Origin of the sequence: Rhizobium sp. AAP43, assembly GCF_001296045.1 — a bacterium.
Lineage (GTDB): Bacteria > Pseudomonadota > Alphaproteobacteria > Rhizobiales > Rhizobiaceae > Allorhizobium.
Genome location: NZ_LJHS01000018.1, coordinates 112007 through 204670, shown reverse-complemented (window position 1 = coordinate 204670; position 92664 = coordinate 112007). Strand labels below are relative to the sequence as shown.

At 61.1% G+C, this 92664-nt stretch carries 89 protein-coding genes and 1 tRNA gene (1 of these 90 running past the window's edge); 46 read left to right on the top strand and 44 right to left on the bottom strand.

Going from position 1 to position 92664, the window contains the following annotated elements; all coding sequences use genetic code 11:
- A partial coding sequence (locus IP76_RS12360) for an iron chelate uptake ABC transporter family permease subunit (protein ID WP_156318558.1) occupies nucleotides 1–342 on the top strand: 342 nt, incomplete at its 5' end.
- A gap of 301 nt (nucleotides 343–643) precedes the next feature.
- On the opposite strand, the gene IP76_RS12355 is transcribed toward IP76_RS12360, so the two are convergent.
- Complete coding sequence (locus IP76_RS12355; protein WP_054158506.1) at nucleotides 644–1552, bottom strand: LysR family transcriptional regulator; 909 nt, start codon at nucleotides 1550–1552, stop codon at nucleotides 644–646.
- Nucleotides 1553–1713: 161 nt separating this feature from the next.
- On the opposite strand from IP76_RS12355, the gene IP76_RS12350 reads away from it, so the two are divergent.
- Genes IP76_RS12350 through IP76_RS12320 form a run of 7 tightly spaced genes read left to right on the top strand, consistent with a single transcriptional unit; the run spans nucleotide 1714 to nucleotide 8137 of the window.
- On the top strand, nucleotides 1714–2838 hold the full coding sequence (locus IP76_RS12350) for a BMP family ABC transporter substrate-binding protein (protein ID WP_054158505.1): 1125 nt from the start codon (nucleotides 1714–1716) through the stop codon (nucleotides 2836–2838).
- 29 nt (nucleotides 2839–2867) lie between these two features.
- Nucleotides 2868–3977, top strand: coding sequence for an ABC transporter permease (locus IP76_RS12345; protein WP_054158504.1), 1110 nt, complete (start codon nucleotides 2868–2870; stop codon nucleotides 3975–3977).
- Nucleotides 3974–4897: an ABC transporter permease gene (locus IP76_RS12340; protein WP_054158503.1), complete on the top strand. Its 924-nt coding sequence runs from the start codon at nucleotides 3974–3976 to the stop codon at nucleotides 4895–4897. The genes IP76_RS12345 and IP76_RS12340 overlap by 4 nt, the downstream gene beginning before the upstream one ends.
- A 37-nt stretch (nucleotides 4898–4934) precedes the next feature.
- Nucleotides 4935–5612 carry a cysteine hydrolase family protein gene (locus IP76_RS12335; protein WP_054158534.1) on the top strand — a complete coding sequence of 226 codons (678 nt, stop codon included), beginning with the start codon at nucleotides 4935–4937 and terminating at the stop codon, nucleotides 5610–5612.
- Complete coding sequence (locus IP76_RS12330) at nucleotides 5609–7147, top strand: ABC transporter ATP-binding protein (protein ID WP_054158502.1); 1539 nt, start codon at nucleotides 5609–5611, stop codon at nucleotides 7145–7147. The genes IP76_RS12335 and IP76_RS12330 overlap by 4 nt, the downstream gene beginning before the upstream one ends.
- Complete coding sequence (locus tag IP76_RS12325; protein WP_054158501.1) at nucleotides 7147–7812, top strand: cysteine hydrolase family protein; 666 nt, start codon at nucleotides 7147–7149, stop codon at nucleotides 7810–7812. Before IP76_RS12330 ends, IP76_RS12325 begins: the two co-directional genes overlap by 1 nt.
- The gene (locus IP76_RS12320) at nucleotides 7805–8137 is read left to right on the top strand and encodes a cupin domain-containing protein (RefSeq protein WP_082352514.1); all 333 of its coding nucleotides are present in this window, start codon (nucleotides 7805–7807) and stop codon (nucleotides 8135–8137) included. The genes IP76_RS12325 and IP76_RS12320 overlap by 8 nt, the downstream gene beginning before the upstream one ends.
- Before the next feature lie 183 nt (nucleotides 8138–8320).
- On the opposite strand, the gene IP76_RS12315 is transcribed toward IP76_RS12320, so the two are convergent.
- Nucleotides 8321–9787, bottom strand: coding sequence for an FAD-dependent oxidoreductase (locus tag IP76_RS12315; RefSeq protein WP_245281451.1), 1467 nt, complete (start codon nucleotides 9785–9787; stop codon nucleotides 8321–8323).
- A 134-nt stretch (nucleotides 9788–9921) separates the two neighbouring features.
- On the opposite strand from IP76_RS12315, the gene leuC reads away from it, so the two are divergent.
- The 12 genes from leuC to IP76_RS12255 all read left to right on the top strand — a co-directional run bounded on the left by leuC (nucleotide 9922) and on the right by IP76_RS12255 (nucleotide 23011).
- A complete protein-coding gene (gene leuC / locus IP76_RS12310; RefSeq protein WP_054158500.1) occupies nucleotides 9922–11367 on the top strand; it encodes a 3-isopropylmalate dehydratase large subunit in 1446 nt (481 codons plus the stop codon).
- Complete coding sequence (leuD, locus tag IP76_RS12305; protein ID WP_054158499.1) at nucleotides 11368–11988, top strand: 3-isopropylmalate dehydratase small subunit; 621 nt, start codon at nucleotides 11368–11370, stop codon at nucleotides 11986–11988.
- A gap of 81 nt (nucleotides 11989–12069) precedes the next feature.
- A complete protein-coding gene (locus tag IP76_RS12300) occupies nucleotides 12070–12957 on the top strand; it encodes a GntR family transcriptional regulator (RefSeq protein ID WP_245281450.1) in 888 nt (295 codons plus the stop codon).
- Nucleotides 12926–14149 carry an ABC transporter substrate-binding protein gene (locus tag IP76_RS12295; protein WP_054158498.1) on the top strand — a complete coding sequence of 408 codons (1224 nt, stop codon included), beginning with the start codon at nucleotides 12926–12928 and terminating at the stop codon, nucleotides 14147–14149. Before IP76_RS12300 ends, IP76_RS12295 begins: the two co-directional genes overlap by 32 nt.
- 71 nt (nucleotides 14150–14220) lie before the next feature.
- Nucleotides 14221–15093: a branched-chain amino acid ABC transporter permease gene (locus IP76_RS12290; RefSeq protein WP_054158497.1), complete on the top strand. Its 873-nt coding sequence runs from the start codon at nucleotides 14221–14223 to the stop codon at nucleotides 15091–15093.
- Nucleotides 15090–16058, top strand: a complete 969-nt coding sequence (locus tag IP76_RS12285) for a branched-chain amino acid ABC transporter permease (RefSeq protein WP_054158496.1) — start codon at nucleotides 15090–15092, stop codon at nucleotides 16056–16058. Before IP76_RS12290 ends, IP76_RS12285 begins: the two co-directional genes overlap by 4 nt.
- Complete coding sequence (locus tag IP76_RS12280) at nucleotides 16058–16804, top strand: ABC transporter ATP-binding protein (RefSeq protein ID WP_054158532.1); 747 nt, start codon at nucleotides 16058–16060, stop codon at nucleotides 16802–16804. The genes IP76_RS12285 and IP76_RS12280 overlap by 1 nt, the downstream gene beginning before the upstream one ends.
- Nucleotides 16797–17495 (top strand): ABC transporter ATP-binding protein, encoded by a 699-nt coding sequence (locus IP76_RS12275; protein WP_054158495.1) that lies wholly within the window; start codon nucleotides 16797–16799, stop codon nucleotides 17493–17495. Before IP76_RS12280 ends, IP76_RS12275 begins: the two co-directional genes overlap by 8 nt.
- 188 nt (nucleotides 17496–17683) lie before the next feature.
- A complete protein-coding gene (locus IP76_RS12270; protein WP_054158494.1) occupies nucleotides 17684–18601 on the top strand; it encodes an oxaloacetate decarboxylase in 918 nt (305 codons plus the stop codon).
- Nucleotides 18598–20334 carry a hydantoinase B/oxoprolinase family protein gene (locus IP76_RS12265; protein WP_054158493.1) on the top strand — a complete coding sequence of 579 codons (1737 nt, stop codon included), beginning with the start codon at nucleotides 18598–18600 and terminating at the stop codon, nucleotides 20332–20334. Before IP76_RS12270 ends, IP76_RS12265 begins: the two co-directional genes overlap by 4 nt.
- Nucleotides 20331–22403: a hydantoinase/oxoprolinase family protein gene (locus tag IP76_RS12260; protein ID WP_054158492.1), complete on the top strand. Its 2073-nt coding sequence runs from the start codon at nucleotides 20331–20333 to the stop codon at nucleotides 22401–22403. Before IP76_RS12265 ends, IP76_RS12260 begins: the two co-directional genes overlap by 4 nt.
- Entirely contained in the window at nucleotides 22403–23011 is a 609-nt protein-coding gene (locus IP76_RS12255) for a cysteine hydrolase family protein (RefSeq protein ID WP_054158491.1), read from the top strand. Before IP76_RS12260 ends, IP76_RS12255 begins: the two co-directional genes overlap by 1 nt.
- A gap of 298 nt (nucleotides 23012–23309) precedes the next feature.
- On the opposite strand, the gene IP76_RS12250 is transcribed toward IP76_RS12255, so the two are convergent.
- The 4 genes from IP76_RS12250 to IP76_RS12235 form a co-directional block, all read right to left on the bottom strand.
- On the bottom strand, nucleotides 23310–24035 hold the full coding sequence (locus tag IP76_RS12250; protein WP_156318556.1) for a hypothetical protein: 726 nt from the start codon (nucleotides 24033–24035) through the stop codon (nucleotides 23310–23312).
- Nucleotides 24036–24212: 177 nt separating this feature from the next.
- Nucleotides 24213–24830 (bottom strand): tyrosine-protein phosphatase, encoded by a 618-nt coding sequence (locus IP76_RS12245; protein ID WP_082352520.1) that lies wholly within the window; start codon nucleotides 24828–24830, stop codon nucleotides 24213–24215.
- Between the two features lie 108 nt (nucleotides 24831–24938).
- Entirely contained in the window at nucleotides 24939–25376 is a 438-nt protein-coding gene (locus IP76_RS12240) for a DUF1489 family protein (protein WP_054158489.1), read from the bottom strand.
- Between the two features lie 235 nt (nucleotides 25377–25611).
- Nucleotides 25612–27012, bottom strand: coding sequence for an L-serine ammonia-lyase (locus IP76_RS12235; RefSeq protein ID WP_054158488.1), 1401 nt, complete (start codon nucleotides 27010–27012; stop codon nucleotides 25612–25614).
- A gap of 620 nt (nucleotides 27013–27632) precedes the next feature.
- Here IP76_RS12235 and IP76_RS12230 point away from each other — a divergent pair.
- The 3 genes from IP76_RS12230 to IP76_RS12220 all read left to right on the top strand — a co-directional run bounded on the left by IP76_RS12230 (nucleotide 27633) and on the right by IP76_RS12220 (nucleotide 29909).
- Nucleotides 27633–28325 (top strand): DUF599 domain-containing protein, encoded by a 693-nt coding sequence (locus tag IP76_RS12230; RefSeq protein ID WP_054158530.1) that lies wholly within the window; start codon nucleotides 27633–27635, stop codon nucleotides 28323–28325.
- A gap of 122 nt (nucleotides 28326–28447) precedes the next feature.
- Nucleotides 28448–29422, top strand: coding sequence for a heparan-alpha-glucosaminide N-acetyltransferase (locus tag IP76_RS12225; protein WP_306765477.1), 975 nt, complete (start codon nucleotides 28448–28450; stop codon nucleotides 29420–29422).
- 13 nt (nucleotides 29423–29435) lie between these two features.
- The gene (locus IP76_RS12220) at nucleotides 29436–29909 is read left to right on the top strand and encodes an isoprenylcysteine carboxylmethyltransferase family protein (RefSeq protein ID WP_054158486.1); all 474 of its coding nucleotides are present in this window, start codon (nucleotides 29436–29438) and stop codon (nucleotides 29907–29909) included.
- Nucleotides 29910–29991: 82 nt separating this feature from the next.
- Here IP76_RS12220 and IP76_RS12215 read toward each other — a convergent pair whose 3' ends face one another.
- Both IP76_RS12215 and mgtE read right to left on the bottom strand, forming a co-directional pair.
- Nucleotides 29992–30378 (bottom strand): MerR family DNA-binding transcriptional regulator, encoded by a 387-nt coding sequence (locus IP76_RS12215; RefSeq protein WP_054158485.1) that lies wholly within the window; start codon nucleotides 30376–30378, stop codon nucleotides 29992–29994.
- Nucleotides 30379–30443: 65 nt separating this feature from the next.
- Complete coding sequence (mgtE, locus tag IP76_RS12210) at nucleotides 30444–31859, bottom strand: magnesium transporter (protein ID WP_054158484.1); 1416 nt, start codon at nucleotides 31857–31859, stop codon at nucleotides 30444–30446.
- A 182-nt stretch (nucleotides 31860–32041) separates the two neighbouring features.
- Here mgtE and IP76_RS12205 point away from each other — a divergent pair, with 182 nt between their 5' ends.
- Both IP76_RS12205 and IP76_RS12200 read left to right on the top strand, forming a co-directional pair.
- A complete protein-coding gene (locus tag IP76_RS12205) occupies nucleotides 32042–32536 on the top strand; it encodes a peptide deformylase (RefSeq protein ID WP_082352512.1) in 495 nt (164 codons plus the stop codon).
- A gap of 104 nt (nucleotides 32537–32640) precedes the next feature.
- Nucleotides 32641–33141 (top strand): BON domain-containing protein, encoded by a 501-nt coding sequence (locus IP76_RS12200; protein WP_054158482.1) that lies wholly within the window; start codon nucleotides 32641–32643, stop codon nucleotides 33139–33141.
- Between the two features lie 618 nt (nucleotides 33142–33759).
- Here IP76_RS12200 and IP76_RS12195 read toward each other — a convergent pair.
- Both IP76_RS12195 and IP76_RS22810 read right to left on the bottom strand, forming a co-directional pair.
- Nucleotides 33760–33844 (bottom strand) — tRNA-Leu (locus IP76_RS12195).
- A complete protein-coding gene (locus tag IP76_RS22810) occupies nucleotides 33809–34114 on the bottom strand; it encodes a hypothetical protein (protein WP_156318554.1) in 306 nt (101 codons plus the stop codon). The genes IP76_RS12195 and IP76_RS22810 overlap by 36 nt, the downstream gene beginning before the upstream one ends.
- Between IP76_RS22810 and lipB the strand changes: the two genes are divergently transcribed.
- Nucleotides 34082–34798, top strand: coding sequence for a lipoyl(octanoyl) transferase LipB (gene lipB, locus IP76_RS12190; RefSeq protein ID WP_054158481.1), 717 nt, complete (start codon nucleotides 34082–34084; stop codon nucleotides 34796–34798). The two genes, IP76_RS22810 and lipB, sit on opposite strands and share 33 nt — an antisense overlap.
- A gap of 24 nt (nucleotides 34799–34822) precedes the next feature.
- On the opposite strand, the gene IP76_RS12185 is transcribed toward lipB, so the two are convergent.
- Nucleotides 34823–35272 carry a helix-turn-helix domain-containing protein gene (locus IP76_RS12185; protein ID WP_054158480.1) on the bottom strand — a complete coding sequence of 150 codons (450 nt, stop codon included), beginning with the start codon at nucleotides 35270–35272 and terminating at the stop codon, nucleotides 34823–34825.
- 245 nt (nucleotides 35273–35517) lie between these two features.
- Between IP76_RS12185 and IP76_RS12180 the strand changes: the two genes are divergently transcribed.
- From IP76_RS12180 to fghA, 10 genes are all read left to right on the top strand, one after another.
- Nucleotides 35518–36447 carry a DMT family transporter gene (locus tag IP76_RS12180; protein WP_054158479.1) on the top strand — a complete coding sequence of 310 codons (930 nt, stop codon included), beginning with the start codon at nucleotides 35518–35520 and terminating at the stop codon, nucleotides 36445–36447.
- A 160-nt stretch (nucleotides 36448–36607) separates the two neighbouring features.
- Complete coding sequence (locus tag IP76_RS12175; protein ID WP_054158478.1) at nucleotides 36608–37879, top strand: SRPBCC family protein; 1272 nt, start codon at nucleotides 36608–36610, stop codon at nucleotides 37877–37879.
- 68 nt (nucleotides 37880–37947) lie between these two features.
- Nucleotides 37948–38562: a GNAT family N-acetyltransferase gene (locus tag IP76_RS12170; protein ID WP_054158477.1), complete on the top strand. Its 615-nt coding sequence runs from the start codon at nucleotides 37948–37950 to the stop codon at nucleotides 38560–38562.
- A 124-nt stretch (nucleotides 38563–38686) separates the two neighbouring features.
- A complete protein-coding gene (locus IP76_RS12165) occupies nucleotides 38687–39814 on the top strand; it encodes an S-(hydroxymethyl)glutathione dehydrogenase/class III alcohol dehydrogenase (protein ID WP_054158476.1) in 1128 nt (375 codons plus the stop codon).
- On the top strand, nucleotides 39814–40266 hold the full coding sequence (locus IP76_RS12160) for a GNAT family N-acetyltransferase (RefSeq protein WP_197278335.1): 453 nt from the start codon (nucleotides 39814–39816) through the stop codon (nucleotides 40264–40266). Before IP76_RS12165 ends, IP76_RS12160 begins: the two co-directional genes overlap by 1 nt.
- A gap of 77 nt (nucleotides 40267–40343) precedes the next feature.
- Nucleotides 40344–40595 (top strand): type II toxin-antitoxin system ParD family antitoxin, encoded by a 252-nt coding sequence (locus IP76_RS12155; RefSeq protein WP_082352509.1) that lies wholly within the window; start codon nucleotides 40344–40346, stop codon nucleotides 40593–40595.
- 3 nt (nucleotides 40596–40598) lie between these two features.
- Nucleotides 40599–40898 carry a type II toxin-antitoxin system RelE/ParE family toxin gene (locus IP76_RS12150; RefSeq protein WP_054158473.1) on the top strand — a complete coding sequence of 100 codons (300 nt, stop codon included), beginning with the start codon at nucleotides 40599–40601 and terminating at the stop codon, nucleotides 40896–40898.
- A 4-nt stretch (nucleotides 40899–40902) separates the two neighbouring features.
- Nucleotides 40903–41349: a YaiI/YqxD family protein gene (locus IP76_RS12145; protein ID WP_054158472.1), complete on the top strand. Its 447-nt coding sequence runs from the start codon at nucleotides 40903–40905 to the stop codon at nucleotides 41347–41349.
- A gap of 49 nt (nucleotides 41350–41398) precedes the next feature.
- Entirely contained in the window at nucleotides 41399–42046 is a 648-nt protein-coding gene (locus IP76_RS12140; protein ID WP_054158471.1) for a DUF1345 domain-containing protein, read from the top strand.
- Nucleotides 42047–42075: 29 nt separating this feature from the next.
- On the top strand, nucleotides 42076–42909 hold the full coding sequence (fghA, locus tag IP76_RS12135) for an S-formylglutathione hydrolase (RefSeq protein WP_054158470.1): 834 nt from the start codon (nucleotides 42076–42078) through the stop codon (nucleotides 42907–42909).
- Between the two features lie 115 nt (nucleotides 42910–43024).
- Here the strand turns inward: fghA and IP76_RS12130 are convergent, their stop codons facing one another.
- From IP76_RS12130 to IP76_RS12085, 10 genes are all read right to left on the bottom strand, one after another.
- On the bottom strand, nucleotides 43025–44086 hold the full coding sequence (locus tag IP76_RS12130) for a DMT family transporter (protein WP_054158469.1): 1062 nt from the start codon (nucleotides 44084–44086) through the stop codon (nucleotides 43025–43027).
- A 216-nt stretch (nucleotides 44087–44302) separates the two neighbouring features.
- Entirely contained in the window at nucleotides 44303–45910 is a 1608-nt protein-coding gene (locus tag IP76_RS12125; protein ID WP_054158468.1) for a glycoside hydrolase family 43 protein, read from the bottom strand.
- 199 nt (nucleotides 45911–46109) lie between these two features.
- A complete protein-coding gene (gene mgrA / locus IP76_RS12120; RefSeq protein ID WP_054158467.1) occupies nucleotides 46110–47162 on the bottom strand; it encodes an L-glyceraldehyde 3-phosphate reductase in 1053 nt (350 codons plus the stop codon).
- A gap of 200 nt (nucleotides 47163–47362) precedes the next feature.
- Nucleotides 47363–48496 (bottom strand): Gfo/Idh/MocA family protein, encoded by a 1134-nt coding sequence (locus IP76_RS12115; protein ID WP_054158466.1) that lies wholly within the window; start codon nucleotides 48494–48496, stop codon nucleotides 47363–47365.
- A 27-nt stretch (nucleotides 48497–48523) separates the two neighbouring features.
- The gene (locus IP76_RS12110; RefSeq protein WP_054158465.1) at nucleotides 48524–49285 is read right to left on the bottom strand and encodes a sugar phosphate isomerase/epimerase; all 762 of its coding nucleotides are present in this window, start codon (nucleotides 49283–49285) and stop codon (nucleotides 48524–48526) included.
- A gap of 60 nt (nucleotides 49286–49345) precedes the next feature.
- On the bottom strand, nucleotides 49346–51805 hold the full coding sequence (locus IP76_RS12105) for a glycoside hydrolase family 2 protein (RefSeq protein WP_054158464.1): 2460 nt from the start codon (nucleotides 51803–51805) through the stop codon (nucleotides 49346–49348).
- A 62-nt stretch (nucleotides 51806–51867) separates the two neighbouring features.
- On the bottom strand, nucleotides 51868–52956 hold the full coding sequence (locus IP76_RS12100; protein WP_054158463.1) for an ABC transporter ATP-binding protein: 1089 nt from the start codon (nucleotides 52954–52956) through the stop codon (nucleotides 51868–51870).
- 4 nt (nucleotides 52957–52960) lie between these two features.
- On the bottom strand, nucleotides 52961–53905 hold the full coding sequence (locus tag IP76_RS12095; protein WP_054158462.1) for a carbohydrate ABC transporter permease: 945 nt from the start codon (nucleotides 53903–53905) through the stop codon (nucleotides 52961–52963).
- Nucleotides 53898–54800, bottom strand: coding sequence for a carbohydrate ABC transporter permease (locus IP76_RS12090; RefSeq protein WP_054158461.1), 903 nt, complete (start codon nucleotides 54798–54800; stop codon nucleotides 53898–53900). The genes IP76_RS12095 and IP76_RS12090 overlap by 8 nt, the downstream gene beginning before the upstream one ends.
- A 173-nt stretch (nucleotides 54801–54973) precedes the next feature.
- On the bottom strand, nucleotides 54974–56209 hold the full coding sequence (locus IP76_RS12085; protein ID WP_054158460.1) for an ABC transporter substrate-binding protein: 1236 nt from the start codon (nucleotides 56207–56209) through the stop codon (nucleotides 54974–54976).
- Between the two features lie 434 nt (nucleotides 56210–56643).
- Here IP76_RS12085 and IP76_RS12080 point away from each other — a divergent pair, with 434 nt between their 5' ends.
- Nucleotides 56644–57672, top strand: a complete 1029-nt coding sequence (locus IP76_RS12080) for a LacI family transcriptional regulator (protein WP_054158459.1) — start codon at nucleotides 56644–56646, stop codon at nucleotides 57670–57672.
- Between the two features lie 26 nt (nucleotides 57673–57698).
- Here the strand turns inward: IP76_RS12080 and IP76_RS12075 are convergent, their stop codons facing one another.
- The 10 genes from IP76_RS12075 to ccoN form a co-directional block, all read right to left on the bottom strand.
- Nucleotides 57699–58868: a diguanylate cyclase gene (locus IP76_RS12075; RefSeq protein ID WP_054158458.1), complete on the bottom strand. Its 1170-nt coding sequence runs from the start codon at nucleotides 58866–58868 to the stop codon at nucleotides 57699–57701.
- Nucleotides 58869–59166: 298 nt separating this feature from the next.
- The gene (gndA, locus tag IP76_RS12070; protein WP_054158457.1) at nucleotides 59167–60588 is read right to left on the bottom strand and encodes an NADP-dependent phosphogluconate dehydrogenase; all 1422 of its coding nucleotides are present in this window, start codon (nucleotides 60586–60588) and stop codon (nucleotides 59167–59169) included.
- Nucleotides 60589–60684: 96 nt separating this feature from the next.
- On the bottom strand, nucleotides 60685–60840 hold the full coding sequence (ccoS, locus tag IP76_RS22805) for a cbb3-type cytochrome oxidase assembly protein CcoS (protein WP_082352508.1): 156 nt from the start codon (nucleotides 60838–60840) through the stop codon (nucleotides 60685–60687).
- Entirely contained in the window at nucleotides 60837–63149 is a 2313-nt protein-coding gene (locus IP76_RS12065) for a cation-translocating P-type ATPase (protein WP_054158529.1), read from the bottom strand. The genes ccoS and IP76_RS12065 overlap by 4 nt, the downstream gene beginning before the upstream one ends.
- 2 nt (nucleotides 63150–63151) lie before the next feature.
- Nucleotides 63152–63640 carry a FixH family protein gene (locus IP76_RS12060; RefSeq protein ID WP_054158456.1) on the bottom strand — a complete coding sequence of 163 codons (489 nt, stop codon included), beginning with the start codon at nucleotides 63638–63640 and terminating at the stop codon, nucleotides 63152–63154.
- Nucleotides 63637–65217 (bottom strand): cytochrome c oxidase accessory protein CcoG, encoded by a 1581-nt coding sequence (gene ccoG / locus IP76_RS12055; RefSeq protein WP_054158528.1) that lies wholly within the window; start codon nucleotides 65215–65217, stop codon nucleotides 63637–63639. Before ccoG ends, IP76_RS12060 begins: the two co-directional genes overlap by 4 nt.
- A 174-nt stretch (nucleotides 65218–65391) precedes the next feature.
- Nucleotides 65392–66258, bottom strand: a complete 867-nt coding sequence (gene ccoP / locus IP76_RS12050) for a cytochrome-c oxidase, cbb3-type subunit III (protein ID WP_054158455.1) — start codon at nucleotides 66256–66258, stop codon at nucleotides 65392–65394.
- Nucleotides 66259–66261: 3 nt separating this feature from the next.
- Nucleotides 66262–66414, bottom strand: a complete 153-nt coding sequence (locus IP76_RS12045; RefSeq protein ID WP_054158454.1) for a CcoQ/FixQ family Cbb3-type cytochrome c oxidase assembly chaperone — start codon at nucleotides 66412–66414, stop codon at nucleotides 66262–66264.
- Nucleotides 66415–66424: 10 nt separating this feature from the next.
- Nucleotides 66425–67156 (bottom strand): cytochrome-c oxidase, cbb3-type subunit II, encoded by a 732-nt coding sequence (gene ccoO / locus IP76_RS12040; RefSeq protein WP_054158453.1) that lies wholly within the window; start codon nucleotides 67154–67156, stop codon nucleotides 66425–66427.
- Between the two features lie 13 nt (nucleotides 67157–67169).
- Entirely contained in the window at nucleotides 67170–68798 is a 1629-nt protein-coding gene (gene ccoN, locus IP76_RS12035) for a cytochrome-c oxidase, cbb3-type subunit I (RefSeq protein WP_054158452.1), read from the bottom strand.
- Nucleotides 68799–69050: 252 nt separating this feature from the next.
- Here ccoN and IP76_RS12030 point away from each other — a divergent pair, with 252 nt between their 5' ends.
- Entirely contained in the window at nucleotides 69051–69572 is a 522-nt protein-coding gene (locus tag IP76_RS12030; protein ID WP_082352507.1) for a hemerythrin domain-containing protein, read from the top strand.
- 38 nt (nucleotides 69573–69610) lie between these two features.
- Here the strand turns inward: IP76_RS12030 and IP76_RS12025 are convergent, their stop codons facing one another.
- The 8 genes from IP76_RS12025 to hemN form a co-directional block, all read right to left on the bottom strand.
- Entirely contained in the window at nucleotides 69611–70345 is a 735-nt protein-coding gene (locus IP76_RS12025; protein WP_054158451.1) for a PAS domain-containing protein, read from the bottom strand.
- Nucleotides 70346–70532: 187 nt separating this feature from the next.
- Nucleotides 70533–71462 (bottom strand): lipid A biosynthesis lauroyl acyltransferase, encoded by a 930-nt coding sequence (locus IP76_RS12020; protein ID WP_054158450.1) that lies wholly within the window; start codon nucleotides 71460–71462, stop codon nucleotides 70533–70535.
- Nucleotides 71463–71466: 4 nt separating this feature from the next.
- Nucleotides 71467–72495, bottom strand: coding sequence for a zinc-binding dehydrogenase (locus IP76_RS12015; RefSeq protein ID WP_054158449.1), 1029 nt, complete (start codon nucleotides 72493–72495; stop codon nucleotides 71467–71469).
- 58 nt (nucleotides 72496–72553) lie between these two features.
- Nucleotides 72554–73843 (bottom strand): beta-ketoacyl-ACP synthase, encoded by a 1290-nt coding sequence (locus tag IP76_RS12010; RefSeq protein WP_054158448.1) that lies wholly within the window; start codon nucleotides 73841–73843, stop codon nucleotides 72554–72556.
- A 10-nt stretch (nucleotides 73844–73853) separates the two neighbouring features.
- Entirely contained in the window at nucleotides 73854–75059 is a 1206-nt protein-coding gene (locus IP76_RS12005; RefSeq protein WP_054158447.1) for a beta-ketoacyl-ACP synthase, read from the bottom strand.
- A 104-nt stretch (nucleotides 75060–75163) separates the two neighbouring features.
- A complete protein-coding gene (locus IP76_RS12000; RefSeq protein WP_054158446.1) occupies nucleotides 75164–75637 on the bottom strand; it encodes a 3-hydroxyacyl-ACP dehydratase FabZ family protein in 474 nt (157 codons plus the stop codon).
- 25 nt (nucleotides 75638–75662) lie between these two features.
- Nucleotides 75663–75941, bottom strand: coding sequence for an acyl carrier protein (locus tag IP76_RS11995; RefSeq protein ID WP_054158445.1), 279 nt, complete (start codon nucleotides 75939–75941; stop codon nucleotides 75663–75665).
- 105 nt (nucleotides 75942–76046) lie between these two features.
- A complete protein-coding gene (gene hemN, locus IP76_RS11990; RefSeq protein ID WP_054158444.1) occupies nucleotides 76047–77396 on the bottom strand; it encodes an oxygen-independent coproporphyrinogen III oxidase in 1350 nt (449 codons plus the stop codon).
- Between the two features lie 187 nt (nucleotides 77397–77583).
- On the opposite strand from hemN, the gene IP76_RS11985 reads away from it, so the two are divergent.
- The gene (locus IP76_RS11985; protein ID WP_054158443.1) at nucleotides 77584–78318 is read left to right on the top strand and encodes a Crp/Fnr family transcriptional regulator; all 735 of its coding nucleotides are present in this window, start codon (nucleotides 77584–77586) and stop codon (nucleotides 78316–78318) included.
- 36 nt (nucleotides 78319–78354) lie between these two features.
- Here IP76_RS11985 and cbiB read toward each other — a convergent pair whose 3' ends face one another.
- The 4 genes from cbiB to cobA are packed head-to-tail and all read right to left on the bottom strand — an operon-like array spanning nucleotide 78355 to nucleotide 82480.
- Entirely contained in the window at nucleotides 78355–79332 is a 978-nt protein-coding gene (gene cbiB, locus IP76_RS11980; RefSeq protein ID WP_054158526.1) for an adenosylcobinamide-phosphate synthase CbiB, read from the bottom strand.
- Between the two features lie 4 nt (nucleotides 79333–79336).
- Nucleotides 79337–80332, bottom strand: coding sequence for a threonine-phosphate decarboxylase CobD (gene cobD / locus IP76_RS11975; RefSeq protein WP_054158442.1), 996 nt, complete (start codon nucleotides 80330–80332; stop codon nucleotides 79337–79339).
- 1 nt (nucleotide 80333) lies between these two features.
- Entirely contained in the window at nucleotides 80334–81632 is a 1299-nt protein-coding gene (locus tag IP76_RS11970; RefSeq protein ID WP_054158441.1) for a cobyrinate a,c-diamide synthase, read from the bottom strand.
- Complete coding sequence (gene cobA / locus IP76_RS11965) at nucleotides 81629–82480, bottom strand: uroporphyrinogen-III C-methyltransferase (protein WP_054158440.1); 852 nt, start codon at nucleotides 82478–82480, stop codon at nucleotides 81629–81631. The genes IP76_RS11970 and cobA overlap by 4 nt, the downstream gene beginning before the upstream one ends.
- Before the next feature lie 124 nt (nucleotides 82481–82604).
- Here cobA and IP76_RS11960 point away from each other — a divergent pair, with 124 nt between their 5' ends.
- Both IP76_RS11960 and IP76_RS11955 read left to right on the top strand, forming a co-directional pair.
- Nucleotides 82605–83738 carry a cobalt-precorrin-5B (C(1))-methyltransferase gene (locus tag IP76_RS11960; RefSeq protein WP_054158439.1) on the top strand — a complete coding sequence of 378 codons (1134 nt, stop codon included), beginning with the start codon at nucleotides 82605–82607 and terminating at the stop codon, nucleotides 83736–83738.
- Nucleotides 83728–84420, top strand: a complete 693-nt coding sequence (locus tag IP76_RS11955) for a cobalt-precorrin-6A reductase (RefSeq protein ID WP_054158438.1) — start codon at nucleotides 83728–83730, stop codon at nucleotides 84418–84420. Before IP76_RS11960 ends, IP76_RS11955 begins: the two co-directional genes overlap by 11 nt.
- A gap of 21 nt (nucleotides 84421–84441) precedes the next feature.
- On the opposite strand, the gene IP76_RS11950 is transcribed toward IP76_RS11955, so the two are convergent.
- Nucleotides 84442–87852, bottom strand: a complete 3411-nt coding sequence (locus IP76_RS11950) for a DUF3971 domain-containing protein (protein ID WP_054158437.1) — start codon at nucleotides 87850–87852, stop codon at nucleotides 84442–84444.
- Between the two features lie 122 nt (nucleotides 87853–87974).
- Between IP76_RS11950 and IP76_RS11945 the strand changes: the two genes are divergently transcribed.
- The 5 genes from IP76_RS11945 to IP76_RS11925 all read left to right on the top strand — a co-directional run.
- Nucleotides 87975–88442, top strand: a complete 468-nt coding sequence (locus tag IP76_RS11945) for a peroxiredoxin (RefSeq protein ID WP_054158436.1) — start codon at nucleotides 87975–87977, stop codon at nucleotides 88440–88442.
- Nucleotides 88443–88459: 17 nt separating this feature from the next.
- Nucleotides 88460–89284 carry a ferritin-like domain-containing protein gene (locus tag IP76_RS11940; RefSeq protein WP_245281449.1) on the top strand — a complete coding sequence of 275 codons (825 nt, stop codon included), beginning with the start codon at nucleotides 88460–88462 and terminating at the stop codon, nucleotides 89282–89284.
- 145 nt (nucleotides 89285–89429) lie between these two features.
- On the top strand, nucleotides 89430–90731 hold the full coding sequence (locus IP76_RS11935) for a M23 family metallopeptidase (protein WP_054158434.1): 1302 nt from the start codon (nucleotides 89430–89432) through the stop codon (nucleotides 90729–90731).
- A 225-nt stretch (nucleotides 90732–90956) separates the two neighbouring features.
- Nucleotides 90957–92450, top strand: coding sequence for a DEAD/DEAH box helicase (locus IP76_RS11930; protein WP_054158433.1), 1494 nt, complete (start codon nucleotides 90957–90959; stop codon nucleotides 92448–92450).
- Between the two features lie 7 nt (nucleotides 92451–92457).
- Nucleotides 92458–92664, top strand: partial view of an NUDIX domain-containing protein gene (locus IP76_RS11925; RefSeq protein ID WP_054158432.1) — the 5' end (the start) only. The gene runs 213 nt beyond the window's last position; the window shows 207 of its 420 coding nt (coding positions 1–207); the start codon lies at nucleotides 92458–92460; its stop codon lies off the right edge, out of view.

The window sequence follows — 92664 nt, the reverse complement described above, 5'->3', positions numbered from 1 at the left end:
ATCCTGCCGCTCGGCCCGGCACCTTCAACTGCGGTGGGCATACCGCTGGCGCAATCGAGATTGATGTTGTTTGGGCTTGATGGCCTGATGACGGCCGCCGCAACGCTGACCGTTGGCCCGCTCTCTTTCGTCGGCCTTATGGCCCCGCATTTTGCGAGAGAAGCTGGTCTTAAACGTGCACTGCCGCAGATGATCGGGGCAGCCCTTATCTGTGGGGGACTCATGGTCATCGCCGATTTCGTCGGCCGTACCAGCGCGGCGCCCTACCAGATTCCAGCAGGGCTGGTGTCTGCCCTACTCGGTGCTCCGTGTTTGATGTATCTGTTGGGTAGAAGACGTTAGGCTGCGTCAATGCGCTGAGATGGACGGGCCTAAAACGTTCTACCGCGTATCGAACAAGTCGCTACAAACCGCGCCCTCAGTCGGCACGGTTTTGTTACATTAACTGAAGTTTTCGATGAAGGTTACATTGCGGCCTACCTCCCCTGAAAATCCAGGAACCTCATGTCCTTATCGGCCTCGGTAACTTACGGTGACAACACCGCCCGCATAGAAGGTGGCCCTGCAAATTACGGCAGCGCCCCTAGCAGAGACCAAGGTGGAGGGATTACCTCCCCAACTCTGGGGCGATCTCGTTAGGGCTTTAAGAGACTTCAAACTGGCTGGCGAGGCAGTTGGTTAGTTGCGAGGCAAAACGTGCGGCTGCCACTGGCAAGGTGCGACCCTTCAACTGACCGAGGTAGAGGATGCCGGCGGGAACGTCGCGCCCATCGAGCGGGCGTGAAACCATCCAGCCGGTCGAGGTCTGGTTCGAGAGACCTATGGGGATCTGGAATGTAAGGATGTTCTCGATCACCGCGTGGTTGCGCAGGAATTCAAAATTGTCGGACTGTATAACCGGATCGAGGCGCACGCCGGCAACGCGCATGGCAATGTCGAGCAGATGGCGTACACCATAGGCCGTCGTCGGCAGCGCGATCGGGTAGTCGACACAATCAGATAGCCTAACCTTTGCCCTTGCTGCCAACGGATGGTCAGGGGACATGACGACATGCACCGGTTGGCGCACACGGATAAGCGTCATGAAGTCCGTCAGACGCACAGGCTCGAAGACGATAGCAAGATCGGCACTGTGATCCACGAGCGCGTGCTCAGCCGCCTCACGATCCCTCAGATGGACGCTGAAGGTGACGTTCGGGTGTTCCTTGCGATAGAGCGCGATTTGACTCGGCAAGAAATAAGGCAAGAGTGCCTGGCTGCAGGCAATCGATACATGGCCGCGCCGCACGCCCGAGAGATCGGCGATCTGCGAACGCACCCGTTCCATGTCCGACAATTGGTTGCGGATGTGGTGGATATAGATCTCACCGGCAGCCGACAGGCGCACCCCATGCGGTAGCCGTTCGAAGATCGGCACGCCCAGCTCTTCCTCCATCGCCAGAATGCGCCGATTGAGCGCCGTCGACGTGATGGCGAGCGTGTCGGCGGCGGCGCGGATCGAGCCGGCCTTCACCACTGCATCGATGTAGCGGATGGAGGCGAGATAGCGCATGAAAGGCCCTGTTTACGGTGCTGCATTTTTTGCAGCAGGCTGGCCAAAACATAGCACAAGACAGAAGCGCGTCCAACTGGATTACTGCCTCCGACAGCCGGAGACCGAGCCCACAGAACCGGGGCCGTGCCGGCCCAACGAACACAAAGGGGAACGAGCACATGTCCAGGATCCTGATGCCTAATCGTCGCCAGTTTCTGATGAACTCAGCAGGCCTTGCCGGTGCTGCGGCCCTTTCCGGTTTGCTGCCAACCGGTGCGGCGCGTGCCGCCGGCCTTACCGTCGGTTTCATCTATGTCGGGCCGAAGGATGATTTCGGCTACAACCAGTCGCATGCCGAAGGCGCGGCCGCCGTCCGTGCGATAGAGGGTGTGACGGTTATCGAGGAAGAACAGGTTCCCGAAACGGTCGATGTGCAAAAGACCATGGAGAGCATGATCAGCTTCGATGGCGCGACACTCCTATTCCCGACCTCCTTTGGTTATTTCGATCCCCACATCCTCGCTTTGGCGCCGAAGAACCCGGACGTCCGCTTCCAGCATTGCGGCGGCCTTTGGACGCCGAGCAACCCGATGAATGTCGGCTCCTATTTCGGCTATATCGGCATGGGCCAGTATTTGAACGGTATCGCGGCCGGCTATGCAACCAAGACGAAGAAGATCGGCTTCGTGGCCGCAAAGCCCATTCCGCAGGTGCTCCTGAACATCAATTCCTTCCTGCTCGGCGCGCGTGCCGTCGATCCCACGATCACCTGCCAGGTCATTTTCACCGGCGAATGGTCGCTGGCGGTCAAGGAGGCGGAAGCCACCAATGCGCTTGCCGACCAGGGTGTCGACGTCATCACCTGCCATGTGGACGGCCCGAAAGTGGTGATGGAGACCGGAGCCGGTCGCGGCATGTACCTGTGCGGCTACCACGCCAATCAGAGCGCGCTGGCGCCGGAGAAATATCTGACCGGAGCGGAGTGGAACTGGGCCAAGGTCTATACTGACATGGTCAAGACAACGCTTGCGGGCGGCAAGATCGAAAACTTCGTGCGCGGCGGGCTGGCAGACGGCTTCATCAAGATGAGCCCACTCGGGCCGGCCGTGACGCCAGAGGCGCGCACCCGCTTCGAGTCCGTGCAGGCCGAGATCATGAAGGGCGGTTTTGCCGCCATCAACGGACCGCTCAAGGACAACAAGGGCAATGTGGTGGCGACCGCCGGCCAGGCGCTGGTCGAGACCGATGTCGCGCTTGAGAGCATGAACTACCTCGTCGAAGGCGTGGTCGGCTCCACCTCTTGAGAGAACAGCACGGGCAGGAGTTGTCGATCATGAGCCTGCAGGTCGATCAGGTGGCATCGCTCTATGGACGGACCGGCTTCCTGACGGAGGCCGGCGCCCGTCGCATCGAGGCGGCCCTTCTGCCGCTGGCTGCCGTCCTCGCGGGCATGGTCGCCTTCGCGGTCTTCCTCGCCCTGCTTGGCAAGTCGCCGGCTGAATTTTACGGGCTCGTCCTGAAGGCGGGCTTCGGCACGGCCTTTTCCTGGACAAACACACTGACGCGCGCAGCCCCGCTGCTGCTTGCGGCGCTCTGCGTTGCGCTGCCGGCGCGGCTCGGGCTCGTCATCATCGGTGGCGAGGGCGCAATCGTACTTGGCGGCCTGGCGGCAGGCGTGGTCGCCATGCTGATGCCGGGCCTTCCGGCTGTCATCGGCATCGCTCTCATGGCGGTGAGCGGCATGACCATCGGCGCGCTATGGATCGGCACGGTCGGTGCGCTGCGCTACCTGCGCGGTGTGAACGAGACGATCTCGAGCCTCTTGATGGCCTATATCGCGATTGCCCTGATGAATCACCTGATCGAGGGCCCCTTTCGCGATCCGGCAAGTCTGAACAAACCCTCCACTGCACCGCTGCCCGACGCCTGGCGGATTGGCGAGATGCCGGGCATCGGCGTCCACTGGGGGCTTGCCTTCGGCATTCTCGCCTGCATCCTCGCCTGGATCCTGATCGAGCGTACCACCATCGGGTTTGCGGCCCGCATCGTTGGCGGCAATGTGCGCGCCGCCGAGATCCAGGGGCTTCCGGCCGGAACGCTCGCCATCGGCTTCACGGCACTTGGCGGCGCCTTCGCCGGGCTCGCCGGCATGATCGAGGTCGCGGCGATCCACGGCTCGGCCAATGCCTCGCTGGCCGCAGGCTACGGCTATACGGGCATCCTCATTGCCTTCCTCGCCCGCCATAACGGGCTCGCGGTCATCCCCGCCGCAATTCTGTTTGCCGGTATCGAGGCGTCGAGCGGGCTCATACAGAGGCGCATGGACCTGCCGGATGCGGCCGTGCTGGTTCTGGAGGGCATGGTCTTTATCGCCATACTCCTGTCCGACACGCTGCAGGGTCGCATCCGCTTCCTTGCACTCCTTGAGCGGAGGCAGAAATGACCGATGATATCGGGTTTTGGGGCGTGCCCCTTGCGATCCTTGGCGGTGCAATCCGTGTCTCCACACCCTTCATATTCGTGTCCATCGGCGAGTGCCTGACGGAACGCTCTGGGCGTATCAATCTCGGGCTTGAGGGCACGCTGGTCTTCGGCGCCATGAGCGGATATGCAGTCGCCTATCAGACCGGATCGCCATGGCTCGGCACCCTGGCTGCCGCCTTTTCCGGCCTGCTTTTCGGCCTCTTGCATGGCTGGCTCTGCCGCCTGCCGCGCGTCAACGATATTGCTATTGGCATTGCGTTGATGATCTTCGGTACGGGCCTCGCCTTCCTGTTCGGCAAGCCTTATGTGCAGCCCGTCGCACCCGATCTGCCGACCATCCCGCTCGGTGCCTGGTCAAGCATGCCCCAGGTGCAGGCCGCACTGAATGTCAATGTGCTCTTCCTTGCCGGCATCCTGCTTGCCTTCGTAACGGCCTGGATGCTGAAGAACACCCGTGTCGGGCTTACGATCCGGGTGGCCGGCGACAGCGCCGATGCGGCCCGTGCACTCGGCATCAACGTCAACCAGGTACGGCTCTGGAGCACGGCGGCAGGCGGGGCGCTTGCCGGTGTGGGCGGCGCCTATCTTTCGCTCTACTATCCCGGCAGCTGGAACGAGGGCATCTCCTCCGGCCAGGGGCTGATGGCGGTGGCGCTGGTGATCTTTGCCCGCTGGAACCCGATCAACTGCCTCTATGCATCGCTGCTGTTCGGCGGAGCCGGCGCGCTCGGTCCGGCTTTGCAATCTGTCGGCATCACCAGCGGCTACTACCTCTTCTATGCAGCCCCTTACGTTCTCACCCTCGGGCTCCTGGTGGCGACAAGCTCGCGCACCCGGGCCATGCCGTCTGCACCCGGCGAACTCAGCATCATCAAGTGAAGAGTGCCGCACCGGCGGCAAGCGAATGGAGACCACGATGACCACCATTCAGGCAGATCCCTATCTCTGGCCCTATAATGGAGATCTGAGACCGGACAATACGGCGCTGATCATCATCGACATGCAGACGGATTTCTGCGGGCCGGGCGGCTATGTCGACAAAATGGGCTACGATATCGGGCTCACCCGCGCGCCGATCGAGCCGATCAAGACAGTGCTGATCGCCATGCGTGACAAGGGCTACCACATCATCCACACCCGCGAGGGTCACCGGCCGGACCTTTCCGACCTGCCGCCGAACAAGCGCTGGCGTTCGCAGCAGATCGGAGCAGGCATCGGCGATGCAGGTCCCTGCGGACGCATCCTGGTGCGCGGCGAGCCAGGCTGGGAAATCATCGACGAGCTGAAGCCCCTGGACGGCGAGCCCGTTATCGACAAACCGGGCAAAGGCTCTTTCTGCGCCACGGACCTCGAACTCCTGCTGCGCACCCGTGGCATCGAGAACATTGTGCTTTCGGGCATCACCACCGATGTCTGCGTGCATACCACCATGCGCGAGGCGAATGATCGCGGCTTCGAATGCCTACTTCTCGAAGACTGCTGCGCGGCGACCGATCCCGGGAACCATACGGCTGCGATCAAGATGGTGAAGATGCAGGGTGGCGTCTTCGGCGCGGTCTCGGACAGTACCAAGCTCGTCGAGGCACTGCCATGAGCATCCCGCAGCAGCAAGACACATCGCCGACGCGCGCCATCGGTGTGGAAACTGTCGGCATGACCATGCGGTTTGGATCGTTCACGGCACTGAATGACGTCTCGCTGAAGATCAAAGCCGGCTCCTTCCATGTCCTGCTCGGCGAAAACGGCGCGGGCAAATCGACCCTCGTCAAATGCATGATGGGCTTCTACAGGCCGACATCCGGCCAGATGATGGTCGCCGACCGCGAGGTGGAGGTGCGAGACCCGCGTGACGCCCACGATCTCGGCCTCGGCATGGTCTATCAGCATTTCACGCTTGTGCCGTCGCTGACGGCAGCGGAAAACCTGGTGATCAGCCGTGCCGATGTGCCGGCCCGCATCGACTGGGACAAGGAGCGCGCCGCGCTTGCCGCCTTCATGCAAAAAATGCCCTTCACGGTTCCGCTGGACGTGCCGGTCGGCCGCCTCGCGGCGGGCGAGAAGCAGAAGCTGGAACTCCTGAAGCAGCTTTATCTCGGACGCCGCTTTCTCATTCTTGACGAGCCAACCTCGGTGTTGACGCCTGCAGAGGCCGACGAACTGCTCGGCATGGTGCGCGGTCTGACCACGGCTGGCGAACTCACCTGCCTGATGATTTCCCACAAGTTCCGCGAGGTGACCGCCTTTGCCGATGCGGTTTCGGTGCTGCGGCGCGGCGAGCATGTCGGGGGCGGCAAGGTCGCCGAGCTTACCACCGCAGACATGGCGGCAATGATGATCGGCGAGAAGGAGCTGGTGCGACCTGCCGCCCGTATCGCGATGAACGGCGCGCCGGTGCTCACCGTTTCGGGCGCCAAGGCGCCGGATCGATCTGGCCTCAAGACCATCGCCATCGATGATCTTGCGGTGCGCTCTGGAGAAATCGTCGGCATTGCCGGTATTTCCGGGAATGGGCAGATGGAATTGATGGAGATACTGTCCGGGCAGCGGCCGCTGTCGACGGGCAGTGTGCAGGTCTGTGGTACGCCGTTTCGCGCCACGCGGAGCGAAATGCGGGCGTTGAACGTGCGGACATTGCCGGAAGAACCGCTGCGCAATGCCTGCGCGCCGAAGATGAGCGTTGCCGAGAACATCTTCTTTCGCGATTTCGATTACTTAGCAGACAAACGCAAACTCTGGCTGGATCGGCGCCGCATGACCGCCCTGGCAGCCCGCTTGATCGGCGAATACAAGGTCAAGACTGCGTCGCTGGAGACGCCAATTGCATCCCTATCCGGCGGCAATGTTCAGCGTGCCGTGCTGGCGCGCGAGCTGAACGGAGCGGTAGACCTGCTGTTGATCGCCAATCCCTGCTTCGGTCTTGATTTCTCGGCCGTGGCGGAAATCCGCGCGCGCATCATGGCGGCGCGCAATGGAGGTGCTGCCGTCTTGCTGATCAGCGAGGATCTCGACGAGATTCTCGAACTCTCCGACCGCATCCTTGTCATGTCGGAAGGCGCAATCGTCTTTGAGACGCAAGCTGACGGAGCCGATATCGGAGAGATTGGAAGACATATGGCAGGACATCACTAATGGCAGTTATCAAGGCACGGCCCTTCGACATCACGATCACCTCGGAAAAGACCGCGCTCATCGTCATCGACATGCAGCGTGACTTCATCGAACCGGGCGGCTTCGGCGCCACGCTCGGCAATGACGTCACGCTGCTGCAGGCGATCATCCCCGCCACCGCGCGGCTGATCGAGGGTTTTCGCCGTGCCGGCCTGACGGTCATCCACACGCGCGAATGCCATGCGCCAGACCTTTCGGACTGCCCGCCTGCCAAACGGACACGGGGCAAGCCGGCGCTGCGCATCGGCGATCCCGGCCCGATGGGTCGCATCCTGATTGCCGGCGAGGACGGGGCCGACATCGTCGCCGCCCTTTCACCCCTGCCCGGGGAAACGGTCATCGACAAGCCCGGCAAGGGTGCTTTCTACTCCACCCCGCTTAGCGACATCCTGCAGGAAAAGGGCATTTCCCAGCTCGTCTTTGCCGGCGTGACCACCGAAGTCTGCGTGCAAACCACCATGCGCGAGGCAAACGACCGGGGCTATGAGTGCCTTCTCGCGACCGATGCGACGGAAAGCTATTTCCCCGAATTCAAGAAAGCCGCCATCGACATGATGACCGCACAAGGCGCGATCGTTGGCTGGGCGGCGACAGTGGACCAGATTGTTGAGGCACTCGATGCGTGAGACCCTGCATATGGCACAGTTCCTGGCGAGCCGCTGGAAGGAAGCCCCCTTCGAACATTTTCGCGATGGTGTAGAGATCTGCCGTCTTATCCAGGGTGAACCGGAACTGGCGCTCTTGCGCTATGCGCCCGGTGCCAGCGTGCCGCAGCACCGGCATACAGGGCTCGAAACCATTCTGGTTCTGGAGGGCTCGCAAAGCGATGAAAACGGCCACTATGGGCCAGGTTCGCTTGTCGCCAACCCTGAAGGCACCGTACATTCCGTGTCCTCAGCAGAAGGCTGCGTCGTCCTCATCCAGTGGACGAAGCCGGTTGAAATCCTGTGACATCTGAAAGTGCAGTCATGAAGACAGTGACCATGCCGCGCCGACGGATATTCCCGCGATCGTGCATTACACTTACTGGAAGTCCCGGGGACGGGCTTCAGCATCGGCGTTCCTAACGCCGCCTCGCGCCGGTTCTTCAGCGATGCAGCACGCGCTGATGGACGACCTGGAAGCGTGATACTGCTAGGTACTACCGGACTGGATGGCCACATTACAGGAGTCGATCGATGCCCCTGCCCCCGCAGGCGGCTCCGCCGAGATTGCACGTGCTCTAGTTGCTCCAGCGGTTCTGCCCAGGGTTACAGCAGTCAGAAGACCATTGCCGGACAGGTAGCCCGACGCGTCATTGCCGGAAACACCGCAGGCTGCTCCGCCTGCCGCATAGAGGTTCGGCAATGCGAAACCGTCCGGATTCAAAACCCGGGCGCTCGTATCAATCACCAGACCGCCCTGCGTGTGGAAAAGGGCTCCGGTGACACGCACGGCGCATAAGGGTGCGGACAGCGGCTGGGATCCCGAAAAATCACGATCGAATGCGTCGGAAGCCTCACCTCGTTTGCACGCCTCCACCTTCCCGAAGGTGCTCACAAACCGGTCTTCCGGCAGATTGATACGAGCGGCCAAATGCGCCGGGCTCTCTGCGGTGACGACAGCGCCCATGGCTTCCGCACGGCGGAAATCCTCGAACTGTCTGGTGATTGCAGCGATACGGGCATCGAACACTGTCCAGGCCAAGCCATCCGGCTGCTTGAGCACCTCTGCGGCCTGTTCGGAATAGCCCTTTGCCTCGTTGGAAAAGCGTTCGCCACGAATGTTTACCTGAAAGCCACCTTCGGTGATTGTCGCCCAGGAAATCAGGATGCCGGCGGGATGGGCGACCGAGCCATGACCCTGGTGGCCACCCAAATGGCGTGTCGCAGCACCCAGGCTCTGACCCCACAAGAGCGCATCGCCCTGATTGCCGGCATGGCCGAAATAGGTGGCTTCCGACAGCGAGGGTATGTGCTGCGCCACCAGCGTCCGATTGCCGCCATAGCCGTTGCAGGCAAGGATCAACCGATCGCAGCCAATTTCCTCCAGGGTTCCGTCGGGCCGCGCGAAGGCGAGACCGAGAACCCGATTCGTATCGTCCGCGAAGAGCGTCGTCACATGCGCATCGCAGATCACCGGGATCTCGCAGGCCTCCGCCGCCGCCCGCAGGGCGTCGATCAACTCCTCACCGGACCGCGAGGCAAGCCCATGCATGCGCCGTGCCGAATGCCCCGGGTAGCTGAAATCTTCAATGACTGAAAAATTCAGTCCGTGACGGTCCGCCAGCCATTCAATCGTCGGTCCGGCCAGGCGCGCGACATGATCCACGATGATGGCATCCGGCTCGTCATGCGCCTTCCGCAGAATGTCGCTGGCGAAGAGCTGCGGCGTGTCGGAAATACCGGCAGCGCTCTGCCAGCGTGTTGCGGCGGCTGGAATGAGGCCAGCCGACAGGGCTGTAGAACCACGCGGCAGCGGATCCCGCTCAAGAACGATGACCTCCTCGCCCGCCTCATGGGCGGACAGGGCCGCGACAAGGCCCGCCGCCCCTGCCCCGACGACAATGAGCGGTACCCGATAATCGAAGGCCTTTTCCGCAACACGAACGCACTGAGACACGATTGGCTCCATTCCCCGCATCAGACAGTTTTCTGCCATTTTGAACAAACAATAAGCTGTATTATTTTTATAACAACATTTGATTTCTCATCAAGCTCGTGCCTAAACTCCCTCAGCCAGCGAGGAAGGCAAGAATGGTTTACAGCACGGATGCGGGTCCCCGGACCCTGTTCGATAAGGTATTCGATCAACATGTCGTAGTAGCGCGGGAAGACGGGCAACGCCTGCTCTTCATAGATCGGCATTTGCTGCATGAGGGCTCGTTTCATGCATTCGACAAGTTGAAGGCGCGCGGCGCCAGCGTTGCCCGGCCGGATCTTACCTTCGGTGTCGAGGACCACTATGTCCCTACCCGAACACGGGATCTGAGCATGATCGACCCCGCGATTGCCCGCATGATCAGCCAGTTGCGCGACAATACCGCCACGCACGACCTTCGGCTGTTCGGTTTGTCTGATCCGGCACAGGGCATCGTGCATGTGCTGGGGCCTGAACAGGGGCTGACACTGCCGGGTTTCACCATCGTCTGCGGCGACAGCCACACAGCAACGCACGGTGCCTTCGGAGCGCTCGCCTTCGGTATTGGGGCGTCGGAAGTTGCACATGTTCTGATGACCCAGACGCTTTGGCAGAAGAAGCCGAAACGCATGCGCATTCGTGTCGAAGGCCAGCTTCCGCCTGGCGTTTTCGCCAAGGATATGGCCCTGTCGATAATCGCCACCATCGGCGCCGACGGCGCAGCCGGTCACGCGATCGAATATGCCGGCAGCGCCGTTCGTGCCCTTACAATGGAGGGCCGGCTCACGCTGTGCAACCTGTCTATTGAAGCCGGCGGACGGTCCGGCATGATCGCGCCGGACGAGACCACCTTTGCGTATATCAAGGCCCGGCCCTATGCCCCGGCCGGCGCGATGTTCGATCAGGCGGTCGAGGACTGGAGAGCACTCTGCAGCGATGAAGACGCCTCGTTTGACCGGGAGATAGTGCGAAATGCGAGCGAGATTGCGCCCATCGTGACCTGGGGCATTAGTCCGGAGGATGCTGCTCCGATCACAGCCAACGCACCGGACCCTGACCGGATGAGCGATCCGGCACGGGCAGCCCACGTGCGCGAAGCCCTTGACTACATGGGGATTCGGCCTGGTCAGCCCCTGACGGAGATCGCCGTGGACCGGATTTTCATCGGCTCCTGCACCAATAGCCGCATCGAAGACCTGCGCGCCGCAGCCGCCATTCTCGCTGGACGGCGGGCCCGGGTGCCGGGACTGGTATCGCCCGGTTCGGCGGTCGTCAAACGTCAGGCGGAAGAGGAAGGCCTGCACCGCATCTTCATCGATGCGGGGCTCGAATGGGTCGACGCGGGCTGTTCCATGTGCGTCGGCATGAACGGCGACCTGGTACCACCCGGGGAACGTTGTGCTTCGACCACGAATCGCAACTTCAAGGGACGCCAGGGGCCTGGAAGCCGCACACACCTAATGTCTCCGGCCATGGCCGCGGCGGCGGCTGTGACCGGACATCTGACCGACATGCGCCCCCTACTCGCAGGCCGCGAAACCGGCCTGACAGGAGGACGCTGAATGGATGCTTTCAAGGCTCTCGAGGCGATCGCCTGTCCCTTGCCAATCTCCGGCATCGATACCGACCAGCTTATCCCCGCGCGCTTCATGAAACGCTCGCGCGCCGACGGTTACGGCGATTACCTGCTTTACGACCTGCGCTTTGACGAGAACGGCCGGCCGAAGCCGGATTGCCCGCTCAATGCGTTGCGCTGGCAGGGCGCACGAATCTTGGTGACCCGACGTAACTTCGGCAGCGGTTCCTCGCGGGAAGCGGCTGTTTATGCGCTGGCGGATTATGGTTTTGCCTGCGTCGTCGCCCCGTCCTTCGGCGACATCTTCGCCAGCAATGCCGTCAACAACGGCGTGCTGCCTGCAACGGTATCGGAGGAAGATTGTGAGGCGCTGCTGGCCGGCTTGGAAGAGGGCGATGGCACCGTCCGGGTCGATCTCGAAGTCCGCGAGATCCGTGCGGCAAACCTGATAATCCCTTTCCGGGTCGATCCCATCTGGCGCACGAAACTGCTGAACGGCTGGGACGACATCGACCTGACGCTCAGCCATTTCGCGGCGATCCATGCCTTTCAGGAGAAGGATTCCGGCGCAAGGCCATGGCTTGTACCTACCTCGCGCACGGCCTGATCACAGACACTCCGAAACTGATTGACAATACAGCGATCTGTATCTTTTATAGTACAGATAATAGTCTTCTGGGAACGACAAATGATGACTCGAAGCGGCGCCACAGCAGAGCCCATGAAGGCCCACCGGCTCTATCTCCTGCTTCGGGAACAGATCCTGAGCGGCGAGGTTCCGGACTCGGCCAAGCTGCCAAGCGAGCCGCAACTGGCACAGGAGCATCGGGTTTCCAGGGTCACGGTGCGGCGCGCGCTCGACAAGCTGGCAAGCGACGGCATGATCGAGCGCCGTCCTGGATCCGGCACCTTTGTCAGCGGCGGGCATGCACGCATGCCTGTCGTGGCCGATCTCGCCAATGCCCTGACCCATCTCGTAGAAATGGGCAGGAAGACGGGCGTGCGGCTGATTGCGTTCTCTTATGTGAATGCCACCCCGGCACTGGCCGAGGAATTGAAGCTGGAGCCCGGCGAGCGGCTGCAGCGATCGATCCGCGTGCGCCTCATCGATGGACAGCCCTTTTCCTATCTCGTGACCCATGTGCCGGAGCACATCGGCATTTCTTATTCCGAGGCCGATCTTGCCTCCACCCCGCTGCTGGAACTTCTGGAGCGATCCGGCCTCGTGGCCGACAAGGCGCAGCAAATCGTCAGCGCGACGCTGGCGAGCCCTGATGTGGCCGCCGCCCTCGACGTCGAGATCGGCGCTGCCCTGTTGTCCATGACCCGCGTGGTCTACGAAGCATCCGGCCGCGGTATTGAGCACCTGCAGGCGCTCTACCGCCCCGACCGCTATTCCTTCCATATGGAACTTGCCCGCACAGGCGACAGCGGCGCACGCCGCTGGACGGCGGCTGACAGCCGCGGCCTGACCGAGGCCAATGAAAATAACGACAAGAAGAATGCCCGCGAGAAGCGGCCACCCCTCAAGAGGAGAACAACACATGACACTGCTACAGACAAATCTGAAACGTAGAACCATCCTCAAGGGAGGTGCCGCGGCCCTTGCAACGCTCTCTGCGCCCGCTATCCTTCGGGCTCAGGGCCCCGCGCCGATCAAGGTCGGGATCCTTCAGCCGGTCACCGGCGCGCTGGCGCAGGATGGCGAATATGGCCGCCTGGGTGCTGAACTCGCGATCGAAGACATCAACAAGGCCGGCGGCATCCAATCGATGGGAGGCGCTAAGCTGGAGATGGTGTTCGGCGATGCCCGCTCCAATCCGGAAGCCGGCACGCAGGAAGTCGAGCGCATGCAGGAAGAAGGCGTCGTCGCTGTTGTCGGCGGTTTTGCCAGCCCGATCTGCCTTGCCGCCTCGCAGGCTGCCTCCCGCTATGACCTGCCATACCTGGTGGATGTCGGCGTGTCCGACCAGATCACCGGACGCGGCCTGAAGAATACTTTCCGTTTTGCCCCGGGCTTCTCGATTTGCACGGCGGCGGCGATCCAGAACCTCGTGCGGATCAACGAGGCCGCCGGCAAACCGGCAAAGACCGTTGTGCTGGTGCATGAAGATGGCCTTTTCGGTTCCGGCCTTGCCAAGCTGATGGCGACCGAACTGCCGAAATACGGCTTCGAAATCCTGGAGCAGATTTCCGTTCCGACGCCGTCGCGCGATCTCTCAAACGTGACCCTGCGCCTCCGCAGCCTCAACCCTGATCTCATCATACCGAGCACCTATTACGGCGAAACCGTTCTCCTGGCGCGGACCATGCAACAGCAGCGCGTGCGCCCGAAGGCGGTCTATGCCGTATTGAACGGGGCTGCCTCCAACCGTCGCTTCGTCGCCGAATTCCCGGAAGCCGCAGAAGGCGTGATGGACTGCAATCACTGGTACGATCCGCGCAATGAACGCTCGAAAGCCGTCCAGGAGCGCGTCGAGGCCGCCGGCAAGCCATACAACTACAATATCCCGCTCAACTATTCCTCCGTTGCGCTGCTGGCGGATGCCCTGGAGCGTGCGGGTGCGGCAGAGCGCGGCAAGGTCATCGAGGCGCTGAACACCTCAACCTTCAAGGACCATCTGATGCCCTATGGCGAAACCAAATTCGTCAATGGCCAGAACATTGGTGCGGCGCCTGTGTCCACGCAGGTGCAGAAGGGCGAGATCAAGGTCGTCTATCCCGAGGATTTTGCCGACGCCAAGCCGATGTTCCCGGCCAACGGCTGAGGTTGCCAAACCGCGGCAGATCCCGTTTCCGCGGGATCTGCCCACCTGCAACCCAAGTATCTGGACTGACGATGTATTCCCCTACCATCCTCATCGAGGCGATGATCAACGGGCTGTTGACGGGTGCGATCTATGCGCTGATCGCGCTTGGCCTGACGCTGGTCTACGGCGTTCTGCACATCATCAACTTTGCCCATGGAGCAATCCTGGCCAGCGCCATGTTCGCCGTCTGGGGGCTGAACATGCTGGGCGGCATCGACCCCTATCTGTCGATCCTCTTGCTGGCCCCCCTGTTCTTCGGTCTCGGCTATGGCGTGCAGCGACTGATCATCGGGCCTGCAGCCAAGGGAGACGACGGCAACATCCTGCTGATCACGCTCGGTCTGTCGATCTTCATTGAGAATGCGCTTCTGGCGAGCTTCGGCTCGGATACGCGCTCGATCAACTCGGACTTTTCCTTCTCCATAGTCGAAGCGGGTCCCTTTCTGATTTCCTCGCCACGCCTCGTCGGCTTTGCCGGCTCGCTTGTCGTGACCGCCCTTCTCTGGTTCATCATGAGCCGCACCGATGCCGGCAAGGCCATCCGCGCCGTGGCCAAGGAAAAGCTTGGAGCGAGCCTGATGGGTATTGATGTCGGCCATGTCTATGCGCTGACCTTCGGCCTGGGCTGCGCGGCGCTGGCCGTCGCGGCCGGACTGCTGATGCCGACCTTCTATGTCAATCCACGCGTCGGCGGCGCTTTCGTCAACATCGCCTTCACCATCGTCGTCCTTGGCGGCATGGGCTCCATTCCCGGCGCCATGATCGGCGGTCTGCTAATCGGGGTGATGGAAAGCCTGAGCGGTCTGCTGCTCGGCGAGAGCCTCGGCCAGATCGGCATTTTCGTCATCTTCATCCTGGTCCTGCTCCTGAAGCCGACCGGCCTGTTCGGAGCAAAGGCATGAAGCTCAGCGGTTATATCCCTATTGTCGTGGTCACGGCGGCGCTCGCGGTCGTACCGCTCGTCTCCTCGTCCAACACCCTCTGCAACTTCATGGTGATGTCGTTGATCATCACGCTCGCCGCCCAGGGCTGGAACATCCTCGGCGGTGTGGCGGGCCAGACATCGTTCGGCCATGCGCTGTTTTTCGGCGTCGGCTGCTATACGACCGCGATGCTGCAAGTCCATCTTGGCCTCAATGCGTGGGTGACCTTCATGATCGCCGTGGCCGCCGGTGGTGCTGCAGGCTTCGTGCTTGGTTTCCTGAGTTTTCGGGCCGGCCTTCGCGGTTCCTATTTTGCCTTGATCACGCTCGCCTTCGCCGAACTGATGCGGATCCTCGCCAATGCGTCCGAATGGACCGGCGGCGCGGCCGGGCTTCTGCTCAAGCTCGATCCCGGCCTTGTCAACATGCAGTTCGAAAGCCGGGCATCGTTCCTCTGGCTGGCGCTCGCCTTCGTCTTTGTTGGCCTCATCATCAGCCGGGCCATATCGGGCTCCCGTTTCGGCGCGCATCTGGTCGCCGTGCGCGAAAACGAGGATGCCGCGCGTGCCCTTGGTGTCGATGTTCTGTCCGTCAAGCTTAAGGCGATCAGCCTGTCGGGCGCCATGACGGCTGCCGCCGGCGTCCTCTATGTGCAGAACTTCCTTTATATCGATGCCAATATCGGCTTTGGGGTCTGGATCTCGGTCGAGGCACTGCTCGCACCGCTGGTTGGCGGCCGCGGGCTTGTGCTTGGTCCCCTCATTGGCACCTTCACGCTGCATGGGCTGGGCGAACTGACCAAGAGCTTTGCCGGCCGCATTCCTGGCATCGACCTGATGGTGTTTGCCGTCGTACTGATCGGCGTCGTCGCTTTCGCGTCGGGCGGTGTCCTTGGGCTGCTGCGCCGCTTTGCTCCGCGTCTTGCCCGGAGGATCGCGATATGATGATGCGCACCGAAACCATCACCATGCGCTTCGGCGGGCTGACCGCCGTGGACCAGGCATCGCTATCGGTTCGGGAAGGATCGATTACGGGACTGATCGGACCAAACGGAGCGGGCAAGACCACGCTTTTTGCCGTGATTGCCGGCTTCCTGCAGCCAACGGCTGGCCATGTCCTCTGGCAGGGCCGTGACATCACGGGACTGCAACCCCATCAGCGGGCACAGATGGGCATTGCCCGCACCTTCCAGATCGTCCAACCCTTCCAGGGGCTGAACGTATTGGAAAATATCACGGTTGGCAGTTATCTGCGTCACCCGCAGACGGACGACGCCATTGCCAAAGCCCGGGCTGTCGCCGAACGGGTCGGCCTTGGTGCGGAGCTGGAGCAGCAGGCATCGAGCCTCACAGTCGCCGGGCGCAAGCGGCTGGAACTTGCCCGTGCGCTGGCGACGGAGCCGAAGCTGCTGCTGCTCGACGAAGTCCTGGCCGGCCTTAACCCTTCAGAGATCCGCGACATCATCCCCGTCATTCGGGCAATCCGCGACGATGGCGTGACCATATTCATGATCGAACATGTGATGCAGGCGGTGATGAACCTCTGCGAGGAGGTCTATGTGCTGGCGCAGGGTCAGATGATTGCCGAGGGGACACCCGCCTCGGTCTGCAATGATGCTGCTGTCATTGAGGCCTATCTCGGCAAGGGCGCCGCCGCGCGTATGGCCAACCTCGGAGGCGCCCATGCTTGAGGTGAAAGACATCCGCACCGGGTATGGTGGTGTCGAAGTTTTGCGCGGCGTCAATCTTTCCGTCGCCAGCGGCGAAATCGTTGCGGTGCTGGGAGCCAATGGTGTCGGCAAGACAACCCTCAACAAGGCGCTGTCCGGTCTGCTTCCCCTCGCCTCCGGCTCGATCACCTTCGATGGCAGAAGACTGGGCGGGTCACCGATCGCAGCCGTGGAGGCCGGGCTCATCCATGTCCCGGAAGGGCGCAAGATCTTCCCCAATATGAGCGTGCAGGAAAACCTGGAGCTTGGAAGCTATCGCCGCGGACGTGCCGGCCGTGCCCGCAATATCGAACGGGTCTACGACACCTTCCCGAAGCTTCGGCAGCGCATGACGCAGATGGCCGGCACGCTTTCCGGCGGCGAACAGCAAATGCTGGCAATCGGCCGCGGCATGATGGCCGAACCGAAGCTGCTGATCCTCGACGAACCCTCGCTCGGCCTGTCGCCGCTGCTGGTCGAGGAAATGTTCGATCTGGTAAAGCGGCTGAATGCCGATGGCCTGCCGATCATGCTGGTCGAACAAAACGTCGTGCAATCGCTCGAGATCGCCCATCGCGCCTACATCATCGAGAACGGGCTTGTGACCATGTCCGGCTCCGCAGCGGAGATCGCGGCCGATCCGGACCTCAAGCGCGCCTATCTCGGGCTTTGAGGGGGAAGATCGGCGATGACGCAAACTCCTCTCTCACCTCTCAATCCCCCTCAATGCTCGGCGAGCGCTTGGCGCGTCAGCAAGTGGGTGTCGGATGCCCCATCGAATGCCGTCGCGGCCACCGCGGCTGCGGCCAATACGCCGGATCGTACCCGCTCAACGGGCGCTCCCGCGATGAAGGACAAGACATGACAAGCCTCAAAAACCACATTGCCGACGGCAGAACGATCGTCGCGCCCGGCGTCTTCGACGCCTTGACCGCGTCGATCGCCACGGATGCCGGCTTCTCCGCGCTGTATCTCTCCGGCGCCGCTATCGCCTATACCCGGCTTGGTCGACCCGACATCGGTCTCGTCTCCATGACGGAGGTTGCAGATGTGATCAACCTGGTCCGCCAGCGGGTGGAAACACCGCTGATCGTCGATGCTGACAACGGCTACGGCAATGCGCTCAACGTGCAGCGGACCGTGAAAGCCTTCGAACGGGCCGGCGCCAGCGCCATCCAGCTGGAAGACCAGACTCTGCCGAAGCGTTGCGGCCACCTGCAGGACAAGCGCATCGTCTCGGCCCAGGAAATGGCCGGCAAGGTCAAGGCGGCCGTCGATGCCCGCGCCTCCGAAGATACGCTGATCATCGCCCGGACCGACGCCGTCGCCATCGAGGGGCTGGAAGCGGCAATCGACCGCGCAGCCCTTTACGCCGAAGCCGGCGCGGACATTCTCTTCGTCGAGGCGCCCCGTTCCGCCGAACAGTTGACAGCAGTAAGCTCCGCCCTTGCCGGTCGCCGACCGCTACTGGCCAACATGGTGGAGGGCGGCAATACACCGATGTTCTCCGCCGCCGAACTTGGCGAGATGGGCTACAGCATCGTGATCTTCCCAGGCGGCATCGTGCGGGCACTCGCGCGCACCGCTCAGGACTACTACGCCTCGCTGAAAGAGCATGGGACCAACACGCCCTTCTCCAACCGCATGTTCGATTTCGACAGGCTGAACGATCTCATCGGCACGCCGCAAATGCTCGACCTCGGCCGTCGCTATGAGCAGTCCGATACCGCTGACCACTCTTCATCCGCTGATGACAATTCGAAGGACGACGCCGCATGAAAAGTGCTCTTGATCCGGTCACGCTCGCCATTCTGAACGGTCGTCTGGAGCAGATCGCCGACGAGATGGACGCGACGCTCTACCGTTCGGCCTTCAATCCGATCATTGCCGAAGCACGCGATGCCTGCCATGGCCTCTATCACGCGGAGACCGGCGCCACCTTGGTGCAGGGCACGCGTGGTCTGCCGATCTTCGTCGGCGCCATGGCCTTTGCCGTCAAGGCCGTGATCGACAAGGTGGCCGTCGACGGTGATCTCAACCCCGGCGATACCTATCTCTTCAACGACCCCTATGCCGGTGGAACCCATCTCAACGATTTCCGTCTGGTGCGCCCGGTTTTTCGCGGTGGAACCCTCTATTGCTGGATCGCCTCCGTCGGCCACTGGCTGGATATCGGCGGCAATGTGCCGGGCGGGTTTAACGCCAAGGCGACCGAAAGCTTCCAGGAAGGGGTGCGCATCCCGCCGGTCAAGCTGGTGTCGAGGGGCGTGATGAACCGCGACCTCCTCGACATCCTGGCGGCCAACTCCCGCGTGCCGACCTCCAACTACGGCGACCTGAACGGCCAGTTGAACGCGCTCGACCTCGGCGAACGAAGGCTGTCGGAGCTGCTCGATGCCTATGGCGACAACACCGTCGCCCAGGCGTTCGACGTCTTCTCCGACCGGGCCGATGCCATGATGCGCGACGCCATCCGCGCGCTGCCGGATGGCACCTACAGCTTCGAGGACTATCTCGACAATGACGGCATCACGCCGGAGCGGCTAACCATCGCGCTCGACCTCACCATCAAAGGTGACGAGATGGTGCTGGATTTCTCCCGCTCCTCGGCGCCTTGTGCCGGGCCGCTCAACATCGCCTATTCGACGGCCGCCGCCTGCTGCTACGTGGCGCTGAAGCACGTCTTCACCGCGGTGCCCGCCAATGCCGGATGCCTGCGCCCGATCACCTTCGTGATCCCCGAGACCACCCTGCTCGGCGTGAAGCCGCCAAAGCCGGTCGGCGGTTACACCGAAACCATCCTGCGTGTCATCGGCGTCGTGTTCGGAGCGCTCGCCAAGGCCGATCCGGCCCGGGCAACGGCCGCCCCCTTCGGCACGATCAATGCGCTGTCGATCGCGGGTTATCGCGGCGATGGCTCCCGCTATGTGATGTTCTCCTTCTTCGGCGGCGGACTGGGCGGAAATCCGGAAAGCGACGGTCTCAACCACGCCAATAACCCGATTTCCATGGCGACCATTCCGCCAGCCGAAATCCTGGAGGCCTCCTATCCCGTCGTCTTCACCCAGTGGGCGCTGCGACCGGACTCGGCCGGGGCCGGTTACCATCGCGGCGGTGTCGGCTCCGTCTACGAAGTCGAGACGCTGACCGACGCCGATGTGTTCCTGCTCGGCGAACGCGGTGTCTATGCCCCGCCGGGCGTCGCCGGCGGCCTGGAAGGCGGGCTCAACCGCTTCACCTGGGAGAGCGACGAAGGCGTGCGCACGCCGCCGCTTGCCTCCAAGGTCACGGACGTGCGCGTTCGTGCGGGGCAGAAGGTGCGCATTGAATCGCCCGGCGGCGGTGGTTACGGCAACCCGTGGACACGTCCGCCAGAACGCGTCGCACGCGATGTCCGCCTCGGCTTCGTCAGCCGGGAGAACGCCCGCACGCTTTATGGCGTTGAGGTGACCAAGGACGGTGAGGTCGATGCCAAGGCGACCAACAGACTGCGTGAAGGAAAAGCCGCATGAACAGCCATATCAAGAGCCTCAAGGGCGCGGTCGTCGGCGTGGATGTCGGCGGCACCTTCACCGATCTCTTCTACTACGAAGAAGCAACCGGGAAATTCCGCACCGCCAAGGTATCCTCCAATCGTGGCGACGAGGCCGTCGGCTTCATCGAGGGGTTGAAATCCTTCGGCGCCATTGCCGATCTCGGCTCCATTGTTCATGGCACCACCGTCGGCACCAACGCGCTTCTGGAGCGCAAGGGCGCGCGGACCGCGCTGATCACCACCAAGGGGTTTCGCGACGTCCTGGAAATGCGCCGCCGCGACCGCTTGAATACCTGGGGCCTGTGGGGCGACTTCACGCCCGTCATCGAACGCGACATGCGTTTCGAGGTGAACGAGCGCGTGCTGGCGGATGGAACCGTGCGCGAGGCGCTCGATCCCGACGAAGTTCGCGCTGCCGCCTTGAAGGCGCTCGCCGCCGGCGCCGAAGCCCTCGCCATCTGCTTCCTCAATGCCTATGCCAACCCTGACAACGAGTTGGCGGCGCTGGAGGCGGCGCGCACCGTCTGGCCGAACGGCAATCTTGCCTCGTCCGCCCAGATCCTGCCGGAAATCCGCGAGTTCGAGCGAACCTCGACCACGGCGCTGAACGCCTATCTCCAGCCTGTTGTCGGCGGCTATCTCGGCAAGCTGCGCGATGCGCTGAAAGGTGAGGCCTTTTCCGGCCCCTTCCATATCGTCCAGTCGAATGGCGGCGTCATGTCGACGGAAACCGCAAGCCGGCTGCCGGTCCGCACAGCGCTGTCCGGCCCCGCTGCTGGTGTGATTGCGGCCGCCGCGATCTCCAAGGCGGCAGGCTATCCCAACATCATCACCGGCGATCTCGGCGGCACCTCCTTCGACGTATCGATAGTTGTCGATGGGCAGACCTCGCTCGCCTCCCAAACGACGATCGATTTTGGTCTCGTCGTGCGCACGCCGATGATCGAGATCACCACGATCGGCGCCGGCGGCGGATCGATCGCCCATGTCGATGCCGGCGGCCTGCTGCAGGTCGGGCCGGAAAGCGCGGGCTCGCGGCCTGGTCCCGTCGCCTACGGCCAGGGCAACACCCGCCCGACCCTAACGGACGCCAATATCGTACTCGGCCGCATCAATGCAGAGCGTCCGATCGGTGGCAAGCTGTCGAGGCTCGACGTCGAGGCGGCCAAGACTGCCATCTCTGAGCATGTCGCGGGGCCCTGTGGCCTCGGCGTCATGGAAGCGGCGGAAGCGATCGTTCGCGTGGCGGATGGCCGCATGGCTGGCGCCATCCGTCTCGTCTCCATCGAACGCGGACACGATCCGGCAAAATTCGTCGCCGTTCCCTTCGGCGGCGGCGGTGCGCTGCATGCCGGAGCGCTCATCAAGGATGTCGGCCTGCAGGCCGCTCTCGTGCCGCGGTATCCGGGCGTCACCTCGGCGCTCGGCTGCGTCATTGCCGATATCCGCCATGATCAGGTACAGACGGTAAACCTGACGGTCGACCAACTGGATGAGGCCGTGCTCGATGCCCGCATGGTGGCGGAAGCCGAGGCCGCGGGCCGCGTCGTCGAAGAGGCCGGCCTGCAAATGGATCGCGTCGACATCCTGTTCGAACTCGACATGCATTATGTCGGGCAGACCCATACGGTCTCGGTGCCACTGTCGGTAACGGTTTCGAATGGTACCTCAGGCGTGACCCGACAGATCGTGCAGGAGGCCTTCGATGCCGCCTACCGTGCCTCCTTCAGCCGCCTGCTGCCGGGCTTGAAGGCCAAGATCGTCAACCTGCGGACCGCCGCGATCGGCCGTCGCCCGCATTTCAGCCTGAAGGCGCTCGCCCCCGATGCCGAATGCTCGGTGGAAAAAGCTACCCGAGGCAGCCGTCCGGTCTGGTTCAATGGCGCCTGGCACGACACAGCCATCTATGCGCGGCTCGAACTGCCTGTTGGGGCTGAGATCGAGGGGCCGGCTATTCTGGAACAGCCTGACGCCACGGTCCTCGTCGATCCGGACCTGAAGGCACGGGTCGATGACTTTGGCAACGTGATCATCGAGAGGCGCTGATGCACGAGACCGTATCCGCCGCACAGACCGGCCTTCTGATCGTCGACCTGCAGAACGACTTCCTCCATCCCAACGGCGCTTACGGGCGGGCGGGTCAGACCGCGGCGGAGATCGCGGCCCTGCCCGAGCGGCTGGCGCCGCTTGCAGACCAGATGCGGGCTGCAGGCAGCTGGATCATCTCGACCCAGTTCACGCTGGTGCCGCTGAAGGGCGGCGAGCCGCTGATCTCGCCGCATCTGAAGACGCTCCGGCCCTTCCTGGCAAAAGGCGATTTCGTTCCCGGCTCCTGGGGGCACCGCCTCGTCGATCGCCTGGCGCCGGCCGATATCAGCATCGAGAAAGTCGCCTATTCCGCCTTCTACATGACCCGGCTGGAATGGATACTGCGCAAATGTGACATTCGCAAACTCATCGTTTGCGGCATCGTGACCAACGGCGGTGTCGCCTCCACGGTGCGGGATGCGCATGTGCGCGATTTCGACGTGACCGTCTTGTCGGACGGCTGCGCTGCCTTTTCGGCAGACGTGCACGAAACGGCCATCGCAGCTTTAAAGGCCGTCTGCCGCGTGGCGACCATCGCGGACATGTTGGTGCAAACCAGCGACTGACGGTTACGACCATGGCACGCGCCGGTCGCCCCGGCGCGGATGGACGCTCAACCGATCTATCTGAAAGGCAAGAGCCAGCCACTTCTGGCCCTTCCCTATGCGCTGGAGCTCAATGAGACCACGCTGATCGGACGGCAAATAACTTCGCGTTGCCATAGAGTGTCTTGCCGCTCACGCCGTCACTTTTCTGATGCTCTAAAACCATCGCGCCGCCGGTCCGGTAGCGGACGCGGCGGCACTATTGTAAACCAAGGGTTCCGTCGGCAACAGGGCCAGCGGCGCTGCGGTAACGCAGAGATCAGGGTTTGATTGCCTTGTAGATCATGTCGTACTGCCGCACGAAGATTTCCGACAGGATGAACGGACCGGCGTCGGCGGCAGGCGTGTCGCAGCTGCGGTTCTGGCAGTAATAGGCACGGCACATGGGCTGCGCGATGCCGCCGGGCTGGGCGATATCGAAGAACTGATCCCGGTACCCCGCGTCGTTGAAGCTGGTTTCAGTGCCGTAATCGCAGAAATAGGGGGTTCTGGCGAAGGCAGCCTTCATGCCCGGTCCGAGCGCATCGTAAAGCTCGCGATGGCATTTCGCATCAAGACCACAGGCGAGGACCGACATGCGGAAGGCCTCCGCTGGCGCGGTCAGCGCAGATCCGTTTTCACCTTCGCTTTCATGCTCGCGGATCGCGGCGATGTAGGACTTGAAATGCTCCAGGAAACCATTGGTCTGGCCGAATTTGTATTTCCACAGATCGGCATAGACATTGCTGCCGGTGCAGGCCGCAACCGCCGCCTGGATTTTGTCCGTCTTGCCATATTGCGCGCAGATGCCCGGAAGATTCAGCACGAAAAGATTCGGAACGCCCTTATCCTGACACACGGCCTCGATGAACTGGGGGGCCTGCACGCCGCAGGCCTCGTCCAAGCGCGTCTCCACTTTTGCGGGCATCGGGGTCGCGGTCTGCGCCTGGGCCTCCAGCGGCAGAATCAGGAGGGCGAGAGCGAGGAGCGGCAATATTGATTTCATTGGAAGCCTTCGTGGCAGACGGGTGGGATAATACCCCCCATATCTGCCGGGTGACTTGATGAGAACTGCATGCCGACACAACGCAGCCATGCGCTGAGCGCGGGGTCTCCTCATTTGCGAAAGATTTGGCGTGATATTCGTTAAACGCACGTTTGCAGGCGTGTCGGACGGAGAGCCTCAGCTATCGAGGCCGAGCACCTTTTCCAGGGCCTCCCAGCTGTCATCCATGGCATAGGCGGCGAGAAAGGGCAGATTGATGTGGCCATAGAGCGGGGAGAGCTGCCACTCGGCCTCTTCCTCATCGATCCCCGCGACCTGTTGCAAGAAGATCACGGAGGCCAGGCCGGTGCGATCCGCGCCGGACATGCAATGCACCAGGATGGGTTGCTCGGCGGTCTTAAGGATGGTCAGGAGTTCCTGCGTGCGCTCACGGGTCAAGTCGCGGCTTGCGGACATGCGAAAATCGACATGGGTGACGCCATGGGCCGCGGTGGCTGCCACCTCGTCGTCATACCAGCTTTTGCCGCGGTTCTCACCTCTCAGATTGATAACCGTCCTGATGTTGTAACGATCGATCTCTTCGCCCAGTCGCGCGCCGGAAAGCTGGGCAGAGCGATAGAAGCGTCCGGGCAGAACCTCATGAAAATTGCCCGACAGGATCAGGATACCGACATAGGCGCCGAAGGCGAGCGCCAGGGAAAGAAGACCCAGAGCGATCCGTCGCACGCCCTTGAACAAGCGACGCGTTTCCTCGGCGCGGCCGGTGTTTGCGGGGAGGCCTTGGGTCGTGTTCATGCTCTTGGGCTCCAGGCCACGCTGTCGGCGTTTCGGTTCGATCGCACTCAATGCCCTGATAGCATGCGTTCGACCTGCCGAAAATCGCACGCTCCTTTCTGGAGGCCTTCAGAGCAGGCCGAGTTCCGCCAATTCCCGCTTCAGGTCATCCGGCATATCCTCGATATCGGCCCCGGAGGCGGAGAGGTCGCGGGGGGCAGACGCCGCGTCGAGATAACGCCAGCCCTGAAAGGGTCGGCGCGGAGCCGGAGCAACTTCAATCACCTCGGGACCAAGGATCAATTCACAGCGGGTGATCCCATCGCCACCGGTGAAAGTCTTGATGTCGAGCAGCTTCTGCCGGGCGGCGAGCTGCCCCTTGATGATCCAATAGAGCGAACCACCATCGAGCAGCTCTTCCGTACGCTTGGGAACCATGCGTGTGACATGCGAGGATTGCGGCTCCATGCCGGCAGCAACTGCGATCAGCGAACGCTCGGCGACCCAGTCGCGCAAGTCATCGATCGAATCCGCGCCGACGCAGAGTTTGAGAAGATGCAAAGCCATGGCCACCGAGATAGCTGGTCCTGCGGCCGGGTCAAGGGATGCAATGCCGCAGGCGGCTCGCGCTCAACAGTTTCCATGGATTGCGCCCTGGCGGTCATTTTCTGATGTGGCCGGAGCGGCTCGACGGCATGAACCTGACTATCGCGAATCCGCGGAGCTCGCGGAGCAGATCCTCGGGACAAGCCCGAGGATGACTACAGAGGCGTTTCAGGACAGGGCTACTCCCCTGCCCGCATCAACATTCGACAACATTGACGGCCAGGCCGCCGAGCGAGGTTTCCTTGTATTTCTCGTTCATGTCGTTGCCGGTCTGGCGCATGGTTTCAATCGCGGCGTCGAGCGGCACGAAATGCTGGCCGTCCCCCTTCAGCGCCAGCGAAGCGGCGGTGACGGCCTTGACGGCGCCGAGCGCGTTGCGCTCGATGCAGGGAACCTGCACAAGACCGGCGACGGGATCGCAGGTCATGCCGAGATGATGCTCGAGCGCGATTTCCGCGGCGTTCTCGATCTGCTCCGGCGTGCCCCCCATGACGGCGGCAAGTCCGGCAGCGGCCATCGCAGAAGCAGAGCCAACCTCGCCCTGACAGCCGACTTCGGCACCCGAAATCGAGGCATTGTGCTTGATGATGCCGCCGATGGCGGCGGCCGTCAGCAGGTAGTCGCGAATGCCTTCCTGGTCGGCATCCGGATGGAAATGCAGATAGTAACGGACGGTTGCGGGTACGACACCGGCAGCCCCGTTGGTCGGCGACGTGACGACGCGACCACCGGCCGCATTTTCCTCGTTGACCGCCATGGCATAGACCGAAAGCCAGTCGTTGGCGAGCACGGGATTGAGGCGGTTGGAGCGCCATTCTTCCTGCAGCTGGTCATAGATCGACTTGGCGCGGCGACGAACCTTCAGGCCGCCGGGGAGCTGTCCCTCCTGGCGCAGGCCCCGGTCGATGCAGCTCAGCATCGCATCCCAGATGCGGTCGAGGCCGGCATCGAGATCGTCGCGGGATCGAACGACCTCCTCGTTCGCCCGCTTCATCTGGGCGATGGTCAGCCCCGAGGACGCTGCCATTGCGAGCATCTCTTTTGCGGATGCGAAGGGGTAAGGCACCTTGTGGGTGCTCGCCTGCTTCTTCTGCTTCTGCATGGCAAGGAGCTCTGTATCGGTGACGACGAAACCGCCGCCGATCGAATAGTAGATCTGGGTGAGCAGGACGCGGCCATCCTTGTCCAGAGCCGAGAGCCGCATGCCGTTGGCATGGCCGGAAAGCGGGGTTTTCTTGTCGTAGACCAGATCGTCCTTCGGCTGGAAAAGATAGGCCGGATGACCGGGCGGCGTGACGCGACCCGTCCGCTCGACGTCTGCAATGATGCCTTCCATGCGGTCGGGGTCGATGGTGTCGGGCGCCTCGCCCATCAGGCCGATGATGACGGCATTGCCTGTGCCATGGCCAATCCCGGTATAGGCGAGTGAACCATGCAGGCTTGCCTTCAACGCGGCAACCTGCGCGCCAGCCGGGCGCGGCCACTGGTCGGAGAGAATGAGATCAAGAAACCGGTTGGCCGCCGTCATCGGTCCCATCGTGTGGGAGCTCGAGGGGCCGACGCCGATCTTGAACACGTCGAAAACCGAAAGAAACATGAGGCTCCTCGCATGTAGGCTACAAAGCACTGAAGCTAGAGCATCGCCTAGCACGAATGCACCTCGCAATCGACATTGGCTTTCACTGGCGCGACATTCCCGCGCTGACGCTGGCTTCGAGCGACTTTCCCTCTGCGGGTGCAGAGAACCGCTGAAAACGCGAAAGGCGCGGTCGATCAGACCGCGCCTTTCGTCGAGACTTGCATGTGAAGCGTCAGAGACTGCCGAAAAGGTAAGCCAGGCACATGATGCCGGCGAAACCCATCAGAGCTCGGAAGGTAACGCCCCAGCACGACTTCTGGAAACTGTCTTCCATGTATACTCCAGTGGAACCACATGTTGAAGAAAGCCGTCCCCCGACCGCTTTCTGGCCATCTCACTAGTCAATCGCTGAGCGTTTCGCAACCGCAAAAATGGCAAAAGCAAGACACCAGTTTCGGGTCAGCCATGCGCCCTACGCATGGGCCCCAATGATTTCAACGGGTTGAATCTCGACATGGTTAATCATCAATGAATTCGCGCCCGTTGGATTTCAGGGGGCGGTGAGCAAAATTAACCGACCATTGTGAAGCGAGCCCAGCTTGCGATAATGGGTGGCGAGCAACAGATGGAGCCGAATGATGACCCTTCCGGACTACGCCGCCGTCGTGACGTTCATGGCTCTCTGGTTTGCCTATGCATGGATCACCGGCCAGAAGCGGATCCTGTCGCGCACAAGCCTGACCAAGGCCATGGCGGAGCGTCGCCGCGAATGGATCCTCAATTCGATGGATCGGGATCTGAAGATGATCGACACGCAGATCATGGGTGGGTTGCAGAACGGCACGGCGTTTTTCGCCTCGACCACGATCTTCGCCATCGGCGGATGCTTCGCGCTCTTGGGGGCGACCGAACAGGTGGATGCGATCCTGAAGGACATTCCGTATATCGTGCAAGGCGGTCGCGCCATGTTCGAGCTGAAGGTCTGCGGGCTGATCGCGTTGTTTGCCTATTCCTTCTTCAAGTTCGGCTGGTCTTATCGGTTGTTCAACTACTGCACCATTCTCTTCGGCACGATCCCGATGATCGAAGAGGCGAAGCTGGACCCGGCGCGGGCGGCAGCTGCCGCCGAGCGAACCATCCGGATGAACATTATCGCCGCTGCCCATTTCAACATGGGCCTGCGGGCAATCTTCTATTCGATTGGCTATCTCGGCTGGTTTGTGAGCCCTTACGTCTTCATGGTTGCCACGACGCTGGTTTTCATTGTGCTGATCCGGCGGCAATTCTTCTCCGAAGCGCGGCGGGCGCTTCTGGCCGATGGCGCGGATTGAGGGGGAAACGGGGACGAGGCGGCGGCGTGCCATGAAATCGCCGCCTTTGCCTTTGAGCCAGCGGAGCCTAAATCTCGACAAGGGCGATGGTGCAAAGCGTGAAAAATCAAGAGGAACGAGCCGTGTCGGACAGCATGAAGGCAGAGCCCGAGGCGCCGAGACAGCGTCTGCCGTTTCTGGATGCGGCACGCGGGATGGCGCTGATTGCCATGGCCACCTATCATTTCTCCTGGGACCTTGAATTCTTCGGCTATCTTGAGCCGGGCACATCAACGCATGGCTTTTTGCGCATTTACGCTCGCGTGATTGCTTCAACCTTCCTCTTCCTCGCCGGTTTCAGCCTTGTGCTGGCGCATGTTCCAAGCCTGCGCCCCGGGCCGTTTTTCCGTCGGCTCGGCCTGGTTGCGGCGGCGGCGGCGGCGATCTCCGCGGCGACCTTGTGGTTCACGCCCGATGCCTGGATCTTCTTCGGCATCCTGCATGCCATTGCGCTGTCGAGCGTGATCGGCCTCGTTTTCCTGCGCCTGCCGCCCCTCCTGACGGCGGCCGTGGCGGCGTTCGCGGTTATCCTTCCATCATTTTCCCGGTCGGCAATCTTCGACAGCCCGCCCCTGCTTTTCCTCGGGCTCTCTGAAAGCATGCCGCGTTCGAATGACTATGTGCCGCTTCTGCCATGGATCGGCGCTTTGCTGGCCGGCATCGCTGTTGCACGGTTCCTCGTCGACCGCCAGGCGCTGGGTTTCGTCGCCCGCCTGCCCGCCGGGCCCGCATGGTTGCGGCTGGCTGGACGTCACTCGCTGACCGTTTATCTGCTGCATCAACCTGTGCTGATCGCCTTCCTCTATGGCGCAAGCATGATTGTGCCGCCGCCGGCTGCCGATCCTGTCGCTGCATACAGCGGCAGCTGTGAGGCGGCCTGCCTTGAGCAAGGCAATGAAGCAGGCCTTTGCCAGCGCTTTTGTGCCTGTACACTGGAGCGGCTGCAGGCCCAGTCTCTGCTGGAGCCACTCCAGTCTGGCGCAATCTTGCCGGAGCAGGATCAACGCGTACTGGCGCTTGCGGGCGAATGCACCGTGAAGAGCCGCCAGGCACCCTGACGGAGTCTTCATCATGAATGCCTACCGTTTGAAGCCGCTGCGTTATCCCTGGCCGCCCGTCCTTTACGGCACGGCCCTGCTGCTTGCGCTTGTCGCAGCCCAGTTCTCGCCCTTGCCCGTGGGCAGCGGCCATCCATGGATGTTCCGCATGGGCGGGCTCCTCTTGTTCATCGCCGCCGCCTTGCTCGATATCTGGGCGATGAAGACGCTGTTTGAGCACCAGACGCCGTTCACCAACACAGGCTGTGCACGCCATCTGGTGAAAACCGGGCCGTACCGTCTGACGCGCAACCCGATCTATCTCGGTTACACGCTGGCGACGATTGGCCTTGGTCTGATGATGGGCAATGGATGGTTGCTGCTGGCGGCTCTTATGGCCGCAATCGGCATCCGCTTTGCCGTCATCCGTTGCGAAGAGCAGCACCTCCTCGCACGGTTCGGGATCGACTATGAATACTATTGCCGCCGGACACGCCGCTGGATCTGAGTGACGGCTGGTTGACGACCGATAGCGGATCTAACAACGGGCGCAAGCGCGGCCGAAGCATCGCCAAGACGAAGAGTGTGACTCAGCTGCCGACGCCGATTTCGACCATGCGGGTGAGACAGGCTTCCTCGGCCTGATCGAGTTCGGCAAGCGTCTCGTCGATATCGCGGCGCTTCTGGCGAAGATCCTCGCGCTTCTCGTCGATCTTCTTCATCATCAGCTTGAGCTGGCCGATCTCGCCGGGCGGCTCCTTGTAGACATGGACGATCTCGCGGATTTCGGCGATCGTGAAGCCGATGCGGCGACCGCGCAGGATCTCCTGGAGGAGGCGGCGGTCCGCGGCGCGGTACAGGCGCGTGCGTCCACGGCGCTCGGGATGCAGAAGTCCTTCGTCCTCATAGAAGCGCAGGGTCCGCGTCGAGACGCCGAATTCACGCGTCAGTTCGGTGATGCTGTAGTATTTCTTCACGATATGCCGTTTCCTCTCGGGAAAGGCATCATATTGACTTTTACGTACAAGTCAATTTTTCGCCCTCAGCTCATGAACCACCAGGTTGAAAGTCCGAGAAACGAGAAAAACCCGGTCATATCCGTAATAGCGGTGACGAAGACTGCGGACGAGACGGCAGGGTCGGCCCCTGCCCGGCTCAGGATCATCGGGATCATGATGCCGGCCATGGCGGCCGCAAACATGTTGATCATCATGGCGGTGGTAATCAGCCCCCCGATGGACACATCCTGAAACCACAGACCGGCGACAAGTCCGACTGCGCAGCCGAAGACGGCGCCATTGATCAGGCCAACACCGGCTTCACGCCGCACGACCCGAAAGGCGTTGTGGATGTCGAGGTCGCGTGTGGCAAGAGCCCGGACGGTGACGGTCATGGTTTGCGAGCCCGCATTGCCGCCCATGCCGGCCACAATCGGCATGAGCACGGCCAGCGCCACGATCTTTTCGATCGTTGCCTCGAACAGGCCGATGACAGAGGCCGCCATGAAGGCCGTCACCAGGTTGACCGCGAGCCAGGGAATGCGCGAACGCGATGTTTCCCGCACGCTGTCGGACAGTTCTTCATCGCCGACGCCGCCGAGGCGAAGCAGGTCCTCTTCCGCCTCTTCCTGGATCACGTCAACGACGTCATCGATGGTCAAAACACCAACGAGCCGCTCATTCTCGTCGACGACGGCGGCGGAGAGAAGGTCGTACTGCTCGAAGAGCTGGGCTGCGTCTTCCTGGTCCATCTCGGCGGGGATGGGGTGATTGGTCTCGTGCATGATCGTCTCGATCTTCACCTGCCGCTTGGTGCGCAGGATTGCATCGAGATTGACGGCGCCGAGCAGCTTAAAGGTGGGATCGATGACGAAGATCTGGGTAAAGCTCTCGGGCAGGTCTTCCTCGTCGCGCATGTAGTCGATCGTCTGGCCGACTGTCCAGAACGGAGGAACGGCGACGAACTCGGTCTGCATGCGCCGACCGGCCGAGCTTTCGGGGTAATCGAGGGCGCGGCGCAGACGGACCCGCTCGGTGAAGGGAAGTTGCGCGAGAATCTCTTCGCGATCCTCGTCGTCAAGGTCTTCGAGAATGTAAACGGCGTCGTCCGAATCGAGCTCGCCGATTGCGGCCGCGATCTGCGCATTCGGCATCTGGTCGACGATCTGCATGCGGATTGCTTCGTCGACTTCCGTCAGGGCCGTGAGGTCGAAGTCGGTGCCGAGCAGCTTGACCAGCGCATGGCGCTGGTCGGGCTGAATCGCCTCAATCAAGTGGCCAAGCTCGGACTCATGCAGCTTGGCAACGGTCTGCCGCAGATAGAGCACGTCTCGATCGGCGATGGCAGCGCCAACCATGGTCAGGAAGTCGTGGCGGATCGAGCCTTCCTCGTCATAGATGTCGGCCTGCGCCTCGTCAGTGGGGAGGCGATCGAGCATCTCGTCTTCTCTCTCGGTCATGTCCGCCCCTCGCCTGCTCGCTGCTTCGCTTCCGCCCGGAGAATGGCCGCTGAAACGCCTTTGTCAACAAGCGGATAGAGAGAATTTCCTGCCGCCGATGCAAAGCACTGCACATCCTGATAGCCTGATCCCCGGATAGAGATAGACCCATTGCACGCCAAGCCCCAGGATATGACGAGACCGTGACGAAATTGACAATCTGCCAATACCCGGACGCTGCGCTTTCGACCCCATGCATGCCGGTGACGACCTTCAATGCCGAACTCTCCACTCTGGCCGACAATCTCTACGAGACCATGAAGGCCGCCCCCGGCGTCGGCATCACGGCCGCCCATTGCGGTATCTTTCTGCGCCTGGTCGTTCTTGATCTTGCCGAACTCGGCGGACGCCGGAATTTCGTCAATCCGGAAATCCTTTCCCATTCCGAGGAGATGATGACCCATGTTGAAGGCAGTGTCTCCATGCCGGGCTTCACCGACGAACTGCAACGTCCACGCCGAGTGACCGTTCGCTACCAGACCCTGGACGGGACGCCGACCGAGGAGGCGCTGGAGGGCTTTCCTGCGATCTGCATGCAGCACGAAATCGACCAACTCGATGGCATTTTCTGGCTAAAGCGCCTGTCGCGCCTGAAGCGGGACAGGCTGGTGAAGCGCTTTGAGAAGGCGGATCGCTGACGCAAACGGCGCGCACGACAATATCCTCGGCGGCGACACCCTTGGCGGCAACAAATGGGGCTCTCACCCGTTAGCTGTTGAAGCAACCGAGGAAGGAAGACCCGATGGCCAAGGATGACCGAAAGACCGAATTTTCCCGCGAGGCCGATTATCGCGACTACGACCAGCGCAACATTGCCGACGGATGGCCCTACAGCGACGGTACAGGCGCCGTGGACCAGCCCGTCGCCAACCGCAGCTATGGCGAGACGGACGCGAATTTCGACCGTGACAGGAATGGCGGCTTCCGTGTCGATACGGTGGAAGCGGATGGCTTTCAGCCCGCACCAGCAATGCCTGACGCACCCACAACGGACCACCGGGTGGACGAAGACGCGTTGGAGGCGGATGTGGCCACAGCGCTTGAAGACCTCGACGACAGCCTCATCTCTGCGCTTGATATCCATGTCGACGGCGAGATCGTCACCCTGCGCGGGGCCGTCGATACGGCCGAAGAACGGCGCATGCTGGAATTGCGGGTGCTTGGTGTCCGCGGTGTCGGATCGGTGAAGAACTTCATCACCACACTCGGTGTCGACAGCCATATTCCGTCCGACGCTGATTGATACAAACGACCGGAAGGAAAGACCGCGTCAGACGACGCGGTTTTTCTGTATCTCGCGCAGGCGCTCTTAAAAAGCGGGTCCTGCCTAGCCCCGCCCCATGGTCAGCCGTTGATAAAGGTTCTGGCGCGGGGACCGGCCAGAATAACCTTCCAGCTGCGCTTATTGTCGAAGTTCTGACGAGCCAGGAAAGTATCACCTGTGCTTTTCCAGGATTTGACGGATCCGGAGAGGTTGTCGAGGAGGCAGTCGACCAACTTCTGTAGCGGGGTGGTTTTGCTCGAGACTCAGCTCTCAGCCCAGTTCAAGTACCATCGCTTAGCGGCTGATCCCCGATCGTCTCGGCATGGTGACCGAAATCCAGCATGCAAAACGACATGATATTTGTTTCACTGCGCCATGAATTCGTGACCAGTGCGGCCTCACCCCTCAAGCTCTAACCTGGGGTCATTGTTTCGGCCCGCGCCAAGCCGGCAAGGCAGAGAAAGCGGTGGCCGACACGCTTTGGTTGGGGATTTGATATTTGCCGAGCAAGCTGGCCCATGGATTTTTTCCACATGGGACACCATTAGGGTCAACTTTCGGATAAAAACAAAAAACCCGGCCGAAGCCGGGTTTCTTTGGTGCGGTCGAGAAGACTCGAACTTCCACGGGTTGCCCCACAGCGACCTCAACGCTGCGCGTCTACCAATTCCGCCACGACCGCATCGTGGTAGGCGCCGAATTGCTCCGGCGGGGCTGCATGTAGCAAAAGCCCCGGGGGTCCACAAGCCCGCCATGACAGAATTTTGAAAAAACTTCTCTCCAGTGGAAAAGTCTGTCGCGGCGCGGCACCGACAAGCCTTGCAAGCCAGGGGCTTTGTTGCCAAGTAGAGGGAAATTCAGGATTTTTCCACAGGCACTCGCTGATGGCGATCTGCCTTTCGAAACGACGGACCTCGCCATGCTGCGCACCGATCTCGACCATATCATGCATGCCTCACCCGACTCTCCGCCGGTCCGCTGGAGGATCTCGGATGGGCTTGTTCCGTATGAGAACGCCGTGGCCGAGATGGAGCGTGAGGTGGCCGCCATCGCCGAAGGTCGTGCCGACGAACTGGTGTGGCTGCTTGAACATCCACCGCTTTATACGGCCGGCACCAGCGCCGATGTGAAGGATTTGGTCGAGCCCGACCGATTCCCCGTTTTTGCCAGCGGGCGCGGCGGAGAATATACCTATCACGGGCCAGGCCAGCGGGTGGCCTATGTGATGCTCGATCTCAAACGGCGGCGCCAGGACGTACGTGCCTATGTCTCGGCACTGGAAGAAGTGATCATCCAGACACTCGACGCCATGAATGTGCGGGGCGAGCGGCGGGAGGATCGGGTTGGCGTCTGGGTTCGCCGTCCGGACAAGCCGCTCTTGCCGGATGGCTCAATGACGGAGGACAAGATTGCAGCTCTTGGCATTCGCCTTCGCCGCTGGGTGAGCTTTCACGGACTTTCGCTGAATGTCGAACCGAACCTCTCCCATTTCGGCGGTATCGTGCCGTGCGGAATCAGCACCTATGGCGTCACCAGTTTGGTCGATCTCGGTTTGCCCGTGATGATGGCCGATGTCGACATTCGCCTGAGGGAGGCTTTCGAGACGGTGTTCGGGCCGACCACCAACGCCAACTGACGGAAGATCGCGGCAGGTCGTTCCTCAGGCGCGGCCCATGATCGGACCATCCATCGGACCATCAAGGTCGCCAAGCGCAGCGTCGCGCTGGCTACGGGCTTCGAATCGGTCGATCTGTCGGGACAAGTCGGCGATCAGCCGGCCACATTCCATATGGGCGTCGGTCAGGCGCTGCAATTGCAAGCGCAAGCCCTCGATCGGCACATCGAGACTTTCCTGCACAGGCCCCGAACCCAGGCCCGTCATCAACCACATCGGCGACACACCGAGAATGCCGGCGAGATCCACGAGCTTGGACGGGCGCGGTTCGGAGCGATCCGATTCCCAGGCCAGCAAGGTGTCACGCCGGACGCCGACACGATTGGCGACATCCGCCGGGGTCAGTTCCACCGCATCACGGGCCATGGAGAGGCGCCCGCCAAGCGTGTCGTCGCTGGCATCGGTGTTGCGGGAAAACGTCTTGCGCGAGGCCATACCCTGCTCCCTGATGATCGCGGCGGAGGAGCGTTTCGAGCCTCGCCGGAGTGATCCTGATGCCATATTAGCGGCTCGATCCGCCGATGGCCACCTTCGGCACGACTTGGACAAGCCAGACCTCGCCGAAATGCACGATGGAACGCGAGCCTTTTCCACGTCTACTCTGCCTTGATTGCGCGCGCCCTGTGTGCATGGTGGAGGCCCCGCCCCTGAAGCCTGTCCCGAGACTGACGAGATCCGATATGCAATCCTCCGCCTCCGATCCCGTTCGCGGCATGGCCCTGATGGCTGGCTGCATGCTTGTGCTGCCTTTGATGGACGCCATCGCCAAATATATGGCGACCTTCGAGGCGATGTCGCCCGGCCAGATCACCTTTTACCGTTTCTTCTTCCAGTTGCTGTCGACGTTGCCGCTTCTCCTGTGGCTGAATGGAAGCGAAGCGCTCAAGGCGAAGCGGCCATGGCTGAACCTGTTGCGTGGCGTCATCCACGGTGCGGCAAGCCTGATGTTCTTCGTTGCGGTGAAATATATGCCGCTGGCAGACGTGTTCGCCATCTATTTCGTCGAACCTTTCATCCTGACGGCACTTTCGGCGCTGTTCCTCGGTGAGCGGGTCGGCTGGCGCCGTTGGTTGGCCATCGCTGTCGGCTTTGCCGGTGCGATGATCGTGATACAGCCGAGCTATGCGATCTTTGGAGTGAAGGCGCTGCTCCCCATCGCCTGTGCATTCCTCTTTGCGCTCTACATGTTCCTCAATCGCGCCATCGGTGAGGCCGATAGCCCGATGACGATGCAGACCATGGCGGGTATCGGGGGAACTGTCTTCATGTCCGCGGCACTGATCGCGGGTACGGTAACAGGAGATGCCGACCTCGCGCCTGCCTTGCCCGCCTCGCTGCTGGGCCTTGCACTTCTCGTGCTGCTCGGGACAATTTCCGGGCATATCCATCTTCTTGTGGTGCGCGCCTTTCGGCTGGCGCCGCTATCAGTATTGGCACCCTTCCAGTATTTCGAGATCATTGCGGCTGTCGCTCTGGGATATCTGCTGTTCGATGAATTTCCGACGCCCTCGAAGTGGCTCGGCATCCTGATCATCGTCGGATCGGGACTATTCATCCTGTGGCGCGAGCATCGCCAGTCGCGCGCAAAAATGGCCGTTGAGCGCTCATGAAACGCTCTTGTCGTTCAATCCGCTGATGGTTCGACAATCAAAAGTGATTGTCGATGCACGCGTAGTTTCGGTCTTGCTTAAAAGTCGAATGATAAAGGTCAGTAAATGGCAGAGTTTTGAACCTATTGCTTGAGCATCAGCGTTTCACCGGAGACCGGAATTGGCGTCGCATCAGGCCGCACTGTTCTTGCTCGTCATCAATCTCGGTCTGTTATGGCTGATGATGGCCGCTCCGCTCGGTCGAAGGTCGATCCGGGTAACGCGGGTGCTGAACGCGCGCGCTGAAGAGGTGTGGAATATCACAAGGCCGGCCGGCGACATGACGGCCTGGCACCCGTCCGTGATTGCTGTCGAGCCTGTGGAAGGTGCGCCTGATCGCGTGGAATTCGCCTACCGCCACCCGGACCGGCATGGCCGGCCGACACGCCGGATTATGGCCGTCGACCGGGCAGCGATGACCGCCGGGGCAAGTTTCTCCTGCGATCTTCGAATTGTGGCCGATAGCGCGCTCGATGTGTCCTATTGGAAGGGCTATCGTGAGCACCGAACGGTCGAGCGACTGGGTCTCGATACACGTGTCACCTTCGAGATTACCGATGATTATCGCGGGCTTGCGCCTTACCTCTTCCGTCTGTTTCTGCTGCGCCGGGAAATGACGGCGCTGAAGAACCATGTCGAGGAACGCGCCTCTTCAAGCCTCGCGCATTTCGAGCATCCCCTGTGGCAGGCTGTTCTGATGATCGGGTCGACCCTGATGCTCTGGCCGTTCTTCGGTCTCAATGAAGCCGGCCTGATGATTTCCATCTTCCTGACACTGGTGATCGTCCTGCACGAGCTTGGCCATATGATCGCCTATCGAACATTTGGTCATCCAAGTGCGCGAATGATCTTCGTGCCGCTGCTCGGCGGCATCGCCATCGGGGGGCGCCCCTATCACAGCCGTTTCGAGGTGGCGACCTGCGCATTGATGGGCGCCGGCGTTTCGGCACTTCTGGTCCCCATCCTGATTGCAGCACATCAGTCGGCCGATGGCGTTGGTCACGGCTTCGATACCGATGGGCCAATTCTTGTCTTTCTGGTGATTCTCGGCGGGTTCAACCTGCTCAATCTCCTGCCGACCTATCGCTTTGACGGAGGGCAGGTCCTGCGACAGATCTTCGAGACCGAACGACTTTTGGCAGTCGCAAGCTTCATCGTGACGGCTGCGATCCTGTGGACGGGCTGGCGACTCGGGCTATCCTATACGATGCTCATCGGCTCGCTTGCCGTGTTCACGCTCTTGAGCCTGATCAAGACGAAAAATGCCAAACCGCGGGCTGAACTTGTCCCGATGACGCCGGCAGAGCGTTTGATGACGGGCTTTGGTTACTATGCGGCGCTTTCGATCCACATTTATGGCCTGATCTATTCCTGCCGCCTGCTCTTTCCATGAACGGCGCCGCCCCCATCGACACACAATCGCGCGCTTGACTTCAGCGGACGGAACAGGTCCAAAAGGGCATGGACACCGTCAATACGCCCTTGCCGATCGGCTATTCGAAACTGCCTCAGGGAACGCTTGCCACTGTGGTGACATGCCTCGAGATGCGGGAGAAACCACCGCTTCGTGCGGCTCCTTCCGAGGCAGACCTCTCCGTTGTCCCGTGGCCTTCGCCCGACCCTGAAGAGTACCGCGCGCTCTATCGCCGGGTCGGGGAAGAATGGCTCTGGGTGTCGCGCATTTCTATGGAAGACGAAGCCCTGCGGGCTATCCTCACCAGTGCAGCGGTCGAGATCTTTGGCCTGATGCGACATGGCGAGCGCATCGGCCTCCTGGAGCTTGACTTCCGCAAGGCCGGCGAGTGCGAACTGGCCTTTTTCGGCGTTGACGCGTCTGCGGTCGGCTCAGGTGCCGGCCGTATTCTGATGAATGCCGCGATCGACCATGCATGGTCGAAACCGATCGACCGGTTCTGGGTGCATACCTGCCATCTGGACCACCCGGCGGCGCTTCCCTTCTACCAGCGCTCCGGTTTTACCGTCTATGATCGGATGGTCGAAGTGTTTGAAGATCCGCGCCTGTCGGGCATGCTCAACCGCGATGCCGGCCGCCACGTTCCACTGATAGAGGCGTGATCGGACCACAACCTGATTCGGCTGAAAAATCAGACTATTGACAAAATGGGGTGCGCCCTCTTGAGCCCGTCCGCATTGGCGTGCCAAACTCGCAGCCAGAGACAAATTCAAGGGAGAACACATCATGGATGTACGCGCCGCCGTCGCCGTTCAGGCTGGCAAGCCGCTCGAGGTCATGACTGTACAGCTGGAAGGCCCGCGCGCGGGCGAAGTGCTGATCGATGTCAAGGCGACCGGCATCTGCCACACCGACGATTTCACCCTTTCGGGCGCCGATCCGGAAGGTCTGTTTCCGGCGATCCTCGGGCATGAGGGTGCTGGTATCGTGGTCGATGTCGGCCCTGGCGTGACCTCGGTCAAGAAGGGCGACCATGTCATTCCGCTTTATACGCCGGAATGCCGCGAATGCTATTCCTGCACCTCGCGCAAGACCAACCTCTGCACCTCGATCCGTGCCACCCAGGGTCAGGGCGTGATGCCTGACGGCACCAGCCGATTCTCGATCGGCAAGGACAAGATCCACCACTACATGGGCTGCTCGACCTTCTCGAATTTCACGGTTTTGCCCGAGATTGCCGTCGCCAAGGTCAACCCCGACGCGCCCTTCGACAAGATCTGCTATATCGGCTGCGGTGTCACGACCGGCATCGGCGCCGTGATCAACACGGCCAAGGTCGAAATCGGCTCGACGGCGATCGTCTTCGGCCTCGGCGGCATTGGTCTGAACGTGCTGCAGGGCCTGCGGCTTGCCGGTGCAGACATGATCATCGGCGTCGACATCAACCCGGACCGCAAGGCCTGGGGCGAAAAATTCGGCATGACGCATTTCGTCAATCCGAAGGAAGTCGGCGACGACATCGTGCCCTATCTCGTCAACCTGACCAAGCGCGGCAACGACCTGATCGGCGGCGCGGACTACACCTTCGACTGCACCGGCAACACCAAGGTGATGCGTCAGGCGCTGGAAAGCTCCCATCGCGGCTGGGGCAAATCCGTCATCATCGGCGTGGCCGGTGCCGGCCAGGAGATCTCGACGCGTCCGTTCCAGCTGGTCACCGGCCGCAACTGGATGGGCACCGCCTTTGGCGGCGCGCGCGGCCGCACCGACGTGCCGAAGATCGTCGACTGGTACATGGAGGGCAAGATCCAGATCGACCCGATGATCACCCACACCATGCCGCTCGAGGACATCAACAAGGGCTTTGACCTGATGCACAAGGGCGAATCGATCCGCGGCGTCGTGGTCTATTGATGTCAGTGCCTTACACTGTCGACGTGCGGAGGCTCGACGAGTTCTCCGCCACCGACCTCTACGAGATGCTGAAGCTGCGCGTCGACGTCTTCGTCGTCGAGCAGCATTGCCCCTATCCGGAACTCGACGGCAACGACAAGGACTGCCTGCATCTGCGGCTGCTGCAGGACCGCGACCTCCTGGCTTGCGCAAGGCTCTGGCGGCCGATCCCGGAGCATCATCCCCGCATTGGCCGCGTCGCGGTGTCGCCTGATCATCGCGGAAAGCGACTGGGCGAAGCCTTGATGCGCGAGGCAATTGCCGAGGTGGAGAAGCGCCACCCCGGTGAGCCGATCGAGATTTCGGCGCAGAGCCATCTGCAGAAGTTCTATGGGTCGCTCGGCTTCGAGGTGATCTCGGAGGAATATCTGGAGGATGATATTCCGCATGTCGACATGCTGCGGCGGGGGTAGGTTTTCACGATCGTTTCGCTAGATGGCTGGCTATACGAAATCATGATAGACTGACGTAGTCTCGCGGAGTTGACGTGATGAAGCATGACCGCATTATGTTGGATGACAGACAAGCAGCTTTGGTCGAGCGGCTAGTGGAATCGGGTCGGTTCAGTTCAACGACAGACGTCATCGGCTACAGCCTTGATCTGCTAGAGCAACGCGAGGCGGAGGCTGCGCGGTTTCTAACGGATCTGGAGCGCGAAGCGGCCCTCGGATTGGAAAGTGGCCCTCCGGTTATGATGGAATCTGCTGACGACCTGGTCACAGAATTTCGGAAGCGGCGGTGACCCATGCCGCGGATCCTGCGAAGACCACTCTTCGTCGAGGATCTTTACGGCATTTGGTCCTTCATCGGAGCGGACAATGAGGCCGCAGCCGATAGCTTCGTCGCAGAGTTGGAAGAGCGATACTGGGTATTGGCGGAACGTCCGCATCTCGGCGTCCAACGATTTCCCAGATATCCGACGATGCGGCTATTCCCCTTCCGGCGATACCTGATTATCTACCAGCCACTCGACACCGGGGACGGGATCGAGCTCATCCGTCTCCTGCATGCGGCGCGAGACTATCGCAGATTCTTTGACGACTGATCAAATGCCCGAAATCTATGTCGATGCCGATGCCTGTCCGGTGAAGCCGGAGATCCTGAAAGTCGCAGAGCGGCACGATCTGCCGGTGACCTTTGTGGCGAATTCGGGCTTGAGGCCGTCGCGCGATCCGATGGTGAAGAACGTCATCGTATCCGGCGCCTTCGATGCGGCCGATGACTGGATCGCCGAGCGCTGTGGCGAAGGCGATATCGTTGTGACGGCCGATGTGCCACTGGCCGGGCGTTGCGTCGCGGCCGGTGCCCAGGTGACGGGCCCGACGGGACGGATCTTCGACAAGGCCAATATCGGCATGGCAACCGCCATGCGCGATCTCGGGGCGCATCTGCGCGAGACCGGCGAGAGCAAGGGCTACAATGCAGCCTTCTCTCCACGCGACCGCTCCGCCTTCCTCGAAACGCTTGACAGGCTCTGCCGCCGCATCAAGAAGTAGGGCTGATCACCCGGGCAAGACCACAGGCGCAGCGCTTTTGAAAAACCTGATGAATTCGGTGCTCGACCACCGCTATCGTTCCTTTGCCCTGGCCGGTGGCTTGGCGGTCGCGAGCCTGCCCATTGCGGCAGCGTTTCAACCTGCCCTCATCATCGAACTGCCAGCCATCCTGTTCTTTTTCCTCTACCTGATCCTGTCGCTGCTCAGGATGCGGCGGCTGACCCCTTCCTATCTGAGGCAGCATGCGGACGCCGCCGATGCGCCGGCCTTCGCCATTTTCGCGGTGACCCTGCTGGCGATCGTCGCCGCAATCGGCTCGCTGTTTCTGGCGCTGAACCGCACCGACAGCCAGAGCGGTTACACAGAGCTGGCGCTGGCTTTCGCCTCCGTGGTCCTCGGCTGGCTGACGATCCACACCATGGCGGCGATGCACTATGCCCATGTTTATTGGCGGCCTTCGCGGACAAATGAGAACGGACGGCGCGGCGGGCTGGAGTTTCCGGCGACGCCGAACCCCTGCGGCCATGATTTCCTCTACTTCTCGCTGGTCATTGGCATGACCGCCCAGACCTCTGACGTCGTCATCACCTCGACGGCGATGCGCAAGCTCAATCTTGTGCATGCGACAACCTCGTTCTTCTTCAACACCGTGCTGGTCGCGGCTGCCGTCAATGCGGCGGTGTCGCTGGCCGGCTGACCCATTCGCACGACAAGGAAGCAACACCCATGAACATCATCTCCCAGAACACCGCCTTCGGCGGCATGCAGGGCGTCTTTTCCCATCAGTCGGAAACGACCGGCACCGAAATGACCTTCGCCGTCTTCGTGCCGCCGCAGGCGATTGCAGAAAAGCGGCCCGTGCTCTGGTACCTCTCCGGCCTCACCTGCACCCACGCCAATGTCATGGAAAAGGGCGAGTATCGCAGGATGGCCGCCGAACTCGGCCTGATCGTCGTCTGCCCAGATACCAGCCCACGCGGCAATGACGTGCCGGACGAACTTACCAACTGGAAGATGGGCAAGGGTGCGGGCATGTATCTGAACGCCACCGAAGCGCCCTGGGCCGAACACTTCCAGATGTATTCCTACATCACCGAGGAACTGCCAGCGCTGATTGCCGAACAGTTCCGCGCCGACATGACCCGCCAGGGGATCTTCGGCCATTCCATGGGCGGCCATGGCGCGATGACGATCGCGCTGAAGAACCCTGAGCGCTTCAAGAGCTGCTCGGCCTTTGCGCCGATCGTCAATCCGCTGACGGCGGACTGGACGCAGGATGCGTTTGAGAAATATCTCGGCCCAGACCGGGCGAAGTGGCGCGAATATGACGCCTGCGCGCTGGTGGAAGACGGTGCGCGCTTCCCTGAGTTCCTGATCGACCAGGGCAAGGCCGACAGCTTCCTGGAGACCGGGCTCGCTCCTTGGAAGTTCGAGGAGGCGGTCAAGGGCACCGATATCGGCCTGACGCTACGCATGCATGAGCGCTACGATCATTCCTACTACTTCATTTCGACCTTCATGGAGGATCACCTGAAGTGGCATGCGGAGCGGTTGGGGTGAAGAAGGGCGGGCTCGTCATGCTCGGGCTTGTCCCGAGCATCCGCTACCGTTGAAATCATTGCGACGCCTGCAGATCCTCGGGACGAGCCCGAGGATGACGGTGGTTTGGCTCATGTTACCCATGCCCATGCCGGTGATGCAGGTCCGGATAATGGGGGTGTTTGTGGCGGAGCGGCGCGTGGCGGTGCCAGTGTGCATGCGGCTCGGTGACGGGGCCGTCATGGTCGTGGCTGTGGTGATCGTCGTGGCTGTGGAGATGATCGTGCTCGATGGGATCATGCACGTGATCATGCTCGTGGCGCTCCGACAGATGCAGCCATAGGCCGAAGCCCATCAGCAGTGCTGCGACGACGAGCGATAGGGTCACCGGCTCACCGAAACCGATGACGGCGATCAGGGCGCCGATGAAAGGGGCAAGCGAGAAATAGGCGCCGGTGCGCGCGGTGCCGAGATGGCGCAGACCCAGCATGAACATGACAAGGCTGACGCCGATGCCGAGGAAGCCGACGATGGCTCCAATGCCGATGACGAAAAACGACGGCAGCGACGCACCGAGGAAAAGCGCCAGCACCACGTTGGTACCACCCGCAGCGAGCCCCTTGATCATCGCGATCTGTACGGGATCGGCAGAGGAGAGCTTGCGGGTCAGATTGTTGTCGATGCCCCAGCAGAGGCAGGCCGCCGCGATCCACAGACCGCCGGGATCAAGCTTCAATCCACCGCCATCGAATGACAGCACGACCGCGCCGACCACAATGGCGAGAGCGCCGATCAACAGGCGGCGATCGACATTTTCGCGAAACACCAGCCAGGCGATCAGCATGGTGGCCAGCCCCTCGAGATTGAGAAGCAGGGAGGCGGAGGAGGCTGGCGTCAGCGACAGGCCGAGCATCAGGAACAGCGGTGCCATCACGCCACCGAAGGCCACGACCGCCGCAAGCCAGGGAAGATCGGACCGCGACAGCGGCGCCTCGACCCGCTCAAGCCCGATCAGCGGCCGCCCCCAATGGACGAGCGCCAGCCCGATCCCCGCACCGAGATAAAGGATGCCCGCCAGAAGCCAGGGATCGACGCTGCCGAGCAGCCATTTGGACAAAGGTGCGGAGGCACCGAAGAGCACGGCGGAGCCGAGGGCGAGCGGGACGCCGGGAAAGAGATGGGCGTGATGATGGTCCATTGCGGAATCTTACAGGCAATGTGGATGGCGTACAGCCTGTTTCCACGTAAAGCCGTTCCACCTGAAATGTCTGATCGAATGCGTCTGGTCCGGCAACCGCCTGGACCAACAGTCTTGCTCGGGCTCGTCCCCAGCATCCGCTACCGTTGAATTGACTGCGACGTGAGTAGATCCTCGGCACAAGGCCGAGGATGACGACGGATACGCTTGCGCCCCTCACCCCCGCCGATACACGAACCGCTCGAAATCCGCCACCTTGCCGCGCCCGGTAATGTCGAAGCAGAACATGCCGGCAAAGGCGCCGGTGAAGGAGCCGTGTTCGCCGAAACCGCCTTCGTCGGAGACGACGCCGGCGTCGAGGACGGGGCCGATAGCCTGCCATGCGCCTTCGCCTGCGACGCGCCAGAAGAATTGCAGGTCGTTGTCGGTGATCTCCATGGCGAGATCCACGGCACCCTCGGGGATCGACTGGCCCATGCCGATCGGGAACGCCAGCTTGCCGGAGGGATAGTCGCCCGGGCAGGAGAGGATGATCAGCGAGCGGCCAAGTTTTTCGTCGGTGGAGATGCCGAGCGCGTGGAACTTGTAGCGGTTGTAGTAATGCGTCAGGCCTGCGACCTGTTGGTAAGTGTCGGGCGAGAATTCGAGACGGGTTTCGGCGCGGAAGCGGTGATGCTCCTGCCGGCGGGCGACGAGCGACTGCTCGAACCAGGAGCCGATGCTTTCACGCCCGAAGAGGCGCAGGCGCCCTGCCCGCTCGGTGAGGCTGAACAGGCGTTCGGGCTGCGGCGTGCGCAGCCACTGGAGTTCGGATGGTAAGTCCGGGCTGTCGAAGGTCCTGACGATCTCGACGGGTTCCTCGCGCTTCACCGCACCAGTAGGCGCCGGCACCTCGACGGATGGTACGACGCCGCCCTGTTCGAGATAGAGCCAGCCGTCTTCCTTCCAAACGCATTTCTGTAAGGCTGTTTCGCGGCCGAGCGTGCAGCGGCGCTTCGGGGCCATGGGGCGTCCGCACAGATGCGTGTGGTAGACCTGACCGTCCGGCGTCTCGACATATTGGCCGTGGCCGGCGCGCTGCAGGACTGCCTCCGGGTTATCCTTGGCGGTGATCAGATGCGTGTTCGGATGCATCTCGTAAGGGCCGTCGATCGAGCGGGAGCGCGCCATGGTCACGACATGGTCATAGCCGGTGCCGCCCTCGGCGGTCGTCAGGTAATACCAGCCATTGCGCTTGAAGAGATGCGGGCCTTCGACGAGACCTTGGCTGCTGCCCTCGAAGATATTCCTGATCGGGCCGATGAGCTTTTGCGTCTTCGGGTCCCATTCCTGTAGCAGGATGCCGTCGAACTTGGCGTGACCGATGGTGTTGCGGGCTTCGGGACGGTGGTTCCACTGCATGTTGGTGAACCACTTGCGGCCGTCATCGTCGTGAAAGAGCGAGGGGTCGAAGCCGGAGGAATTCACGTAGATGGGGTCCGACCACGGGCCTTCGATGGACGGTGCCGTGACGATGTAGTTATGCGCGTCCTTGAACGAGCCTTCGAAGCGTTTGACGTCAGTATAGACGAGCCAGAACACGCCATCGGCATAGGACAGGCACGGCGCCCAGACGCCACCGCTGTCGGGATTGCCGCGCATGTCGAGCTGGCTTGCGCGGTTGAGCGGGCGGGTGACGAGGTCCCAGTTCACCAGATCGCCCGAATGATGGATCTGCACGCCCGGATACCATTCGAAGGTGGAGGTGGCGATATAGTAGTCGTCGCCCACGCGGCAGATCGACGGGTCCGGATTGAACCCCGGCAGGATGGGATTGGTGATCATGGCGTTTTTCCTCCTCCGCACTTACCTCTCCCCCTGCGGGAGACTAAGAAAAACCAGGGACTTAGCAAAAGGCTCAAGCCCTAGATTTTTCAGGAGAGGGGTTGCCTGACTGACAAGCCCCTCTCTTGGGATTTCTAGCACTTAGCTGACGCTAAGCTGCTGAAATCCCGTTCTCCCCCGCAAGGGGGGAGATGGGTTTCTACTTCTTCTTCCTGGGCGGGCCCTTGCGCTCGGCAGAGGCAGCCCAGATGTTGATGTCGGCGTCCTTGGCGAAGACGTCGATTTCGGCCAATTCTTCCGCCGTGAAATCGGGCGTCTCGATTGCCTTGACGCAATCCTCCACCTGGGAAGGTTTGGACGCGCCGATCAGCGCTGTGGTGATGCGCTTGCCGCGCAGCACCCAGGCAAGCGCCATCTGTGCCAGCGTCTGGCCGCGCTTTTCGGCGATGCGGTTGAGGCCGCGGATGTTTTCGAGATTGCGCTCGTTGAGGAAGCCCGGGTCGAGCGACTTGTCCTGCGTGGCGCGGGTGCCTTCCGGAATGCCGTTCAGATACTTGGACGTCAGCATGCCCTGTGCGAGCGGCGAGAAAACGATCGAGCCGACGCCGAGCTCTTCGAGCGTATCGATCAACCCGTCTTCCTCGATCCAGCGATTGATCATCGAATAGCTGGGCTGATGGATGAGAAGCGGCGTGCCAAGGCTTTTGAGGACTTCATAAGCTTGGCGGGTGCGCTTCGAATTGTAGGAGGATATGCCGACATACTGCGCCCTGCCCGACCGCACGATGTGATCGAGTGCGCCGCAGGTTTCCTCGAGCGGCGTGTCGGGATCGAAGCGGTGCGAATAGAAGATGTCGACATAGTCGAGGCCCATGCGCTTCAGGCTCTGGTCGCAGGAGGCGATCAGGTATTTGCGGCTGCCCCATTCGCCGTAAGGGCCGGGCCACATGTTGTAGCCGGCTTTCGACGAGATGATCAGCTCGTCGCGGTAACCCCGGAAATCGGTCTTGAGGATCTCACCGAAGGCTTCCTCGGCGCAGCCCGGCGGTGGGCCGTAATTGTTGGCGAGGTCGAAATGGGTGATGCCGAGATCGAATGCCTTGCGGCAGATCGCCTGCTTGGTGGCATGCGGCGTGTCATTGCCGAAATTGTGCCAGAGGCCGAGCGAGATCGCCGGCAGCTTCAGCCCGCTCTTGCCGCAGCGATTATAGGTCATCCGCTCGTAGCGGTTTTCGGCGGGGGTATAGGTCATGGATGGTTCTCTCCCAGATGCATGTGCCCGGCGGAAACGAAGACCCCCTCTGGCCTGCCGGCCATCTCCCCCACAAGGGGGGAGACCGATCGGGGACGCTCCCGTTCTCCGCCAGCCGCAACTTAGCGGAGACGAAGCAAAAGCCCAGAGGCGGCGGCGGAAAAGCCCCTCCCCCTTGTGGGGAGGGGTTGGCGATGGGTCTAGCGAAGCAGAGCCTGCGCTTCGTCGATACCCAGAGCTGCCGGTTGGGTGCAGGTTGTCGACAATGTCACGAATTCTCCCGTCTCGCCCGACTTCAGGATAGAGACCATGACGTCGACGCCGTGCAGGGTACGGTCGAGCGAGCAGCGGGCATCGCGGCCTTCGAGAATGGCGACAGCCATGTCGGCGAGACCGGCCGTGCGGTAGTTGGCGCGCGGCCCTTGCGGGCTTTCCTGGTTGTTGATGCCGAATGGATGATCCCAGGCTTCAAGCGGCTGGATATCCTTGTCGCGACCGGAGGCTTCGACGACACCGCCGAAGAAGTTGGGGTCTGGCACGTAGAGCGAGCCTTCGGTGCCGTAGAGTTCCATGTTGGCGTGGCGATGGCTCCAGACATCCCAGCTGGCGGACAGCGTGATCGTCGCGCCGTTCTGGAATTCCAAGAGCGCATGGATGTTTGTGGGCGTCTTGACCGGGATCTGCTCACCATTGCGCGGCTGGCTGGTGATGGTGCGGGTCTCGCTGGCCATCGAGGTCAAGGCTGCTACGCGCTTCACCGGACCGATCAGGTTGATCAGGTTGGCGATATAGTAAGGACCTAGATCGAGAACCGGGCCGCCGCCCGGCAGGAAGAAGAAGTCCGGGTTCGGATGCCACATTTCCATGCCGGGGCTCATGACGTGGCAGGTGCCGGAGGTGACTCGGCCGATGCCACCCTTGTCGATATAGGCACGCGCCAGCTGATGCGCGCCGCCGAGGAAGGTATCGGGTGCGCAGCCGACGGACAGGCCCTTGGCTTTGGCAATCGCACGCAGATCTTCGCCCTGTTCAAGCGAGAGCACCAGCGGCTTTTCCGAATAGACGTGCTTGCCGGCTTCGAGGATGCGCTTGGAGACCGGGTAATGCGCATCCGGGATAGTCAGGTTGACGACGATATCGACCTCGTCATTGGCGAGAAGCTCGTCGATCGTCTGTGCCTTGACGCCGTATTCTTCGGCGCGCAGCTGCGCAGCACTCATGTTGATGTCGGCGCAAGCGACGACTTTCAGGCCGCGAAACAGCGGCGCGAGCGTAAAGTAGGTGGTGGAGATATTGCCGCATCCGATGATGCCGACGCCGAGTTCGCGTGCCATAAGAATGTCCTGCTCTGTGCGCTGGGTTCAATAGGTTTTGAAGGACGCGATCGAGCGGGTGATCAGCCGGTCGATGTCCTTGGGATTGTCGTGCTCCACGACGAAATGCTTGACGCGAGTGCTCTTCAGCGCAGCGACCAGGCCCTTCCAGTCAACGGTGCCATGGCCGACATCGGCCCAGCCGTCTTCGTCGGCATTCTCGCCCGCCGGTGCGATGTCCTTGACGTGGACGGCGCTGATGCGCTTACCGTAGCTTTCGATCCAGGCGAAGGGATCGGCACCACCGCGGATGACCCAGGCGATATCGGCTTCCCAGTCCAGTTCCGGGCCACCGGCGAAGATCTGCTCCTGCGGGGTGGAGCCATCCGGCAAAGCCACGAATTCGAAGTCGTGATTATGCCAGCCAAAAACGAGGCCGGCATCGCGCAGCGGCTTGCCGGCGGCCTGTAGACGCTGGCCGAAAGCGAACCAGCCGCTGGCATCCGTCGGACGCTGGTCGGGCATCAGGTAGGGGCAGTAGACCGCCTCGATGCCGAGCGTCTTTGCAATCTTGATCACGCGATCCGGGTCGCCCTCGATCATGTCGAGGCCGAAATGGGCGGTCGGCATAGTCAGGCCGTTGTCATCGAGTTCCTTGCGGAAGGCATCGAGCTCACCATCGGCGAGCGAGGCGTAAAGCGCGCCGTAGCCTTCGACCTCACCGTAACCGGCGGCCTGGAGCTTCGGGTAAATGCCGCTGAAGGGCTGAAAATTGCGGGCGCTGTAAAGCTGAAATCCGAGCGTGGTCATAGGGGTACTCCTCCTCGTTTTCCCTGGATCGGGCGCCCAGGGCCTTATGGGTGTCGCCTGTCATTCCACCGACTGGCAGCTGTAGAGATCGTAGACGCGGAATGCCGGCAAGGTGCCTGATGGTCGTGCCGTGTCCGGGGTGAAGGTGATGCGGCGGCTTTCGCCGGCCGAAAGGTCGAAGGCGTTGTCGGAATAACGGCCGGCGGTCTCGCTTTCGAGCATGACGAAGAGCGCCAGACCCTTTGCGGTGACAGTTACCTCGAACGCACCATCATTCGTGGCGATGACGGTGGTCTCGATACCCGCCGGCTGGAGCTCCAGCGCCTTATAGGTGCCGTTGATAAAATGCCCCTCTCCGGTCATGCCGTTGGATGCAATGAAGCTCCAGGCGAGAAGACCATCCGCCGGGATTTCGCTGGCATCCAGCGTGACGAGAATGTCGGCAGCGTCGGGGCCGCAATCGCCCTGCACGCTTTTTAGCGGAATGCGCTCGCCCGAAAGCGTCAGGACGAAGAGGTTGGCATCGACCGTAACGGTATCCAGCGTGTCGTTGACCATGGAAAGCGTGATGGAAGTGGCATCCTCGGAAGGAATGGCAGCGACCGCGACCGGCTGGAAGAAGCGACGAACCATGTAATGCATGGCCTTCCAGCTGCCGCCATAGTTCAAGCTGGACCAGGAGGCGACGGGCCAGGTGTCGTTGAGCTGCCAGTAGATCGTACCCATGCAGTGGGGCTTCAGCGATCGCCAGTATTCGACGGCAGTCTTGATGGCGAGCCCCTGCTGGATCTGGCTTAAATAGACGAAATTGGCAAAATCCTTCGGGAAGCGGAAATAGCGGAACATGGTGCCCGCGATCCGCTCATTGCCGCCGACATTCTTCTGGTGCAGCTCCATGACGGGCGACGCGATGTTCATGTCGCTCTTGTCGGCGAAACTCTCGATGACGGGCAGCGAGGTGTAGGACTGGAAGCCGAATTCCGAGCAGAAGCGTGGTTTGACGGTTCGGTAATTATCGAAACTCTTGTTTTCGTGCCAGACAGACCAGTAGTGCATGTCACCCGAACCATCGGCATGCCAGGCATCGCCGTAGTCGAGATAGCCGGAGGCCGGGCTCGACGGCCACCAGATGCCTTGCGGGAAGGACTTCTTTATGCCCTGCTCGATGACGCGATTGAGGCGGTCATAAGCGACGAGATAGCGGTCGCGGTTGTCGCGCGATTCCGGAAACCAGGTCAGCGCACCGACGAGCTCGTTGTCACCGCACCAGATGACGATGGAGGCGTGGCTCGACAGGCGCTTGACCTGATATTCGACCTCGTGGGCGACATTGTCGAGGAAGTCCTCGGTGCATGGGTAGAGATTGCAGGCGAACATGAAGTCCTGCCAGACCATCAGACCAAGCCGGTCACAAAGGTCATAGAACCAGTCGGCCTCATAGAACCCACCACCCCAGATGCGGATCATGTTCATGTTGGCCGCGATAGCGGAATTCAGCAGGTCTTCAGTCTTCTCTTCCGACGCGCGCGAAAAGAGCGCGTCCGCTGGGATCCAGTTGGCACCACGGCAGAAGATCTCGCGTCCGTTGACCTTGAGCGCGAACCGACTGCCGGCTGCGTCGGAATCGGTGAGGAGTTCGACAGTGCGCAAGCCGATCTGGCGGGTGACGACCTCCGTCGGCAGATCGACGGTCAGCGTATAGAGCGCCTGCGCGCCGGAACCCGATGGCCACCAGAGGCGCGGGCTCTCGATCTCGAAGATATGCACGATCTTCGTTTCGCCGGCGGCGATACCGACATCGAGGCGGACTCGCTCGCCGTCGAGATCAAAATGGATTGGCACGACTGCGGGCTCAGACGAATGCAGCGTGGCGATCACCTTCAGGTCAACGCGGCCATCGGCATGATGCACCTGCTCCGTCTCGACATGTTCGATGCGGGCGGGATCGAGCTGTTTCAATGCGATCGACCCATAAAGGCCAAGCGGCGCAAGGGCGATGTTCCAGTCCCAGCCGAAATGGCATTGCGGCTTGCGCAGCATATTGCCGTTGGGGATTGGCGAATTCGCGGTCGAATACGGGATATAGAAGGGCTGGCGCGCCTGGCGCTCGGCGCCCGCGGTGATGCTGGAATGGAAGAGGATGCGGATCTTGTTTTCACCCGGCTGAAGCGCGTGGCTGACATCGGGGCGATAGCGCCTGAAGCAGTTGTCGGCTGAGAGCACCGGGATATCGTTGACGAAGACGACGGCGATGGTGTCGAGATAGTCGATATCGAGATACCAGCTGCCAGCGACATCCGGGACAATGACGCTGCGCTCTATGGCCCAGTCGCGCTCGGCGACCCACTGCACCGCTTCTTCATTGCGGGCAAAATAGGGATCGGGGATGAGGCCGGCAGCGTGGAGCGCCGAGTGGACATCACCGGGGATGCTGATCGACGCCCCGTGGTCGCCGTCCACGGACGACAGATGCCACGCTCCCTGGAGATCGATGGTGCCGCCGCTCGTATACTCATTCATGATACGCGTCCTGGAAGAAAAAGGCGTCCCGGCACGCAGGTCCGGGACGCAGGGGGGATCACTCAGATTCGGTCTTCACTCTTGGCGTCGAAAAGGGAGGCGACCTCCATGTCGAAAGCGAGGCGCACGCGCGCACCCGGCGCATAACGCCGCGTACCGCTGATACGGACCGACATTGTATGGCCGGCATGTTTCAACCACAGAAGATTGTCGGCACCCATTGGCTCTTCGATATCGACGACAGCCTCATGCAGTTCGGTGATGCCCGTTTCCTCGTCGACCTTGATATGCTCAGGCCGGACGCCAAGCACGACCTTACGGCCGGCGGTCAGGGGCTCCTGCGACCTGTAGCCGTCCAGTGAGAACAGCACATCATGCGTGCGGAAGAAGATCTTGCCGCCCTCGTTCACGAGTTCGCCATGCAGGAAATTCATCGACGGGGAACCGATGAAGCCTGCGACGAAGAGGTTTCTCGGCTGATTGTAGATGGTGTTGGGATCTGCGAGCTGCTGGATCACGCCGCTTTTCATGATTGCGATGCGGTCTGCGAGCGTCAGGGCCTCGATCTGGTCGTGGGTGACGTAGATCATCGTGTTCTTGAGATTGTGGTGCAGACGCTTGATTTCGACACGCAGCTCCGAGCGCAGCTTGGCGTCAAGGTTGGAGAGCGGCTCATCGAACAGGAAGACATCGACATCGCGTACCAGGGCACGGCCGATCGCCACGCGCTGACGCTGACCGCCGGAAAGCGCTGACGGCTTGCGGTCAAGCAGTGGGCCGATCTGCAGGATATCGGCGGCACGCTGGACGCGCTTCTCGATTTCCTCCTTCGGCATCTTGGCGACCTGGAGGCCGAAGGAGAGGTTCTTTTTCACCGACATCTGCGGATAGAGCGCATAGGACTGGAACACCATGCCGATGCCGCGGTCCTTGGGCTCCTCCCAGGTGACGTTCTTGCCCTTGATGAAGATCTGCCCGTCGGTCGGCTCGAGCAGGCCGGCGATGCAATTCAACAGCGTGGACTTGCCGCAGCCGGATGAGCCGAGGAGAACGATGAACTCACCGTCGACGATGTCGAGATTGAGGTTTTCCAGCACCTTGACGGCGCCGAAGCTCAAAGAGAGGTCCTTGATCGATACACTGTGCGACATGAGCTTAACCCTTGACTGCGCCGGCTGCGATGCCCCGGACGAAGAGGCGTCCGGAAATGAAGTAGACGATGAGCGGCACCGCGCCGGTCAAAAGCGTCGCGGCCATGTTGACGTTGTATTCCTTCACGCCCTGGACCGAATTGACGATGTTGTTGAGCTGCACTGTCATCGGGTAATATTCCGGGCGGGTGAACACGACGCCGAACAGGAAGTCGTTCCAGATACCGGTGATCTGCAGGATCATGGCCACGACGAAGATCGGCAGCGACATCGGCAGCATGATTCTGAGATAAATCTGCCAGAACCCTGCCCCATCAATGCGCGCCGCCTTGAACAGTTCTTCGGGCAGCGACGTGAAATAGTTGCGGAAGAGCAGTGTCAGGATCGGCATGCCGAAGATGGTGTGCACGATAACAAGGCCGGTTAGGGTTCCGTAGATCCCGAGTTCGCGCAGCACGATGACGATCGGATAGATCATCACCTGATAGGGAATGAAGGCGCCGATGATCAGGACGGTGAAGAAGAATTCCGAGCCCTTGAAGCGCCAGTTGGCCAGCGCATAGCCGTTGACCGAGGCAATCAGGATCGAGATCAGCGTCGAGGGGATGGTGATGCGCACCGAATTCCAGAAGCCACGCGACAGGCCGTCGCAATTGAGGCCCGTGCAGGCTGTGGCCCAGGCTTTGACCCAGGGCTCGAAGGTGATCTCCATCGGCGGCGAGAAGATGTTGCCGAGACGGATTTCCGGCATGCCCTTGAGCGATGTTACGACCATCACGTAGAGCGGCACCAGGTAGTAGAGCGCAAAGAAGATCAGCGAGCCGTAGAGCATGATGTTGCGGCCGGAAAAGGTCCGTTTGGGCTTGGCGCCACGGGGGCCTGTTTCCAGACGGCCAGAGACTGCATCGCAACCGGCAGCCGCAGCGTTGAGAGAACCGGGATTAGCCACGCTTCTTACCTCCGAATTCCAGATAGGCCCAGGGGATGATGATGATGGCGACGGTCAGCAACATCATCGTCGATGCAGCGAAGCCCTGACCGAGGTTCTGTGCCTGAAACATGTAGTCATAGACATATTTCGCCGGGACTTCGGAGGCGATGCCGGGGCCGCCACTGGTCTGGGCAACGACCAGATCGTAGAGGCGGACGATGCCGGAGGTGATGATCACGAGCGTGGTGATGAAGACGGGTCGCATCATCGGGATGACGATGAAGAGATAGGTCCGCCACATCGGGATGCCATCGACCCGCGAGGCCTTCCAGATATCCTCATCAATGCCGCGAAGGCCGGCAAGTAGCAGGCACATGACGAGGCCCGTCCCCTGCCAGAGACCGGCGATCAGGATGCCGTAGATGACGATATCGGCGTCATAGAGCGGATTGAAGGTAAAGGTCTCCCAGCCAAGCGAGCGGACGATCGACTGAACACCGAAATCAGGATTCAGGATCCATTGCCAGACAAGGCCGGTGACGATGAATGAAAGCGCAAAGGGATAGAGGAAGATCGTCCGGAAAGCGTTTTCAAAGCGGATCTTCTGGTCCATCAATGCTGCGAGAACAAAGCCGATCACGATCGAGAAGATCAGGGACAAGATGCCGTAGATCGCCAGATTCTGGATCGACATGACCCAGCGCGGCGCATCCCAGAGGCGTTCATACTGGTCGAAGCCGACGAAATTCGTGCGCGGCAAGAGCTTCGAATTGGTGAAGGAATAGACCACCGTCCAGATGGTCCCGCCGAGGAAGATCACCAGAGCGGTGAGAACCATCGGGATCGATGCAATCTTGGCATTAAGATTGCGAAACAGCTTGTTGGGTCGACCGGCATGCCGAGCGCTTGCCATGGGTCCGTCCTCCTCGTCCTAGACACCGGGATCGAGCAAGGTCCGCGACGAGAGCACCACAAGGCGCCCCTCCTCCCACGCGGTCCGCTGCCGAGCGACACGTCGCTCTCCCCGGTTGAAATTGGCCAGTGAACGGCCGGGGACGAACCCCGGCCGATCGTCATCCGGTCAAATCATTCGGCAGATGCGATGATGTCGGCGAAACGCTTCTGCGCGTCTTCCGGTGTCATGGAGGCATTGGCGAAGAACTCGGAGAAGAGGTCCTCCTTCTGCTTCTGGCTATCAGCCGAGAGCAGCTGGTCGGTGCCCTGGATAACATTGCCCTTGGCAAGGATATCAAGGCCCTTCTTCATGCAGTCATTGGCAGCGGCGAGATCGACGTCGCCACGAACCGGCAGCGAACCCTTCTTCAGGTTGAATGCCACCTGCGTGGTCGGCGAGAGCAGTGTCGAAGCCAAGACATCCTGTGCTGCCGACTTAGCCTCGTCATCAACGACGGGGAAGTAGAAGGCGTCACCACCTGTAGAGATGATCTCGTTCACGCCGAGGCCCGGAAGGCAGGTATAGTCCTTGCCCGCAACCTGGTTGGCGAGCGCGAACTCGCCCTGTGCCCAGTCACCCATGATCTGGCCGCCAGCCTTGCCGGTGATGACGAGATTGGTTGCCTGGTTCCAGTCCTGGACATTCGAGCCCTTGGCCATGCGACGCGCATCATCAGCGGCCTTGAAGACCTTGGCGATTTCAGGACCTGCCGCGACTTCCTCGTCCTTCTCCTTGAACACCTTCTCGAAGGTTTCCTTGCCGGCGATGGCGACCATCAGAACGTCAAAGGCACCGGCAGACTGCCAGGGCTGACCACCAACGGCGAGCGGAATGATACCCTTGGCTTCGAGTGCCGGTGCGGCTGCGACGAATTCGTCCCAGTTCTTCGGAACAGCAACGCCGGCCTGCTCGAACGCGGCATTCGACAGCCACAGCCACTGCCAGGAATGGATGTTGACCGGCGCGCAATAGATCTTGCCGTCGATCGTGCAGCTGTCGAGCAGGCTTGCCGGCTTGATGATATCCTTCCACTTTTCCTTTTCGGCAACCGCCGTCAGGTCCTTCATCAGGCCGGCTTCAACCAGTTCCTCGGCCTGCCGGCCGTGGTTGAACTGGGTGGCGCCCATCGGATCGCCGCCGGTGATGCGGCTGATCATGATCGGGCGGGCCGTGCCGCCGGACCCGGCGATGGCGCCGTCGATCCATTTGTTGCCGGTGGCGTCGAAAGCCTTGGCGAGTTCGGCGACGGCCGCGGCTTCACCGCCGGACGTCCACCAATGGGTTACTTCGAGATCGGTGGCCTGCGCTGCCGCAAACGGCATGACGACGGTAGCGGCTAGAGCTGCCGCAAAGCTACGAATATTCATGAGTCTCCTCCCTCACTGAAACGTTGCCGGAAAAACTTATGCGAAGTGTCAGACACACGCAACCGGCTGCGGAAGAATTTTTGTTAACAGCCCTCCCTCCGCTCAAAACCTCAGGGCGACACGACCAAGAAGACAGGACCTATCCAGAAAAGTATTGCAACGCATCACGATAAATATGACTGAAATGCCTCACAATTGTGGACAAACTAGATGAAACTTCTCGCGCCGCAACACAAATCCCTCTTGCAATGCAGCAGCCTCCCCGCACGCCTATGAGTTGAGCGACTGCGATCCTGGATGCAAATAAAGGCTCGACAAACAAACTGTATCGTTTCAGATTTAAAGGCTGTGGCGCTGAAAAATGGTGCCGCCGGGCCGGTTTGCACAGGGCTTGGGACCGACTATAAGCGGGCGAAAGCGAGTGGCGGGACAGCATGACGGAACAGCAAGAACGAATGCCGGCGCAGCCGGGCGGGGCCTCGGAACGACCGACCCTCAAAACGATCGCCTTCATGACCGGGCTCGGCATCACCACGGTGTCGCGGGCCCTCAAGGATGCGCCCGATATTGGTGCAGACACCAAAGAACGGGTGCGGATGGTGGCCCGCCAGCTCGGCTACCAGCCGAACCGTGCGGGCGTGCGTTTGCGCACAGGCAAAACCAATGTAATTGCGCTGGTCCTTGGGATTGACGAGGAAATCCTTGGCTTTTCCAACCAGATGGTTGTCGGCATTTCGGAAGTGCTGGCGGGCACGCCCTACCATATCGTGGTCACGCCGCACGCCCATACCAAAGACCCGATGCTGCCCGTGCGCTATATCCTCGAGACGGGGTCAGCCGACGGCGTGATCATATCGCGGCTGGAGCCGGAGGATCCGCGGGTCAGCCTGCTGATGGAGCGCAACATGCCGTTTGCGACCCACGGGCGCACACGGCTCGGCGAACCGCACCCCTTCCACGACTTCGACAATGAAGCGTTCGGTTATGGAGCTGTGGAACGTCTGGTCGCGCGGGGACGGAAGCGCATCGCACTCTTGCCGCCGCCAAGCAAGCTCACCTATTACGACCATCTTCGCGCAGGCTTCAGTCAGGCGATGACGACTTTTGGCGCACAGGAAGTGTCGCTGCCAATCAATATCGACGCCTCGCTTGAGGAAATCCGAACGATGGTTCAGGGCCTGATGAGCGGGCCGGATGCGCCGGATGGCCTGGTCCTGTCTTCGGGCAGCAGTGCGATTGCCGCCAATGCCGGCATTGAAGCAGCTGGCAAGCGGGTTGGCCGGGAGCTTGATCTGGTCGCCAAGCAAGGCACTCCCATTCTGAAATGGGTGCGACCTGAAATCATCACCGCGCATGAAGACGTCCGCCAGGCGGGGCGTGAACTTGCCAAGGCCGTCATTGCGCGGATCGACGGGATCGAGCCGTCCCTGCTGCAGAGTATCAGTCAGCCGCGCTGGGATTGAGCGCGGCTACCGTTCCCAAACCTATCCTATCCGAAAGCTGGAGCTTGGCCTTCATCCCAGACGACGACCGCGTTGCGACCGCGAACCTTGGCCGTGTGGAGTGCCGCATCCGCGCGCTTCAGCAACTCATCGGGCGTGACCTGCATGGCACCATGGGCAATGCCAACGCTGACGGTCACCGTCACCATCTCGGCACCGAAGAAGAACATCTGCTCAGCCACCGTATCGTGAATCAAACTGCCGAGCATCGCCGCCCGGTCGACATCACAATCCGGGACATAGGCGGCAAATTCCGCTCCTGCCAAGCGGCCGATCAACGCATTCGACGGTAGTTCACGGGCCATCAGCTGTGAGCAGCTTCGCAAGACTTCATCGCCACTGGAATGACCGAAGCGGTCGTTGATGCGCTTTACGTGGTCGACATCGACATAGAGAAAGGCGCCCTCGCCGCGGATTTTGAAGGACAAAGTCTGCATCATGTCGAGGAAGGTGCGACGGTTGACCAGGCCAGTCAGGGTGTCGGTTGCTGCGACCCATTGGTTCTCGAGCTGCAGCCGCTCTTTGACCATCACATAGGCACTGAAGTTGCCGAGGAAGGCACTCAGCAGAAACTCCACTTCGAGGAGGTCGCTCCACAGCGAAGGTGTCGTCACGATGGCATCACTCTGCCCCGTCACGAGTTCGGCCATGCCATTGCCCGCGAGGACAAGACCGGTGATCCCATGAACGGCGAACCATGCAGCGATCAGGCCTCGGCTCGGCAGGCGCTCGCTACGAGCAGAGATCCAGTGTTCGCGCAGGATCAGACCACAATAAAGGGCGGAGATCAGACCGAAGAAAACGAAACGAAGGCCGCTGTCCTCGTTGAAGACAGCAAAGCTCGCGGTGAACGCGGCCCACAGAACCGGTCCCATAGTGGCAAATTGCAAATGTACCGCTCGGTGATCAAAGCTGCGCAGGCCCTGCCAGGCAAGCGCAAGCGACATCAGGAGCAGGCCCTGCCCAAACGGTATGGAAAGGGCCGTTCCAGTTGATGCCAAGATGGCGCCGAACGCGCCGCTCATCGCGGCCAGAGCCCAAAGCAGGAAGTCAAGCCGACGCCCACCCTGCCGCCATAGACGCAGGAAGACGAGTGAAAAGACGGCGTGAATGGCCACGCTCGCCAGCAAAAGCGACTGCGAATGAAAGGAAAACATGAAACAACGCCTGAAATACGAGAGATTTCGTTAACCGAAGGCAGACGCTAGGCGCGATTCGTTAAATGGTGAGTAAGGAAATTCCTAGGATTTTAATCGAGCACGGTTGTACACACGCAAGACTACACTCAAGGCTTCGAGAGCCATTCCAGCAAAAGTGCGAAGCACATTGCGCCAGCGCCACGGAGAGCATGGCGTAGCCGGGGCGACGCCACCGATGGCGCCTCCGAAAGAAAAGGCCCGGGACCATAGAGCCCCGGGCCTGATGCGTGCCAAGAAGCACCGGATTGCGTTCGGCTTAGAACTGGCCCGCCCACGGACCATGATGGATGTCCTTGCCGTCGAGACGCTCGAAGCCATGGGCACCGAAGAAATCGCGCTGGGCCTGGATCAGGTTGGCCGTGCCGCGGCCGCGGCGATAGGTATCGAAATAGGACAAGGCCGAAGACAGGGCCGGAACCGGGAGGCCGGAAAGCGCGGCATGGGCGACGACCCGGCGGAGTGCTCCATCCGTTTCCTTGACCATGGCCGAGAAGGCCGGCGTGACAACGAGATTGGCCACATTCGGGTCCTTGGTGAAAGCCGAAGTGATCTCGTCGAGGAACTGCGAACGGATGATGCACCCGGCGCGCCAGATGCGGGCGATCGTCGGCATGGGCAGAGACCAGTTGAACTCTTGCGATGCCGACGACATCACGGCAAAGCCCTGCGCATAAGCCGCGATCTTGGCGGCCAGCAGCGCATTTTCAAGATCGGCGATGAAGGCGGCCTTGTCCTTCGGCGCTTCGGTGAGTGTTGGCAGGCCGAAGAGTTTTTCGGCAGCAAGGCGCTCTTCGCGCAGCGACGACAGCACGCGGCCGGAAACGGCGGCCTCAATGCCGCTCGCAGCCACTGCGAGATTCTGCGCCTCAATCGCCGACCATTTCCCCGTGCCCTTCTGGCCGGCTGCATCGACGATGATGTCGACCATCGGCGCACCGGTTTCCGGATCGGTGGCCTTCAAGACCTTCTCGGTGATCTCGATCAGATAGGAGTTGAGGCGGCCTTTGTTCCAGGTGCCGAAGATCTCGCCGATTTCGGCTGCAGACATGCCGAGACCGTCACGCAGGATGCCGTAGATCTCGGCAATCATCTGCATGTCGGCATATTCGATGCCGTTATGGATCGTCTTGACGAAGTGGCCAGCACCATCCGTGCCGAGCCACGCGACGCAAGGCTCATCATTGAACTTCGCAGCGATCGAGGTCAGTACGGGCTCGACGCGCTTCCAGCTGTCTTCCGTGCCGCCGACCATGATCGACGGACCGTGGCGCGCGCCTTCCTCGCCACCGGACACGCCCATGCCGATAAAGGTAAAGTCAGTGCCGGCAAGCTTTTCAAAACGGGCGACGGTGTCACGGAAATTGGCATTGCCGGCATCGATCATGATGTCGTTCTTCGACAGATACGGCATCAGCGCTTCGATCTGCTGGTCGACGGCTTCACCGGCCTTGATCATGATGATGATCGGGCGCGGCGGACGGATGGCGGCGACAAATTCTTCGATCGTGTGGCAACCGATGATCTGGCCTGCCAGATCGCCTGCTTCACCGAGGAATTCGTCGGTGCGGGCCGGCGTGCGGTTGAAGACCGCGATGCGATTGCCCTTCTCTGCGATGTTGAGCGCCAGATTGGAGCCCATGACCCCGAGACCGATCAGACCAATTTCCGCTTGCTGCACGTCAAGACCTCCGCATGCACATTCAGGATGCGGCTTTCTCGCATTCGTTGCCCGATGCGGCAAGACGGAAATTGGGCCCCGATGGTCAACGCAGTGTCAATCGCCGGGTTTGTCGTCGTCCTGCGTGATGACACGCCAACCTGCGCCGTCGAGATCGTCATACTGGCCGCTCTTCAGCGACCAGAGAAAGGCAAACAGACCGAGGCCGCCGAGAAACAGCGCGATCGGGATGAGGTAAATCAGCATATTCATGCAGCGAGCCTCGCATCGCCTGACACCGCAGCGCGCTCGATCGCAGTCGGTGGCGCAGCGGTCGCACCGTCAAGGGTGAGCCGGTTCAGCCGGAGCGCGTTGACCACAACGATGATCGAGGATGTCGACATGGCAACGGCAGCGATCAGGGGCGTCGCATAGCCAAGAAGTGCAATCGGCACGGCAATGACATTGTAGCCGATCGCGAGGACAAAATTCTCCCGGATGAGCTGGCCAGCGCGACGCGAGGCTTCGATCGCAAAGGGCACGGCTTCGAGGCCGTCGCGCATGAAAACGAAATCAGCGGCCTGGCGACCGACATCGGCCGCTGTCGCCGGCGCCATCGACACATGGGCGGCGGCGAGCGCCGGTGCATCATTGATCCCGTCGCCGACCATCAGCATGCGCCGGCCCTCGGCAGACGCTTCGGCACAGGCCTCGGCCTTTTCACGCGGTGTGAGTGCGGCATGCCAGTCGGCAATGCCAAGGTCGCCGGCGAGCCGCGACACGACCGCCGACCGGTCACCGGACAGGATGGCGAGCCCAAACCCTTCCTGTTTCAATTGGGCAATGGCCTGTACCGCACGCGGACGAAGGATGTCTTCGAAGAGGAAAATTCCCCGTTCCAGGCCATTGAGAGACAGCACGACTTCCGAGAAGGGTTGATCAGTTGCCGCGTCTTCCATCGGCCGGGCAGTGACGGCAAAGCGGCGATTTCCGAGGCGCCAGCGGCCTTCGGCCGTTTCCGCCTCGACGCCTGCACCCGGCACTTCCCGCACTGCGTCGAAGCTTTCGGGCTGACCGCCATAGGCACCCCACAAGGCCCTGGACAGCGGATGGCGGGAATGGGCGGCAAGACCGGCCGCAATGGCAAAGGTTCGGGCGTCGATCCGACCGCTGTCAACAAGCCGAGGCCGTCCAAGCGTCAACGTTCCTGTCTTGTCGAAAGCGATTGCCTCGATTTCGGCGAGCCGCTCCATGGCAGATCCGTCCTTGACCATGATGCCGGCCTTAAACAGGCGTCCGGCTGCGACGACCTGAACGACCGGCACGGCAAGGCCAAGCGCACATGGGCAGGTGATGATGAGGACGGTAATCGCCACCATCATCGCATGTTTCCAGTCACCGTCGTAAAGGCCCCAGGTGATGAAGGAGGTGATCGCGAGCAAATGGACGGCTGGCGAATAGTATTGCGCCGCGCGGTCGGCGATGCGCCGGTAACGCGCCCTGCCCCCTTCCGCCGCCTCCATCAGGTGAATGATTTCCGCCAGGAAGGAGTTCTGCGCCGTTGCCGTTGCTCTGATTGTCAACGAGCCGGTAAGGCTCATCGTGCCGGCCTGGACCTGCGTTCCCGGACGCACAGAGACGGGCGCGCTCTCACCATTGACGATCGACATGTCGAGGTCGCTTTCACCAGTCAAAACGACGCCGTCGACAGGAATGCGGTCACCGGCGGCGATTGCCACATGGTCGCCGACCCTGATCTCCTCGACCGTGCGGAAATCGCGGCCGCCCTCGGCCGTCAGCACCATGGCACCCCGAGGGCTCAGCCGCGCCAGGCCGCTGATTGCCGATCGCGCGCGGTCGCGCATGATGTGATCGAGTGTGCGGCCGATCAGCAGGAAGAAGAGCAGCGAGGCCGTCGCATCAAAATAGGCGTGCTCGCCATGATGGATCGTTTCCCAGAGCGATGCGAAATAAGACAGCGAGATGCCGATCGCGATCGGAACATCCATATTGGTGCGGCCATGCTTAATCACGTTCCAGGCCGACTGATAGAAGAAGCGCCCTGCATAGATCAGCGCCGGGGCGCAGATCAGAGCGGAAATCCAGTGAAACAGGTCGCGGGTCGAGGCTTCAGCCCCCGACCAGACCGAAACCGACAACAGCATGATGTTTGTCGCCGCAAAGCCGGACAGCGCTACAGCGCGGATCAACTGGTTTCGCAGAGCGTCAGATGCTTCCTCGGCTGCCGTGAACAGATGCGATTCATACCCAGTGGAGGCAATTGCGCGCGGCAGAGAGACAGGATCCGTCTCCAAGCCGTCGACGCTTTCTCTCCACACGACGGAAACCCGCTTGGTCGACAGGTTGACGCGGGCACGCTCGACTTGCGGTAAGGCCTTCAGGACACCTTCGATCGTGATGATGCAAGTGCCACAATGCACGGCCGGCACGCTGAGATCGACCTGCAGAAGCCCCGGACCGACCGGGCGGCTCGACAGTCGCAACTCTTCGGCCGAAGGAAGCGCGTGTCCGGCCCGCTCCATATCCAATGCGCCTTCTGTCCCGGCTGCACAGCAACTCATCGTCATTCCCCCGAAACGGTGATCCGGTTTGCTTCATGCATGATCGTTCGGCCGTCTGTCTTGGCCATGATCTCGACGATCCAATTGCCGGGCTGGATGTCCCTGTCGGCGATATAAAGCCCATCGCCAGCCGGGGTCAGGGCCAGTTCGAAATCATGTTCAACGCCGACCGGACGCTTGAAATGCGCCAGAACGCTGTCTGCAACCACGGGCACATTCCCGGGAAGCATCAAGCGATAGCGAATGCCTGACACCGTGACCTTCGTTTCGCCGACAATGCCCGTCGAGAGCATTTCGCGGATCGCCGCCGTCTTGCCGTTGAACTCCTGGCTCGCAACATATGTGTTCTTCACAACGAGGCCACTCCAGCTTGAGGTTGCCAGATAGGCCATAGTGAAGTTTACGGCGATAATGACGCCGAAGAACGAAACCATGACGGCCACCATATGCCAGCCGGTAAAGGTGAAAGACTTTTTTGCGTCAGCGCTCATTTTTTGGCTCCTGGGCCGATGAAGACGGCGTCATAGATGGCTTGTTCGTCGCTGGCGACGTCCTTGGCGACGAAGCGAAGGTCCTGTTTCTCGTTCGTCACCATCTTTCCTGCCATGGTGACAAAGACCTTCAACGTGGTGGCTTCATCGGGTTCAACGGAGACGGTGAACGACCGTGCCGGCGTCTCGCTGACCCCGTTGATCTTCATGTTTGCCTCCGGCAAGCCATCCAGCTGGACGATAATGTCGCGCGGGACCGCGACCATGTTGAGGATGCGCAGCGTATATCCGTTGCGGATTGAACCATCCGATTCCAGCACATATTGCGGATTGCGATCATGCAGGACATTGAGCTCGAGCCTGTCGCGTCCAACGAGCGCGATCAGAAGTCCGATACCGACGGCACTCCATACGCCCATGTAAAGCAGCGTGCGGGGACGGAAAATGACGCGCCAGTCGAAATGGCGAATCTTGTCGGAGAAGCTGCCATCAGGATTGCGCACCTGGCGCGGGTCAATTGCCGCTGCGCCGTTGTTGGTCGCAAGTGCCATGTTCGACTGGTACTCATCGAGCGTCGCATAGGCGATCAGTCCGCGCGGCTTGCCGATCTTGTCCATGACACCGTCGCAGGCATCAATGCAGAGCGCACAGGTTATGCATTCCAACTGCTGGCCGTCGCGAATATCGATCCCCATGGGACAGACGGCGACGCAGGCATTGCAGTCAACGCAGTCGCCCACCGCTTCACCGGCGGCCGCTGCCTTCTTGGCATGCCGCGTTCTCGGTTCGCCGCGCCAGTCGTTATAGGTGACCACGAGCGAATTCTCATCCAGCATGGCTGCCTGGATGCGCGGCCAGGGGCACATGTAGATGCAGACTTGCTCGCGAGCGAGCCCACCGAAGACATAGGTCGTGGTCGTGAGGATGGCGACAGTAATGTAAGCGGCGGGATCGGCATTGCCGGTCATGAAGTCACGCGCCAGTGTCGGAGCGTCTGCGAAGTAGAAGATCCAGGCGCCGCCGGTCAGCACGCCGATCAGGATCCATATCGCGTGCTTGGACACCCTCTTCCAAAGCTTGTCGAAGCTCCAGGGTGCTGAGTCGAGCTTGATGCGCGCGTTGCGATCGCCTTCGATGAAGCGCTCTATGACCAGGAAGAGGTCCACCCAGACCGTCTGCGGACAGGTATAGCCGCACCAGGCGCGGCCGACAGCCGACGTCACGAGAAAGAGGCCGAAACCGGCCATGACGAGCAGACCAGCCACGAAGAAGAATTCCTGCGGCCAGATCTCGATGAAGAAGAAGTAGAATCGGCGATTGGCAAGATCAATCAGGACAGCCTGATCCGGAGCGAATGGCCCACGGTCCCAGCGCAGCCAGGGCGTAAGGTAATAGATGCCGAGCGTAATCGCCATGACGAACCATTTGAAGCGGCGGAAATTGCCTTCGGCCCGCTTCGGGAAGATTTTCTTGCGTGCCTCATAGAGCGGCTGGCGTGTCCGGGCGGACATAACCGGCGCAGCATCGAGCTTCTCGACGTCGCCGGCTTCGGTTGAGCGCATCTCATCGGTATGCATGGTCATGGCAGGAGAACCTTCTTCTGATGTTCGCCTTGTCCCACCCCCGGCACCATCCCGCCTTGACTTAAGTCAAGCAGCGGCGAAGCGTCGCAACAGATAGAGAAAAGCCTATATCGAAGAACGGGCGGGCGCATCTTTCGATACGCCCGCCCGCGATGTCGGTTTTCAGACTTACTCGCCGCCGCCCAGAGAATGGACGTAGACTGTCAGCTGCTTGACCGTAGTGTCGCCCAAACGCGCACTCCACGCCGGCATCGCACCGTGTTTCGGCTGGCGGATCTGGGCTGCGATCTGTGCTTCCCCATCCACCTTGAGCCAGATGGCATCCGCGAGGTTCGGCGCACCGAAGTCGCGGCCACCCTTGGCATCTTCGCCGTGGCAGGATGCGCAGTTTTCAGCGAAGACTGCCTTGCCCGGCTCGACCATGGTGGCATCGAGAGGCTTTCCAGTCAGGCTGACCACATAAGCCGCGACCTGCTTGACCTGATCGGCGTCGAGAATTTCGCCGAAGGCCGGCATTTCAGAGACGCGCGTATCGGCGTCCTGATCGTAGCGGATCCCGTGTGCGATCGTGGTGTGGATCGCTTCCAGATCCCCGCCCCAGAGCCAATCGTCGTCGTTCAGGTTCGGATAACCGGCGCCGCCGGCAGCACCCGACCCATGGCAGGGCGAGCAGTTGACCTTGAAGGCTGCAGCACCACCGGCGACAGCAAACTGGGCTAGCTCACGGTCGGCAACGATGTCCTGAAGGGACATTGCGGAGATCTTTTCCAGGTAGACGGCCTGCGATGACTTCGCCACCTCAAGCTCCTGAGCGACCTCGGCGCGGCTGGAATATCCAAGCCACCCCTTGGTGTTGCCGGTCAGAAGCGGCCAGGCCGGGTACATAACCGTGTAGCCGATCGCCCAGAGGATGGTCACGTAGAAGGTGTAGACCCACCAGCGCGGCATCGGGTTGTTGAGTTCGCGAATGCCATCCCACTCATGGCCAGTGGTTTCGACGCCGCTGATCTCGTCGATGTGTTTCTTGTCTGCCATAACTCAATCCTCCTTGAGAGGGATGCTGGCCGCATCGTCGGCAAGCGTCTTGCCGCCGGGGCGGAAGGTGAAGAGCACGACGCCGGCAAAGAACAGAGCCATTGCAAGAAGGCCCCAGCTGTCGGCGAAGTGCCGCATGGCGGTATAGGTTTCCATGGTGCCCTCCTTAGCGATACCCGGTTGCGTCGTCATAGGTGGAGAAGTCGACCAGCGTGCCGAGCATCTGGAGATAGGCAACGAGCGCGTCCATCTCTGTGAGCTTGGCCGGATCGCCGTCGAAATCACCAATCTGTGCCTTCGGGTAGCGTGCCAGAAGCGCTGTCGTATCCGCATTCGGATCAGCCTGGGCCGCCAGATCCGCCTCGGCCTGCTCGACCATTTCGTCGCTATAGGGAACGCCGACACGACGGTTGGCAATCAGCTCCATCCCGACGTTTGCCACCTTGAGGGGCGTTTCCTTCAGGTAGGAATAGCTCGGCATGATCGATTCCGGCACGACATCGCGCGGCTCTGTCAGGTGCTGGACGTGCCACTCGTTGGAATAGCGCTGCCCGACACGGGCGAGATCCGGTCCGGTGCGCTTTGAACCCCACTGGAACGGATGGTCGTACATCGATTCCGCGGCCAGCGAGTAATGGCCATAACGCTCGACCTCGTCCTTGAAGGGACGGATCATCTGGCTGTGACAGACATAGCACCCTTCGCGGATGTAGATGTTGCGGCCGGCCAGTTCGAGCGGTGCGTAGGGCCGCATGCCCTCCACCTTTTCGATGGTGTTCTCGAGGTAGAAGAGCGGAGCGATTTCCACGATACCGCCAATGGTCACGACCAGCAGCGAACCGAGGAAGAGAAGGCTCGTGTTCTTCTCGAGGATTGCGTGTTTATCAAGAATGGACATGTGAGCCTTCCTTTCATTCAGCCGGTTGAGCAGCAACAGGCGCGACCGTTCCGGCGATAGGCGCTTCCTGGCGCTCATAGCCGAGGATGGTCATCAGGACGTTGTAGGCCATGATGAATCCGCCGAGGAGATACATGGCACCGCCCAGCGCACGCAGCACGAAGTAGGGATGCATGGCCGAGACCGATTCCGCGAAGGAATAGACCAGGAAGCCCTGCTCGTCGTATTCGCGCCACATCAGCCCCTGCTGGATGCCAGCAACCCAAAGGACCGCGGCGTAGACAACGATGCCGAGGGTGGCGAGCCAGAAGTGCCAGTTGACCATGCGCATCGAATAGAGGCGATTGCGGTGCCACAGCTTCGGCGTCAGGTAGTAGATCGCACCAAAGGTGATCATGCCGACCCAGCCCAGAGCGCCGGAGTGAACGTGACCGATGGTCCATTCGGTATAGTGGCTGAGCGAATTGACGGCCTTGATCGACATCATCGGACCTTCGAAGGTCGACATGCCATAGAAGGCAATCGCGATGACCATCATGCGGATGATCGGGTCAGTGCGGATCTTGTCCCAGGCGCCAGAGAGCGTCATCAGACCGTTGATCATGCCACCCCAGGACGGCATCCACAGCATGATCGAGAATACCATACCGAGCGTCTGCGCCCAGTCGGGCAGTGCCGTGTAGTGCAGGTGATGGGGACCCGCCCAGATATACATGAAGATCAGGGCCCAGAAGTGGATGATCGACAGGCGGTAGGAATAGACCGGACGACCAGCCTGTTTCGGCACGAAATAATACATCATGCCGAGGAAGCCTGCGGTCAGGAAGAAGCCGACAGCGTTATGGCCGTACCACCACTGCGTCAAAGCATCCTGCACGCCCGCAAAAGCCGAGTAGCTCTTCACACCCAGGAATGAGACCGGCATCGACAGGTTGTTGACGATGTGGAGCATTGCGATGGTGACGATGAAGGCCAGGTAGAACCAGTTGGCCACATAGATGTGGCTCTCCTTGCGGGTCATCACCGTGCCCATGAAGGTGATCAGATACGCCACCCACACGACGGTCAGCCACAGATCGACATACCATTCCGGCTCGGCATATTCCTTGCCCTGGGTGATGCCCAGAAGATAACCGGTGGCCGCCATGACGATGAAGAACTGATAGCCCCAGAAGACAAACCAACCGAGATTTCCGCCAAACAGTCGCTGACGCGAGGTTCGCTGCACCACATAGAAAGAGGTGGCGATCAGCGCATTACCACCGAAGGCGAAGATGACCGCAGAAGTGTGCAGCGGCCGCAGGCGCCCGAAGTTCAGAAACGGCTCGATATTGAGGTCGGGATAAGCGAGCTGCAAGGCGACGACCACGCCAACCAGGAAGCCCACGACGCCCCAGAAGACCGTGGCGATGACGCCATACTTGACGACTTCGTCGAAATATTCGGACTTTGGCGCGGTGACCGGCTTTGCGCCGACGGGCGCAAATTTCATCCGCCGCAGCATGACCACGGTGCCCGCAGCCAGTGTAAAGAAGGCGACCCACATATGGGCCGCAAAGAGGCTGTCATGGGCGAAAGCCACCCCGAGCAGCGCGGCGAAGGCGAGCACCGCCATCACCAAAGTCTCTAGCGTATAGTTCATTGTTGGAATCCCCCAACGGCTTGCTGATCTCTTCGCGGAAGGCCCTCGGGAAGGGAATCCTCTCGCGTCGTCTGCATCCATCGCATCGCGGACACGAAGCCACCTTGATCCAAGTCAATGCAGGATCGCGTGCAACTGGCGAAGCTGGGCAAACAAGCGGCGATTGAGACGATAGCTTGAACCTTGGCCATCAGAGCACCCGGTGTGCTGTGCGTGCGATGGCGCAAGCATTGTCTGCGAGGAGAAATGCACATGCTGACCAAAGCGACGGCTCCACAGGTGCTCCTGCAGACGGCAGGCGAGCAGGATACGGGCGGAGGAGCTGCGGGTGGAATGGCGGACAGGACCGGCGAGGACCTCCAGTGGCTTCGTCGGGCCCATGACGAACAGCTGGCACTGTGCACCGAGCTGGAGGCGATTGCCGACTCCTTGCCATCTGCGGTCAACCGGCAGAAATGCATCTATGCCGCCAAGGCTCTGGGGCCCTTAATCCAGGGAATTCACCGCTATGAAGAGAGCATTCTCTTTCCGCAGCTTCTCGCCGATCCGCGGGCCGGACATAATATCGACGCCACGCTGGAGCGGCTCAAGTTTGAACACTGTGAAGATGAGTGTTTCGCGGAAGAACTGACGGACGCACTTTTGAAACTGGGCTCAGGCGATATCGTCAATATGGAAGCCGTCGGCTACATGCTGCGCGGTTTCTTTGAGGGCATCCGCCGCCATATCGCATTCGAACGCGAATATCTGTTCCGGGACATGCAGGACGGATAGACCGCTTCGGCCAACTGTTGAGTACGGCCTATGTCCGCTCAGGCAGCGACGCCCTCGGCCACACTGATGCTATCGGTCAATGTGAGGACTGCACCGTTGATCAGGCCCTGGCGGGCCTTCAAAGGCGCATAACGCCCCTTGAAGACAACTTCATCGCCATACCCGTCGTGGAAGGCGCTGGCGAACTCGCCGCTGCGCCCCGCGAAAGCGGCATCAAGCGCCATGCGCATATCGACCACAGCGGCCGATGAGAGATTGCAGTCGAAGATGCTGCGGCCAATCAGATCCATCTGGCGAACCTTGAGCAGTGCCGCCATCGCCGGATTTGCAAAGAGGTAGCGATCATCGCGGGTTACGACCGCAACCCGATCCGGCAAGTTGTTCAGGATCGATTCGTTGAGCTGCTCGTCATCACCCAATTCGGCAAGACAATCCACCGCAGACGATCCCATATCGAGCGCTGGCTGCGGCTTACGTGGCCCAAAGTAGCGCTCGATCAAAACTGACAGCATGGAGGCATGGCGCAAGACGCAGGAACGGTCGTCTGCATCTTCTCGCAACAGACGCGTGAGGAGGCTGAGCTGAAGGTAGATCTGTTCCGGCTCGCTGGCGCGATGATTGATCATCTCCGTGATCAACGGATCGATTTCGCGGTCAAGCGCGGCCACCAGGGCATCATCACCGCTATGGATGGCGCGCTGCAACTGCTGATTCTTGTTCGACACCTGCTCGAACAGGTCCAGTAAACTGGCTGCTTGATATTCGCTGGACATCCGTACCTCGCCGCATTGGATGTGATGGCGTGCCCCGCACCATCACAATCTACCCGTGCGTAAGGCGTAACATGAGGTCAAATCACATTCAATATTTCGTATGCAGTTCGATCGTGCAGCCCAAAAAATATCCGCGAGCGAAGTGTCGCGAATATGAGACGTAAGCCTCTGTAAGAACAACCTTTAATTAGATGGAGTGCTTGATGTTCCAGCGGTCGTGATACCAGAGCCACTGCTCCGGATATTCACGCACCCAGGCTTCAACCTTGTCGTTGAGCACCTGGGCGGTGGCGTTCACGTCGATCTGTCCCTTGGCATTGCGTGGCAATGCGATTCGCGGCTCTATTTCGAGGCGGAACCGATTTCCAGGCAGACGGATGCAGCGCGCCGGATAGACTTCGCATTCGAACTGCCGGGCAAGCTTGGCAAGTAGAGGATTGGTTTTGACCGGGCGATCGAAGAAGTGTGTCTCCACGCCCTTCTTGAACTTCTGGTCGACAAGCACGCCGACGCCGCCGCCCTTTTCCAGCTGACGCGCGAGTGCAAAGGACGAGCCTGCATGCGACGGCACCAGGTCCCCCATACGCTTGCGGCGGAAGTTGAAGACCTTCTCTGCGATGTAGGGGTTGTTTGGCGGCCGGAACAGGACGCTGACAAACAGACCGAAAGCAGCACCCGCGACTGGAAGCAGTTCGAAATTGGCCGTATGGCCGGTAAAGACGATGAAGGGCCGCGGATTGTCACGCAGATCGAGGAATTGTTCGATGCCGGAAACCTCGATACGTCCCTCGCCCGGACGGCTCGGATCAAAATCGAAGAGCCGGTCGAGAAAGATATACTCCGCAGCAAGCCGGCCCATATGGCCCCAGCTCGCAAAGGCGATTGCCTCGCGCTCCGCCTCGCTCTTCTCCGGGAATGCGTTGCGCAGATTGACCAGCATCAGGCGATGGCGAGAGGTCTTCGGACCAAGCCAGCGCATCAGCCTGTCGGCAAAGTTGATCGCCGCATCCGCCGGCAGGATTTTCAACGCTGTCAGAAACCCGAAAACTGCCTGCGCCACCGACCAGTGGTAAAACTTTCGCAGCGCCAGAACGATACGGGTGATCAGCATCCGCACGGGATCAATCCATCCTGAGGACGATCTTGCCAAAGATCTGGCGACCTTCCATCCGCTCGAGCGCCTTGTCGATCTCGCCGAAGGTAACTTCGGTATCGATGACCGGGTGAACGATGCCGCGCGCCATCTTCTGCATCGCGTTCGCCATGTTCTCCATCCGGCAACCGAAAGAGCCGAGCAATTTCAACTGCTGCTGGAACAGCATCATCAGGTTGACATCTGTCGAGACGCCGGAGGTCGATCCGCAGGTCACCAGGCGTCCACCACGCTTGAGGCAGAACATCGAGGCGGCAAAAGTGTCCTTGCCGACATGTTCGAAGACGACGTCAACACCCTTCTTCTTGGTCAGCTTGCGCACAACACCTTCGAAACGGTCCGAGCGATAGTTGATCACATGATCGGCGCCGAGCGCCCTCGCCTTTTCAATCTTATCGTCCGAGCCGACAGTGGTGATGACCGTGCAGCCCATCTTCTTGGCAAGCTGGATTGCCGCCGTGCCGATACCGGATCCGCCAGCATGAATGAGGATCGTTTCGCCGGGTTCGAGCTTGGCATTGTCGAACAGCATATGCTCGACGGTTCCGAACGTTACGGGTGCAAGTGCGGCGCCGATCGCATCGACACCATGCGGTGCGGGCACGAGCTGACGGGCGGGAATGTTGATCAGCTCCTGGGCGAAGCCGTCGAGATGGAAGCCGTGCACGCCCTGGACATGTTCACAGAGATTGTCGCGGCCTTCGCGGCAGGGCTTGCAGAGACCACAGGTGCGCGCGCCATAGACTGACACGAGCTGGCCCGGCAGGACGTTGGATACGCCGGGGCCGATCGCCTCGACGACGGCAGATGCTTCCGCACCGATCGTCAGCGGCATCTTGCGCTTGGCAAATGCCATGCCGCGCCAGCCCCAGACGTCGATGTGGTTGAGAGCGACAGCCTTGACCCTCAGCGTCACTTCGCCAGGGCCCGGTGCGTCCGGCTCGGGAACGTCGACGGCTTCGAGCTTGCGGTCATCGATCAGTTGCAGTGCGCGCATGGTTCTGTCCTCGCCCCCTGGGCGTCAAATCTGGTCTATAAGCTTGATGCGAGGGCGATTACGCCGGTTCTCGCGTCATGACAAGGCTGGCGTTCTGGCCGCCGAAGCCGAAGGAATTCGAAAGCACCGCCGAAACCGAAGCTTCCCGCTTTTCGTTCGGCACGACGTCGAGCACGATCGAAGGGTCGGGATTGGTGTAATTGATCGTCGGCGGCACGGTGCCGGTCAGCATGGTCTGGATCGAGAACACCGCCTCGACGGCGCCAGCGGCGGTCAGGGTATGGCCAATCATCGACTTGTTGGACGAGCATGGAATGCCATCCTTCAGGCGCTCACCAAAGACCGACAGCATGGCGCCATATTCCATCTTGTCGTTTTCCGGCGTCGATGTTCCATGGGCATTGATGTAACCGATCGCTTCTTCCGACAATCCGGCATCGGCGAGTGCGGCCTTGATCGTCGCGATGGCCGGGCCACCGTCCGGCGACGAGCGCGTGCGGTGGAAATGATCGGCCTTTTCGCCGCAGCCCTTGATCACGCCGAGGACGTTGGCGCCGCGGGCGATTGCCGCCTCCAACGATTCGAGAACCAGCGTCGCAGCCCCTTCGGCGATCACGAAACCGTCGCGCTCCTTGCTGAACGGCTTCGATGCCTTTTCCGGCGGGTCATTCTGGGTGGAAAGCGCGGACAAAAGCGCAAAGCGGATTACCGCTTCTGGGCTGATCGATCCGTCCGTTGCGACCGTCAAAGCGCGCTCCGTGCGTCCCTGGCGGATCGCCTCGACGCCGAGCTGGATCGCAGTCGCGCCAGACGCGCAGGCCGTCGACAGGGTGACCGGCAAGCCGCGTGTACCGAACTTGTCAGCAAGGCGCTCCGAGATAGACCCGAACTGAACGGCTTCGAGGAAGACCGGATCCGGCCTTTCGCGCATGGCGGCAAGGAAACGTACATAGGCATCGCCAGGCTCGGTCGATGGCGGCGCGCGCTCGGCGAGAGCAAAGCGGTCATGCCATTCCGGTTCAACCGGCGGGGCGGCCAGGAAGAGCGGACCATTGAAATCGCCATTGATGCCGGCCTGGGCCAGCGCCTCGATCGCCGTCTCGCGTGCCAGCGCATAAGAACGCTCGACCGCATTGTTGGCCGGCACCGCGACGAAATCGACGGTACCGCCGATCCGGGTCGACATGCCTTCGGTATCGAAGCGCTTGATGTAGTGAATACCGGACTGGCCGGCTGTCAGCTTGCCCCAGTTGTCGGCCAATCCCTGGCCAAGCGAGGTGATCACACCCATGCCGGTGACGGCAACAATCGGGCGGCCAAGATGATCCTTGAAGCGGTTGTCGGTCATGGATCTCTCCTTACAGCGCGTCGGACGACAGGACGGCGAGGCCTTCGCCGCGCACATATCCGACCGTCGAGACGATGGCATGTTTCGCGGGCGTCGCCTGGGCACCTTCATGTGCCGGATCGAAAGCCGGAACGATGGCGCCGCTGTCTATTGCAAGAGCGGCGAGCGCCAGACCTGCCGGAAACTGTGCTTCCAGCGAATGGCCGATCGAACCGGCGAAACCGCGGATGGGCATGCCTGGAAAACGTTCCGCGAGGACAGCCTTCTCACGTTGCGTCAGATCAGTAAGCCCGGAGGCGCCGGAGAAGACGAGCGTATCGGCAGCCGACAGCGCAGAGGCTTCCGGCGCAATGCGTTCGAGGCGCTGTTCAAAACGCCCATTGTCGCGATTGCCGCGATCGCCTTCGACCGCGTCGAGCACGGCGTAAACATGGGCGCCGCGGGCTTCGGCGTGTTCGCGCGATTCCAAGACCAGGAAAGCGCCGACTGTACCAAGGATCATGCCGCCGCCTTCAGAACCATCGCGGGCCCAAAGGGGCTGCCAAGGCCCAGTCTGATGGGCGCGGATGCCCTCGACCAGAAGCAGGATATCGGCACGCTCAGCGATGAAGGCACCGCCGACCAGCGTATGGGTCGACTGCCCCGCCTTGATCCGGGCAAATGCGGTTTCGATTGCGGAAATGCCGGCCGACTCCTCACCCATGAAGGTGCGCGAGGAGCCTGTGACCTTGTGAACGATGGAAATGTTGCCGGCCAAGAGATTGGACAACTGCGCCAGGAACAGTGTCGGGCGCAGTTCGGTGGTCAGCTTCTCGATCAGAAGCTTCTCGCGATCATTGCGCTTCAAAGCTTCGTCGACGATCAGGCTGTCAACGGCAATGTCACGTTCGCCACCACCGGCGGCTACGATAAGATCCATGGAGCCGCACGCTTCCAAGTCATCCTTCATCCCGGCATCGTCTAGCGCGAGACCGGCTGCAAAGACACCGAGCCGCTGCCAGTTCTCCATCTGCCGCTGGTCCTTGCGACCGACCTGGGTCGACCAGTCGATGTCCGGCAGGCGATGCACGACATACGGCTTGAACTTTTCCGTCTCGAGCACCGGCTCCGGTGCTGAAGCGGCGGACAGAAGCGCAACATGCGGCTCCTTGCCGGTCCCGTGGCAGGTGACGATCCCGATCCCTGTGATCACCACGTCATTCGGTTGTCTGGCCATATGCAATCCTTTCGCGGGCAGCTCTGCCGGCGTAAAATGCGGGTTTTCCCGAATAAGGCCCCAAGGTCAAGAGCAGATCGCACAGCCTGGGTGCAATGAAGGGTTCAAGCCCCGGCGGCCATGGCCGTCAGGAGCCCGATTTCCTCGGCGCGCTTGCGCACGATGGGTGCGAGCGGCACTTCCGAAAAGGGCATTGTGCGTAGCTTGAGCTGCGCATCGCAGACCTTCTTGCCGCCACTCGTGATGCGCGCCTTGGTCACTGCGAAACCGGATCCGTCGTGCTCAAGCTCCGCCTCGATTTCGAGGACCGCACCAGGCTCGACGAAGGTGCGCATCTTGGCACCATCCACCGACATAAGGAAAGGCATCGCCCCGAAATCCTTGACCGCCAGCAACAACATGCCGGAGGCCTGCGCCATGGTTTCGATCAGAAGGACGCCGGGCACCAGCGGCATGCCCGGGAAATGCCCCTCGAACACGGGGCTTTCCATCGGCACGACCGAGGTGGCCTTCAAACGACCAAGGCCGAGATCCACGCTCTCGACCTTGTCAATCATCTGGAAATATTCAAGCAGCATGACGATCTCCGCCTTTCCAGGCGGATCAGCCCTTGGCAGCCCGCAATTCGTCGATCTTGGAGCAGAGGTTCTTCAGAACGAAGTATTCTTCGGTCGAAACCTTGCCTTCGTTGACTTCCTGCGTCCACTGCTCGAGCGGGATCTTGATGCCAAATTCCTTGTCGATCGCGAATACGATGTCGAGGAAGTCGAGGCTGTCGATGCCGAGGTCATCAATCGTGTGGCTTTCCGGCGTAATCGACTCGCGATCGATTTCGCTGGTTTCAGCAATGATGTCGGCAACTTTGTCGAATGTAGCGGTCACGCCTGTACCTCTTAAGTCTCAAATTCTGTGTTCCACATAGGGAAAACGGCTCGAAATGCCAATGGCCGTTTTGCGCAGCAGCGAAATTTGCGACTTCAGTGTTGCCTAAACAGCAACCGAATGCCGCCCTTTGCCGTTGGAAAGATAGCTGTCGAAGACGGCGGCTATTGTGCGCGCAAAGGGTCGACCGGCGTCCGTGATGACGAAAAGCTCGCCTTCGATGCGACAGATACCGTCGCGATTGCCGGCTGCAAAGCTGCGCGCTTCGGCGACAACATCTGTTGCGAGTGGACCAAAAGCGTCTCTGAGCGCGTCAAAGTTCAGTGCGAAACGGCACATGATCTCCTCGATCACGGTCCGGCGCATGCGGTCGTCCTCGGTGAGCGCTACGCCGCGCACAGTCGCCAAGCCCTGGCCGTCGGCCATACGCTGATATTCGCCGGTTGCCGGCATGTTTTGCACATATCCTCCAGGTAACTGGCCGATGGAGGAGGCACCGAGCCCGATCAGGACCTCGGCCGCATCCTCCGTATATCCCTGGAAATTGCGCTTGAGGCGCCCTTCCCTTGCCGCGACGGCCATCGAATCGGTGGGAAGCGCGAAGTGGTCGATGCCGACTGGCTCATAGCCTGCCGCCACGAGCATCGCTGCTGCGAGGCTCATCTGGGCGAACCGCTCCTCAAGACCCGGCAGGATATCTTCCCGGATCATCGTCTGGTGCTTCTTCATCCAAGGCACATGCGCGTAGCCGAAAAGCGCAATGCGGTCGGGCTTGAGCGACAGGATGTCATTCACAGTGTCGGTCAGCGTGGCTTCCGTCTGGTGTGGCAATCCGTAGAGAATGTCGCAATTGACCGAATGGACGCCCCGCGCCCGCACGGCCTTAACCACCGACTTGGTGTGATCGAAGGTTTGAATTCGATTGATCGCCCGCTGCACGTCTGGGTGGAAGTCCTGAACGCCGAGACTTGCGCGCGTCATGCCAATGGCCGCGAGCGCATCATAGCGTGGCTCATCCAGGTCGTTCGGATCCATTTCGACACTGATCTCAACATCACTGGCAAAATGGAAGGCTGCCTTTAGCGCATCCATCAGGCCAATCATGTCTTCGGGGCGCAGCATGGTGGGTGATCCGCCGCCGAAATGTACGGCCGTAACCTCCGCTTCCGAAGTGACGATCGCACCGACAGCGGCAATCTCCTTCTTCAACGATTCCAGATAGATCGCTATTGGCTCGTATTTCAGCGTATGTTTGGTGTGGCAGGCGCAGAACCAGCAAAGCCGATCACAATAAGGGATGTGCAAATAGAGCGAGATGCGCTCGCGTCCGGTCACCGCCTTCAGCCACTGTGTATATATGCCGCAGTCGACCCCCTCGTGGAAATGCGGGGCCGTCGGATAACTGGTATAGCGCGGAACCGCACCGGAATATTTGGACAGGAGCGAATTTTGCATGGCGCACGGGACCCAGGATCTGTATCGAGACTGCGACCAAAGATAGCGCAGGAACTGGATCCACCCTTTGACTTCGATCAATTCGATGTTAGGTTGATCACGTAGAGTTCAGCGAAACTCGGCAGCGCGACAGGGCGCTAAACCGGCGGTCCATTGAGGGCTGGACGGTTGATGGGACGGCTCGACCATGGACACATATCGTAAACATCTGCCGGAGTGCGAAGCGCCGGCGGTTTGTCGTTCCTGCGAAGCGCGTCATGGCGGACTGTGCTCCGTATTGACCGCAAGCCAGCTGACAGAACTCAACAAGCATTCGGTTCGCCGTCGCGTTGATTGCGGTAACGAAGTGATTGGCCAAGGCGAACTGGTCGGCAGCTACAGCAACATTCTCAAAGGCGTCATCAAGCTCTCGAAGATGATGGCAGACGGCCGGCAGCAGATTGTCGGACTGCAGTTTGCGCCTGACTTCCTCGGTCGCCCCTTCCAGGGCGAAAGCACGATGACAGCGGAAGCTGCGACGGACACAGAGATCTGTTCCTTCCCGCGCCACGTTGTCGATCGGATGCTCGGCGAAGTCCCCGATATGGAGCGCAAGCTGCACAGCCAGTCGCTGAAGGAGCTCGACGAAGCGCGCGACTGGATGCTGACGCTTGGCCGCAAGACCGCCCAGGAAAAGGTGGCGAGCTTTCTCTATCTGATCGCCACACATATCGATCCGGAACACGGCCACGCGCAAACGTTTGATCTGCCACTGTCACGCGCGGATATCGCCGACTTCCTCGGGCTGACCATCGAAACCGTCAGCCGGCAGATGACCAAACTGCGCAAGGACGGGGTGATCGTGATCGAGAACAATCGCCATGTGATCGTGCCGAAGCTGGACCGACTGCGCGATTCGGCAGGCATAGACGCTGATCGCTGATCTTTTCTGGCTCGGGTCGCTCAGCGTCAGGCATTCTCAGAATGCGCAGATGATCGCCAGAAGCAGAAGCGTTGAGGCCAGAAGCCCGATCCAGGCCGCGTGAAACACGCACAGGCCCTTGACGATATCGGCAGCCCTTGCCTCTTCCCTCCCCGCCGCGTGCATCATTGGCTCGCTCACACGCTCCCCCTGATAGACGCGGGGGCCGGCGAGTTGAAGATCAAGAGCGCCAGCCATGGCGGCTTCCGGCCAGCCAGAATTCGGCGATCTGTGCAGCCCGTGATCACGCAGGGCCACCGATAAGGAAAGACGACCGGCTGCGGGACCGAACCGGAGGGCCGCACCAAAGGCAATCAAGATGGCCGATATCCGGGCTGCTGGCCAGTTGGCGACATCATCCAGCCGGGCCGATGCCCAGCCAAAAGCACGAAAACGCTCGTTCTTGTGACCGATCATCGAATCAGCAGTATTCAACATCTTGTAGGCCAGGAGACCGGGGAGGCCTGCGACCGCATACCAGAAGACCGGGGCCACGACGCCGTCGGCGAAGTTCTCCGACAGGCTTTCGAGCGCTGCCCGAACCACGCCAGACGTATCGAGCGCTTTAGGGTCACGGCCGACGATCATCGAGACGGCGAGCCGGCCGCCCTCAAGTCCATCACGACGCAGTCCATCCAGCACAGCCTCGACGTGATCTCCGAGGCTTTTGTGGGCGAGAAAGACCGCAACCACGACCGCTTCCAGCAGATATCCAAGCGGTCCGAGTGCAGAGAAGATCGAGGACAGGAACCAGCCGAAAAGGCTCGCAAGCGCCAGCAGAACAACAATTGTGACGACGCCGTTCAGCTTTCGATTTTCATAAGAGCGATCTGATCCATTGAGACGGCTTTCGAAGACGTCGATCGCCTTGCCGAAGATCACGACCGGATGCGGCAGACGCCGCCAGAGCCATGGTGGATCCCCGACAACCCGATCGAGGATGAGCGCAAGGACGAGGATGGCTATGTGTATCATGGCGTCACCGGGAAAAGCGGTCGAGCGCCTCGGCGAGGCGGGCATCACCGGCCGTATCGGGGGCAAGACCGAAGCGCAACCAGTCGGACCGATAATCGAACCGGCGCGTCAGGATGTGATGGCGACAGAGATGTTCGTGGAGTTCGGCGGCTCTCTCATGCTGGACCAGCGTCAGCAGACCCGCAGCGCCCGCAATCTCCAGACCGGCACGGTTGAGGACCTGGTAGAGCCCGTTCCAGCGCTCGGCGATACGCGCATGGATTGGCTCGACATCCGAAGACAGAAGGTGCGTGGCGAGCGTCAGGGCCGGTCCTGAGACAGCCCAGGGACCGAGCCAATCCGCCATACGCTCCGCGATCGGTTTGCCTGCAATGACGAAACCCAGGCGGATACCCGCCAGACCAAAGAATTTGCCGAAGGACCTGAAGACGATGACATGAGGTTCGTCCGTGGCGGCAATCGTGATCTCCGGTGTGGCATCGCCGAAAGCCTCATCAACAACGAGGTAACCACCCTGTCGGCCGAGCTGTTCGATGAGCGGAGCGAGTTGCTGCGGATGAAAAGTGCGGCCGTCCGGATTGTTTGGGTTGACCACCACGACAAGCGCATGGCGCTCCGTGACTTCGTCAAGATCAGACATCGCATCGACAGTAAAACCAGCGAGCTCGAAGACACGACGGTATTCGCCATAGGTCGGCGAGAGAATGGCAACCCGGCCGCCGGCCGGCACCAGACGCGGCAGGAGCTGGATGACGGACTGTGTGCCGGGCACCGGCAAGGGCAACCGATCACCGGACCCATAGTAGCGCTGGGCCGCCTCACGGGCCGCAAGTTCCAACTCCTGATCCGGCAGACGATGCCATGCCCGCGCGGGGATATCCGGCAAGGCGGGCGGGCAAGGATTGATGCCGGTCGACAGGTCGAGCCAATCCTCGATCCGTCCGCCGTGGATGGCGACGGCTGCAGCAATACCGCCACCATGCGTTATCCTGCCGTTCATCTCACGCTCCTGCCTTGTCGATCAGGTGCATGTAGGAACCACAGACGGCACCCCGCCGCAATCCCGTGGGTCCGAGGTTGGTACCAAGCGCGTCGGTGGCGTCAAAGAGCCGGTCGGCCTGACATTCCTCGACAATGGTCGAATAGTGAAACTCATGGGCGGTGTAGCAGCCATCAAAAAGATCCGGCGCGAGAGAGCGGAGGCGGCGGTAGCCGAGATGCCGCTTGCGCTCGGCGAAACTGGTGACCAGCGGCAATAAGCCGAGCATGGCGTGGCGCGTGCCGGCGGCGTCAATCAGCCCCTCGCCCAGCACCATATAGCCGCCGCACTCACCATAGATGCGGGCGTGGCGGTCAGCAGCCTGTCTCATGGCTGACTGAAAGCGGGCAGCATCGGCAAGCCGGCCGGCATGCAGTTCAGGATAGCCGCCCGGCAGATAGACCGAATCGGCATCAGCAGCCGGCCCTTCGTCGGCGAGCGGCGAGAAAAAGGTGAGTTCCGCCCCTTGTCGTTGCCAGCCAGCCATCAGGTGCGGATAGGCAAAGGCGAAGGCGATGTCGCGGGCAATGGCGATCCGTTGTCCCAGAGGGCGAATTTCATCCGGTTGTGATGATCGGCCGGGTTCGACGCGCCGTCCCGCCAGATCCAGAAGTGCGGCGAGATCACAGCCGCGCTGGACGGCATCGGCGGCGGCCTCGATGAACTGTTCGAGCCCATCATGTTCCCCAGCCTGCACAAGGCCGAGATGACGTTCGGGCAGGGCGAGTGCCGCGTCGTTGCGCAGCACGCCGATGACAGGCACGCCCACGGCGTCCAGCGCCGCCCGCAGCATGGTTTCATGGCGATCACTGCCGACCTTGTTGAGAACGAGGCCGGCTATGGTCACGCCTGCGCGAAACTGGGCAAAGCCGGTGACGAGGGCCGCGACGGACTGCGATGTGCGGCCACAATCGATGACGAGCACCACCGGGAGGCCGAGAAGCTGCGCCAGATCGGCAGCACTGCCGGTTCCGTCGGCGGCGCCGTCGAACAATCCCATCATGCCCTCGACAACAAGGAACTTGCCCATGGAAGCGCGTTCGGACAGGCTCGTCAAAAGCGAAGGGCGCATGGCCCAGGGATCGAGGTTCTGACAATCGGTGCCGGCGGCTGCAGCATGAAAGGCGGGGTCGATGTAATCGGGTCCAGCCTTGGCCGGGGACAGCGGAATGCCGCGGCGCTTCAAGGCACGCAACAAGCCCAGCGTCACCACTGTCTTGCCCGAGCCCGACGCAGGCGCTGCGATCAGCAGACCACTCACGCGCTGTCTTTCCGGACTTCGGCAAACGGGTCGGGCAGAAGTTTACGACCTGACAGGGCGCCGACCCAGTCGAGTGACGGGCGAAGCCGCACGACCTCGCCGATCACCACGATCGCTGGCGGTTCGATGCCGGCGGCCAGCATATCAGCTTCGGCTCGGCCAAGTGTCGTCTCCAAAACGCTTTGTTCGGAGGTCGCCGCATTGCAGACGAAGGCGACGGGCTCTTCCTCTCGCCTTCCCGCAGCGATCAGATTGCGGGCGATCTGGCCCATATGTTTCATCGCCATATACATGACGATGACGGGCGAACCCCGCCCTATCGCGTCCCAATCGATCCGGTCAGGGACAAGGCCTGACGAATCATGGCCGGTGAGGAAGGTGACGGCGTGGTTGACTTCCCGATGGGTGACCGGAATGCCGGCATAGGCGAGCCCGCCAATGCCGGCGGTAATGCCCGGCACGATGCGGAAGGGCACACCATGTTCGATGAGCGTCAGAGCCTCTTCGCCACCGCGACCGAAGACGAAAGGATCGCCGCCCTTCAATCTGAGCACCCGGTGACCGGCGCGGGCAAGTTCTACCAACCTCAGCGAGATGTCGCGTTGCTTGGCCGAGGGCTTTCCGCCGCGCTTGCCGGCATATTCCAAGAGCGCTGAGGGTCGCGCGAGTTTCAGGCACTCCTCATTGACGAGCGCGTCATGCACGATGACATCAGCTTCCGAGAGGGCCTTGGCAGCGAGCAGCGTCAGCAGGCCTGGATCCCCCGGGCCAGCGCCAGCCAGCCAGACGTGCCCCGGCTCGATCCCGGGCAGGCTTGTGGGCAGGGCAAGACGCATCGTGTCACTCATGCTCAAGCTCTAGGTCTCCTCGCTGCAAAATGCAATTCCACATCCGCGCCACTCCCACGACACCGGATACAGCTTGCCGAGACCATGCCTTCCGCGATCCTCCGCGCTCGCCTATAAGCATGCCATGAGCGACGCGAAGCAGCCGAACCAACCGCACGAAGAGCAGCACAGGCTGGACAAGCCTGACGGTGCGCCGCTGCGCAAAGGCTGGACCACGGGCGCCTGCGCCACGGCAGCGACAAAGGCCGCAATGACGGCGCTGATCACCGGCCACTTTCCCGATCCGGTCACCATCACCCTGCCCCGTGGCGAATGCCCCGCCTTCGCGCTCGCCACAGAAGACCTGAAAGACGGCGTGGCCATCGCGGGTATCGTCAAAGATGCCGGCGACGATCCTGATGTCACCCACGGCGCGACAGTGATTTCCACAGTCCGATTGCTGCCGCCCAAGAGTGGGATCCGTTTCGTGGCGGGTCACGGCGTCGGCACGATCACGAAACCCGGCCTGCCGCTCGGCGTCGGCGAGCCGGCCATTAATCCGGTGCCGCGTCAGATGATGACGGCAGTGATCGAAGCGCTGTGTAGCCAAGCGGGGATCAGCGCGGATGTCGAGGTCACCATCTCCATTCCCGGCGGGGAGGAACTCGCAGCCAAGACCTGGAATCCGCGCCTGGGCATCCTCGGCGGACTATCGGTCCTTGGGACAACTGGCGTCGTGCATCCCTTCTCCTGCGCCGCCTGGATCCACTCCATCCACCGCGGCATCGATGTGGCACGCGCAGCCGGTATGACCCATGTGTTGGGCGCCACGGGGTCTACCTCGGAAAAGACAGCCCAGGCATTTCACAATCTACCGGAGACGGCGCTTCTCGACATGGGTGACTTTGCCGGGGGACTGCTGAAATATCTGCGGGCGCATCCCGTTCCGCGCCTCACGATCGCCGGAGGGTTTGCCAAGCTGACGAAGCTTGCCCAGGGAGCGCTCGACCTACATTCCTCGCGCAGTCAGGTTGATCTTGGCTTCCTTGTTTCGTTGCCCGTCTGCGAAGCACTTTCACCCGCTGCACGAAATCTGATGTTGAATGCGAACACCGCCCTGGAAGCCTATAAAATAGCATCAGAAAATGACATTGATCTCGGACCATCGGTCGCGGCCTTGGCTCGCCTCGCGGCGCTCTCTATCCTTCGAAACGCGCCAATATCGGTCGATGTGATCATCACAGATCGCCAGGGAAAGATCATCGCCCATGCCACTTGACAGTGCCATGCCAGCGGAACGTATCCTCATTCTCGGCGGCACCGAGGAGGCGCGACGCCTGGCCAGCGAATTGGTCATCGAAGGCCATCATGTGGTGACGTCGCTTGCCGGACGCACCATGGAGCCCGTACTGCCGCCAGGCGAAGTTCGGATCGGCGGCTTCGGCGGCATCGACGGACTGGTTGAGTATCTGACGGCCGAGCAGTTCGACCGCGTGATTGACGCGACGCATCCCTTTGCACATCGCATCAGCGCCAATGCCGCACGAGCGACGGCGATTGCCGGCATCCCGCTTCGCCGTCTGCAGCGACCTGCCTGGATCCGCCGGCCGGGTGATCTCTGGACGGCGGTCGGAAACCTGGAGGCCGCGGCCGACGCCCTGCCGCAGGGGGCGACCGTATTTCTTGCGCTCGGACGCCAGTATCTCGATGCATTTCTGCCGCGGAGTGACTGCCAGTTTGTTATCCGTATGGTAGACCCGCCGACCCAGCCGCTTGGTTTTACACACTACACACTCATGCTGGGCAAGCCTTCCGGGGATGCTTCCGAGGAGGCCTCCCTCCTCCGTCGGTTTGGCGTCACGCATCTCGTGTGCCGAAACTCAGGCGGTATCACGGGCTATGCAAAGCTGGAAGCAGCCCGCAACCTCGCCATCCCCGTCATCATGCTTGAACGGGATTGATCCCGCTCAATACGCCTTCACCTAGCGGAACTCGAAGACCTGGCGAAAGACCCCGGGCGCGATAATCGAGAGCGGGTTGATGACAAGGTTCGGCTTATCGCTGGCACCGGTAAGCTTGAAGGTGATCCCGAGCAGGCCGCGATCGCGGCCATTGCCGAGAATGAGACCGATAACAGGAAGCTCTCCAAACAGGCGGTTGAGGCCATAGGCCGGCATGAAAGTTCCGGTCATGTCGATGCGACCGCTGGCATCCCGGATGATGCCCTGAAAACTGGCGCCGACCTGCTCACCGCGCACGATGCCATTCTCGACGCTGATCGTCCCATCGATGACGGCAAGCCGTGCGAAGGCACGCTGGAATCGGGCAGAACTTACGTCGATATCCCGCTTCACCGCACTGTTCAGACTCTGGCCATCGGCTCCAGCCGGCGTGGAGACGATCGACTGCAGGCGCTCTTCGTTGTCGACCTGGAAGTTGCGCAAGTCGAGACCACCGGTCCACGCGCCCTCGCGAACCTCGGTCAACTTCATGTTGGCCAATCCACCAGAGAGACGATTGTAGATGTCAAGGAAGCGAACGACGGCGCCGGCATCACTGCTGGTCATTGTCAATTCACGCTGGTCGTCCTGGTCGCGCAGTTTTGCCACAAGCGCCTGGCCACGTCCCGTCACGCCGGAAAAGTCGACACCGGTCACCCGACTGCCCCGCGCGGCATAGATGACTGAGACGCCGGAGAGTTGCTCATTACCAAATCCCACCACCCGGTCGAGCTGCGCCTCCACACGAATGCTGGCGCCGCCGCCGGAGCCACCGCTCGAGTCCGAGGGCTTCTTGGCCTTCGAAATCAACGAGCGCGCATCGAAGGATGCCCCGGTTGCTGTGACACTGTATCGCCCCTTGGCCTGGCTGATCTTCAGCGCGACTTCGTCGCCAGGACTGAGTCTCACACGAGAAAGGTTCGCGGCCACCAGCCCGTTGCGATTGAGCGACATCTCACCGGAGACACCGAATCCCTCGCCTGCGAGGTTGAATTTTTCGATCCTCTGCCCGTCTCCGTCTGCCATGAGTTCGAACTCAGCCTTGGCGCCGATGCCCTGCCCCTTGGCCCAGCCGACCCACGGGAAAGTGAGGCTGGCACTTTTAAGATCGACGCTGACCGACTGCTTCTTGTCATCGATGCGCGACAGTTCGACCGATATGGGGCCGTCGATGATCTCCGCGAGACCCGGCACCAGCTTTTCCCGCGCCGCATTGTCGAGCTTTGCCTTGATCACGCGCTCACGCACAGTCGCCGGCTGGTTCTTTTCGACCGGCTCGACCATGCGAATTTCCATCGGCACGTCTTCGACGCGGGCATCACCTTCGATGCGTGCCAGCTTTGTATCAACATCGATCTTGCCGGAGAACTGCTTCACCTCGCGACCGTCGAACGGCTTCTTGATATCGACCTTGTCGAGTGTGAGGCCGGCGCTCCATACGGGTGCAGGCGGCTTCTGGTCAGCGACCAGGCCGACGCGGATCTTGGCGTTGCCCGACACCTTGCCGGTAAAATCATCCGCCTTGAAGCCGATGCGTTGCAGAGCTGCAATCGGCTTGAACGATACAAGTTCCGCAACGGCATCCGCCGTTCCGCTCAGGTTGACGTCGATATCTGCCATGAGCGGCTTGTCATAAGCTTCCGCCAGCTTGAAGGCGCCGCCTTCGAGCATGACTGTGCGTCCGGACGGAAAATAGGATCCGGCCGAGCGGATATCCACATCGACTTTCCCACCCACCATGTCGAAGCGCCCATAGACATCCCGCAGCGGCGGGATCTCGCCCGTGAGATTGAGCCGGGCATCCTCGATATCGAAGCCGATGCGCAATTCATTCTCGTCGAGCCGCACAGGTTTCGGCTCGATGCTCAAGCGGTTCTGCGGAATGAAGACATCGATCGTGCCTGTCGGGATGATACCGCCATAGATGTTTTCGAGGACCCATTTGCGCGGCTTGTCGGCGATCCAGTATGGCCAGAATTGCTTGACCGCGGCCGTCTTCATGTTCTCGACCTTGGCGTTGAAGCGGATTTCAGGTCCGGTTCCGCCGAAGCGGATACCCAACTTGCCCTTCATGCTGCCGGCTGGGCTGGAGACGTCTAGCGTATCGAGCTGGAGACGCTTTTCTCCTGGGAGATAGCGACCATAACCTTTCAGGAAAAAGGGCAAGGACGCTTCATTTGCGCTTGCCACGTTCGACCGGCCTTCGGTGACGACGATGTCCACCCCGAATCCCTTCGGGAAATTTTTGCCCTCGGGCAAACGGTCGAGGTCGATCACTCCGCCGGACAGCGGGAGTACGGTTCCGCCAAATCGAGCGACCGAGTCCGAGAGTTCGACGGTACGCTTCGAAAAGTCGTAGAGCAGGTTTAGCCTGGCCTGATCGAGGGATTGCGGCTGCCCGTCCGAGTAGAAGGTCGCGCCGTCAACGTTGACGGCGAGCGCCATCTGTGGCGGCTGATCCTGACTGCCTCGTTTTGCATTGAGCAAGAGTTCGGCCGTTCCGTCGATCCCCTGGCGTGCCATACCGGCGCTCGAACGCCGCAGCAAGAACGGCGTCACGCGGAAATCGGCGATCCGGACAGTGAGCGATTGCGGTTTGCCATTTTCATTCGTGGTGAGCGCTGTCAGTTCTGTCTGCTGGCCGTTAACGGAGATTGCGCCGAAGATAGACAGAGAGTTATCGACGCCACGCTCCAGGGCAATGTCGTCAACGCCAAGCACCATTGGTCGACCACTGACGCTGGTGGTCTCGACCTCCAGACCACCAAGGCGAAGGCGATCAAGGCCACCACGCGCCAGGAAGGTCTGGATACGTTCGAGTTCGACAAAAGCCTTTTCGAAAATGTCCGGAACCGTATCGATGCGGACACCGGAGAGATCCATGGGCTCGCGCTTGGGCAGAAGCCGCGCATCGAGACTGATCCCATTGCTGACGACCTCACGAACCACGAACCGGCCGCCGAGTAGCGCCAAGGGGTCCAGTACGAACTGAACGGAATGCGTGACCGCGATCTGCTGTCTCTGAGCAGCATCGACAAGGACGACGTCCCGTGCCTCGATCGACATCTCCATGCCTTGCGAGAAACGCACGGTGGCCGCGCCCACCCTGGCTTCGAAGTCCGGGCCAACGGCCTTGTTCATCACGGCCTCGGCACGGGCCGCGAGCGACTTGTCCAGCGTGCCGCTTTCGACCACGGCATAGATTCCGATAAAGACCACAACCCACAGCGCCAGAAAACCCGCCAGAACGCGCGCCAATCGACGAGCGATGGATCGCTTCGGCGGAGGGCAATGCACGATGATGGGGTCCTCGGCTTGCGCGGACGGGAGGGCATGCAGCGGCACGATGTCCCGCTTGCGAAACCGTAGCTTTTCGCCCCGGATCTCAGACATGTCCTGGTGATTGTCTCCGCTGATCGATGCCGCTATCAAGTCGCTCTGGACGACCTCGGAGCGGACTATATATCGATGACGCCCACAATCACTCACAAAACGGGCAAAAGAAAGGTTATCCCATGACGGAATTGACGGCTGGGGACAGCGCCCCCGATTTCACCCTTCCCCGCAATGGCGGCGGTACGGTATCGCTCTCGGAATTCGCCGAAAAATCGGTTGTTCTGTATTTCTACCCGAAAGACGACACGAGCGGCTGCACCACCGAGGCTGTCGACTTTACCGGGCTTGCGTCGGATTTTGCCGCCGCGGGAACCGTGGTCATCGGCATGTCGCCTGATTCGGTGAAGAGCCACGACAAGTTCGCATCCAAACATTCGCTTTCCGTCATTCTCGCAGCCGACGAAGAGCATACCGCTCTCGAAGCCTATGGCGTCTGGAAGGAGAAGAGCATGTACGGCAAGACTTACATGGGCGTCGAGCGCAGCACTGTCCTGATCGGCCCCGATGGAAAAATCGTAGAGGTCTGGCGCAAGGTGAAGGTCCCCGGCCATGCCGAGGCCGTGCTTAAGGCTGCGCAATCGCTATGAGTTTCGCGGATGGCCCGTTGCCGGCAGCCGCTTTCCACTCGTTGCGCGGGGCGGCCAGTCTTGCCATCTCGAGCGCCGATCTGGACGAAAAGACGGCTCTTGCCCAGACAGCGGCGGTCCGCTGGCACGAGCGGCGTCTGTCCTTGCGGTCGCCGCTCGATCCGCCCCTGCCCGACAGACCGGGCCGCCCGGACAAGCCCGAACTCGTTCCGCCTAAGGCGGTCGGCAAGCGCTCCTTGCATACGCTTCCCGGCCGGATCGCGCTTCTGCATGCGCTTGCTCACATCGAGCTCAATGCCGTCGACCTTGCGCTCGACATCGTCGCGCGCTTCGCGACCGAGCCCGTGCCGCAATCCTTCTTCGATGGCTGGATGAAGGTCGCATATGAAGAGGCCAAGCATTTCCGCATGGTGCGGGACCGTCTCCGGGCGCTCGGCGCGGACTATGGTGACATGCCGGCGCATGACGGATTGTGGCAGGCCGCACATTCGACGCGCAACGACCTTACGGCGCGACTTGCCGTCGTACCCCTCATTCTCGAGGCGCGCGGCCTCGACGTCACCCCGGCGCTGCAGGAGAAGATGCGGGAAACCGGCGACATCGACAGCGCCGATGTGCTCTCCGTCATCTACGAGGATGAAAAGGGCCATGTCGCGGTAGGTGCCAAATGGTTCCGTTTTCTTTGCGCCCGCGAAAAACGCAACCCGGCGACCACATTCCAGGACCTCGTGCGCGCCAATTTCCGCGGCCAGCTGAAGGCGCCTTTCAACGATGTTGCGCGGGCCGAGGCCGGTTTGACGCCCTCCTTCTATCGCAGTCTATCGTCCAAGAACCATTCCTGAAAGAGCGTGCAGTTTCCGACACCTAACCCTTCATTAACCCTAATCATGCATTACTAATCTTCGCGAGAAGATCTGTGACGACTCGCGATTTTCCCGGAGTTGTTCGAGGCGACGCTCGGGGATAAGAGCAGGGGACAATACGGGTATGACTTCCAGCAACCAGGTTTTCGGCAAGCGTCGTCAGCAGCATGTAGTCATCCTCGCGAGCGGCGACCGCATCCGCCACATGACGATAAGGCCTTGGATGCTGGCGCTGACGGCATGTTTCATCGGAGTCATGGCGATCGGCTACCTGGGTGCGACGACCTATCTTGTGCTGCGCGACAACCTGATTGGCGCCACCATGGCACGCCAGGCCCGCATGCAGCATGAATATGAAGACCGGATCGCGGCACTGCGTGCGCAGGTGGATCGCGTGACATCGCGGCAATTGCTCGATCAGCAGGTTGTCGAGGAAAAAGTTGAAAAGCTTCTCGAACAGCAAATGGCGCTCACCTCCCGCCATGGTCGGATTGGCGCATTGCTGAAGGATGCAAATGTCGGGACTTCTATTCCGTCTGAAAGCCCCTCGCCTGCCCGGAAAAAGGACGGCGCCCAGGACGATCAGGCCAGCGTGACCCCGGATGGTTCGCGTGCGTTCGCATCGCTACTCGGCGCGCCGACAGGAGCTGATCAGCCAAAGGCACATGCGTCGCTTGCGCTTGGCTACGTGCCGATGACCACGGACAATGTTGCTGATCGTGCGGACCGCCTGTTTTCCCACATGACGCTCTCCCTGAAGGAGATTGAGGCGGAACAGATGGCGCGGATCGCAGAACTGACGACCGGTGCAGCAAAGACGGCGGATGAAATCGCAGCCATTCTTGACCGGCAAGGTGTGCCAGTCGAGTCGGCCGCTGCGGAGATCGTGCCCGAGGCGATCGGCGGGCCCTACCTTGCGCCGCGGAACGAACAAAGCTTCAACGCCTCCCTCAACATGCTCGATACGACACTCACGCGGCTTGAAGCGGTTCGTGACACGGCCCGGCGGCTGCCTTTTGCCAATCCCGCCCCTGGCCACGACATTACCAGCCGCTTTGGCAACCGCCCCGACCCATTCCTTGGCGGCCTTGCCATGCATGCAGGCATTGATTTTCGCGCACCGACCGGATCGGAAGTTCGCTCCACGGGGACCGGGACAGTGGTCAGCGCCGGCATGGCGGGTGGCTACGGCAATATGGTCGAGGTCGATCACGGCCTGGGTCTGACAACGCGTTACGGTCACCTTTCCCGAATTCTGGTCAAGGCCGGTGACACGCTGCAGGCCGGCGACGTGATCGGGCTTTCTGGCTCGACTGGCCGGTCGACAGGCCCGCATCTGCATTACGAAGTGCGCCGCAATGGTGACGCACTGGACCCGATGCGCTTTCTCAATGCCGGCATGAAGCTAGAGCCTCTGATCAACTGACATTCGCAAAGGCTTTTCAAGCCCTTCGTCATGGCAACCGTTTCTGGCTGCCGCTTTTATTGTCGGACCGCCCAATTTAACGTGCATTGTTAAGCCTTTCCTCTGTTGATTCTGGCCGTTTCCTTGACTTTCGGATGGTTTGCCACTATTCGGCGCAACCAATACGGTTCGCATCCGAGCCGTCTCATCGATGTTCGTTTGAACAGGAACGGAAACTATTTCCCTTTGACCACTTTTGCTGACCTTGGCCTGAGCCAGAAAGTCCTCTCAGCCGTCACCGATGCCGGCTATAATATTCCGACGCCTATTCAGGCCGGTGCTATCCCGCCTGCGCTTGAACGTCGGGATATTCTGGGTATCGCTCAGACCGGGACGGGCAAGACGGCATCCTTCGTTCTGCCAATGCTGACCCTTCTTGAGAAGGGCCGTGCGCGTGCCCGCATGCCACGCACGCTGATCTTGGAACCGACGCGCGAACTCGCAGCGCAGGTTGCTGAAAACTTTGATAAATATGGGAAAAACCACAAGCTGAACGTCGCCCTGTTGATCGGTGGCGTGTCGTTCGAAGAACAGAACCGAAAGCTGGAACGTGGCGCCGATGTGCTTATTTGCACGCCTGGCCGCCTGCTCGATCACTGCGAACGCGGCAAGCTGTTGATGACCGGCGTCGAGATCCTCGTGATCGACGAAGCCGACCGCATGCTCGACATGGGCTTCATCCCGGACATCGAGCGCATTGCCAAGATGATCCCCTTTACACGGCAGACGCTGTTCTTCTCCGCCACCATGCCGCCGGAGATCCAGAAGCTGGCAGACCAGTTCCTGCAGAACCCGACGCGAATCGAAGTAGCCCCGCCGTCGTCGACCGCCAAGACGGTGACCCAGCGTCTGGTCGCCTGCCATAACAAGGACTACGAGAAGCGTTCGACCTTGCGCGATCTGATCCGCGCCCAGGATGAATTGAAGAATGCGATCATCTTCTGCAATCGCAAGAAGGACGTTGCGGACCTGTTCCGCTCGCTCGAGCGCCATGGCTTTTCCGTCGGCGCCCTGCATGGCGACATGGACCAGCGCTCGCGCACGACCATGCTTGCCAACTTCAAAGCCAATGCCATCACGCTTCTGGTGGCATCCGACGTCGCTGCCCGCGGCCTCGACATTCCGGACGTAAGCCACGTCTTCAACTTCGACGTTCCGATCCATGCGGAGGATTATGTCCACCGCATCGGCCGCACAGGTCGTGCAGGCCGCTCGGGCGCCGCCTTCACCCTGGTGACGCGCAGCGACACCAAGTTCCTCGATGCCATCGAAAAGCTGATCGATCAGAAGATCGAATGGCTTGAAGGCGACCTCTCCGGCCTGCCCGAACGGGCAGAAACCGAAGATGCCGGTCGCGGTCGTGGCAAGGGTCGCGAACGTGATCGCGACCGGGGCCGCGGCAAGCGCAGTCACAAGGCTGACACGCCGCGCGAGGATACTCCCATCATCATAGTTGAAGAAGCACCTGTAACGGTAAGGACGGAAAGCGTGGCAGTCGAAAACCAGAGAGCGGACAATCGCAAACCTCAGGGCGGCCGCAATCCGGGACGCCCCTATCCCGCCAATGACGATCACCGCGAGCGCCGCCGTCGCCGTGACGACGATGACGGTCCGACACCGGTTGGTTTCGGCGATGAAATTCCGGCTTTCATGCTGATCGTGGCCAGCGCCAAGATCTGATTGCCTGATGGCCGCACCCGGCATTGATTTTCCCGGCTTCGGAGTGGGATTGCTGATCCGTGACACAGACGGTCGGATCCTACTCTACAAGCGCGTCAAATCGCCGGAAGCGGACCACTGGTCCATTCCCGGCGGCAAGGTCGACCACATGGAGCGATCTGAGGATGCTGCCCGCCGCGAGGCCGAGGAAGAGACAGGGCTTGCGATCGGTGCG

What these genes read in the sequence shown, in the direction of transcription:
- IP76_RS12355 (WP_054158506.1), bottom strand. Translation starts at nt 1,552, where the DNA reads ATGCGCTATCTCGCCTCCATCCGCTACATCGATGCAGTGGTGAAGGCC.
- IP76_RS12350 (WP_054158505.1), top strand. Translation starts at nt 1,714, where the DNA reads ATGTCCAGGATCCTGATGCCTAATCGTCGCCAGTTTCTGATGAACTCA.
- IP76_RS12345 (WP_054158504.1), top strand. Translation starts at nt 2,868, where the DNA reads ATGAGCCTGCAGGTCGATCAGGTGGCATCGCTCTATGGACGGACCGGC.
- IP76_RS12340 (WP_054158503.1), top strand. Translation starts at nt 3,974, where the DNA reads ATGACCGATGATATCGGGTTTTGGGGCGTGCCCCTTGCGATCCTTGGC.
- IP76_RS12335 (WP_054158534.1), top strand. Translation starts at nt 4,935, where the DNA reads ATGACCACCATTCAGGCAGATCCCTATCTCTGGCCCTATAATGGAGAT.
- IP76_RS12330 (WP_054158502.1), top strand. Translation starts at nt 5,609, where the DNA reads ATGAGCATCCCGCAGCAGCAAGACACATCGCCGACGCGCGCCATCGGT.
- IP76_RS12325 (WP_054158501.1), top strand. Translation starts at nt 7,147, where the DNA reads ATGGCAGTTATCAAGGCACGGCCCTTCGACATCACGATCACCTCGGAA.
- IP76_RS12320 (WP_082352514.1), top strand. Translation starts at nt 7,805, where the DNA reads ATGCGTGAGACCCTGCATATGGCACAGTTCCTGGCGAGCCGCTGGAAG.
- leuC (WP_054158500.1), top strand. Translation starts at nt 9,922, where the DNA reads ATGGTTTACAGCACGGATGCGGGTCCCCGGACCCTGTTCGATAAGGTA.
- leuD (WP_054158499.1), top strand. Translation starts at nt 11,368, where the DNA reads ATGGATGCTTTCAAGGCTCTCGAGGCGATCGCCTGTCCCTTGCCAATC.
- IP76_RS12300 (WP_245281450.1), top strand. Translation starts at nt 12,070, where the DNA reads ATGATGACTCGAAGCGGCGCCACAGCAGAGCCCATGAAGGCCCACCGG.
- IP76_RS12295 (WP_054158498.1), top strand. Translation starts at nt 12,926, where the DNA reads ATGACACTGCTACAGACAAATCTGAAACGTAGAACCATCCTCAAGGGA.
- IP76_RS12290 (WP_054158497.1), top strand. Translation starts at nt 14,221, where the DNA reads ATGTATTCCCCTACCATCCTCATCGAGGCGATGATCAACGGGCTGTTG.
- IP76_RS12285 (WP_054158496.1), top strand. Translation starts at nt 15,090, where the DNA reads ATGAAGCTCAGCGGTTATATCCCTATTGTCGTGGTCACGGCGGCGCTC.
- IP76_RS12280 (WP_054158532.1), top strand. Translation starts at nt 16,058, where the DNA reads ATGATGCGCACCGAAACCATCACCATGCGCTTCGGCGGGCTGACCGCC.
- IP76_RS12275 (WP_054158495.1), top strand. Translation starts at nt 16,797, where the DNA reads ATGCTTGAGGTGAAAGACATCCGCACCGGGTATGGTGGTGTCGAAGTT.
- IP76_RS12270 (WP_054158494.1), top strand. Translation starts at nt 17,684, where the DNA reads ATGACAAGCCTCAAAAACCACATTGCCGACGGCAGAACGATCGTCGCG.
- IP76_RS12265 (WP_054158493.1), top strand. Translation starts at nt 18,598, where the DNA reads ATGAAAAGTGCTCTTGATCCGGTCACGCTCGCCATTCTGAACGGTCGT.
- IP76_RS12260 (WP_054158492.1), top strand. Translation starts at nt 20,331, where the DNA reads ATGAACAGCCATATCAAGAGCCTCAAGGGCGCGGTCGTCGGCGTGGAT.
- IP76_RS12255 (WP_054158491.1), top strand. Translation starts at nt 22,403, where the DNA reads ATGCACGAGACCGTATCCGCCGCACAGACCGGCCTTCTGATCGTCGAC.
- IP76_RS12250 (WP_156318556.1), bottom strand. Translation starts at nt 24,035, where the DNA reads ATGAAATCAATATTGCCGCTCCTCGCTCTCGCCCTCCTGATTCTGCCG.
- IP76_RS12245 (WP_082352520.1), bottom strand. Translation starts at nt 24,830, where the DNA reads ATGAACACGACCCAAGGCCTCCCCGCAAACACCGGCCGCGCCGAGGAA.
- IP76_RS12240 (WP_054158489.1), bottom strand. Translation starts at nt 25,376, where the DNA reads ATGGCTTTGCATCTTCTCAAACTCTGCGTCGGCGCGGATTCGATCGAT.
- IP76_RS12235 (WP_054158488.1), bottom strand. Translation starts at nt 27,012, where the DNA reads ATGTTTCTTTCGGTTTTCGACGTGTTCAAGATCGGCGTCGGCCCCTCG.
- IP76_RS12230 (WP_054158530.1), top strand. Translation starts at nt 27,633, where the DNA reads ATGACCCTTCCGGACTACGCCGCCGTCGTGACGTTCATGGCTCTCTGG.
- IP76_RS12220 (WP_054158486.1), top strand. Translation starts at nt 29,436, where the DNA reads ATGAATGCCTACCGTTTGAAGCCGCTGCGTTATCCCTGGCCGCCCGTC.
- mgtE (WP_054158484.1), bottom strand. Translation starts at nt 31,859, where the DNA reads ATGACCGAGAGAGAAGACGAGATGCTCGATCGCCTCCCCACTGACGAG.
- IP76_RS12200 (WP_054158482.1), top strand. Translation starts at nt 32,641, where the DNA reads ATGGCCAAGGATGACCGAAAGACCGAATTTTCCCGCGAGGCCGATTAT.
- lipB (WP_054158481.1), top strand. Translation starts at nt 34,082, where the DNA reads ATGCTGCGCACCGATCTCGACCATATCATGCATGCCTCACCCGACTCT.
- IP76_RS22810 (WP_156318554.1), bottom strand. Translation starts at nt 34,114, where the DNA reads ATGCATGATATGGTCGAGATCGGTGCGCAGCATGGCGAGGTCCGTCGT.
- IP76_RS12185 (WP_054158480.1), bottom strand. Translation starts at nt 35,272, where the DNA reads ATGGCCTCGCGCAAGACGTTTTCCCGCAACACCGATGCCAGCGACGAC.
- IP76_RS12180 (WP_054158479.1), top strand. Translation starts at nt 35,518, where the DNA reads ATGCAATCCTCCGCCTCCGATCCCGTTCGCGGCATGGCCCTGATGGCT.
- IP76_RS12170 (WP_054158477.1), top strand. Translation starts at nt 37,948, where the DNA reads ATGGACACCGTCAATACGCCCTTGCCGATCGGCTATTCGAAACTGCCT.
- IP76_RS12165 (WP_054158476.1), top strand. Translation starts at nt 38,687, where the DNA reads ATGGATGTACGCGCCGCCGTCGCCGTTCAGGCTGGCAAGCCGCTCGAG.
- IP76_RS12160 (WP_197278335.1), top strand. Translation starts at nt 39,814, where the DNA reads ATGTCAGTGCCTTACACTGTCGACGTGCGGAGGCTCGACGAGTTCTCC.
- IP76_RS12155 (WP_082352509.1), top strand. Translation starts at nt 40,344, where the DNA reads ATGAAGCATGACCGCATTATGTTGGATGACAGACAAGCAGCTTTGGTC.
- IP76_RS12150 (WP_054158473.1), top strand. Translation starts at nt 40,599, where the DNA reads ATGCCGCGGATCCTGCGAAGACCACTCTTCGTCGAGGATCTTTACGGC.
- IP76_RS12145 (WP_054158472.1), top strand. Translation starts at nt 40,903, where the DNA reads ATGCCCGAAATCTATGTCGATGCCGATGCCTGTCCGGTGAAGCCGGAG.
- IP76_RS12140 (WP_054158471.1), top strand. Translation starts at nt 41,399, where the DNA reads ATGAATTCGGTGCTCGACCACCGCTATCGTTCCTTTGCCCTGGCCGGT.
- fghA (WP_054158470.1), top strand. Translation starts at nt 42,076, where the DNA reads ATGAACATCATCTCCCAGAACACCGCCTTCGGCGGCATGCAGGGCGTC.
- IP76_RS12130 (WP_054158469.1), bottom strand. Translation starts at nt 44,086, where the DNA reads ATGGACCATCATCACGCCCATCTCTTTCCCGGCGTCCCGCTCGCCCTC.
- IP76_RS12125 (WP_054158468.1), bottom strand. Translation starts at nt 45,910, where the DNA reads ATGATCACCAATCCCATCCTGCCGGGGTTCAATCCGGACCCGTCGATC.
- mgrA (WP_054158467.1), bottom strand. Translation starts at nt 47,162, where the DNA reads ATGACCTATACCCCCGCCGAAAACCGCTACGAGCGGATGACCTATAAT.
- IP76_RS12115 (WP_054158466.1), bottom strand. Translation starts at nt 48,496, where the DNA reads ATGGCACGCGAACTCGGCGTCGGCATCATCGGATGCGGCAATATCTCC.
- IP76_RS12110 (WP_054158465.1), bottom strand. Translation starts at nt 49,285, where the DNA reads ATGACCACGCTCGGATTTCAGCTTTACAGCGCCCGCAATTTTCAGCCC.
- IP76_RS12105 (WP_054158464.1), bottom strand. Translation starts at nt 51,805, where the DNA reads ATGAATGAGTATACGAGCGGCGGCACCATCGATCTCCAGGGAGCGTGG.
- IP76_RS12100 (WP_054158463.1), bottom strand. Translation starts at nt 52,956, where the DNA reads ATGTCGCACAGTGTATCGATCAAGGACCTCTCTTTGAGCTTCGGCGCC.
- IP76_RS12090 (WP_054158461.1), bottom strand. Translation starts at nt 54,800, where the DNA reads ATGGCAAGCGCTCGGCATGCCGGTCGACCCAACAAGCTGTTTCGCAAT.
- IP76_RS12085 (WP_054158460.1), bottom strand. Translation starts at nt 56,209, where the DNA reads ATGAATATTCGTAGCTTTGCGGCAGCTCTAGCCGCTACCGTCGTCATG.
- IP76_RS12080 (WP_054158459.1), top strand. Translation starts at nt 56,644, where the DNA reads ATGACGGAACAGCAAGAACGAATGCCGGCGCAGCCGGGCGGGGCCTCG.
- IP76_RS12075 (WP_054158458.1), bottom strand. Translation starts at nt 58,868, where the DNA reads ATGTTTTCCTTTCATTCGCAGTCGCTTTTGCTGGCGAGCGTGGCCATT.
- ccoS (WP_082352508.1), bottom strand. Translation starts at nt 60,840, where the DNA reads ATGAATATGCTGATTTACCTCATCCCGATCGCGCTGTTTCTCGGCGGC.
- IP76_RS12065 (WP_054158529.1), bottom strand. Translation starts at nt 63,149, where the DNA reads ATGAGTTGCTGTGCAGCCGGGACAGAAGGCGCATTGGATATGGAGCGG.
- IP76_RS12060 (WP_054158456.1), bottom strand. Translation starts at nt 63,640, where the DNA reads ATGAGCGCTGACGCAAAAAAGTCTTTCACCTTTACCGGCTGGCATATG.
- ccoG (WP_054158528.1), bottom strand. Translation starts at nt 65,217, where the DNA reads ATGCATACCGATGAGATGCGCTCAACCGAAGCCGGCGACGTCGAGAAG.
- ccoP (WP_054158455.1), bottom strand. Translation starts at nt 66,258, where the DNA reads ATGGCAGACAAGAAACACATCGACGAGATCAGCGGCGTCGAAACCACT.
- IP76_RS12045 (WP_054158454.1), bottom strand. Translation starts at nt 66,414, where the DNA reads ATGGAAACCTATACCGCCATGCGGCACTTCGCCGACAGCTGGGGCCTT.
- ccoO (WP_054158453.1), bottom strand. Translation starts at nt 67,156, where the DNA reads ATGTCCATTCTTGATAAACACGCAATCCTCGAGAAGAACACGAGCCTT.
- ccoN (WP_054158452.1), bottom strand. Translation starts at nt 68,798, where the DNA reads ATGAACTATACGCTAGAGACTTTGGTGATGGCGGTGCTCGCCTTCGCC.
- IP76_RS12030 (WP_082352507.1), top strand. Translation starts at nt 69,051, where the DNA reads ATGCTGACCAAAGCGACGGCTCCACAGGTGCTCCTGCAGACGGCAGGC.
- IP76_RS12025 (WP_054158451.1), bottom strand. Translation starts at nt 70,345, where the DNA reads ATGTCCAGCGAATATCAAGCAGCCAGTTTACTGGACCTGTTCGAGCAG.
- IP76_RS12015 (WP_054158449.1), bottom strand. Translation starts at nt 72,495, where the DNA reads ATGCGCGCACTGCAACTGATCGATGACCGCAAGCTCGAAGCCGTCGAC.
- IP76_RS12010 (WP_054158448.1), bottom strand. Translation starts at nt 73,843, where the DNA reads ATGACCGACAACCGCTTCAAGGATCATCTTGGCCGCCCGATTGTTGCC.
- IP76_RS12005 (WP_054158447.1), bottom strand. Translation starts at nt 75,059, where the DNA reads ATGGCCAGACAACCGAATGACGTGGTGATCACAGGGATCGGGATCGTC.
- IP76_RS12000 (WP_054158446.1), bottom strand. Translation starts at nt 75,637, where the DNA reads ATGCTGCTTGAATATTTCCAGATGATTGACAAGGTCGAGAGCGTGGAT.
- hemN (WP_054158444.1), bottom strand. Translation starts at nt 77,396, where the DNA reads ATGCAAAATTCGCTCCTGTCCAAATATTCCGGTGCGGTTCCGCGCTAT.
- IP76_RS11985 (WP_054158443.1), top strand. Translation starts at nt 77,584, where the DNA reads ATGGACACATATCGTAAACATCTGCCGGAGTGCGAAGCGCCGGCGGTT.
- cbiB (WP_054158526.1), bottom strand. Translation starts at nt 79,332, where the DNA reads ATGATACACATAGCCATCCTCGTCCTTGCGCTCATCCTCGATCGGGTT.
- cobD (WP_054158442.1), bottom strand. Translation starts at nt 80,332, where the DNA reads ATGAACGGCAGGATAACGCATGGTGGCGGTATTGCTGCAGCCGTCGCC.
- cobA (WP_054158440.1), bottom strand. Translation starts at nt 82,480, where the DNA reads ATGAGTGACACGATGCGTCTTGCCCTGCCCACAAGCCTGCCCGGGATC.
- IP76_RS11960 (WP_054158439.1), top strand. Translation starts at nt 82,605, where the DNA reads ATGAGCGACGCGAAGCAGCCGAACCAACCGCACGAAGAGCAGCACAGG.
- IP76_RS11955 (WP_054158438.1), top strand. Translation starts at nt 83,728, where the DNA reads ATGCCACTTGACAGTGCCATGCCAGCGGAACGTATCCTCATTCTCGGC.
- IP76_RS11950 (WP_054158437.1), bottom strand. Translation starts at nt 87,852, where the DNA reads ATGTCTGAGATCCGGGGCGAAAAGCTACGGTTTCGCAAGCGGGACATC.
- IP76_RS11945 (WP_054158436.1), top strand. Translation starts at nt 87,975, where the DNA reads ATGACGGAATTGACGGCTGGGGACAGCGCCCCCGATTTCACCCTTCCC.
- IP76_RS11935 (WP_054158434.1), top strand. Translation starts at nt 89,430, where the DNA reads ATGACTTCCAGCAACCAGGTTTTCGGCAAGCGTCGTCAGCAGCATGTA.